Raw genomic sequence first — 113,859 nt, forward strand, 5'->3', positions numbered from 1 at the left:
GTCGGCGAGCATCAGCTCCAGGTCCGGCGGGCAGGAGAAGTACTCGGGCCGCGGCCCGGTCGCCGGTGGCCAGCGCGGCCTGCGCCTCGGTGAGGTCCAGCCGCAGCTCGGTGGCCAGGTGGGCGGGGCGGCCGGTGGCCAGCTCGTCCTGGGTCACCCCGAGCCGCTCGGCCAGGTAGCGCAGCGCGGCCTCGGAGGGCCGGACCCGGCCGGCCTCCAGGGTGGAGACGTAGGCGGCGGTGTAGCCCTCGCCGGCGAGTGCGCGCTGGGTCAGGCCCCGTTCGCGGCGCAGCTGTTGGAGACGCTGCCCGATCGCCGTCGGTTCGTCCTGGTCCGTCACGTCCGTCTCCCCGCCGGTGGTGGGCTGCCCGGTCCTGCCCGTCTCACCGCCCCATTGTCGGGGGCGGGACGGGTGCCCTACATTAACTCACCGCTTAAGTGTGATTAACCCTCAACTTACTCCCATCGGAGGTCCGTTCGTGCCCTCGTCCAGGATCGTCCCGTCCGCGCTGGCCACCGCCCTGCTGGCCGGCCTCGCCCTCGCCTCGCCCGCCACGGCGGCCCCGGCACCGGCCCCGACCGCCCGCCACCAGGTGGAGACCTTCGCCGAGGACGGCACCATAGGCCGCGCCGAGGTCCCCGTCACCAACACCAAGGCCGCCCCGCAGCGCCTCGCCGCCCCCGTCCAGGGCGACGGCGACGTCTCGGCCGTCGTCCACAACGGCTCCACCGCCACCAAGCTCGACGTGGTGGTGATCGGCGACGGCTACACCGCCGCCGAGCAGGCCAAGTTCCACAGCGACGCGGCCACCAAGTGGCAGGAGATCACCGCGGTCGAGCCCTACGCGAGCTACCGGTCGCTCTTCAACGTCTGGGCGGTGGACGCCGTCTCGGCCGAGTCCGGCGTCACCGGCGACCCGGACCGCGCCACCACCCGCAGGACCGCCCTCGGCTCCTACTTCTGGTGCGGCGACGTCGAGCGGCTGCTGTGCGTCGACACCGACGCGGTCGAGCGCTACGCGGCCAAGGCCCCCGCCGCCGACCTGGTCATCGTGGTCGCCAACAGCGCCAAGTACGGCGGCGCCGGCTACAACGACGTCTCCTCGGAGCTCGGCTACTCCGGCATCGCCACCGTGGCCGGCGGCAACGCCAAGTCAGGCCAGGTGGCCGTGCACGAGACCGGGCACTCGCTCGGCAAGCTCGCCGACGAGTACTGGTACGACGGCCAGGGCGGCTACACCGGCAAGGAGCCGGCCGAGAGCAACCTCAGCAAGCAGACCCTCGCCCAGATGAAGCGCACCAAGACCAAGTGGTACCGCTGGCTCGGCCAGACCTCGCCCGACGGCGGCACCGTCGGCGCCTACCAGGGCGGCGGGTACTACCCCACGGGCCTGTACCGGCCCACCGACAACTCGATCATGCGATCGCTCGGCCGCGAGTTCAACCTCCCGGGCCGGGAGGCGATGATCGCCGGCTTCCACCGCTACGCCACCACCCTGGCCAGCGACACCCCCACCGCCGCTCCGCTGGGCGCCTCGGCCGTGGTCACCGTCGAACTCCCCACCCCCGGAACGCGGTTGCGCTGGTACCTGGACGGGCGTGAGCTCATCGGGCTGCGCGACCGCACCACCGTCCGCACCGCCGACCTGCACCTCGGCAAGGGTCAGACCCGCGAGCTCACCGCCCGCGCCACCGACCCCACCCCGGCGGTGCTCGACCCCGACCTCAAGCTCCTGCTCACCGACACCCTCACCTGGCAGGTCACCCGCTGACCTCCGCCGCCCGGCCCGGTGCCGCGCGGCGCTCCCCGCCGCGCGGCACCGGCCGACGCCTGGTGCGAACGTACGGGCACCGTGCTCCCGGCACTCCGCGATCTGGTCAACTCGCCCCATTCCGGCGGGTGCTGACGTCTCGTTAGCGTCCGTCCCCATGACCACCATCGAAGAGGCGCGGACGGCGCGGCGGGCGGGCGGGGTGCCCCAGGTCCTGGGGGCCGCCGTGCTCTGGGGGACGGTCGGCCCGGCCCAGGTGCTGGCCGACCCCGCCGCCGCCCCGGCCGCGATCGGCGCCGCGCGGATGCTGCTCGGCGGCCTGGTGCTGGCCCTGTGCACCGTCCGCCCGAAGGCCCTGCGCACGCTCGCCCTCCCGGGCGTGCGCCGCTGGCTGCTGCTCAGCGTCCTGGTGACCGCCGCCTTCCAGCTCTGCTTCCTGGAAGCCGTCGACCGCACCGGCGCCGCCCTCGCCACCGCCGCCGCCTTCGGCACCACCCCGGTGGCGGCCGGCCTCTGCGCCCGCGCGCTCCGGGCCGAGCGGCTCACCCCGGCCTGGTGGCGCGGCACCGCCCTCGCCGTGGCGGGCATCGCCCTGCTGCTCGTCCCGGGCGGCGGGGCCCGGGCCGACCTCGCCGGCATCCTGCTCGCGGTGGCGGCCGGTGCGAGCTTCGCCGTCTACATCGCGGCCACCGGCCCGCTGACCCGGCACGGCGGGGACCCGTCCGCCGCCGCGCCGGTCAGCGTGCTCGGTGCGGGCCTGCTGGTGCTCCCCGCCCTGCTGGCCGCCCCCGAGGGGTTGGCCACCCCCCGCACCGCGGCCCTGATCGCCTGGCTCGCGCTCGGCACCACCGCCCTCGGCTACCTGCTCTTCACCCGGGGCGTCGGACGGGTCGGCGCCGCCACCACCGCGACGCTCAGCCTGGCCGAACCGCTGGTCGCCGCCCTGCTCGGCCTGCTGCTCGGCGAACGCCCCGGCCCCTCCGCCGCCCTCGGGCTGGCCCTGCTGCTCGGCGGCCTGGCGCTGGTCGCGCTGCCGGGCCGCGGCGGCGGAGGCCCTCAACGGTCCTGATAGCCCGCCATGGTGGCCCGCACCCGGTCCGAGAAGAACAGCGGCCCGACCGCGTCCGCGTGCGCCATCCCCTCGGAGGTGAGGCGCAGCACCGCACCGTCCACCAGCCACGCCCACCCCCGCTCGGCCAGCAGCGCGAACTCCGCCGCGAAGTCCGCCTCCGGCTCGGTGCCGAACAGCTCCCGGTAGCCGCCGACCGACAGGCCCTCCACGTCCAGCAGGCGTTGGAGCACGTGCATCCGGCGCCGCTCCCCGCCGTCCATCCGGTACGCCCACTGCGCCCGGCGGAACTCCTCGGTGGGCGTGGCGATGTACTCGTCGATGATCCGCCGCACCTCCGGCACGGCCACCGCGTAGTCGGTGGTGTAGTGCAGGTCGGTGGTGAACGACCGTGCGCCGACGCCCAGTCCGACCATCCCGGCCTGCTGGTTGTACTCGGCGATGCCCGCCTCGCCGGCCCCCTCCACCGCCGCCGTGCCGATCCGCTGGAAGACCCGCATCGAGGTCTGCCGGTACCCGGCCGCCAGCAGGTGGTCCCGGCCGAAGCGGTAGAGCCGCAGCCGCTGCTCGTCCCAGCGCCGCCCGTCCCGGTCGTGCCGGGCCATCAGGCCGGTCAACGGCCGCACGTACAGCGGGTAGAGGTAGACCTCCTCCGGCTCCCAGGCCAGCGCCGCGTCCAGCGAGACCCGGAAGGACTCCTCGGTCTGCCCGTCGATCCCGTAGATCAGGTCGATGTTGAGGATCGGGAAGGCCGCCTCCTTCAACCGGCCCAGCGCCTCCTCCACCTCGGCCCGCTTCTGCGGCCGCACCGCCGCCCGCGCCTCCTCGTCCAGGAAGCTCTGCACCCCGATGCTCAGCCTGGTCGCGCCGCGCTCCCGCAGCACCGCCAGCCGGTCCGCCGTCGCGGTCGCCGGGGACGTCTCCACCGACCACGGCACCGCGCGCAGGTCGGCGCCCATCACGTCCTCGCAGACGTCCGCCAGCCGGCTGAGCTCACCCGCCGTCAGGTACGTCGGCGTCCCGCCGCCGAACGCCGCCAGCGCGAACCGCACCGGCTCGCCCTTGGCCTCCAGCGCCTCCCTGGTCACCCGGGCCTGCCGCTCCAGGGTGGAGAGGAAGGCACCGGTCACCTCCTCCGGCGCCCCGGTGCGGGTGAAGAGGTTGCAGAAGCCGCAGCGCATCTCGCAGAACGGCACGTGCACGTAGAGCGAGAGCGCGTCCAGCCGCTCCTTCGCCCACAGCTCGCTGAGCAGCGGCCGCTCCTCCAGCAGCCGGTAGGACTTCTGGTGCGGGTAGGCGTAGACGTACTGCTGGTACGGCGAATCGGCGGCGGGCTCCGGCTCCGGCCCCGGCTCCGAGCCGAGCGGGACGAGCGGCAGGGGGATGGTGGTATCCGTCATGCCGGTAACGGTATTGACGGTCCGTCAGATCTGATCATCGGGCGATCCTTCAGAATCCGCCCGCTCCGGGTGCGCCCTCCTCGGTGCTTTCACAACCTTGTCGGCCGCCGCCGCGCCGGGATAACCCTCGTACCCATGACCCGACTCCTGATCGCCGCCGGCGGTGGCGGCGACGCCATCGCCACCGCCCTGGTGCACGCCGCCCTGCACGGCCCCGACGCCCCGGCCCTGGTCCTCACCTACGCCTGGGAGCGTCTGGTGGTCGACCCGCTCCCCGGCCCGCGCCGGGCCGCCGACTTCAGCGGCCTGGCCACCGGCGGCGGCGCCCTGCGGCTGGTCACCCCCGCCACCGCGCCGCGCCCGCCCGCCGGATCGCTGCTGCCCCGCCTGGCCGCCGAACTCCGGCCCGCACTCGGCCTGTTGGACCCGTACGGGGGCGCCGTCGGCCTGGCCCGCCAGCTCCGCGACGCCGCCGCGCACTGCGGGGCCGACCGGATCGACCTGGTCGACGTCGGCGGGGACGTGGTCGCCGACGGCACCGAACCCACCCTGCGCAGCCCCCTCGGCGACGCCCTCGCCCTCGCCGCCTGCGCCCGCAGCGGCCTGCCGACCACCGTCCACGTGGCCGGCCCCGGCCTCGACAACGAGGTGCCGCTCCCCGACCTGCTGCCCCGCCTCGGCCCGCCCGCGCTGCGGCTGACGGCCGCTCACACCACCGCCGTCGACCGGGTCTTCGACTGGCACCCCTCCGAGGCCGGCGCCCTGCTGGTCGCCGCCGCCCGCGGCGTGCGCGGCGTCTGCGGCACCCGGGACGCACCGCAGCCGCTCACCCTCACCGCCGCGAGCGCCGACGTCCACCGGCTCACCCTGGGCCGGGCCCTGGAGCTCAACCCGCTGGCCCGCGCGCTGGACGGCTGCGCCACGCTGGCCGAGGCCGAGGAGGCGAGCACCGAGGTCTGCGGCTTCTCCGAGGTCGCCCGCGAACGCGCCCGCGCCGCCCGCGGCGAGGGCGCGGTGCCGCCCGCCCTCCCCTTCGACCCGGCCGCCTTCGCCACCTGGGAGGACGGCACCGCCGCCCTCGGCGTGGAGTACGTCACCACCCGCCGGATCACCGAGGAGCTCGACCTCACCCCGGCCGCCACCCGTCACCTGCGCGCCTGGCTGTCCGCCGCCCGCCCCGACCGCTCGGCCCCACCGCTGTGGCGGCTGCGCCCGCGGCGGTCCCGCTGAGGGGGCGGTGGCGAGGAGACGCCGCTCCAGGGTTCGGGTTCGGGCGCGGGTCGTCGGAGGAGGGTGTCCCCGCCCCGTCATAGCGCGGCAACTGCTCGGCCGCCCGGCTGCTCGGCCGGGCGGCCGCGGGGCGTCAGGAGCGGCGCTTGGGCTTGGCCCGCTTGGCCGGTGCGGCCTTCTTGGCGCCGGCCCGGCCGGGCTGGCCGCCCTTGCCGCCCTTGGCGGTGGGCTTGCCGCCCTGCTGCGGCCTGGCCCCGCCCGGCTTCTTCTTCGGCTGCTGCTTGGCCTGCTGCTGCTCCTTGGACTGCGCCGCCATGCCGCGCGAGCTGTTCACCGTCCGGCCCCGGACGATGCCGATGAACTCCTCCACCAGATCGGTGGTGTGCTCCTCGGGCCAGGCCAGCGCGATCTGCGACTGCGGGGCCTCCGGCACCGGACGGAACGTCAGGTCCTTGCGGTGGTGCAGCCGCGCCAGCGACTGCGGTACCAGCAGCACGCCGATCCCGGCCGCCACCAGCTCGATCGCGTCCGCGGTGGTGGCCGGGCGCTCGAAGGCCGGGCGGCCCGGAAGCTCCTGCCAGCCGAGGGTGTCGTCCAGCGGGTGCAGCACGATCTCTTCGGCCAGCTCGCCGAGCTCCACCTCGTCGAGCGCCGTCAGCAGGTGGTCCTTGGGGACCACCACCACGGTGGTCTCGGTGTAGAGCGGGATCGCGCTCAGCACCGAGCGGTCCACCGGCTGGCGCACCAGCCCGGCGTCCGCGAGCCCGTCCCGCAGGGTCGCCGACCCCTCCGGCGCGTCCACCTGCACCAGCGTCAGCGGCACCAGCGGGAGCCGCTCGGCCCAGACCCGCACCCACTTGGTCGGGATCACGCCCGGAACGTACGCGAGCCGGAAGGAAGGGGAGGGAACCACCTGCGAGTCAGTCACCCCGCCAGGCTACCGACCCCCGCGCCCGTCACCGACCACCGCCGTGACCGGGGCGTGTGCCCGATTCCCTTACCCTTGTCCCCATGACATCGCTCAATTCCTCCCAGCAGATGAAGCCGGCCACCGCGGCCAAGAAGCTCGGTGTGTACCTTCCGGCCACCCCTGCCGAGTTCCAGGAGGGCGTCGTCACCCGCGACGAGCTGAACGCGCTCCAGACCAACCCGCCGGCCTGGCTCACCGAGCTGCGCCAGAACGGCCCGCACCCGCGCCCCGTGGTCGCCGCCAAGCTCACCGTCTCGATCGCCGGCCTCGCCCGGGGCGGCGTCACGGACGCCCTCACCACCGAGCAGATCGAGGCCATCAAGGCCGAGAACCCGCTCTGGCTCCAGCACGAGCGCGCCTCCCTGGTCGACGTCCGCAAGGAGACCAAGCGCATCAAGGAGAAGAACGAGCAGAAGGCCGCCGACAAGAAGGCCTGACGCCCTGACGCTCCACCAGCAGTACACCGGCCCGGGACACTTCGGCGTCCCGGGCCGCTCCGCGTCCCGCACTCCGCGCCCTAGGCTCCTGCCATGGACGCACACCTGAGCCAGGTCGTGGTGGACTGCCGCGACCCGCGCGGCCTCTCCCGCTTCTGGGCCGCCCTGTTCGGCACCACCCCCGTGGACCGTGCCCGGGGCTGGTCGCACGTCGACCTCCCCACCGGCGGGCGGCTGGCCTTCCAGCCCGTCCCCGAGCCGCGGACCGCCAAGAACCGGCTGCACCTCGACATCGCCGTCGGCGACCTCTCCGCCGCCGTCGAGCTGGCCGTCTCCCTGGGGGCCGCCGCCACCGGCGAGACCGTCACCGACGACCAGGGGTCCTTCCGCACGATGGCCGACCCCGAGGGCAACGAGTTCTGCTTCGTCACCTCCTGATCCGGCTACCCGTTCCAGTGCCGGGCGGCGTGGGCGAGGGCCGGGCCGTCCAGCTCCGCGACCAGCCGTTCGAAGAGGCGGACGGCGGCGGGGCCGCTCCAGTCCTCGGTCAGCACCTCGGGCGGCAGGCCGGGGTCGCGGAACGGCAGCTTCCGCCAGTGGTCGACCACCGCGAGGTAGGTGGTGAAGGCCTGCTCCCCGTCGGCGGCGGAGCCGGTCGGCAGGCCGCCGTACTCCTCGATGAAGTCGCGGTAGCGCCGGTCGATCCCGGCGAGGTCCCAGCCGCCGGCGACCATGGCGGAGAGCTGCTGGCCGCCGACCTGGTCGCCGACGAAGACGGCGCACTGCGCGGTGAGGTCCAGCTCGGCGATGGCGCGCCGGGCGGCGGGGAGCATCCGGGCCGGTGCGATCCACACCGCCGCGCCGATGTTGCCGAAGCCGAGCGAGGCCAGGTGCGCGGTCAGCTTGTGGCGCACCGCGCGCGCGGACTCCGGCACCGAGAAGTTGACGAGGCACCAGCCGTCACCCAGGTCGGCGGGCTGCCGCGCGTGCCAGATCACCTCGTCACCGGCGGCGAGCGCCTCCAGCGCGAGGGCCGTCAGCGCGTAGCCGCGCAGGCCGGAGCGGGACTCGGACTCCAGCCAGCCGCGCTTCTTGAGCCGGAAGACCGCCGTCCGGACGCCGGAGGCGTCGAGGCCCGCCTGGGTGAGGAGCTCCACGGTGCCCGCGATCGGCATCCAGTCGCCCAGCGGACGGACCACCGCGCCGAGGAAGCTCACGAGCAGGGTCCGGGAACGGCGGGCGGCCGCCGGGGGCGGGGGCGGGGCGCTCTTCGTCTCGCTCATCCGGTTCAGTATCACCGACGGCGCCGTTCATGATTTCATCGGCCCGCTCCGGCCCGCCCCGGCCTCGCTCCCGGGCGTCCACCGCTGGTGCACCCGGTCCACGGACCCCTCGCGCAGCAGCTCCAGCCGTGGCGGGATCCGGTCGGTCCGCGAGGTCGGCGGCCTGCGGCGGCCCGCGTCCCACTGGACCGGCCAGTCGGCGCCTTCGCCCCGGTACTCCTGCTCGGCCGCGGCCTGCAAGGTCCACTGCGGGTTGTAGAGGTGGGTGCGGCCCAGCGCGCACAGGTCCGCCCGGCCGGCCAGCAGGATCGAGTTGACGTCGTCGTAGGAGGAGATGGCCCCGACCGCGATCACCTTGACGCCGGCCGGCCCGGCCACCTCGTGGCGGATCCTGTCGGCGAACGGGGTCTGGTACGAGCGGCCGTAGGCGGGCCGCTCGTCCGCGGTGACCTGCCCGGAGGAGACGTCGATCGCGGCGGCGCCGTGCTCGATGAAGGCGCGGGCGATCTCCACGGCGTCGTCCGCGGTGTTCCCGTCCGGGACCCAGTCGGTCGCCGAGATGCGGACGGTCACCGGGACCTCGGGCGGCGCGGACCGGCGCACGGCGTCGAAGACCTCCAGCGGGAACCGCAGCCGGTTCGCCAGCGGGCCGCCGTACTCGTCGGTGCGCCGGTTGGCCACGGGGGAGAGGAAGGACGAGAGCAGGTAGCCGTGGGCGGCGTGCACCTCGATCAGGTCGAAGCCGGCCTCCACCCCGCGCCGGGCGGCCGCGGCGAAGTCGGCGACCACCTTGTCCAGGTCCGCGCGGGTGGCCTCCCGGGGGAGGTGGCAGCCGGGGCCGTAGGGCAGGGCGGACGGGCCGATCACCTCCCAGTTGCCCTCGTCGAGCGGCTGGTCGATGCCCTCCCACATCAGCCTGGTCGAGCCCTTGCGGCCGGAGTGGCCGAGCTGCAGGCCGATCCGGCCGGTGGTCCGCTCGTGGACGAAGCCCGTGACGCGGCGCCAGGCGTCGCGCTGCTCCCCGTTCCACAGGCCCGGGCAGCCCGGGGTGATCCGGCCCTCGGGCGAGACGCAGACCATCTCGCTCATCACCAGCCCCGCCCCGCCGAGCGCCTTGGAGCCCAGGTGCACCAGGTGGAAGTCCCCGGGGACCCCGTCCACCGAGGAGTACATGTCCATCGGGGAGAGCACCACGCGGTTCTTCAGCCGGAGCTGACCGATCGTCACCGGCTGGAACATCGCCGGCGCGGCCCCGTCCGCCCGCTCGCGGCGGGCGAACTCGCTCTCCATCAGGGCGGCGAACCCGGCGTCCCGCTCCCTGAGGTTCTCGAAGGTGATCCGCCGGGACCGGGTCAGCAGGTTGAACGCGAACTGGGCCGGGGCCTGGTCCGCGTACATCCCGATGTTCTCGAACCACTCCAGCGAGGCCTGCGCGGCCCGCTGGGTCGACTCGACCACCGGCTTGCGCTCGGCCTGGTACGCCGTCAGGGCCTGCTCCACCGTCGGCTGTTCGTGCAGGCAGGCGGCCAGGGCGAGGGCGTCCTCCATGGCGAGCTTGGTGCCCGAGCCGATCGAGAAGTGCGCGGTGTGGGCGGCGTCGCCGAGCAGCACCACGTTGCCGTCGTACCAGCGCTCGTTGCGGACCGTGGTGAAGTTCAGCCACCGCGAGTTGTTGGTCAGGATCCGGCGGCCCCCCAGTTCTTCGGCGAACAGCTCGCGGATCCGCTCGACCGCGTACTCGTCCGAGGCCCCCGGCGGGAGCTCCCGGTCCTCGGTCCGGTCGAGGCCGGCCCGGCGCCAGACCTCCTCGTGCATCTCGACGATGACGGTGGAGCCGGCCTCGGAGTACGGGTAGCCGTGGATCTGCACGGTGCCCCACTCCGTCTGCTTCACGAAGAACTGGAACGCCTCGAAGACCAGGTCGGTGCCGAGCCAGATGTACTTGTTGCGCCGTCGGTCCAGCTCCGGCCGGAAGACGTCGGCGTACTTGGTGCGGATCGCGGAGTTCACCCCGTCGGCGGCGACCACCAGGTCGTACGAGGCCCGCAGCCCGTCCACGTCGGGCACCGGGGTGCGGTAGTGGACGGTGACGCCGAGCTCGGCCGCCCGCCGCTGGAGGATCCCGAGCAGGTCCCGGCGGCTCATCGCGGCGAAGCCCTGGCCGCCGACGGTGAACCGGTGGCCGTCGAACTCGATGTCCACGTCGGTCCAGCGGGCGAACCGGTCCTCCATCGCGGTGTGCACGACCTCGTCGGCGTTGTCGATGCCGCTCAGGGTCTCGTCCGAGAAGACCACGCCGAACCCGAAGGTGTCGTCCGGCGCGTTGCGCTCCCAGACGGTGATCTCGTGCGCCGGGTCCAGCCGCTTCATCAGGGAGGCGAAGTACAGGCCCCCCGGGCCGCCGCCGGCGATGGCGATCCTCATGACCGGTCCTCCGCTGCCTGCCCGCGCACGATCCGGCGGAGCTTGAAGTGCTGGAGCTTGCCGCTGGCGTTGCGCGGCAGCGCGTCGACGAAGCGCACGTCGCGCGGGTACTTGTAGGGGGCGATCAGCCCCTTGACGTGGTCCTGGATCTCGCGGGCCTTCGCCGCGTCGCCGACCACCCCGTCGCGGAGCACCACGAACGCGCAGACCACCGAGCCCCGGGCGGCGTCCGGTGCGGCGACCACCGCCGTCTCCGTCACGTCCGGGTGGGTGACGACGGCGGCCTCGACCTCGGGGCCGGCGATGTTGTAGCCGGAGGAGACGATCATGTCGTCGCTGCGCGCCTGGTACCAGAAGTAGCCGTCCTCGTCGCGGACGAAGGTGTCGCCGGTGACGTTCCACCCGTTCACCACGTAGTCGGCCTGCCGCTCGTCGTCGAGGTAGCGGCAGCCCACCGGGCCGATCACGCCCAGGCGCCCCGGCACCCCGGGGGCGGCCTCCGCGCCGTCCGGGCCCAGCACGGTGGCGCGGTACCCGGCGACCGGCCGGCCGGTCGCCCCCGGGCGGATGTCCGCGCCCTCGGCCGAGATGAAGATGTGCAGCAGCTCGGTGGCGCCGATCCCGTCGATCACCTCCAGACCGAGCTCCTCGCGCAGCCGCTCCCACAGCGCCAGCGGGATGTGCTCGCCCGCGCTGACCGCCCGCCGCAGGCCCGAGAGCCGGTGCACCGCACCGGACTTGACGATCTGTTGGTAGGCGGTCGGCGCGGTGGCCAGCACCGTCACACCGTGCTCGGCGACCAGCCCGGCGAGCTGCACCGGAGTGGTGGTCTCGGTGAGGAAGGCGCAGGCGCCGGCCCGGAGCGTGAAGACCACCAGCATGCCCAGGCCGAAGGTGAAGGCGAACGGCGCGGTGCAGGCGACCAGGTCGTCCGGGCGCAGCCGCAGCGTGTGCCTGCCGAAGGTGTTGTCGATCGACAGGACGTCCCGGTGGAAGTGCACGGTGATCTTCGGGACACCGGTGGTGCCCGAGGTCGGCCCGAACAGCGCCACGTCCGCCGCCGCGGTGTCCACCGCGGCGAACCGTCCCGGCTTCCGCCCGGCCCGGGCACTCAGGTCCCCGTCCGCGCCGCCGCCGTGGGCCACCACCGCCAGCTCCGGCGCCCCGGCCTCCCGGAGGGCGAGCACCTCGTCGAGGAAGCGGTGGTCGACCAGCGCCACCACCGGCCGGGTCTTGGCCACGATCGGCGCCAGCTCGCCGGCCCGCAGCGCGGCCATCGTGGAGACGGCGATGCCGCCCGCCTTCAGCACGCCCAGCCAGGCGGCGACCGCCCAGGGGTTGTTGGGGGAGCGCAGCAGCACCCGGTTCCCCGGCACCAGGCCGAGGTCCTCGGTGAGCACCTGGGCGATCTGGTCGGACCGCAGCCGGAGCTCGCCGTACGTCCAGACCTCGCCGTCCGGGGTGCGCAGCGCGGGCCGGTCCGCGCCGTGCTCCGCCGTCGGACGGTCGATCAACTCGACGGCGGCGTTGAGGCGTTCGGGATACTGGAGCAGCTCGGTGGTGAACTCCAGGACCGGCCAGCGGTCGGCCGGGGGGAGGTGGTCGCGGGCGAAGGTGTCCCGGTGGGCCGAGGCCGGATCGGTCATGGCCGGCCCGTCCCCTCGGCTCTGCCGGTCCCGTCCCTGTCGGCCGCCCCGGCCGCCTCGGGCGTCGCGGCCGCCTCGGGCGTCGCGGCCGCCCCGTCCGTCGCGGTCGCCTCGGTCGTCGCGGCCGCCTCGGGCGTCGCGGTCGGCCTCGGTGCGCGGATCATCCCCTCCTGGAGCACGGTGGCCAGGTGGGTGCCGTCCGGGGTGAAGAAGCGGCCCGAGCCGAGCCCGCGCCCGGCCCCGGCCGCCTCGGCCTGCTGCGCGTAGAGCAGCCAGCCGTCCGCCGCTCCCGGCGGCAGGGCGCGGTGGAACCACATCGCGTGGTCGAGGCTGGCGGTGACCAGCCCCTCCTGCGCCCAGTGCAGGCCCAGCACCCGGAGCACCGGCTCCAGGATCGTGTAGTCGCAGACGTAGGCGATCGCCGCCGCGTCCCGCTGGGCGTCGGTCAGCCCCTCGACCGGCCGCAGCGCGTCGAACGGCCTGACCCAGACCGCCTGGTGGGGCACCCGCGCGCCCTCCACGCCCAGGTAGACCGGGCCCGGGACGTGCCGCATGTCGAAGCTGCGCCCGGTGGACCAGTACTCCTTGGAGGCGGCCGTCATCGTCCCGCCGCCGCGGTCCGCGAGGTGCTCGGCGGAGCTGGGCAGCTCGTGCGGGCCGGGCAGGTCCGGGAGTTCGGCGTGGTGGCTCGCACCGGGCTCGCCGGCGGCGAAGTTGGCCAGGCAGACGTAGAGCGGCTTGCCGTTCTGGTAGCCGCGCACCTGCCGGGTCGCGTAGCCGCGGCCGTCGCGCAGCCGCTCCACCTCGTAGCGCACCTCCTTGCCGATCTCGGCGGGGCGCATGAAGTAGGAGTGCACCGAGTGCAGCGCCTTGCCGTCCTCGACGGACCGCATGGCGGCCGCGGCGGCCTGGGCGACCAGGTCGCCGCCGTAGGCCTTGGGCCACGGGCAGGGCTGGGTGACGGCGGTGAACGCGAGGTCGAAGTGCTCGGGCTCCGCCGGGGTCAGGGTGACGGCGGCGGTGAAGGTCTCCGAGGTGGTGTCGGTCATCAGGGCCGCTCCAGCCAGTCGCGCAGGTCCGCGTCGGGGACCTCGGGGAGGTTGACCACGATGTTCTCCGGGGTGCGGGTGGTCATCCAGGTCAGCGGGTTGTCGCGGTCGAGGTTGCACTCGACGTGGGGCATGAACGGCGGGACGAAGACCCAGTCGCCCTCGGCCAGGTCGACGTAGTCCTCGAACTTCCGCCCGAAGTAGATCCGGCCCCGGCCCAGCAGCACGTAGCCGCCGGTCTCGGCCTCGCCGTGGTGGTGCGGCACCGAGCGGTAGCCGGGATCGTTGCTGACCTTGCCGAACCAGAGCCTGGTGGCCGGGGTGTGCTGGATGCTGATGCCCGAGATCCGGGTGGCACCGGCGGACTGGCCGGTGTCCCCGGGCTCGGTGCCGGCCCGGGTCACCACCGGGACCACCAGGCCGCTCTCCGTGGCGTACATCGAGTTGTCGCCCTCGAGGACGTAGTCCCCGGGTGTGGGGTCCATCGAAGCTCCTTGCTCCTGGGTCTCAGGGGTCTCGGGACGTGACGGAGGATCAGTCGGTGAAGCGCACGGTGTTGCGCAGCGTGCCGATGCCGGGGACCTCGGTCTCCAGCACGTCGCCGTCGGCGAGGAAGCGGCGCGGTTCGCGGGCCGCCCCGATGCCGCCCGGCGTGCCGGTCAGCACCAGGTCACCGGGGCGCAGCACGGTGAAGGCGGAGATGTACGCGAGCAGGTCGGCCGGGTCGAAGACCAGCGTCCGGGTGGAGTCGCGCTGGACCTGCTCGCCGTTGATCCGGCAGATCACCTCCACGCCCGCCGCCGGGTCGAGCTCGTCGGGCGTCACCACCACCGGGCCGACGGGGGTTGAGGCGTCCCAGGCCTTGCCCTGGAACCACTGCAGCGTCCGGTACTGCCAGTCGCGCACCGAGACGTCGTTCGCCACGGTGTAGCCGGCGATCCCGGCCAGCGCCGCAGCCCGGTCGGCCCGGCGCAGGGTCGCGCCCACCACCACGGCGAGCTCCGCCTCCCAGTCGACCTCCAGGCCCTTCGGCAGCACCAGCTCGTCCGCCGGGCCGGTGAGGGTGTCGGCGTGCTTGGCGAACAGCGTCGGGTGGGACGGGAGTTCGCGCCCGGTCTCCCGGATGTGGTCGGCGTAGTTGAGGCCGCAGCAGATCACCTTCCGGGGCGCGGGGAGCGGCAGCACCGGGACGGCGCCGTCGATCACCGCCCCTGCCCGCAGCGCACCTGCCCGCAGCGCATCGGCCCGGACCGGCCCGCCCGCCGCGAGGAACGCCGACAGGTCGGTGGCGGGCAGCGCCCGCCAGGCGCCGCCGTCGAGCACCGCGGCGCTGGTGCCGGCCCCGTGGGCCACTGTCGCGAGGTGCATGAGCCGTGCTCCTCCTTCGTACCGCCGAGCGATCCGGTATTTCATTATTTCTGCGACCGTCACGAGACTGTCAATAGATGCTACGGTGACGGCGCCCAAGTTCCCGTCACGCAGGAGCTCGCCATGGCAACCGATCTGACGCCCCGTCCGGTGAACCCCCCGTCCCTGCCGGAGCCCAGCGGCTACTCGCACGGGACGCTCAGCGGCAACACGCTCCACCTGGGCGGCCAGACCGCCCTCGCCCGGGACATGAAGATCGTCCCGGGCGGCATCGTCGAGCAGTTCCGGCAGGCCTTCGGCAACGTCCTGGTCACCCTGGCCGCGGCGGGCGGCATCCCGCAGGACCTGGTGAGCGTGACCCTGTACCTCACCGACATCCCCGACTACCAGGCGCACGGCCGGGAGATCGGCGCGGTCTGGCGCGAACTGGCCGGGCCGGTCTACCCCGCGATGGCCGGCATCGGCACCACGGCGCTGTGGCAGCCGGAGGCCCTGATCGAGATCCTCGGCGTCGCGGTCATCCCGGACGAGCGGCTGATCCGCCCCGCCGCCTCCTGAGACGGCTCCGGCCTGACGCACCATCGGATCGAGTCGTGGGAGGCAGCCGTGCCGTCATCCGCCCCGCCGTTCGTGGACCTGCTGCTCCGCGCGGGCCGCGTCCACACCCTCGTGCCCGGGCAGGAGCCGCAGCGGGCGCTCGCCGTGCGCGGCGACCGGGTGTTCGCGGTGGCCGCGACCCCGGACGGGCTCGACCACCTGGCCGGCCCGGACACCACGGTGCTCGACCTCCCCGGCTCCACCGTGCTCCCGGCCTTCGACGACACCCACACCCACCTGATCGCCGCCGCCGACAGCGCCCGCGACGTGGCGGTGGACGGCGCCCGCTCCGTCCCGGAGTTCCTCGACCTGATCCGCGCCCGGGCCGGGCGGACGCCGCCGGGCGAGTGGATCCGCACCGCCGGGCACTGGCAGGAGCTCAACCTCGCCGAGCGCCGCTTCCCGACCGCCGCCGAGCTCGACCGGGCGACCGACCGGCACCCGGTGCTCGTCCTGCGCGGAGTGCACAACCAGGTGCTCAACGGCGAGGCGCTGCGCCGGTGCGGCATCGACGCCGCCACCCCCGATCCGGTGGGCGGCGCCATCGCGCGCGACGCGGCCGGCCGGCCCACCGGCCACCTGCGCGGCGGCATGGCGCTGATCCGGCCGCACCTCCCGGTGCCCGAGCCGGCGGCCAAGCTCGACGGCCTGCGCCTGGCCACCCACGCCTACGCCGCCACCGGCATCGGCACCGTCCGCGACACCAACTCCACCCCGGCCGACCTGGCCGCGCTCCGGCAGCTCCGTGACCTCGGCCAACTCGGCTGCCGGGTACGGGTGCTGCTCGGCACCCTCGGCTTCACCTCGGTGCGGCAGGTGGAGGAGCTGCTCGACGGCATGGAGGAGTGGCGGTACGCCGCCGACCCCTGGCTGCGGGTGTGGGGCGTGAAGTTCTGGATGGACGGCGGGATCGAGGCCGCCGCACTGGACGCCCCGTACTGCCCGGCGCACTGCCCGACCCCCGGGTACACCGGCCAGCTGGCCTGGGACCAGCGGGAGCTGGAGTCGGCCGTGGAGCAGGTGGTGCGCCGCGGCTGGCGGGTCGGCATCCACGCCTACGGCGACCGCGGCGTCCGTACGCTGCTCGACCTCTACGAGCGGGTGCAGCGCCGCCTACCGGGGCTCCCGTACGGTGCGCTGGTGATGGAGCACGGCGGGCTCGCGGACCGTCAACAGCGGGAGCGCGCCGTGCGGTTGGGCATCCCGGTGACCATCCAGCAGCCGCTGCTGCACGACGTCGCCGCCATCCAGTCCGAGTACTGGGGCAAGGAACGGGTGGCCGCCCTCTTCCCCGCCCGCGGCTGGCTGGACGCGGGCGCCGACGTCTCGGCCGGATCGGACTACCCCGTCGGCTCCTACGGTGCGGCCCACTCCCTGCACGGCCTGACCACCCGGACGACGGTGGACGGGGTGCTCGGCCCCGAGCAGGCCGTCACCCGCACCGAGGCCATCGCCCTGCACACCTCCGCCGCGGCCCGCCTCACCGGCGAGACCCACCTGCGCGGCCGCCTCACCCCCGGCCGCCTCGCCGACCTCACCGCCTGGCCCGCCGACCTCACGGTCGGCTCCGAGGCCGGACTCCTCCCCACCCACACCCTGCTGGGCGGCCGCCTGGTGCACGGGGGCGCCGAGTCCTAACCGGCCTGGTACGTGCCCGTCTCCCGGTCGCGGTGGATCGAACCCGCCTTGCGCAGCTGCTCCAAGTCCCGCCGCACGGTGCGCGGGTCGGGCTCGACCACGTAGCTCGACCGCGCGCGCACCCAGTCCCAGGAGCCGCCGTCCGCCCGCATCGCCCGGAGCAGCTGTTCGCGCCGCTCCAGGGCCGAGGTGGGCGCGGCGGGAGTGTTCTCGTTCATGGGGCTCATTCTCACCCGGGGCCGCCGTACCACCCAATCCCGCCCGGTCCGGCTCGCGGTCCCGCCCCTGTGCGGAGGCCCGGCGGAAACGCAGAAGGCCCCACGTGATGTGGGGCCTTCGTTGGTGTCCGAGGGGGGACTTGAACCCCCACGCCCGATAAAGGGCACTAGCACCTCAAGCTAGCGCGTCTGCCATTCCGCCACCCGGACTAGGTGTCTGTCTTTGCGGGCTGTTCCCCGCGGCGACATGTGTAACTGTAGCAAAGATCAGCTTCAGGACCCAAAACCGTGCCTGACGGGGCTCGCGGGGCTTCGATCCGGGGGAATGCCCTTGGGGCGGAGCGGTGCCTGGGGGAGGATGGCCGGATGGTGCGGCGTGCCGGCCGGCCGGGTGGGCGAGACGACGAGGAGAGACCGTGAGCGAGGCGCGGACGGGGTCGAAGGTGACCGGGGAGTCGGAGGTCGCGGACATCTGCCGGGACCTGATCCGGATCGACACCAGCAACTACGGGGACGGGTCGGGGCCGGGCGAGCGCAAGGCGGCGGAGTACGTCGCGGAGCAGCTCGCCGAGTTCGGCCTGGAGCCGAAGATCTACGAGTCGGCCAAGGGCCGGGCGTCCACCGTGGTGCGGATCGAGGGCGAGGACCCGTCCCGCCCCGGGCTGCTGATCCACGGTCACACCGACGTGGTGCCGGCCAACGCGGCCGACTGGACCCACCACCCCTTCTCCGGGGAGATCGCGGACGGCTGCGTCTGGGGCCGCGGCGCGGTGGACATGAAGGACATGGACGCGATGACCCTGGCGGTCGTCCGCGACCGGCTGCGGACCGGGCGCAAGCCCCCGCGCGACATCGTGCTGGCCTTCCTGGCGGACGAGGAGGCGGGCGGCACCTACGGCGCGCGGTTCCTGGTGGACAAGCACCCGGAGCTGTTCGAGGGCGTGACCGAGGGGATCGGCGAGGTCGGCGGCTTCTCCTTCACCGTCAACGACCAGGTGCGGCTGTACCTGGTGGAGACGGCGGAGAAGGGCATGCACTGGATGCGGCTCACCGTCGAGGGCCGGGCCGGGCACGGCTCGATGGAGAACGACGACAACGCGATCACCGAGCTGTGCGAGGCGGTGGCCCGGCTGGGCCGGCACAAGTTCCCGCTGCGGATCACCAAGACCGTCCGGGCCTTCCTGGACGAGCTCTCCGACGCGCTGGGCGTGAAGCTCGACCCGGAGAACATGGACGAGACGCTCCGGGTGCTCGGCGGCATCGCCAAGATGATCGGCACCACGCTGCGCAACACCGCCCAGCCGACCATGCTGAACGCCGGCTACAAGGTGAACGTCATCCCCGGCCAGGCCACCGCGCACGTGGACGGCCGCTTCCTGCCCGGCTACGAGGAGGAGTTCCTGGCCGAGCTGGACAGCGTGCTCGGCCCCCGGGTGAAGCGCGAGAGCCTGCACTACGACAAGGCGCTGGAGACCAGCTTCGACGGCGCCCTGGTCGAGGCGATGCAGACCGCGCTGCAGGCCGAGGACCCGATCGCCCGGGCGGTGCCGTACTGCCTCTCCGGCGGGACGGACGCCAAGTCCTTCCAGGACCTGGGGATCCGCTGCTTCGGCTTCGCGCCGCTCCAGCTGCCGCCGGACATGGACTTCGCGGGGATGTTCCACGGCGTGGACGAGCGGGTGCCGGTGGACGGCCTGAAGTTCGGCGTCCGGGTGCTGGACCGCTTCATCGACGCCTGCTGAGCGTCCGGCACCTCTGAGGGCCCGCCTCCGGATCACTCCGGAGGCGGGCCCTCCGTTTGTCGGAGGGGATGACGATGTCCGGGGGTGAAGAAAGGATTCTTCGAGGAGTCAACTGGGCGTCCTTCTGTGCGAGTTGTCACCGCTGCGGGTGAATGCATGATCCCTCCCGTACCCCGTTCGGCCCATGCGCCGTTCACCCATTTGCAGGCCGGGAGACGGACTGCGGAGTACAGGAATCGACCAGGAGGAAAGACCCATGAAGGTCAAGAAGATCGTCGCCGTTGCCGCCGCCACCGGTGGTCTGGTGCTCGCCGGTGCGGGTGCCGCCGTCGCTCACGGCGGCGCGGCCGCGAACGGTTTCGCGACCAACTCCCCGGGTGTGCTGTCGGGCAACAGCGTCCAGGTTCCGGTGCACGTGCCGGTCAACCTGTGCGGCAACACCGTCAGCGTCATCGGCGTGCTGAACCCGGCGTTCGGCAACAACTGCGCCAACTTCTGATCGGATCCCGGCCGCCAGGCCGGGCACCCGGTTGAGAAGGGGTTCACCCCGGACGGGCCCTCCGCGACTTCGCGGGGGGCCCGTCCGCGTGTGCGAGGGCCGCTCACTCGATGGGGTGAAGAGGCCCGTTCGGGTCAACCGCGGGACCGCCGGGCTCGTTGTTCGGTGTACCGGCGAAGACCGCATCGGGAATTCCGACAATCACACACCACTCAGGGGAGTACATGCGTCAGGTCGCTAAGAAGGGCATCTTCACGGTGGTCGCCACGGGCAGCGTGCTGGCCTCGGCCTCCGGTTACGCCTACGCCGGCGCGGATGCCCAGGGAGTCACCACCAACTCGCCCGGCGTCGGCTCCGGGAACAGCCTCCAGGCGCCCGTGGACATCCCCGTCAACGCCTGCGGGAACACCGTGAGCGTGGTGGGCCTGCTCAACCCGGCGATGGGCAACGACTGCGCCAACGCCTCCGGCGGCTCCCGGCACGGCGGCGGCCCGCACCACGACGGCCCGTCCACCAAGAGCGGCGGCGCGCAGGCCGGGAGCACCACCGCCAACTCGCCCGGCGTCGCCTCGGGGAACAGCATCCACGCCCCCGTCTCCATCCCCGTGAACGCCTGCGGCAACTCGGTCGACGTGGTCGGGATCGCCAACCCCGCCTTCGGCAACGACTGCGCCAACGTCGCCACCCCGCCCGCCCCGCCGCACCACGTCCCGGACGAGGACTGCGACGAGCACGGCACCCACAACCCGCCGCCGCCCGCCTCCAGTCAGCCCCCCGGCACCGTCCCGCCGAGCAGCAGCACCGGCGGCCACGGCAACGGCCGCGGCGGTCTCCCCGGTGGCGAGCTCCCCGGCACCGTGGTGACCGGTCAGCCCGTCTCCTTCACCGAGACCCCGCCGCCGGCCCCGGCCGCGGCCGCCGCCCGCACCGCCTCCCCGGCCGCGGTGGCGGCCCCGGCCCGGGCCCAGCTGGCGCAGACCGGTTCGGACGGCCTGCAGCTGATCACCGCCACCGGGGCGGCCCTGCTGCTCGGCGGCGGTGTGCTCTACCGCCGCTCGCGGGCGGGCGCGCGCTGACGCGTCCCGGCGGAACGCCGGAGGGGCGTGGCACACCCGGTGCCACGCCCCTCCGGCGTTCGTTCGCACGGCCCCGGGCGACGGCCCGGGTGGTCTCAGCCGACGGTCACCAGCTGCGGACCTGACGGATGATCCGTCGGCGCAGCAGCACGGTGCGGCTGCCGTCGGGGAAGAGCTTCAGCCTGTCCAGCTCCCAGTGCCCGTACTCGGCGTGCTCGGTCAGCAGCTGCCGGGCCGCGTTGCGGGTGGTGCCGCGGGGCATGCGCAGCGACTGGTACTCGTACTCGGGCTGCCGGACCAGCTTGGGTGGGGTCAAGACTCTCCTCCTGCGGGACGACGCATGCAGGCAAGGGTACGACCTGCCTGTGACGGCCTGGGCCGGGCGGCGCCCCGGCCCCGCCCGATCCGTCAGGTGAGCCTCGGTGCTCCGGGGCTGACAGTCAATCAGTTTTCGTACCGAGGAAGGGATACCCACCCCGGCCGGGGCCGATGCGCGGCGCGGCGGGAGGGTGGGCGGTCGGCTCGGGGGTCGCTCCGTCGGTCGGTGCGGCGGTCGGTGCGGCGGTCGTTCCGCCGGTCGGGGCGGGGTACAGAACCGTCCGGACCGGACATCCGGGCGGAAGTTGCGGTGAATTCCCGGAAGTAGACGACAACCCCTGTGCGTGTCGAGGCTCCGGGGAGATAGCGTCAGCACCATGTCTGATGCCGCGCAGCTCACCATCGCCGAGGTACGGGCCGCCGCCGAGGCGGTCAAGTCCGCCATCGACCGCCACCTGGCGGCGGTCACCGGCCACTCCGAAGCGGGTGATCCCGGTGTGGTCGCCGCTTACGAGGAGCTCGCCGCGGCGGCCATCGCCTACGACCAGATCCTTTACGAGGCCTACGACGAGGTCACCCCGTTCGAAGTGCCGGGCGACGAGGGCAGCGGTGGCTACACCGGTCCGGACCAGCCCGAGGCGATCAGCGTGCTGATCCGACGGGACTACCTGATCACCGACGCCAAGCGGCTGCGGTCCCAGGCCGAGCGGGTGGACAGCTCGCTGGTGCCCGGCGGCGGCCAGGACGGCAGCGGCGTGAACGCGGCCATCGGCGTGCTGTTCGGCGAGTACGAACCGGACGAGATCGCGGCCCGCTGCGAGGAGTTCGGCCTGGAGGAGGGGGACTCCACCCTCTGGGTGGCGGCTGCCGAGCCCTCCGATCCGGGCGAGTGGCTCCCGGAGCCGTTCGACGGTGCCGACCCGCAGCTGCTGATCTGCCGGTTCGACGTCAGCGAGGTCTACGACGACGACCTGGACGGGTTGGACGAGGAGGAGTAGCCGGCGGCGGGGTGTGCGGCTCCGCACGGCTCCGTACGGCGTGGAGGGGCGGGCCCGGTGGGCCCGCCCCTCCGTCGTATCTCGTATCTCGTACCTCGTGGCTCGGCGCCTCCGTGCTGTCGCTCGGCGCCGCTGCGCCGTCGCTCGTGGCGCGGCTCAGTGCGCTCAGTACGCCTGCTCGGCCTGCTCCGCCAGGATCGACCGCAGGCGGGTGGTGCGCGGACGGGCCGGGCGCTCGGCGACGGCCTGGGCCAGCGCGGGGCCGGCCGCGTGCACCACCGAGAGGTGGCGCTCGGCGCGGCCGAAGACGGTGTAGACCCACTGCCTGGTCAGCCCGGCCGCGGCGTCCTCCGGCAGCACGGCGACCGCGCCGGGCCATCGACGGCCGACCGCCTGATGCCCCGTCAGGGCCCAGCCGTGGCGCAGCTCGGAGACCTTCGCGGGCGGCAGGGTGAGCCGGGTGCCGCCGGCCAGCTCCAGGTGCAGCCCGGCGGCGTCGCCGTCCAGCACGCGGCCGAGCCGGGCCACGCCCGGGGCGGGGGAGTGCACCACCCGGTCGCCCGGGTCGAAGCCGCCGAACCGGCCGGGGCCGGGGTTGAGCCGGGCCTTGGCCGCCGCGTTCAGCGCCCGGGTGCCGGCCGCGCCGCCGTGACCGGGCGTCAGCAGCACCACCTGCTCGGCCGGGATGCCGAGGGCGCGCGGGATGGAGTCGGTGAGCAGCTGCACCGCGCGGTGCACCGCCTCGCCGCCGTCCTTGGCGGTGAGGATCACCACCTCCTTCTCCGGTGCGTCGACGGGCTGGAGCTCGCCGATGCCGATGGAGGAGACCAGCTCGCCGATCGGGCCGAAGTCCGGTGTCCGGGAGGCGACCGCCGGGCAGGTCTTGGCGGCCAGCAGGTCGGCGAAGAACCGGCCGGGGCCGGCCGACCAGAGCTGCCCCGGGTCCCCGCTGAGCACCAGCCGGGTGGAGTCGGCCAGCGCCTCCAGCAGGGTGGCGGCCAGCTCGACGTCGACCAGCGGGGCGTCCAGCACGATCAGCAGGTCCAGGGCGAGCGAACCGTCCGAGGCCCGGGCCGGGCCCTCGGCACCGGCCAGCAGCTCGCCGAGCACGGCGACCTCGGCGGCCCCGCTCCGCGCCCGCAGGGCGTCCCGGCCCTCGGCCGTCCACGTCGCGGCCCAGGCCCGGAGGCCCAGCCCGAGGGCGGCGGTGAGCAGCGCGGCGGGCTCCGCGCGTGCGGCCTCGCCGCCGGTGTGCAGCACCACGGGGTGCTCGGCGACGGCACGGATCAGGGCGGTGGCGGAGGAGGACGGCGCGGCGACGGCGGCCGCCTCCCAGGCGGCCGGGCCGGGCTGCACGGGAGCCGACGGGGCGTCAGCGGGCTCGGCCACCGCGGCTCCGGCGTCCGGTGCGACTCCGGTGTTCGCCGCGTCGTCGGTGCCGCTGTCGGTGGTGCCGTCGATTCCGTCGGTCGGGTCGGTCGCGTCCTCGGGGGCGGAGGGCGCGTCGTCCTCCGAGCCTTCGTCCTCCGAGCCGTCGGCCGCCGCCGCGTCCGGGGCGGGCTCGGTGGCCCGGGCCGCCTCGTACTCCTCGTCGGTGCCGGGCACGAAGGTGGACATCACCCGAACGAGACCGTCCGCGAGGCTCTCCTCGGCGAGGGCCAGCCGCTCCAGTGCGAGCAGCGTCCGCATCGGGGGCTCGTCGTCCTCGTCGCCGGACGGGCGGTGGCCGGGCAGCTCCTCCTGAAAGGCCATCACCCGGCCGTCCACCACGACCTCCTGGAGCGCGGCGGCCGCGTCCGGCAGGCCGAGCCGCTCCAGCCCCGAGGCCACCTCGCCGATCTCCGCCGCCGAGTCGCCGCGCAGCGCGGCCTGCTCCAGCAGCCAGGGCACCAGTGCCTGGGCGCGGCGCGGGTCGCCGGGCCCGGCCGCCGGGCCGAGCAGGCCCCGGGCGAAGCCGTCCGCCTGGTCGGGCCGGACACCGGGGAGGGAGAGCACCGCCCACGGGTCCTCCCGCAGCAGGCCGGCCGCGCCCTCGCCGAGCGCCGCCACGGCGGCCGGGGCGAAGTCGGCCGGGGCGCCCCCGGCCGTCAGCACCTCGGCGGCCTCCCGCAGCGCCTGCTCGCGCTGCCCGTCCACCGCGCCGGGGGCCGGGGCGGTGGCCCCGCCCGGCGCGGAGGAGGTGGTGGCGGGGCCGGAGCCGCCGCCGACCGTGCCGCCGACCGTACGGATCGCCTCGGCCAGCGCGGCCACGGTGGCCGCCGTCGCCGGCCCGGCCGCTGTCGTACCGTCAGCTCCCGCGGCGCCCGCAGCTCCCGGCTCGGACGCCCGCTCGGGCTCCCGCTCGGAGGCTCCTCGGGGTGCCTGCTCGGGTGCCTGCCCACGTCCCTGGTCCGGAGCGCCCTCGGCCACGTTCTCCGCTTCCTCCACGTCGCCCACCACTTCGCTCCTACAGCTCCGTCCAGCCCTGGTCCGGGTAGCGGTGCACCGGGGCCGAGACGTCGTCCAGCGCACCGCGGATCTCACCCGGTAGCGTAAGCGCCTCCACCGACAGGGCCGCCGCCAGCTGTCCGGCGGTCCGGGCGCCGACCAGCGCGCTCGCCACGCCGGGCCGGTCCCGGGCCCAGGCGAGGGCCACCGCGAGCGGGCTGCTGGCCAGACCGTCGGCGGCGGTGGCGAGGGCGTCCACGATCCGGCGCGACCGCTCGCCGAGGTACGGCTGCACGAAGCCCGACAGGTGGGGCGAGGCCCCGCGCGACTCGGGCGGCACGCCGTGCCGGTACTTCCCGGTGAGCACGCCGCGACCGAGCGGGGAGGAGGCGATCACCCCGAGCCCCGCGTCCAGGGCGGCGGGCAGCACCTCGCGCTCGATGCCGCGCTGGAGCAGCGAGTACTCCATCTGGGTGGAGGCCAGCGGGACCCGGCCGGGGTGGGCGCGCTGCCAGGTGGCGGCCTTGGCCAGCTGCCAGCCGCTGTGGTTGGAGAGTCCGACGTAGCGCGCCCGGCCGGAGGAGACGGCCAGGTCGAGGGCGTGCAGGGTCTCCTCGGTGGGGGTGCCGGGGTCGAAGGCGTGCACCTGCCACAGGTCCACGTAGTCGGTGCCCAGGCGGCGCAGCGAGGCGTCGAGGGCGGACAGCAGGCCGCCGCGGGAGGTGTCGAAGCGCCGGTCGGAGTCGGGGGTGCTGCCGGCCTTGGTGGCGATCACCAGGTCCGAGCGCGGGACCAGACCGTCCGTCAGCCGGGAGATCAGGTACTCGGCGCCGCCGTCGGCGTACACGTCGGCGGTGTCGACGAGGGTGCCGCCGGCGTCGACGAAGGTCTTGAGCTGCTCGGCGGCCTCGTGCTCGTCGGTGTCCCGGCCCCAGGTCATGGTGCCCAGGCCGAGCCGGGAGACCCGCAGGCCGGTCCGGCCGAGGTGACGCTGTTCCATCGGGCAGACCCTCCGTCGGCTGACCCGCGCCCGGGTGACGTCGGCGGCGACATCGGCGCAGGTGGGGGAAGGTGCCTCCCCCGTCGGCCGAGCGTAGCGGCCCAGGCCCGGGCCGCCGCGCCGACGTGCCGGGAGCGCGACACGCGTGTGTTCCCGGGCGACACGCGCGGACCTGCCGGGCGACACGCGCGGACCCGAAGGGCGACACGTGCGGGTACCTACCGGTGGGTAGCTTGACCGGCTACGCTCCGTCCAGCGGCTCGCCGTCGGGCGGCCGGGCCACCACGCACCCCCGTACCCCGTACCCCCTGACACCCCTCCGGAGGGCCATCCCATGCGACTCGGCATCAATCTCGGCTACTGGGGCCTCGGCATGGACGCCGACAACATCGCCGTCGCCCAGGAGGCCGACCGGCTCGGCTACTCGGTCTGCTGGGCGGCCGAGGCGTACGGGTCGGACGCCGCCACCGTGCTCTCCTACGTGGCCGCCAAGACCGAGCGGATCGACGTCGGCTCCGCCATCTTCCAGATCCCGGCCCGGACCCCCGCGATGACCGCCATGACCGCGGCCACCCTGGACACCCTGTCGGGCGGCCGCTTCCGGCTCGGTCTCGGCGTCTCCGGCCCGCAGGTCTCCGAGGGCTGGTACGGCGTCAAGTTCGACAAGCCGCTGGCCCGCACCCGCGAGTACGTGGAGATCATCCGCAAGGCGATGTCCCGCGAGCGGCTCAGCCACGAGGGCGCCCACTGGACCCTGCCGCTGCCCGGCGGCCCGGGCAAGCCGCTCAAGCTGACGGTGCATCCGGTCCGCGAGCACATCCCGCTCTACATCGCCGCGATCGGCCCGAAGAACCTGGAGCAGACCGGCGAGATCGCCGACGGCTGGCTCGGCATCTTCTTCGCCCCCGAGCACGCCGCACTCTCCCTCGACCCGCTGAAGGCCGGCCGGGCCAAGGTGGGCCAGACCCTGGAGGGCTTCGACCTCTGCCCCACCGTCGCCATCTCGGTCGGCGAGGACGTCAAGGCCGCCGCCGACGTGCAGCGCCCCTACACCGCCCTCTACGTCGGTGGCATGGGCTCCAAGGAGAAGAACTTCTACAACCAGCTGGCTCGGCGGATGGGCTACGAGCAGGCCGCCGACGAGATCCAGGAGAAGTACCTGGCCAAGGACTACGCGGGCGCGGCCGCCGCCGTCCCGCACGACCTGATCGACTCCACCGCGCTGCTCGGCACCACCGAGCGGATCGCCGACCGGATGCAGGCCTACGCCGACGCGGGCGTCACCACCCTCACCCTCGCCCCGGCCGGCTTCACCCTGGAGGAGCGGATCACCGCCCTGCGCACCGGCGTCGAGGCCTTGGAGCGCGCCGGGCTGGCCTGACCCGGCCCGGGGTCCCGCACCGAGTCCGCCGAGCCCGGCGGGCTCGGCGGCTCAGGCGGATCAGGTGGCTCCGGCGCTGCTACAGCCAGCCGCTGCGCTTGAAGACCCGGTGCAGGACCAGACAGATCGTCACCATCACCCCGACCGCCGCCGGGTAGCCCCAGGGCTGGCGCAGTTCGGGCATGTCCTCGAAGTTCATCCCGTACACGCCCGCGATCATCGTCGGCACGGCGGCCAGCGCCGCCCAGGCCGAGATCTTCCGCATGTCGTTGTTCTGCTGCACGCTGACCTGCGCGAGGTTGGCGTTCAGGATGTCGGAGAGCAACCGGTCGAGCGCGTCCACCTGCTCGTTGACCCGGGTCAGGTGGTCGGCCACGTCGCGGAAGTACGGCCGCAGCTTGGCGGGGACGGACTCCACGGTGCCCGAGGCCAGGCGCAGCAGCGGTTCCTGGAGCGGGACGGTGGCCTTCCGCACCCCGGTCACCTGCCGTTTGAAGGCGTAGATCCGCTCGGCCAGCCCGCGGACCGGGCGGCCGGGCGCGAACACCTCGGCCTCCAGGTCGTCCAGGTCGCCCTGGAGCGCGGTGGTGATCTCCAGGTACTGGTCCACCACCATGTCGGCGACGGCGTAGAGCACGGCGGCCGGGCCCTGTGCGAGCAGCTCGGGCTCCTTCTCCAGCGTGGAGCGCAGGCCGGCGAGCGGGCTGTCCGTGCCGTGCCGGACCGTCATCACGTAGCAGTCGCCGAGGAAGAGCATCACCTCGCCGGTGGAGACGGTGTGCCCGTCCGGGTGGTAGCCGAGGGTCTTGAGCACCATGAAGGCCGAGCCGGGGAACCGCTCCAGCTTGGGGCGCTGATGGGCCGTCACGGCGTCCTCGACGGCGAGCGGGTGGAGGCCGAACTCCTCGCTGACCAGGTCCAGCTCGCCGGTCGTGGGCTCCACCAGGCCGAGCCAGACGAAAGCGTCTCCGGCCTTCCGGGCGGCCGCCAGGGCGTCCGAGAGGTCCTCGGGGCCCGGGGTGCGACGGCCTGCGCGGTATATGGCGCTGTCGACGATCATGCGGTCCATTCTGGTGCCTGCCGCCCCGTTGCGGCCCGAGAAGTGCACCATACCGAGCCTGTGGGCCGCCGGAAGGCCGTACGCTGACGCCATGCCGACCCTGTTGCTCGTCCGCCACGGCCGTTCCACCGCCAACACGGCGGGGGTGCTCGCCGGTTGGACGCCTGACGTGCACCTCGACGAGACCGGCCGGGCCCAGGCCGCCGAGCTGGCCGCGCGGCTGGACGGGATCCCCCTGGTCAAGGCCGTCTCCAGCCCGCTGGAGCGCTGCGCCGAGACCCTCGCCCCGCTGATCGAGGGGCGCCCCGAGCTCGGCCCGGCCGCCGTGGACGAGCGACTCGGCGAGTGCCACTACGGGGACTGGACCGGGCGGCCGCTGGCCGAGCTGGCCAAGGAGCCGCTCTGGCGCACCGTCCAGGACCACGCGGCGGCGGCGGTCTTCCCCGGCGGCGAGTCGCTGCGGGAGCTGAGCCACCGGACGGTGGACGCCGTGCGGGAGTGGAACGAGAAGATCGAGGCCGAGCACGGGCCGGACGCGGTCTGGGTCGCCTGCTCGCACGGCGACGTGATCAAGGCGGTGGTGGCGGACGCGCTCGGCCTGCACCTGGACCACTTCCAGCGGATCTCGGTCGAACCGTGCTCGGTCACCGCGATCCGCTACACCCCGCAGCGGCCGTTCGTGCTGCGGGTCGGGGACACCGGGAGTCTGGCCTCGCTCGCGCCGCGACCCCCGGCCGAGGGCGGCGGCGGAGGCGGCGGCAACGGGGACGCCGTGGTCGGCGGGGACACCGGAGTCCGCTAGGCGTCGTGACGGCCGGGGCGGGAACGGTGCGGCGCGAAGGGCGCGGCGGGAGGCGCGTGGCGGGTGACGGCGGCGGTGGCCCGTCGACGTGACGGCGCACGCCCCTCCATCTGACGCAGCGGCACCCGGCCTGCCCCAACTGGGCTGCGCAGGCCGTAGGGTGGCCGGTGAGACCACGATCCACAGCGCGACACCCGCCACGTCCCAGATGGCCAGTCCCAGATCGCCACGGCGCCACGGCGCCAGATTCCAGAACCCGGAGCGAGCACGTGCCCCGTCAGGTCCACTTCTATGACCAGCCCGAGCGGTTCGTCGCGGGCACCGTCGGCCAGCCCGGGGCCCGGGCCTTCTTCCTCCAGGCCAGCGCGCGGGGTCGGATCACCTCCGTACTGCTGGAGAAGGCCCAGGTGGCCGCACTCGCGGAGCGGGTCGAGCAGGTGCTCGACGAGGCCCTGAGGCGCAGCGGGGGCGACGCGGACATCCCGCAGTCCGCACCGGCCGAGCTGATCGACACGGCGCCGCTCGACCTCCCGCTGGAGCAGGAGTTCCGGGTCGGCACCATGGCGCTGGCCTGGGACAGCGTCGAGGAGTGCCTGGTGGTCGAGGCCCAGGCGGTGGTCGAGACCGAGGAGGACGCCGCCGAGGCGGAGGCCGAGTACTACGAGGACGAGGACGAGGAGAACGGCCCTGACATGCTCCGGGTCCGGCTCAGCGGTGCGATGGCCCGCGTCTTCGCCAAGCGCGCACTCGACCTGGTCGCGGCCGGCCGCAAGCCCTGCCCGTTCTGCAACCTGCCGCTCGACCCCGAGGGCCACCTCTGCCCCCGGGCGAACGGGTACCGGCGCTGACCGTGGAGCGCACGGGCGGGGCGGGACCGCAGGCGGATCGGACGGCGACGGAGCCGGAGCCGGAGTCGGCGTCGGCGTCGGTCGCGGCTGCCGAGTCGGTGGCGGAGTCGGCTGCGGCGGCGGGCCGGGCAGAGGGGCAGATTGAGGAGCAGATCGAGGTACCGGTGGCGGACCCGGCCGTCAGTGCCGCGCTGGCCGCCGACCCGGAGGCCGCACTGGAACTGCTCCGCTCGGGCGAACTGGAGGTGCACGGCCGGGTCACCAGCGCCTCCAACGCCGTGCTCTACTGCACCGTCACCCTGGACGGCCTGACCGTGCCCTGCGCCTACAAGCCGGTCGCGGGGGAGCGGCCGCTGTGGGACTTCCCCGACGGCACGCTGGCGGGGCGGGAAGAGGCCTCCTTCCTGGTCTCGGCCGCCACTGGGTGGGGCCTGGTGCCGCCCACCGTGATGCGGGACGGCCAGGCCGGGCCCGGCACGGTGCAGCTCTGGATCGAACCGGACGACGAGGCCGAGGAACTGATCGACCTTCAGGACCCGGCCGGCCCCGAACCCGGCTGGCTCCCGATCGTCCGCGCGGACGTGGGCGGCGGGCGGACGGCCCTGCTGGTGCACCGCGACGACGAGCGGCTGCGCCGTCTGGCGGTACTCGACGCGGTACTGAACAACTCCGACCGGAAGGGCGGCCACTGGATCACCGCTCCGGACGGCCGGCTGTACGGCATCGACCACGGCGTGACCTTCGCGGAACCGGCCAAGCTGCGCACCCTGCTCTGGGGCTGGGCCGGCGAGCCGCTGCCGGACGAGGCGTCAGAGGTGCTCGGCCGGTTGGCCGGTGCCCTGGACGGCGCACTCGGGGAGAGCCTGCGCCCGCTGATCACGCCCGTCGAACTGGACGCGACCCGGGCCCGGGTCGCCGCGCTGGTGCGTGGCGGACGTCACCCGGAGCCGTCGCCCGACTGGCCGTCCATCCCCTGGCCGCCGGTCTGAGACCGGGGCGAGTCCGGGGTGCATCCGGTAATCGGTTGGTGTGCCCAGCCGCGCCCGGTGCGTATGCGGCGCGTGTGAGGCCTGCGCTCGGGTCGGCCCGGGGCGCCGGCACGGGGAATGGTACGAGGCTCCCAGGTGGGCGCGGGGCGAACCGGTAGCGAACGCAATCCGGCCGATCTCGCGTACTGGTTAGCCTTTCAAATGATCGCGAGGTTAGAGTCGAGCCATGCATTCCTGGCCCGCCTCCGAGGTTCCCGCCCTGCCTGGTCAGGGGCTTCCCCTCCACATCCACGACACCGCCACGAACAGCGTCCGGGAGGTGGTCCCGCAGGGGCCGACCGCCCGGCTGTACGTCTGCGGCATCACCCCCTACGACGCCACCCACCTCGGCCACGCCGCCACCTACAACACCTTCGACCTGGTGCAGCGGGTCTGGAAGGACGCCGGCCACGACGTCCTGTACGTCCAGAACGTCACCGACGTGGACGACCCGCTGCTGGAGCGGGCGGTGGCGACCGGTCAGGACTGGACGGTGCTGGCCGAGCGTGAGACCGCCCTGTTCCGCGAGGACATGACGGCGCTGCGGATGCTCCCCCCGGCCCACTACATCGGCGCCGTCGAGTCGATCCCGTGGATCGTCCCGCTGGTGAAGAAGCTGCTCGCCTCCGGTGCGGCCTACGAGCTGGACGGCGACATCTACTTCTCGGTCGAGTCCGACCCGCACTTCGGCGAGGTCTCCGGCCTCGACCGGGAGGCGATGGTCCCGGTCTTCGCCGAGCGCGGCGGTGACCCGGAGCGCCCGGGCAAGAAGCACCCGCTGGACGCCCTGCTCTGGCTCTCGGCCCGCCCGAACGAGCCCGCCTGGGACACCGAGCTCGGCCACGGCCGGCCCGGTTGGCACATCGAGTGCGTGGCCATCGCGCTGCAGTACCTGGACATGGGCTTCGACATCCAGGGCGGCGGCAGCGACCTCTCCTTCCCGCACCACGAGATGGGCGCCTCCCACGCCCAGGTCGCCAGCGGTGCGCACCCCTATGCCCGGGCGTACGTGCACGCCGGGATGGTCGGGCTGGACGGGCACAAGATGTCCAAGTCGCGCGGGAACCTGGTCTTCGTCTCGGCCCTGCGCCGGGAGGGCGTCGACCCGGCCGCGATCCGGCTCGCGCTGCTGGCCCACCACTACCGCAGCGACTGGGAGTGGACCCAGGACGACCTGGACCAGGCGCAGGAGCGGCTCGCCCGCTGGCGTGCCGCGGTCTCCCGGCCTGACGGCCCGTCGGCCGAGGAACTGCTGGCCGAGGTCCGTGCCGCGCTCGCCGACGACCTGAACGCTCCGGCGGCACTGGCCGCCGTGGACCGCTGGGCCGACCGGCAGGCCGAGACCGGTGGCACCGACATCGGCGCCCCGGGCCTGGTCTCCCGGACGGTGGACGCCCTGCTGGGCGTGGCGCTCTAGGGATCGGACGGGACAGGGTCCGCACCGCTTCGAGATTCTCGTCGTGGTGCGGACCCTGTCGTTTCGTCAGATGCTCGTCCCGTCAACGCCCGTGCTCGGCGTCGGCGCTCCTACGGGCGTCGGTGCTCCTGCGGTCGCTGTCGGTCGCTGGGCGTCGGCCGGTTGACGACGGCCGGTCGACGACGGCCGTCACTGGTCCTCGTCCTGCGGGTTCTTCGGCTCGGTGGCGTGGCCGGAGACGGGCTTCTCACCGGTCGGGCCGAGGTTGTCCCGACGCCTGAGGTACCGCTCGAACTCGCGGGCGATGGCGTCTCCCGACGCCTCCGGCAGTTCGGCGGTGTCCTGAGCCTCCTCCAGCTGCTGGACGTACTCCGCCACCTCGCTGTCCTCGGCGGCCAGCTGGTCCACTCCGAGCTGCCAGGCCCGGGAGTCCTCGGTCAGCTCGCCCGGCGGGATCCGCAGGTCGAGCAGGTCCTCCAGCTTGTTGATGAGGGCCAGGGTGGCCTTCGGGTTCGGCGGCTGCGCCACGTAGTGCGGCACTGCGGCCCAGAGCGTCACGGCCGGGACACCGGCGTGGGCGCAGGCCTCCTGGAGCACGCCGACGATGCCGGTCGGCCCCTCGTAGCGGCTCTCCTCCAGGTCGAGCGAGCGGGCCAGCGCGGCGTCCGAGGTGACCCCGCTCACCGGGACCGGCCGGCTGTGCGGGGCGTCGCCCAGCAGGGCGCCCAGGATCACCACCAGCTCGACGCCCAACTCATGGGCGAAGCCGAGCAGTTCGTTGCAGTACGAGCGCCAGCGCATGCTGGGCTCGATGCCGCGGACCAGCACGAGGTCGCGCGGGCGCGGCTCCGTCACCCGGACCACCGAGAGCCGGGTGGTCGGCCAGGTGATCCGACGCACCCCGCCGTCCAGCCAGATGGTCGGTCGGTTGACCTGGAAGTCGTAGTAGTCCTCGGCGTCCAGTGCCGCGAAGACCTTGCCGCCCCAGGTCGAGTCGAGGTGCCCCACGGCGGCGGAGGCCGCGTCACCTGCGTCGTTCCAGCCTTCGAAGGCGCAGACCATCACCGGGTCGATCAACTCGGGAACATCTTCCAGCTCGATCACCCAGCGTCTCCCTCCGGACGTTCCATGGTCCCTACCTGCCCAGCCTACGAGCTTTGAAGCGTGGGCCAGGAGCGGTCGAGCCTATCCCGGAGAGCCCTTGGCGACCCAGTCGGTTTTGGGCACTCATGGACACCTGTCTATGATTACTGGACAGTCGTCCATGAAAGGGAGCCTGACGTGAACCTCCTCGCGAACGTCCTGGTCGGTCTGGTGGCCGCGTTGCACATGTGGATCCTGGTGCTGGAGATGTTCCTCTGGGAGCGGGCGCCGGGCCGCGGGCTCTCGGGCTTCGACGCCGCGATGGCCAAGGCCACCGCGCCGCTGGCGGCCAATCAGGGGTTGTACAACGGCTTCCTCGCCGCCGGTCTGGTCTGGGGGCTGGTGGCGGCGGACCCGACCGGCTTCCGGGTCCAGGTCTTCTTCCTCAGCTGCGTGGTCGTGGCCGGTCTGTACGGTGCCGCCACCGCCAACCGCCGCATCCTGGTCGCCCAGGCGCTGCCCGGCGCGCTCGCCCTCACTGCGGTGCTGGTCGCGGGATGACCGACCCTCGTCCGCGGTCCGGTGCCCGGCGCGGGGCCCAGCCCGGCCGTCAGCCCGCTCGGCAAGCCGGTCATCAGGCCGGCTCTCGGCCCGATGCCCAGCCCGAGGCGCGGTCCGGCCCTCGCCCGGATCCGCATGCGGAGGGCCGGACCGCGACCGGCGCTGTGGTCGGCCCGGGGGTCGGACCCGGTGGCCGCCCCGACCCCAGGGCCGAGCGGACCAGGGCAAAGCTCCGGGCCGCCCTGCTCGCCGAGTGCGCCGAGCGTCCGCTGGAGGAGCTGGGGGTGGCGGCCCTCGCCCGGCGGGCCGGGGTCGGGCGGGCCACCTTCTACGTGCACTACCCCGACCTGCAGTCGCTGGCGGTGGACTCCTGCGCCGACGTCGTCCGGGACGGCGTGGAAGCGCTGCACGCCTGGCGCGGCGTGCCCGACCCGGCCTCGCCCCCGCCGCCCCTGGCGGACTTCCTGGCCGTGCTGGCCGGGCACGGCCCGCTCTACCGCACCCTGCTCACCCCCGGCGGCGGAGGCCCGCTCGGTGAGCTGATGCACCGTGAGCTGCGTGCCTACAGCCGCCGGGAGCGCGAGCTGGCCGGCGCCCCGCACGCCGCCCTGGTCGCCACCGCCGTCGCGGCGACCTTCACCGGACTGCTCGCCGACTGGGTGCACGGCGAGCTCCCGGGCACCCCCGCCCAACTGGCCGCCCACTGCTGGCGTCTGCTGATCGCGCTCCATCGCACCCCCCTCGATCCGGCCGATCCGGCTGACCCGGCCGACCCGGTCTGAAGGGCGGAGGACACACCGTCCTCCGGACCCTTCTGACGATCCATCATGGGTCTGCTCGTCGCGTCTGTGACCCTGACGAATGTCAGGTACCGGTGGATTCGTCCCGGTGGTTCTCTGATCTCGGCGCGGGAGATCCCGAGCCGAGAGAGCAGAGCAAGGAGAATCCTCATGTTCGGTGCACTCGGAGTACGCAGGCTGGTCATGGCCGGCGCGGCGCTGGCGCTGGGCGCCGCCACCCTCGGGGCGACGACCGTCAGCGCCGAGGCCGCCAGCGGCTGCTACGGCATCGGCGGCGGCAAGTACAACTGCAACGTCTGGAAGACCGCCCCGACGTACTGGGAGAACAACGTCCGCGCCGGCACCCTGAACGCCGGGACGAACTACTTCTACTGCCAGGCCGTCGGCACCCGGATGTCGGACGGGCCGTACTACAACAAGTGGTACGCCAAGACCGACGACGACAGCGGCAACAAGGGCGTCTGGGTCAACGTCATCTACCTCTCCGGCGGCGGCAACGACGAGCCCGTCCCGGGCCTGCCCTACTGCTGACGGCTCGGCCGACGGGCTGACGGCACGTCAACCCCCGTACTGCGCGAGGTAGCGCAGGACGAGGTCGACGTGGGGGCGCACCCGTTCAGGGACGCCCCCGGTGTCGGCCACGGTCTTGTCGCTGGTGCGGTAGCCCGCGGTGACCAGGGCGGGCAGGTCACCGCGGACTCCGCGCCGCTTCAACTGCTGGTCCAGCCAGCACACGTAGTTGCCCATCGTGATGATCGCGTCCGGAGCCGACATGTAGTCCTTCCGGCCGTCACCGTCACCGTCCTGGGCCCAGGCGTTGAAGACCGACGGGGTCCACATCGCGATCCCGTACTCCTCGGTCCGAGGGCGTGAAGCCTGCGCGTCGAAGCCGCTCTCCGCCTTGAGCATGGCGGCGATGAGCGCGGGTGTGATCTCGGGCTCCGGGCAGCGCCGGGCTGCCCGGTCGATGGGCTCGCGCAGGGCGGCGGGCACGTCGGCATCGGAGGGGAGGGCGCCGGCCCTGGCGGACGGGTCCGAAGGGGCGGAGGCAGCGGTCCCGCCGGGGGAGGGCCGCGTCGCCGGGTCCGGGACCGCACCGGCGGCCGGAGGCGGGGGAGCGGAGCCGGCGGCCCGGTCCGGCAGGCCGGCCCAGTGGACAGCCGGCACGGCCGCGATCAGCGCTGCGGCCAGGGGTAGACCGATCCGACGCCACCGTCGGGGAGGAGGGGGAGAGTGCAGCAGTCTCAGCCGTGTCACCAGGCGAGCGGCGGTAGGGCGGAGCGCCTGATCGACGGTCAGACAGTCGGCGATCAGTGCCTGCCAGCCGTCGGGCAGCCGCTCGTCGAGCCGCAATGGTGCACTGCCCCGGGCGTAGGCCTGGGCGGTCAAGGCCCTGGCCCGTGCGGTCGCGCCGAGGAAGGGGTGCAGCCCACCCGTCAGCATCTGGTGCGCCAGGACGCCGAAGGCCCAGACGTCCGCACTGGGCCGGAGCTGGACGCCGCGTGGTCCGGATCGCTGGGACCACCACTCCGGGGGCACGTGGTCCAGCGAGCCCAGCGGCGGGGCGTAGGCGTGGGTCCCCTCCAGCTCGGTGGTCAGGCCGAAGTCGGCGAGCTTGATGTCGCCGGTGGGCATCAGCAGCACGTTCCCCGGCTTCAGGTCGCCGTGCACCCATCCCCGGCCGTGCATGTGGGCCAGCCCGGCGGCGAGCTCGCCGAGCATCTGCCCGACGCCCGGGAGGGAGCGTCCGGGCACGGCCTCCTGGAGGAGCTGCTGGAGGCTCAGCTCGGCCCGCTCCATCACCAGGGCGACGGCGCCGTCCAGCGCAGGGTAGGTCGGGTCACGCACGGTGGTGACGGTCAGGGTGCGGATCAGATGGGGGTGGTCGGCCCGTCGGCTGAAGCGGACCTCGCGCCGGGTGAGTTCCGCCATCGTCCGCCGCTGACCCGGGGTCAGCCGCCCAGGTGGGAGGAACTTCACCGCAACGGGCATGCCGTCCGCCTCACAGGTGCCGGCGTACACCCGGCCCCAGGCCCCGGTGCCGATCAGGGGCCCGATCCGGCAGCCGGCCACCAGATAGCCCGTCGGCACCTCGAGTTGGCCGGGTTCGGTCGGCATCGGCGCTCCGTCCGCTCAGCCGAGCCGGAGGGCGGGTGCGGCGGGAGAGCCGGCCCGAGGCCGGGCCACCGGTGGGTTGAGCAGCGCGAGGTGCTCCTCGCGGACCAGATCGAAGCGGAGCGCGAGCGAGACCAGCTCCTCCCGCTTACGGCCGGTCCGCCCGCCGTCCTCGCAGTCGCGCAGCCGCAGCTTGGTCTCCGCCAGGTAGTCGATGTGGTAGTTGACGGCGGACCGGGTCAGCCCGCGGCCGGCCGGGAGGGCGCGGAGCCGGGCCAGCACGTCGCCCACCCCCGGCACGGCGGCGGCCGAGGGGTCCCGCAGGCGCGGTTCACAGAGGGCCAGCAGTACCAGGAAGTACTTCGCCGTCGGGTCCAGGGCGAAGGGGCTGACGGTGTGCTCGCCGCCTTGGTGGTCGGGCGGCCCGTCCAGGTAGGCGTGCTGCGGGGCGAAGACCTTGAACTCGGTGGAGCCACCGACGGAGGGCAGCACCACCCGGGCGAACTCGAACGGCACGGGCGCCCCGAGTCTCCCCGGGGCGACCTTCAGGTGCTCGCCGGCGCCCTCCATGTTCTCCACCACGTAGGTCGCCGTGGGGCTGAAGTTGGAGAGCCGCCAGTAGTCCTCCGCCGCGATGATCTCCCCGGCCCGCCGGGAGACCCCCTGGTCGGACAGCTCGATCACGACCGGGCAGTCGGGCGCACCACGACCGAAGTCCGCCTGTTCGCCCGGCCCCATCCGGAGCAGCGGGGGCCGCTCCGAGGGCGCCGCCCCCGGGCGGCCGGGCAGTTGGACGATCACCGTGTCCATCGGGACTCCTCCCCGGGCCGACGGTCGTGCGCGAATCATGCTAGACGCTCCGCTGTTACGCGGTCACCATCCGTTCGGGTGGGTCTGGTTGACCCGACGTCAGGGCACCGGCCCGCCGCCCCGGTCCTGGCTGGTCCTCGGCCCTCAGCACCACCCCGACCGGTAGGCCGCCCAGTGCTCCGGCGTGGCGGTGAAGTCCACGTACAGCGCCAGCCCGAAGGCCTGCCGTCCCGGTGCTTCCCGGCCCAGCGCCAAGCGGGCGCCCCGCACGGCGGTCGCTACCGTCTCCGCCGAGCCCCGGTGGCCGAAGGTGTCGTCCCAGTAGGCGGGCAGCCCCATCAGCAGGTCCACCTGAGGGGGCGTCACCTCCAGTGCGAGCTCGGTCTGCTGCGCCACGTAGCCGCCGTACAGCGACTCCGTCGGCATCGCGGTGTCGTAGGACATCACCGCGATCTGGTCCACCCGCCCGGCGACGTCCGCGAAGTACGCCTGGGACCACCACTTGCCGTGGTCGAAGGCGGCCGTGCTCAGCCGGTGCAGCTCGGGCAGCGGGTCGATCTGCGGGGAGGCCACCGAGAGCGGCACGCCCCGGGCGGAGGTCAGCGCCCGGGTCCGGTCCAGCAGGTCCAGGAAGCCGGCCGAGTCGGAGCGCACCGGCTCCAGGTCGTAGTGCACCCCGTCGAAGCCGAGGTCCAGCACCTGCCCGGCCGCCCAGGCGATCCGCCCGCGCACCGTCGGATCGTCCAGATCGAGCCCCTCCTTCTCCGGCCGCACGACATCGCCCAGCCAGGAGTGGACGCGCAGCCGGCGCAGCAAGCGGTGCACCTCGTCGACGAACTGACGCGCCCTCGGGTACCGCTCGGCCGGGAGCGAGCCGTCGTGCTCCAGCGGCCCGGTGTGCACGTACAGGTCGCGCACTCCTGTCCCGGCGAGCAGCCGCGTCAACTCGGTGACGTCGGCTTCCCCCTTGCGCCCGTCCACCCAGGCGTGCCCGAGCCAGACCGCGTCCCGTCCCCTGGTCAGGGCCTGCGCCGAGGGCTCGCCGGTGTACTCCATCCGCAGCGCGGCGGCCGCCGTCGCGAGCGGAAGCAGCGTCAGGACCGAGCCCAGCAGCAGTGCCAGCAGGGCGCAGTACGCGGCCCTCCGCCACCGCGTCGAACCTGACCACGTCCGCCGGAATTTCTTGATCATCCGTCCTCCTCGTGGAAGGCGCACGCTCAGGATGCGGAACGGGTTCCCGACCTTGGCCGTGGTCCGGCTACCCTGACCGCGTGCCTCCCGTACACGGACGGGTCGCATAGCCGACAGCCGTCGCACCCAGGGAGTAGCCCCATGGCCACCGCCGTCCCCTTTTCCGCCCCGCAGGACCGCGCGAAGGAGCAGGACCGCGCGAACGAACTGCGCGAAGCCCTCGCCACCCGCGTGGTGGTGGCCGACGGTGCGATGGGCACCATGCTCCAGGCCCAGGAGCCGAGCCTCGAGGACTTCCAGCAGCTCGAGGGCTGCAACGAGATCCTCAACGTGACCCGCCCCGACATCGTGCGCTCGGTCCACGACGCCTACTTCGAGGTCGGTGTCGACTGCGTCGAGACCAACACCTTCGGCACCAACTACTCGGCGCTGGGCGAGTACGAGATCTCCGACCGGATCTTCGAGCTCTCCGAGGCCGGTGCCCGGATCGCCCGCGAGGCGGCGGACGACTTCACCGCCCGGGACGGCCGCACCCGTTGGGTGCTCGGCTCGATCGGCCCCGGCACCAAGCTGCCGACCCTGGGCCACGCCCCGTACGAGACGCTCCGGGACGGCTTCCAGCAGAACGCGGCGGGCCTGATCGCCGGCGGCGCCGACGCGCTGCTGGTGGAGACCAGCCAGGACCTGCTGCAGACCAAGGCGGCCATCCTCGGCTGCAAGGCCGCGCTGGCCGAAGCCGGCCTCGACCTGCCGATCCTGGCCCAGGTCACCGTCGAGACCACCGGCACCATGCTGCTGGGCTCCGAGATCGGCGCCGCGCTCACCGCGCTGGAGCCGCTCGGCATCGACTACATCGGGATGAACTGCGCCACCGGCCCGGCCGAGATGAGCGAGCACCTGCGCTACCTGGCGAAGAACGCCAGGGTCGGCCTCTCCTGCATGCCGAACGCGGGGCTCCCGGTGCTCGGCAAGGACGGCGCGCACTACCCGCTGAGCCCGGTCGAGCTGGCCGACGCGCACGACACCTTCACCACCGAGTACGGCCTCTCGCTGGTCGGCGGCTGCTGCGGCACCACCCCCGAGCACCTGCGCGCCGTGGTGGAGCGGGTCCAGGGCCGCCCGGTGGTGGCCCGCGACCCGCAGCCCGAGCCCTCCGCCTCCTCGCTCTACCAGCCGGTGCCGTTCCGTCAGGACATCTCCTACCTGGCGATCGGCGAGCGCACCAACGCCAACGGGTCCAAGAAGTTCCGCGACGCGATGCTCGCCCAGGACTGGCAGGCCTGCGTCGAGATCGCCCGCGAGCAGATCCGGGACGGCTCGCACATGCTCGACCTCTGCGTCGACTACGTCGGCCGGGACGGCGTGGCCGACATGAAGGAGATCGCCGGCCGCCTGGCCACCGCCTCCACCCTGCCGATCGTGCTGGACTCCACCGAGCCGCAGGTGCTGCGGGCCGGCCTGGAGGCGCTCGGCGGCCGCGCGGTGCTCAACTCGGTGAACTACGAGGACGGCGACGGCCCGGAGACCCGGTTCGGCCGGATCGCCTCGCTGGCCCGGGAGCACGGGGCCGGCCTGATCGCGCTGACCATCGACGAGGAGGGCCAGGCCCGCACCGCCGAGACCAAGGTGGCCATCGCCGAGCGCCTGATCGCCCAGCTCACCACCGAGTACGGCATCGACGAGGGCTCGATCCTGGTCGACTGCCTGGCCTTCACCCTGGGCACCGGCCAGGAGGAGTCCCGCCGCGACGGCATCGAGACCATCGAGGCGATCCGCGAGCTGAAGCGCCGTCACCCGGCTGTCCAGACCACCCTCGGCCTCTCCAACATCTCCTTCGGCCTCAGCCCGGCCGCCCGCCAGGTGGTCAACTCGGTCTTCCTCAACGAGTGCGTCGAGGCGGGCCTCGACTCGGCGATCGTGCACGCCTCCAAGATCCTGCCGATGGCCCGGATCCCCGAGGGCCGGCGCGAGGTCGCGCTCGACCTGGTCTACGACCGCCGGGCCGAGGGCTACGACCCGCTGCAGAAGCTGCTGGAGCTCTTCGAGGGCGTCAGCGCCGCCTCCAACGCGGCCTCCAAGGCCGAGGAGCTGGCCGCCCTCCCGCTGGACGAGCGCCTCCAGCGCCGGATCATCGACGGTGAGCGCAAGGGCCTGGAGGCCGACCTGGACGAGGCCCTGACGGAGCGTCCGGCCCTCGACATCGTCAACACCACCCTGCTCGCGGGCATGAAGGTGGTCGGCGAGCTGTTCGGCTCCGGCCAGATGCAGCTGCCCTTCGTGCTCCAGTCCGCCGAGGTGATGAAGACCGCGGTGGCCTACCTGGAGCCGCACATGGAGAAGTCCGACGACGAGGGCAAGGGCACCATCGTGCTCGCCACCGTCAAGGGCGACGTCCACGACATCGGCAAGAACCTGGTCGACATCATCCTGTCCAACAACGGCTACACCGTGGTCAACCTGGGCATCAAGCAGCCCGTCTCGGCGATCCTGGACGCCGCCCAGGAGCACCGCGCCGACGTGATCGGGATGTCCGGCCTGCTGGTGAAGTCCACCGTCATCATGAAGGAGAACCTGGAGGAGCTGAACCAGCGTCAGCTGGCCGCCCAGTTCCCGGTGATCCTCGGCGGCGCCGCGCTCACCCGCGCCTACGTCGAGCAGGACCTGCACGAGATCTACGAGGGCGAGGTCCGCTACGCCCGGGACGCCTTCGAGGGCCTGCGCCTGATGGACGCGCTGATCGCGGTCAAGCGCGGCGTCCCCGGTGCCGCGCTGCCGGAGCTGCGCCAGCGCCGGCACGCCCGGGTCGAGGTCCAGGAGCCGGAGGAGGTGAACCTCGGTCAGATCCGTTCGGACGTGGCGGTGGACAACCGCATCCCCGCCCCGCCGTTCTGGGGCGACCGGATCGTCAAGGGCGTCCCGTTCGCGGACTACTCCTCCTGGCTGGACGAGGACGCGCTCTTCAAGGGCCAGTGGGGCCTCAAGGCCGCCCGGGCCGGCGAGGGCCCGTCCTACGAGGAGCTGGTGGAGACCGAGGGCCGCCCCCGCCTGCGGATGTGGCTGGACCGGCTGCAGACCGAGGGCTGGCTGGAGGCCGCCGTGGTCTACGGCTACTTCCCGGCCGCCTCCAAGGGCGACGACCTGCTGGTCTACAACGCGGACGGCACCGAGCGCACCCGCTTCACCTTCCCGCGTCAGCGCCGCGGTCGCCGCCTCTGCCTGGCCGACTTCTTCCGCCCGGAGGAGAGCGGCGAGAAGGACGTGCTCGGCCTCCAGGTGGTCACCATGGGGAACCGGATCTCCGAGGCGGCCAACGAGCTCTTCGCCGCCAATGCGTACCGGGACTACCTGGAGCTGCACGGCCTCTCGGTCCAACTGGCCGAGGCCCTGGCCGAGTTCTGGCACGCCCGGGTCCGTTTCGAGCTGGGCTTCGGCGACGAGGACCCGCAGGACGTCAAGGACATGTTCCAGCTCAAGTACCGCGGCGCGCGGTTCTCGCTCGGCTACGGGGCCTGCCCCGAGCTGGAGGACCGGGCCAAGATCGCCGACCTGCTGAAGCCGGAGCGGATCGGGGTCGTGCTCTCCGAGGAGTTCCAGCTCCACCCGGAGCAGTCGACGGACGCGATCGTGATCCACCACCCCGAGGCGAAGTACTTCAACGCGCGCTAGCTGTATTGACCCGCGGGGTTGTTGACGCGGCTGATCGGTGGTTGTCCTCCGATGGCGGTGTGGCAGCGATGGTAGTTGTAGCGGTGGAGGAAGTCGGGGAGCGCTTCGGTTCGTTCCTGGTTGCTGGCGTAGGGGCGTTGGTAGGCCCATTCGTCGAGCAGGGTGCGGTTGAAGCGCTCCACCTTGCCGTTGGTCTGCGGCCGGTAGGGGCGGGTGCGTTTGTGGGTGATGCCGGATGCCCGCAGGGTGTCGCGCCACAGGTGTGACTTGTAGCAGGAGCCGTTGTCGGTCAGGACTCGTTCGACGGTGATGCCGAGGACGGCGAAGAACCGCTCGGCCCGGCGCCAGAAGCCGGCGGCGGTCTCCTTGCGCTCGTCGGGCAGGATCTCGCTGTATGCCAGCCGGGTGTGGTCGTCGACGGCGGTGTGGACGAAGCTGTAGCCGATCACCGGGTGGCAGTTGCGGCGCTCGCGTGTGGTGGAGTGCCGGTTGTTCTCGCCGGACTGGCGGTCCATCACGCGGTGGCCGCCGCCGTCGGGGATGTTGCCGAGCTTCTTGATGTCGACGTGGACCAGCTCGCCGGGACGCTCGCGTTCGTAGCGGCGGATGACCTGGCCGGTGGGTCGGTCCATGAAGCGCAGGCGGTTCAGGCCGTGGCGGGTCAGGACCCGGTGGACGGTGGAGGCCGGGATGCCGAGGATCGGGCCGATCCTGGCGGGGCCGAGCTTGCGTTCTTGGCGCAGGGCGCACACCTTCGCCTCCACGGCGGTGGGTGTGCGGTGCGGTGTCGTGTGCGGGCGGCTGGGGCGGTCGTGCAGGCCCGCGTCGCCTTCGGCTCGCCAGCGGCGCATCCACTTGTGGGCGGTGGTGCGGGATATGCCCATCTCGGCGGCTATGTGGGCGACCGGGCGGCCCGCGGCGACGCGCTCGACCAGGAGCCGCCTGCCGTGCACGGTCAGCCGGGCATTACGGTGGGGCACGAAGACCTCCGATGGGTGCAGTCCTAGACAGCTCCACCACATCGGAGGTCTTCACCTTTGAGCAAGCCCAACCACCGTCAACAACGCTCGTGGTCAATACAGCTAGCGCGGGGAACGACTGCCCGGGGAACGGCGAGTGCTTCAACGGGAGGTAACGAGGTAGCCGCGTTCCGTTCGTGTCGTTCCGGCGCACGGGGCGTATCCTGGATCACCCTGAACGGGCCGGTCCGCTCACCGCGGACCGGCCTGCGTCATCTCCGGGGACGCCCGCCGACGGGAAGGACGCCCACCATGACCACGATCTCCACCGCCACCCAGCTGCCGGGCCGGGGCAACGGGCTCGACCCGCAGGCCGTCCTGTTGGACATGGACGGCACCCTGGTCGACACCGAGCACTTCTGGTGGCAGGCGGAGGCCACGCTCTTCGCCGAGCTCGGCCACGAGCTGAACGAGGCGGACCGCGAGCACGTGGTCGGAGGTCCGATGAGCCGCGTCCTCGACTACCTGATCTCGACCACCGGGGTGACGCTGTCCCCGGCCGAGCTCACGGTGCTGGTCAACCAGCGCTTCGTGGACCTGCTGGCCGGCGGCGTCCCGCTGATGCCGGGGGCCGAGCGGCTGCTCAACACCCTGGCCGCGCACGGCATCCCGGCCGCCCTGGTCTCCGCCTCGCACCGGCACGTGATCGACATCGTGCTGGAGAGCCTGGGCCGCCACCACTTCGCCTTCACGCTGGCCGGCGACGAGGTGGCCCGCACCAAGCCCCACCCCGACCCGTACCTGGCCGCGGCGGCCCGTCTGGGTGCGGACCCGGCCCGCTGCGTGGTGGTGGAGGACGCCCCGACCGGGGTCCGCTCCGCCGAGGCGGCCGGCTGCCCGGTGATCGCGGTGCCCTCGGTGGCGCCGATCGAGCCGGCCCCGGGCCGGACGGTAATCGGTTCGCTGGAGCAGCTCGACCTCGATCTGCTGCGCTCGGTGGTGGCCGCCCGGGTGTGACCTCGGGCGTGAGCTCGGGTGTGGGCCTTGGCATGAGCCGGGCGTAAGGGGCATGGCGACCGATGTGACTTTGCCCACCCTCGGCGATGGCGAGGTCCCGCCAGTGCGGGACGAATCGGTCATTATCTGACAAGACGTCAAGGTTTCGGCTCGGACGGGCCGTTTGGTGATCACTGCCGGTGATATTCGTACAAGTTCGATGTGGCACGCTTCATCGGGTTCAGTGACCCACGCCCGACCGCCGTGCGCCCTCACCCGGGCGGCGGCATTCGGCAGCCACCGGCTCACCGTCGGTCCGTCCGAGAAGGAACGTTCCCGCATGACTTCTGCCAACCGTCTGGCCGTACTGGCGTGTGCCACCCTGGTCGTCACTTCGGCCGCGGGCTGCGCCTCGGCCAAGAAGGTGGTCTCCGGCGGCGGCGACGACAAGGGCGCCATCACGATGGGGACGACCAACGTCACCAAGGTGCTCGACCCGGCCGGTGCCTACGACAACGGGGCCTGGCTGGTGCTCAACAACACCTTCCAGTCGCTGCTGAAGTTCCCGGCGGGCGCCTCCGTCCCGCAGCCCGACGCGGCGCAGTCCTGCGGCTTCGTCGGCAGCGGTGCCACCACCTACAAGTGCACCCTGCAGAGCGGTCTGAAGTTCTCCAACGGGCACCCGCTGACCGCCCAGGACGTGGTCTTCTCCGTCGAGCGGATGAAGAAGATCGCGGACGAGAACGGCCCGTCCAGCCTGCTCGCCACCGTCGAGAAGGTGACCGCCAAGGGCGACCTCGAGGTGGAGTTCCAGCTGAACACCCCGGACGCGGTGCTCCCGGCCAAGCTGGCCACGGCGGCCGGTTCGATCGTCGACCACCAGGTCTTCCCGGCCGACAAGCTGCTCCCCAACGACAAGCTGGTCGGTTCCGGTCCCTACAAGATCGACTCGATCGAGACCGGTGAGGGCGGCGGCCCGGCGAAGGTCACGCTGACCGCCAACGGCGACTACCGGGGCGAGGCCAAGCTCCAGAACAACAAGTTCGTCGTCCGCTACGTCGCCGAGGCCGAGCAGCTGAAGAGCGCCCTGGACTCCGGCGAAATCGACCTGGCCGACAACAGCCTCGACCCGGCCACCTCCGCCAAGCTGAAGGACGAGCAGCTGACCGGCGCGGGCAAGCTCAAGGTGGCCGAGGGCGACAGCGGCGAGACCCGCTTCATGGCCTTCAACACCAAGGACGCCGTCACCGGCAACGTGGCCGTCCGTCAGGCCGTCGCCCAGCTGCTGGACCGCAAGGTGCTGGCCCGCGACGTGTACGCGCGCACCGTTCAGCCGCTCTACTCGGTGGTCCCGGCCGGCATCACCGGCCACAACACCGCCTTCTTCGAGCGCTACGGCGAGCCGGACGTGAACAAGGCCAAGAAGCTGCTCGCCAACGCCAAGGTGCAGACCCCGGTGAAGTTCACCCTCACCTGGTCCCGCTCCCGCGCGGGCGACGCCGAGGCCAAGGAGATCAAGAAGCAGCTGGACGCCAGCGGTCTGTTCCAGGTGAACGTCCAGCAGGAGGCGGACTGGACGGCCTTCCAGAAGGGCTGGACGGACGGCACCTACCAGGCCTACACCGTCGGCTGGACCCCGGACTACGCGGACGCCGACAACTTCGTCGGCCCGCTGCTGGTGGACGGCGGCTCCTTCCACACCGGGTGGGACGACCCGAAGATCAGCCAGAAGTTGCTGCCGGAGAGCATCAAGCAGACCGACCGCAGCGCCGGCGGCGCCTACGGCCAGGTCCAGAACCTGGTGGCCGAGTCCGTCCCGATGCTCCCGATCTTCCAGAACAAGGCCTTCTACGCCTCGCGGACCGACATCACCGGGGTGGACAGCACGGTGGACACCACCGGCGTGTTCCGCTTCTGGGAGATCGGCCGCACCAAGAAGTGACGCCGCGGAGGTGACGGTCCGTCACCCCTGACACGACGAAGCCCGCCCGCTCCCGACGAGGAGCGGGCGGGCTTCGTCGTGTCGCGAGAGGCCGCTACTTCGAGAGGCCTCTGCTTGGAGAGGCCGCTACTGGGCGCCCGGCCGGACCAGGCCGCTCTCGTAGGCGTAGACCGCGGCCTGCACCCGGTCCCGCAGTTGGAGCTTGGTCAGCACGTGGCCGACGTGGGTCTTCACGGTGGTCTCGCTGACGTACAGCTCGCCGGCGATCTCCGCGTTGGAGAGGCCGCGGGCGACCAGCTTGAGCACCTCCAGCTCACGCTCCGTCAGGGCGGTGAGCGCCTGCGGCGGGGCCTCGTCGCCGGACGGCAGCCGGGTGGCGTACATGTCCAGCAGCCGCCGGGTGATCGAGGGCGCCAGCATCGCCGCGCCGTCGGCCACCACCCGGATCGCCTGCACCAGTTCCTCGGCCGGCACGTCCTTGAGCAGGAAGCCGCTGGCCCCCGCCCGGAGCGCCTCGACCACGTACTCGTCCAGGTCGAAGGTGGTCAGCACCAGCACCTTGGCCGGACCGTCCCGGCCGGGGCCGGCGATCCGGCGGGTGGCCTCGACCCCGTCCATCCGGGGCATCCGGATGTCCATCAGCACCACGTCCGGCTGGAGCGCGCGCACCTGGTCGAGCGCCTGCTGCCCGTCCCCGGCCTCGCCCACCACCACCAGGTCGGACTCGGCCTCCAGGATCATCCGGAAACCGGTTCGCAGCAGCGGCTGGTCGTCGACCAGCAGCACTCGGATCGTCACTCGGACTCCTTGCTCGTCTCTTCGCTCGTCCGCCCCGCGGTCGGAGGCAGCTCCGGCCGGGGGCCCTCGTCGGTCCGCCCCGCGGTCGGAAGCACGTCCGCCGCGGGGGTCTCGTCCTCGTTCGGCCGCCGCTGGAGCGGCAGCGGGTAGGGCGGGGGAGTGCCGCCGAACTCCGGGCAGCTGGCCTTGTGGTCGCACCAGTCGCAGAGCCGGTTCCGGGTGGCCGGGAAGTCCCCCGTGGCCACCGCCCGGTTGATGGTCTCCCAGAGCGCGGTGAGCTTGCGCTCCACCGCCAGCAGGTCGCCCTCGTCGGGGTCGTAGGTGACCACGTCGCCCCCGCCGCCCAGGTAGACCAGCTGGAGGCGCTTGGGCAGGACGCCCTTCCACCGCCAGACCACCAGGGCGTAGAACTTCATCTGGAACATCGCCTTGCCCTCGAAGTCCCGCGAGGGCGCGCGGCCGGTCTTGTAGTCCACCAGCCGGACCTCGCCGGTCGGGGCCACGTCCACCCGGTCGATGTAGCCGCGCAGCAGCAGGCCGGAGCCCAGCACCGTCTCCACGTAGAGCTCGCGCTCCACCGGGTGCAGCCGGGTCGGGTCCTCCAGCCGGAACCAACGGTCGATCAGCTTCTCGGCGTCGCCCAGCCAGCGGGTCAGCGCCGCGCCGTCCGGGTCGTCCGGGAACAGCCCGGCCAGCTCCGGCCGCTCGCCGAGCAGCCGCTCCCACTGCGGCCGGAGCAGACCGAGGGCCCGCTCCGGGGTCCGGTCGGCCGTCGGGCTGTCGAACAGCCGCTCCAGCACCGCGTGCACCACCGTGCCCCGGGTGGCCGCCGAGCTGGGCGGTTCCGGGAGCTTGTCGATCACCCGCAGCCGGTAGAGCAGCGGGCAGGTCATGAAGTCCCCGGCTCGGGAGGGCGAGAGCCCGGTCGGCGCCAGGGCCGGCCGGGGTACGGCGGTCGCTGCGGGCGCCTCGGCGGGGCGGTCGGTCTCGTGCTGCATACCCATGACCCTATTGCCCCCGGCTGCCATCCCGCCGTCACCCCACTGTCACGGCCGCTCCCGGACGTCCCGACCCGCCGGGGCCCGTCCACCGGGCGACGGTACGGACACGGGTCGGCAACGACGGGGGCACTCCGTGCGTTGACCGGGTACAGGACCGGCACGGCGCGCCACCGCACTCCACGGCGCAGCACAGCACGGCACGGCGCCGCACGGGCCGGACGGCCGGAACCGGCCGGAGATCACGTAGCGTGGCGCGATGGGGCCCGGACGGCGGGCGCCGCAGGACGACGAGGACGAAGGGACCGCGGTGAGCGAGAGCAGGGGTCAGCAGGAGCGGCCGAGCGGCATCCTGATGGGCCGTCCGTTCGGCGTGCCGGTCTACGTCACCCCCTCCTGGTTCGTGATCGCCGGACTGATCACCTGGATCTTCGGCGGCCAGCTGACCGAGGTGCTCCCGGAGCTGGGTGGTACCCGCTACCTGGTCTCCTTCTCCTTCGCGGTGGCCTTCTACGCCTCCGTCCTGGTGCACGAGCTGGCGCACACCGTGGTCGCGCTGCGGCAGAAGCTCAACCCGCGCCGGATCCAGCTCCAGTTCTTCGGCGGGGTCTCGGAGATCGAGAAGGAGGCCCCCACCCCGGCCCGGGAGTTCTGGCTGGCGTTCGTCGGCCCGCTGCTCTCGCTGGTCCTCGGCGGCCTGTTCTACCTGGCCTTCCTGGCGGTGCGCCCGGCCAGCGTGCCCGGCGTGCTGCTGGCCGGACTGTTCGTCAGCAACCTGGTGGTGGCCGCCTTCAACCTGCTGCCCGGCCTGCCGCTGGACGGCGGCCGCATCCTGCGGGCGCTGGTCTGGGGCCTGACGGGCCGTCCGATGACCGGCACGGTGGCCGCCGTGTGGGCCGGCCGGGTGCTGGCCCTGGTGGTGCTGATCGGGCTGCCGGTGCTGGCCGGGGCCCGCGGCGGCGTCGAGCGTTCGACCGCCGACAGCCTGATCGACAGCGTGCTGGCCGCGATCCTCGCGGTGATCATCTGGAACGGCGCCGGCGGCGCCCTGCGCAACGCCCGCCTCAAGCAGGCCCTGCCCGGCCTGCGGCCCGTCGGGCTGGCCCGCCGGGCGGTGCAGGTCACCGCCGACACCCCGCTCGGCGAGGCCATCCGGCGGGCCCGGGAGGCCGAGGCCGGGGCGATGGTGGTGGTGGACGGCCGGGGCGAGCCGACCGGCCTGGTCAAGGAGGCGGCGGTGAACGCCGTCCCGGAGCACCGCCGCCCGTGGGTGCAGGTCGGCGCGCTGGCCCGCGACCTCGAACCGGGCCTGCGGCTGGGCACCGACCTGTCGGGGGAGGAGCTGCTGGCCGCGCTGCGGAGCACCCCCGCCACCGAGTACCTGGTGGTCCGCCCGGACGGCGCCGTCTACGGGGTGCTCACCCTGACCGACCTGGAGCGCTACCTCAGCACCGCGATGAACCGTCGCTGAGCCGTCGCTGAGCCGTCGCCGATCCACCGCCGAGCCGTCGCTGAACCGCCGCTGATCCACTGCCGAGCCGCTACCAGGCCGCTGCCGATCCGCCCCCGCAGGCCCGCTGGTCGGAGGCGCTCCCCGGGTCCCTTAGGATTGCCGTCATGTCCGAACCGACCGGTGCCACCCGCCGACGCGGGCCCTTCCAGGTCGGGGACCAGGTCCAGCTGACCGACCCCAAGGGCCGCCACTACACGTTCACGCTCCAGGCCGGGAACCAGTTCCACACCCACAAGGGTGCGTTCCCCCACGACGAGCTGATCGGCGCCCCCGAGGGCACTGTCGTGCGCACCACGGGGAACGTCCCGTACCTCGCGCTGCGCCCCCTGCTCCCCGACTACGTCCTCTCCATGCCCCGCGGCGCCGCCGTGATCTACCCCAAGGACGCGGGGCAGATCCTGGCCATGGCCGACATCTTCGCGGGCGCCCGCGTGGTCGAGGCGGGCGTCGGCTCCGGCGCGCTCTCCACGTACCTGCTGCGCGCCGTCGGTGACACCGGCATGCTCGCCTCGTACGAGCGCCGCCAGGACTTCGCCGACATCGCGCAGAGCAACGTCGAGCGCTACTTCGGCGGATCGCACCCGGCCTGGAAGCTGACGGTGGGTGACCTCCAGGACAACTTGGTGGAGACCGACGTCGACCGCGTCATCCTCGACATGCTCGCCCCGTGGGAGTGCCTGGACGTCGCCTCCAAGGCGCTCGTCCCCGGCGGCCTGATCTGCTGCTACGTGGCCACCACCACGCAGATGTCGAAGACCGTCGAGGCGCTCCGGGAGCACGGCACCTTCACCGAGCCGCAGGCCTGGGAGACCATGGTCCGCACCTGGCACCTGGAGGGCCTCGCGGTCCGCCCGGACCACCGGATGATCGGCCACACCGGCTTCCTGCTCACCGCCCGCCGCCTGGCCGACGGGGTCGAGCCGCCGCTGCGCCGCCGCCGCCCCGCCAAGGGCGCGTACGGCGAGGACTACGACAACGGCACTCCGGAGCCGAGCCTCGCCGAGCGCGCGGCCGCCCGTGCCGCCGCGAAGGCCGAGACCGAGTAACCGCCGACCGAACGACCGGAGGGCGTACCCCGCACGCGGGGTACGCCCTCCGTCGGTTCCGGGGACGGGGAGTGCCGGGTCCTGACACCCGCCCGGGCGTGGGATGATGCTGCCTCACATGCCACCCCGCCCTGGAGGGGACTGCCTGGTGGAACGCGCGGCCGAGACGGTGCAGATGACGACGGTTCAGACGGATCCGAGCGGGACGGAATCCGAACGGAAGTCCGGCCGGAGCCGGATACGCCACTGGGTGCTGGTCGCGGCGGCCACCGCCGCCCTGGTCGCCGCAGGCCTGGCCGCGGCCCCGGCCGGTGGCGTGGTCCGGCCCGCCGCACGCCCCGGCGCGGCACCGACCGCCGCCAAGGCCCCGGCCGCGCTGCCGAAGGAAGCCGCGCCGGACCCGGCCAAGGCGGTCCTGCCGCTCGACTGCGGCCCGTTCCCGGTGAAGGTCTCGCTCAGCTTCGCGGCCCTGTTGGACGGCCGCCCCAGCACCGTCCTGGCCGCCCACTGCGACGCCGGCAACGGCACCCCGCCGGACGGGGTCTACCTGCTGACCAACGGTCAGGACGGCCGCCCGCAGGTCGCCGCGACCCTCCTGGAGGAATCGGCGGGCCGCACCGTCACCGAGCTCAAGCTGCGCAGCGACGGCACCCTGACCGCCCGCGCCAAGGGCTACTCCAGCGACGAGGTGCCGCGCTACGCGCCGGACCTGCTGGTCTCGCTCTCCTGGCGGCAGAAGGCCGGCGGCGGCTGGCTCCGCACCGAGAACTCGGAACCCGCCGCCACTGCCTGAGCCGACGTCAGGCCACTGCCTGAGCCGACGTCAGGCCACCACCCGGGCCGCGGTCAGGCCACCGCCCGGGCCGGCGTCTCCGACGTCAGTCCGCGTCCGGCCCGTACACCTCGACCCGGTCGCTCACCCGGCGCACGTGGATGCAGTCGCCGGGGCACTCCTTGGCCGAGTCCACGACGTCCTGAAGCAGCGTCAGCGGCACGGGCGCGGTCTCGCCCGGCTGCTGGCGCAGCTCGTCGTCGTCGCCCTTCACGTAGGCCAGGCCGTCGATGTCCAACTCGAAGACCTCCGGGGCGTACTGGACGCAGATGCCGTCCCCGGTGCAGAGATCCTGATCGATCCAGACTTCCAGTGCTTCCTGGGTCTCCGACATGTCCCCTACCGCTCCTTCTGGCGAACTCCACGTACCGCGCCGGACACCGCCCGGTCACGATCGGACACCGAGCCTACCCGTCGGCCGCATTAGCGGGCCGACGGTGGGTATCCACTCAGCACGGGGGGCAGCATCCGAGCGCGAAGATCGGACACGCCCGGCCTTCTTTCTGATCTACGGGTTTACCCGGCAGGAATGAAGGTAGGTTTGGGTCGTCCAGCTCCCCCAGGAGGAGGTGAGGACCGTGGCATCCCACGATGACGACTACAACCGCAGCGCCGGCCGGCCCGCACGGGGTTCCGACGACCCGGCGGCTCAGGTCTCGTACCTCGAGCAGGAGATCGCCGTCCTGCGCCGCAAGCTCGCCGACTCACCGCGCAATTCGAGGATCCTCGAAGACCGCATCGTCGAGCTCCAGAGCAACCTGGCCGGTGTGACCGCCCAGAACGAACGGCTCGTCTCCACGCTCCGGGAGGCCCGCGACCAGATCGTGGCCCTCAAGGAGGAGGTGGACCGGCTGGCCCAGCCGCCCGCCGGGTTCGGCACCTTCCTCAGCCGGAACGAGGACGGCACGGCCGACATCTTCACCGGTGGCCGCAAGCTGCGGGTGAACGTCAGCCCCAGCGTCGACCTCGACGAGCTCCGCCGCGGCCAGGAGGTGATGCTCAACGAGGCGCTGAACGTCGTGGACGCGCTCGCCTTCGAGAGCATCGGCGACATCGTCACCCTCAAGGAGGTGCTGGAGGACGGCGAGCGAGCGCTGGTCACCGGGCACACCGACGAGGAGCGGGTGGTCCGGCTCGCCGAGCCGCTGCGCGAGCTGACGCTGCGTCCGGGCGACGCGCTCCTGCTGGAGCCGCGTTCCGGCTACGTGTACGAGGTGGTCCCGAAGGCCGAGGTCGAGGAGCTGGTCCTCGAGGAGGTCCCGGACATCGACTACCGCCAGATCGGCGGTCTGGGCAACCAGATCGAGCAGATCCGGGACGCGGTCGAGCTGCCGTACCTGCACGCGGACCTGTTCAAGGAGTACGAGCTCCGGCCGCCGAAGGGCGTCCTGCTCTACGGCCCGCCCGGCTGCGGCAAGACGCTGATCGCCAAGGCGGTGGCCAACTCGCTGGCCAAGAAGGTCGCCGAGGTGACCGGCCGGCCGCAGGGCAAGAGCTACTTCCTGAACATCAAGGGCCCCGAGCTGCTCAACAAGTACGTCGGCGAGACCGAGCGGCAGATCCGCCTGGTCTTCCAGCGGGCCCGGGAGAAGGCCAGCGAGGGCACGCCCGTCATCGTCTTCTTCGACGAGATGGAGTCCCTCTTCCGCACCCGTGGGTCGGGCGTCAGCTCGGACGTGGAGAACACCATCGTCCCGCAGCTGCTCGCCGAGATCGACGGCGTGGAGGGCCTGGAGAACGTCATCGTGATCGGCGCCTCGAACCGCGAGGACATGATCGACCCGGCGATCCTGCGGCCCGGCCGCCTGGACGTCAAGATCAAGATCGAGCGCCCGGACGCCGAGGCCGCGAAGGACATCTTCTCCAAGTACCTCAAGGACTCGCTGCCGTTCCACCCGGACGACCTCAAGGAGCACGAGGGCTCCGTCGAGGCGACCGTCGGCGGCATGATCCAGGCCGTGGTCGAGCGGATGTACACCGAGACCGAGGAGAACCGCTTCCTGGAGGTCACCTACGCCAACGGTGACAAGGAGGTCCTGTACTTCAAGGACTTCAACTCCGGCGCGATGATCCAGAACATCGTCGACCGGGCGAAGAAGATGGCCATCAAGGCCTTCCTCGACACCGGCCAGCACGGCCTGCGGGTGGCGCACCTGCTCGCCGCCTGCGTGGACGAGTTCAAGGAGAACGAGGACCTGCCCAACACCACCAACCCGGACGACTGGGCCCGGATCTCCGGCAAGAAGGGCGAGCGCATCGTCTTCATCCGGACCCTGGTCACCGGCAAGCAGGGTGCCGAGTCCGGCCGCTCCATCGACACCGTGGCCAACACGGGTCAGTACCTGTAAGACGCCCGTCCCACCGTCCGGCTGCGGGCCCCTCACCCGGGGTCCGCAGCCGGACGGCGCGTCTTGGGACACCACCGGAACCCGGGCAAGGAGGGCCGCATGACCGTACGGCGCGTGATGGGGATCGAGACCGAGTACGGCATCTCGGTGCCGGGCCACCCGAACGCCAACGCGATGCTCACCTCGTCCCAGATCGTCAACGCCTACGCGGCCGCGATGCACCGGGCGCGACGGGCCCGCTGGGACTTCGAGGAGGAGAACCCGCTGCGCGACGCGCGCGGCTTCGACCTCGCACGTGACGTGGCGGACGCCAGCCAGCTGACCGACGAGGACATCGGCCTGGCCAACGTCATCCTCACCAACGGCGCCCGGTTCTACGTGGACCACGCGCACCCCGAGTACAGCTCCCCGGAGATCACCAACCCGCGCGACGCGGTGCTCTGGGACAAGGCCGGCGAGCGGATCATGGCCGAGGCCGCGGCCCGCGCCCTGGAGCTGCCGAACGGCCAGCGGATCAACCTCTACAAGAACAACACGGACAACAAGGGCGCCTCCTACGGCACCCACGAGAACTACCTGATGCAGCGGTCGACGCCGTTCGCCGACATCGTCCGCCACCTCACCCCCTTCTTCGTCTCCCGGCAGGTGGTCACCGGCGCCGGCCGGGTGGGCCTGGGCCAGGAGGGCGGCGCGGACGGCTTCCAGATCAGCCAGCGGGCGGACTACTTCGAGGTCGAGGTCGGCCTGGAGACCACCCTCAAGCGCCCGATCATCAACACCCGGGACGAGCCGCACGCGGACGCCGAGAAGTACCGCCGGCTGCACGTGATCATCGGTGACGCCAACCTCTCGGAGATCTCCACCTACCTCAAGCTGGGCACCACCGCGCTGGTCCTGACGATGATCGAGGACGGCTTCATCACCGCCGACCTGGCCGTCGACCAGCCGGTCCGGACCCTGCACCGGGTCTCCCACGACCCGACCCTGCAGTACCTCGTCCAGCTGCGCAGCGGACGGAAGCTGACGGCCGTCCAGCTCCAGATGGAGTACTTCGAGCTGGCCCGCAAGTACGTCGAGGACCGCTACGGCCAGGACGCCGACGAGCAGACCGTGGACGTGCTGCTGCGCTGGGAGGACGTGCTCAACCGGCTGGAGAACGACCCCATGAGCCTGTCCAAGCAGCTGGACTGGGTCGCCAAGAAGGAGATCCTGGAGGGCTACCGCCAGCGCGACGGCCTGGACTGGGACAACCCCCGGCTGCACCTGGTCGACCTCCAGTACAGCGACGTGCGGCCCGACAAGGGCCTCTACAACCGCCTGGTGGCCCGCGGCCGGTTCGACCGGCTGCTGACCGAGGAGCAGGTCACCCGGGCGGTCTCCAAGCCCCCGGAGGACACCCGGGCGTACTTCCGCGGCCGCTGTCTGGAGCAGTACGCCGACCACGTGGCGGCCGCCTCCTGGGACTCCGTCATCTTCGACCTGCCGGGGCGGGACTCGCTCCAGCGGGTGCCGACCCTGGAGCCGCTGCGGGGCACCCGCAGCCACGTGAAGGACCTGCTGGACCGCTGCCGCACGGCGGAGGACCTGCTCCGGGTGCTGTCCGGCGGGTAACGTCTCGATCACCAGGGGTGAAATTTCCCCGAAAAGGGAATCATCCTGACGAGGCACCGACGTTGTACGGAAACCGGAAGCGGATGTCGTGGCCGGTGGATAGTGTCTGACCAACCGAGCGAGCGGGGTGAGGGAAATGGCCAGCAAGGACACCGACGGCGGTCAGCAGCGGGCGAGCCGTTCCTCCGAGGAGGTCGAGGAGCAGGCGGTCGACGCGCAGGCGTCCGACGACCTCAAGGAGCGCCAGGAGAAGCTCAGCGACGACGTCGACGCGGTGCTCGACGAAATCGACGACGTCCTCGAGTCGAACGCGGAGGACTTCGTCCGTCAGTTCGTGCAGAAGGGCGGCCAGTAGCCGTCCTCCGTCAACTCAGCCGCGCGCGGCAATCCCGTGGGAATTCCCCCGGGGTTGCCGCGCGCGGACTATCGGACGGCCGTTTCGACGCCCAGGGAGAACCGGCCGCCGCCGAGGTGGTTGAGGGGCGAAGAAGAACGGGTAGTGTCCGGTTCACACAGCGCCAGTTGATCTACCTGGAAGGAATCGAGTGGAAGCCAACACTGGTGGCACCGGGCGTCTACCGGCTGCCTTCCTGACCCCGGGTTCGTCGTCGTTCATCGACTTCCTCGCGCAGCACTCGCCGGAGCTGCTGCCCGGCCGCCGCACCCTGCCGGAGGGCCTCACCATCGAGGCGCCGCACGGCACCACCATCGTCTCGGCGGTCTTCGACGGCGGCGTGGTGCTCGCCGGCGACCGCCGCGCCACCATGGGGAACGTGATCGCCCAGCGGGACATCGAGAAGGTGTTCCCGGCCGACGAGTACAGCGCGGTGGGCATCGCGGGCACCGCCGGCCTGGCGGTCGAGATGGTCCGGCTGTTCCAGCTGGAGCTGGAGCACTACGAGAAGATCGAGGGCACCGTGCTCTCCCTGGAGGGCAAGGCCAACCGGCTCACCACGATGATCCGGGGCAACCTCGGGATGGCCATGCAGGGCCTGGCCGTGGTCCCGATGTTCGCCGGCTACGACCTCAACCTCGGCCGCGGCCGGATCTTCACCTACGACGTCACCGGCGGCCGGTCCGAGGAGCGGGGCTTCGCCGCCACCGGCTCCGGCTCGGTCTTCGCCCGGGGCTCGATGAAGAAGCTCTACCGCCCCGACCTGACCCCCGAGCAGGCCTCCACCCTGGTGGTCCAGGCGCTCTACGACGCGGCCGACGACGACTCCGCCACCGGCGGTCCGGACCTGGCCCGCAAGATCTACCCGATCGTCTCGCTGATCACCGAGGACGGCTTCCGCCGCCTCACCGAGGACGAGGTCGCCGAGATCGCGGTCTCCATCACCGACCAGCGCCGGGAGCACCCCAACGGGCCGCAGGCCCCCCTCCTCTAGTCCGCCACCACCTCCCAGGAAGGGGACGGCCAGGTGTCCACACCGTTCTACGTCTCGCCCCAGCAGGCCATGGCGGACCGCGCCGAGTACGCCCGCAAGGGCATCGCCCGCGGCCGCAGCGTGGTCGTGCTGACCTACGCCGAGGGCATCGTCTTCGTCGCGGAGAACACCTCGCGGGCGCTGCACAAGGTCTCCGAGATCTACGACCAGATCGCCTTCGCCGCGGTCGGCCGCTACAACGAGTTCGAGAACCTGCGGATCGGCGGCGTGCGCTACGCCGACCTGCGCGGCTACTCCTACGACCGGGCCGACGTGACCGCCCGCGGGCTGGCCAACGTCTACGCCCAGACCCTGGGCACCATCTTCTCCTCGGTCGGCGAGAAGCCGTACGAGGTGGAGCTGATCGTGGCCGAGGTCGGCCGCACCGCCGAGGACGACCAGATCTACCGGCTCACCCCCGACGGCTCGGTGGTGGACGAGAAGAACGCCGTGGTGGTCGGCGGGAACGCGGACTCGATCGGCAACTACCTCGGCCAGAAGCACCAGCCCGGGCTCAGCCTGGCCGGTGCGCTCAAGCTGGCCGTCGACGGCCTGGCCCGGGACCCGAACGGCGGCACGCCGCGGGCCCTGACGCCGGATCAGCTGGAGGTCGCGGTCCTGGACCGCACCCGCTTCCAGAAGCGGAAGTTCAAGCGGGTGCTGGGCGGGCAGCTGAGCCGCCTGCTGGCGGGCGACGAGTCGGCCGCCGCCGAGGAGAGCACCGAGGAGTAGGGAGCGGCGGGAGCCCCCGGCGGGGGCTCCCGCTCCACCGAGGCGATTTGACGGACCGTCGGCCGCCCCGGGGTTTCGGAAGGCCCTCGAACAGAGAAGAGATGCCTCATGGACCGTCGAATCTTCGGGATCGAGAACGAGTACGGCGTCACCTGCACCTTCCGGGGGCAGCGCCGCCTGTCGCCGGACGAGGTGGCCCGGTACCTCTTCCGCCGCGTTGTCTCCTGGGGCCGCAGCAGCAACGTCTTCCTGCGCAACGGCGCCCGCCTCTACCTGGACGTGGGCTCCCACCCCGAGTACGCCACCCCCGAGTGCGACGACGTCACCGAGCTGGTGACGCACGACAAGGCCGGCGAGCGGATCCTCGAGGGCCTGCTGGTGGACGCCGAGCGGCGCCTGCACGAGGAGGGCATCGCCGGGGACGTCTACCTCTTCAAGAACAACACCGACTCGGCCGGGAACTCCTACGGCTGCCACGAGAACTACCTGGTGGCCCGGCACGGCGAGTTCTCCCGGCTGGCCGACGTGCTGATCCCCTTCCTGGTCACCCGGCAGCTGATCTGCGGCGCGGGCAAGGTGCTGCAGACCCCGCGCGGCGCGGTCTACTGCGTCAGCCAGCGGGCCGAGCACATCTGGGAGGGCGTCAGCTCCGCCACCACCCGCTCGCGCCCGATCATCAACACCCGGGACGAGCCGCACGCGGACGCCGAGCGGTACCGCCGGCTGCACGTGATCGTCGGCGACTCCAACATGTCCGAGACCACCACCCTGCTCAAGGTGGGCTCCACCGACCTGGTGCTGCGCCTGATCGAGGCCGGCGTGGTGATGCGCGACCTGACGCTGGAGAACCCGATCCGGGCCATCCGCGAGGTCAGCCACGACCTCACCGGGACCCACCAGGTCCGGCTCGCCAACGGCCGCGAGGCCAGCGCGCTGGACATCCAGGAGGAGTACTACTCCAAGGCGCTGGAGTTCGCCGACCGCAAGGGCATCAACACCGGCACCATCGCCAAGGTGCTGGAGCTCTGGGGCCGCACCCTGGAGGCCGTCCGCAGCGGGAACTTCGACAGCGTCTCCACCGAGATCGACTGGATCATGAAGCACCAGCTGATCGAGCGGTACCGGGCCAAGCACAACATGGGGATGTCCAACCCCCGGGTGGCCCAGATCGACCTGGCGTACCACGACATCCACCGCCGCCGCGGCCTGTTCTACCTGCTCCAGAACAAGGGCCAGGCCGAGCGGATCACCACCGACCTGAAGACCTTCGAGGCCAAGTCGGTGCCCCCGCAGACCACCCGGGCCCGGCTGCGCGGCGACTTCATCCGCAAGGCGCAGGAGCAGCGCCGCGACTTCACCGTCGACTGGGTGCACCTGAAGCTGAACGACCAGGCGCAGCGCACCGTGCTCTGCAAGGACCCGTTCCGCTCGGTGGACGAGCGGGTGGAGAAGCTGATCGCGGGGATGTAGGCGGGTGCCGAGCGGGGTGCCTGCGGAGCGGCGGGCGGATCGGGCAATACGCTGCGGGCAGGCACCGCTCCGTACTTGACCGACAGTTAGGAACACCGTGCGCCGCACCGCCGGTCCGCTCGCCGTCCTGCCGCTCCTCCTGATCGCCGCCTGCGGCAGTGACGGCACGCCGTCCCAGGGGGCCACCGGCACCGCCTCGGCCTCCGCCACGGCGGTGCCGAGCCCGGTGGCCTCGGCCTCCCCGATGCCCACGGTCTCCGGGAGCTTCGGCAGCAAGGCGACCATCACGCTGCCCGCCGGCCAGCCCAGCGGCCAGTTCGTGGTGAACACGGTGATCGAGGGGGAGGGCGCCACGGTCGCCAAGAACGACTGGGTGACCGTCAACTACACGGCCAAGGACTGGACCACCGGCAAGGACCTGACCAGCTCCTACGACTCCGGTCAGAAGCCCCAGCTCTACCAGGCGGGCAGCGGGCAGCTGGTGCCCGCCTTCGACCAGACCGTGCTGGGCAAGAAGGTCGGCACCCGGCTGCTGGTGGTGGCCCCGCCGGCGGCCGGCTTCGGCTCCACCGGCAGCGCCAACCTGGGCATCGGCGGCGGTGACACGGTGGTCTTCGTCCTGGACGTGGTGGAGGACCTGCCGCAGGACTCGACCATCGGCGGCACCATGACCCAGCCGCCCGCCGACCTGCCGCAGGTGAAGGACAACGGCAAGGCCGCCCCGACCATCACCATCCCGCCGGGGCCGCCGGCCCCGCCGACCGAGCTGAAGACCTCGGTGCTGGTGAAGGGCGACGGCAAGCCGGTGCAGTCCGGCCAGACCCTGGTGGTGCAGTACACCGGGGTGCTCTGGGCCAACGGCCAGCAGTTCGACTCCTCCTGGAGCCACGGCGGGGCGCAGGCGCTCCAGGTCGGCACCGGCAGCCTGATCAAGGGCTGGGACCAGGGCCTGGTCGGTCAGACGGTGGGCAGCCGGGTCGAGCTGGTGGTGCCGCCCGCGCTCGGCTACGGGGACAAGGCGCAGTCCTCCGTCCCGGCGAACTCCACCCTGGTCTTCGTGATCGACATCCTCGAAGCGGTCTGAAACCCCTGACACCGAATCGAAGCTCGCGGCTCTTACCGCGCCCTCATGTCCACCTGACATACTGTCGCGCACTGTGGCAGGTGTCCGTCAGGACCCGGCGAGGGCGCGGCCCGCGAGATGGATGGGGAGTCATGACTGAGAAGAGCGTCGGGGACCCGACGGCTGCACGGCCCGGCGGGCCGCTGCCGGGTGACGGCGAGTCGATCGTGGTCCCCCCGGCGATCCTGAAGCAGCAGGCCGGCTGGGGCGGCGACGAGGCCCGCCCGGCCGCCGGGGAGAAGAAGGACGAGGAGCCCCAGGTCTTCGCCTCCACGGTGCGCCGCAAGGACATGGACGAGTCGGGCTACGACGAGAACCCCGGCTCGGCCGGCAAGCTCGGCGTCATCCTGGGCACCGTGCTCGCGGTCCTGCTGGTCGGCAGCGGCATCACCCTCTACATGGTGAACAAGCCGGACTCGGGCAAGAAGGCCGCCGCCGACTCGGCGCCGTCCGCCCCGGCCCAGCCGACCCCGACCCAGGCCCCGGTGCCGCCGATCAAGAACGACGCCAAGGTGCTGCCGGTCGTCACCGGCGACTTCGGCACCAAGGCCGCCATCGAGCTCCCCAAGGACGCTCCCGACGGCAGCTTCGTGGTCAAGACGCTGACCGAGGGCACCGGCCCCGAGGTCAAGAAGAGCGACTGGGTGACGGTCGACTTCACCAGCAAGGACTGGGCCACCGGCAAGGACCTGGCCAACTCCTTCGACAACAAGAAGCCGCAGCTCTTCCAGGCCGGCGCGGGCAAGCTGATCCCCGCCCTGGACGACGCGGTGACCGGCCACAAGGCCGGCAGCCGTCTGCTGGTGGTGGCCCCGCCGGCCGCCGCCTTCGGCGACCAGGGCAACACCCAGATGGGCGTCGGCCCGAAGGACAACCTGGTCTTCGTGATCGACATCAAGCAGGGCACCTCGCCGGACGCGGTGCTCAGCGGCGAGATGGCCGCCCCGGCCGAGGGCATGCCCAAGGTCAAGGACAACGGCAAGAAGCCGGCCACCATCACCCCCGTCCCGGGCGTGGCCGCGCCGACCGAGCTGAAGACCTCGGTGCTGATCGAGGGCAAGGGCCGCAAGATCGAGTCGGGCGAGAAGGTCGTCGTCCAGTACACCGGCGTGACCTACGCCGACGGCAAGCAGTTCGACTCCTCGCTCGACCGCGGCCAGGCCTTCGGCTTCGTCACCGGTGGCGGCGGCGTCATCGAGGGCTGGGACAAGGCCGTCACCGGCCAGACCATCGGCAGCCGGATCGAGGTCGTGATCCCGCCGGCCATGGGCTACGGCGACAAGGCCTCGGAGAAGATCCCGGCCAACTCCACGCTGGTGTTCGTGATCGACATCCTGGACGCGGGTGTCGGCGGCGCCGACTAGTCGTCGCGTAACGTATCCCTGTTACATCACCGAACGAGAAGAGCTGTGCTGTGAGCCTTACCAAGCCGGAGATCGACTTCCCGATCGGCGACGCGCCGGCCGACCTGGTCATCGAGGACATCGTCGAGGGCACCGGCGCCGAGGCCAAGGCCGGCGCGATGGTCGAGGTCCACTACGTGGGCGTCACCTTCGAGACCGGCGAGGAGTTCGACGCCTCCTGGAACCGCGGCCAGACCTTCCGCTTCCCGCTGGGCGGCGGCCGGGTCATCAAGGGCTGGGACGAGGGCGTCCAGGGCATGAAGGTCGGCGGCCGGCGCAAGCTGACCATCCCGGCCCACAAGGCGTACGGGAACCAGTCCCCGAGCCCGCTCATCCCGGCCGGTTCGACCCTGATCTTCGTGGTCGACCTGCTCGGCGTCTGACGGTCCGTCCGACACCGCGTCACCCCGAGGCCCCACCCCGCAGCGAGCGGGGTGGGGCCTCGGCTTTCCCCCCGGGCGCCCCACCCGGTACGGTCAGCGACAGCTGACGAACCACCAGCACGAAGCACCCCGTTACCGGAAAGGTCCGCGATGGCGATCGCCAAGGCAGAGCGGCTGATGAACCTCGCCCTGTGCCTGATGAACACCAGACGTCCGCTCTCCAAGAAGGAGCTCCGGGAGTCCGTCGAGGCGTACCGGGAGGCCTGGCAGTCCGGCAGCGAAGAGGCCTTCAACCGGATGTTCGAGCGGGACAAGGACGACCTGCGCGAGCTCGGCCTGATCATCGACGTGGACGAGAACGGCCTCGACGGCGAGATGGGCTACCTGGCCCGCAAGGACCGCAACCGGCTGCCCGAGATCGCCCTGGACGCCGAGGAGGCGGCCGCGCTCACGCTGGCCGCCCGGGTCTGGCAGCAGGCCAAGATGTCCGGCGCGGCCAGCGGTGCGCTGCAGAAGCTGCGCGCCGCCGGCGTGCCGTTCACCGAGGAGCGCGAGCACTCCGCGCTGGAGCCGCGCATCCCGGCCCGGGAGGCGGCCTTCGAGCCGCTGCTCATCGCGGCCCGGGACCGACGGCCCGTCACCTTCGAGTACCGCAAGGCCGGTGCGGCCGCCGTCGAGCTGCGCTCGGTGGAGCCCTGGGCGCTGGAGTGCTGGCGCGGCCACTGGTACCTGGCCGGCTGGGACCGGGACCGCGAGGCGGCCCGGGTGTTCCGGCTGAGCCGGATCACCGGCAAGGTGAAGTCCCGGGCCGGCCGGTTCGCCGGCACCGTGCCCGAGCACGTGGACGTGCGCGCGGTGGTGGCCCGGTTCGGCGGCGAGGGCGCGACCGCCTCGGCCACCGTCCGGCTGCGGCAGGGCAAGGGCTTCCCGCTGCGCACCAAGGCGCTGGAGGTCCGCGAGGGCGCCGACGGCTGGGACGAGCTGGAGATCCCGTACGGCCCGGGACTCGGGGCAGAGGTGGCCGAGTTCGGCCCCGACCTGGTGGTGCTGGCGCCCGAGGAGCTGCGGGCGGACGTCGTCGACCGGCTGCGAGCGGTGGCCGGTCTCGTTGAGGGGCAGAGTTGAGCAACGCGATCGACCAGACCCGGCGGATGCTGTCGCTGGTCACCTACCTGCGCGAGCGGCCGGGCGCCGAGGTGGCCGAGGTGGCCCGGGCGTTCGGCATCACCGAGCGCGAGCTGATCAACGACCTGAACGTGCTGCCGATGTGCGGCACCAGCTTCCGCGGCGGCGACCTGCTGGACATCGACACCGACGGCGAGCGCATCTGGTGGCACAACGTCGACGACGTGGCCCAGCCGCTGCGCCTCGCCGCCGACGAGGCCACCGCGCTCCTGGTGGCCGCCCGCGCGGTGGCCGGCCTGCCCGGCCTGCGCGAGCGGGACCGGCAGGCGCTGACCCGCGCCGTCGCCAAGATCGAGGACGCGGCCGGCGAGAGCGCCGAGTCCTCGGCCCGGGTCGGCGTGACCTTCGAGGCCGAGGGCCAGGTCTTCGCCGACATCGACCGCGCGCTGAGCGAGGGCCGGCTGATCTGGCTGCGCTACTGGTCGCACGGGCGCGGCGGCATGACGGAGCGTCTGGTCGACCCGATCCGGCTGGTCACCGAGGGGCACACCTACCTCGAGGGCTGGTGCCGCACCTCGGAGGACCGCCGGGTGTTCCGGCTGGACCGGGTGGCCGAGATCAAGGTGCTGGACGAGCCGGCCGACCCGCCGCGGCTGGAGCCGCGCGACCTGTCGGCCGGGCTGGTCACCCCCGCCGCCTCCGACCCGGAGGTGGTGGTCGAGGTCGGCCCCGGCGGCCGCTGGGTGGCCGAGTACTACACCCACGACTCGGCCGAGGAGCTGCCCGACGGCGGTCTGCGGATCACCCTGCGCAGCGCGGACCCGGCGGGCCTGCGCCCGCTGGCCCTGCGGCTGGGCCGGGAGGGCCGGATCGTCTCCCCGCCGGAGCTCGCCGAGTCGGCGCGGGCCGCCGCGCTCGAGGCGCTCCAGGGCTACGAGGGCTGAGCCGGTGACCGCGGAGGGCACCAGATTCAAGGTCTACTGCTCTCACTGCCGGGAGAAGGTGGAGCTGCCGGCCGAGGCCTTCCGGCTGGCGCTGGGCGCCACCCGGGAGCGCACCTTCTACAGCTTCAGCTGCCCGGCGTGCGGCCAGACGGTCCGCAAGAGCGCGGGGGAGTCCATCGTCGAGGCGCTGACCAGGGCCGGGGTCAGCACCATGCGCCTGCTGCCGGTCGACTGAGAACCACCTAGCGAGGAGTTGCAGTGCCCTGGACCGTCGTCGCCGCCGTCCTGCTGTCCACCGCCGGACTGCTGGTGCTGGGGGTGCTGGCCGGACGGCTCTGGCTGGACGTCAGGGCGCTGGCCCGGGAGGTCGGCACGGCCTCCCGGGCGGTGACCGAGGCGGCCGAGCGCCTGACGGGGTGACAGCGGGTCGTTCTCCGAGGCCAGGTAGCATCCGGTCGTTGTCGCAGCTTCACCCGCAGGGGCTACCATCGCCGGGAGCGGGGGAGTGCTGCCCCTCGGAGAAAGGTGGTCGCACATGCGGATCGGCACGATCCTCATCATCGTCGTCCTCGCCCTACTGCTGTTCGGCGCGAAGCGGCTGCCCGACCTCGCCCGGTCGCTCGGCAAGTCGGCGCGGATCCTGAAGGCCGAGGGCAAGGCGCTCAAGGAGGAGGGCAAGTCCCTCAAGGACCGGACGGTGGCCGCCGCCAAGGAGGGCGCCGCCGAGCCGATCGATCCGGTGGAGCCGGCCCGCGTCGTCAAGTCCGCCCCGGGTGACCCGGCCCGAGTCGAGGACCGAGCTTGAGCAAGAGCGAGAAGGCCGTCAAGCCGGCCAAGGACCCCGAGGGCCGGATGGCCCTGGCGGAGCACCTGCGGGAGCTGCGCAACCGGCTGGTGAAGTCGATCCTGGCGATCCTGCTCTTCACGATCGTGATCGCGATCTTCTACCGCCCGGTGATCGACTTCCTGATCGCCCCGCTGCCCGCCTGCGGTCCTGACAACAAGCCGCCGCCGGGTGAGAACAAGTGCGCCCTGGTGGCGAACATCGGCCTGATGACCGCCTTCACCGTGGTGCTGAAGGTCGCGCTGACCGGTGGCGTGGTCGCGGCCACCCCGGTCTGGCTCTTCCAGCTCTGGCGCTTCGTCGCGCCCGGTCTGCACAAGAGCGAGCGCCGCTACACGGTGGCCTTCATGGGCTTCGGCATCCCGCTCTTCCTGACCGGCGCCGCCTTCGCCTACCTCATCATGCCGATGACGGCGGCGATGCTGATCCACTTCGCCGGCACCGACGTCACCTCGATCCTCACCGTCGAGGACTACCTCGACGTGGTGACCAGGATGGTGCTGGTCTTCGGTCTGGGCTTCGAGTTCCCGCTGCTGCTGGTGATGCTGAACTTCGTCGGCGTCCTCACCGGCAAGCGGCTGCTCGGCTGGTGGCGCGGCATGGTGATGGCCATCACGGTCTTCGCCGCCTTCGCGACCCCCTCGGCCGACCCGGTGAGCATGATCCTGCTGGCCCTGCCGATCATCGCGCTGTACTTCGTCGCGGTCGGCGTGGCGCTGATGAACGACAGGCGCAAGCTGCGCAACAACCCGGACGCGGGCCTGGACGACGAGGAGGCCTCGCACCTGGACCTCTCGGTCGAGGACGTCGCCGGAGCCGAGGCGATCGGCGCCTCCTCCGCACCGGAGCTGCCGTCCGCCGTCCCGGCCGCCCGTCGGGAGCAGCTGGACGACATCACCTGACACTGTCGCGACTGACCCGCCGTCAGTTCGCCCGAACGGCCCCGGCCTGCTGGTTCTTCCAGTGGACCGGGGCCGTTCGTCATGTCCACGGCCTTGGCAGAGCAGAAGCCATGTGACATATTACTGCCGTGTCCACGAGATCCCCCCACGATGTCCTGGTGGTCGGCGCCGGTGTGGTCGGCGCCGCCTGCGCCTACTACGCGGCCCGAGCCGGCCTGAGCGTCACCGTCGTCGACCGCGGCCCGGTCGCCGGCGGCACCACCGGTGCCGGCGAGGGGAACCTCCTGGTCTCCGACAAGGAGCCCGGCCCCGAGCTCGACCTCGCCCTGTACTCCACCGGCCTGTGGCGCACCCTGGCCGCGGAGCTGGGGGAGGCGGTCGAGTACGAGCCCAAGGGCGGCCTGGTGGTCGCCTCCACCGAGGCCGGGATGACCGCGCTGCGCGGCTTCGCCGCCGAGCAGACCAAGGCCGGGGTGGAGTCCTCCGAGATCTCCGGTGACCGGCTCGCCGAACTGGAACCGCACCTGGCCGCCGGGCTGGGCGGCGGCTTCCTCTACCCGCAGGACGCCCAGGTCCAGCCCGCGCTGGCCGCCGCTCACCTGCTGCGGGCCTCCGGGGCGCGCCTGCGGCTCGGCGAGACGGTCACCGGCATCCGCACCGCGCCCTCCGGCGAGGTGCTCGGGGTGACGACCGGTCAGGGCCGGATCGACGCCCCGGTGGTGATCAACGCGGCCGGGACCTGGGGCGGCGAGCTGGCCGCGATGGCCGGCGTCGAGCTCCCGGTGCTGCCCCGGCGCGGCTTCGTGCTGGTCACCGAGCCGCTGCCGAGGATCGTGCGGCACAAGGTCTACGCCGCCGACTACGTGGCCGACGTGGCCAGCGGCTCGGCGGCGCTGCAGACCTCCGCCGTGGTCGAGGGCACCCCGGCCGGGCCGGTGCTGATCGGCGCCAGTCGGGAGCGGGTCGGCTTCGACCGCATCCTCTCGGTCGAGGTGCTCCGGCGCCTGGCGGCCAACGCGGCCCGGCTCTTCCCGGTGCTGCGCACCGTCCAGGTGCAGCGCGCCTACCGGGGCTTCCGCCCGTACCTGCCGGACCACCTGCCGGCCATCGGGGCCGACCCGCGGGTGCCCGGGCTCTACCACGCCTGCGGCCACGAGGGCGCGGGCATCGGCCTGGCCCCCGCCACCGGTGAGCTGATCGCCCGTCAGCTCACCGGCGAGGCCCCCGGGCTCGACCTCACCCCGTTCCGAGCCGACCGCTTCCCGCACCCTGGAGGAGCCGCGTGAGCGCCCGCACCCCCGCCGAGCTGGTCGGCGCCCGGCCCCAGCCGGGGCACACCATCGACTTCGACGGCCGCCCGATCCCGGTGCTGCCCGGCCAGACCATCGCGGCCGCGCTCTGGGCCAACGGCATCCTGGCCTGGCGCACCACCCGGGTGAACGGGCGCCCGCGCGGCGCGTTCTGCGGCATCGGCGCCTGCTACGACTGCCTGGCCACCGTGGACGGCGCGCCCAACCAGCGCACCTGCCTGATCCCCGCCGAGCCCGGCACCACCGTCACCACCCAGGAGGGCCACGGCCGTGCCGACCTCGCCGTCTGACCCCCGGGGCCTCCAGGACCCGTACGACCTCGCGGTGATCGGGGCCGGCCCGGCCGGGCTGGCGGCCGCCGTCACCGCCGCCTCCTCCGGCCTGCGCTGCGTCCTGCTGGACGCCGGCCCGCGCCCGGGCGGCCAGTACTACCGCCACCCCGCGCCGGAGCTGGGCGCGGCCCGCCCGGAGAAGCTGCACCACGGCTGGCCCGCCTTCGCCAAGCTGCGCGACCGGCTGGCCGCGAGCACCGTCACCCACCTGACGGAGCACCAGGTCTGGACGGCCGAGCAGGGCACCGGCGGGCGGCCCTGGCGGCTGCACGCGCTGCACGGCGGCGAGGCGGTGACGGTCGAGGCGGCCGCGGTGCTGCTGGCCACCGGCGCCTACGAGCGCCAACTGCCCTTCCCCGGCTGGACGCTGCCCGGCGTGGTGACGGCCGGCGGCGCGCAGGCCATGCTCAAGGCCGGCCTGGTGCTGCCGGGCCGGCGGATCGTGGTGGCGGGCAGCGGCCCGCTGCTGCTGGCCGCCGCCTCCTCGCTGGTCTCCGCCGGGGCCACCGTGCCCGCGGTGGTGGAGGCCTCGAACTACCTCGGCTACGCCCGCGGTCTCACCACGCTGGCCGCCAACCCGGCCAAGCTGGTCGAGGGTGCCGAGCACGGCACCAGGCTGCTGCGCGGAAGGGTCCGGCTGCGCCGCTCCAGCGCCGTCGTCGAGGCGCACGGCACCGACCGGGTGACCGCCGTGACGGTGGCGAGGCTGGACGCCGAGTGGCGACCGGTGCCCGGCACCGAGCGGCGGATCGAGTGCGACGCGCTGGCGGTCGGGCACGGCCTGCTGCCGCAGATCGAGCTGGCCACCGAGCTGGGCGCCGAGACCTTCACCACCGCCGACGACACCGTGGCGCTCAAGGTCGACGACGAGCTGCGCACCTCGCTGCCGGGCCTGTGGGCGGCGGGGGAGACCTGCGGCGTCGGCGGCGCCGACCTGGCGATCGCGGAGGGCGCGCTGGCCGCCCGGGTGATCGCCGGGGCGCCGGTGCCGGCCTCGCTGCGCGCCCGCCGGGAGCGCCGCCGGGCCTTCGCCGGCCTGATGGCCGCCGCGCACCGGCCCGGCCCGGGCTGGACGGGGTGGCTGCGCGAGGACACCGACGTCTGCCGCTGCGAGGAGGTCCCGGCCGGGGCCATCCGCACCGCGGTGGAGGAGCTCGGCGCGGCCGACCCGCGGACGGTCAAGCTGCTCACCCGGGCCGGGATGGGGTGGTGCCAGGGCCGGATGTGCGGCCCGGCGGTGGCCTGCCTCTCCGGTGCCGGCGGGCTGAAGCCCGACTCCCGCCCGCTCGCCTGCCCCGTCCCGCTGGCCCAGCTCGCCGACGGCGCACCGAGCTGAACGGCCCCGCGCGCGGCGCACTCGTCCGTGGACTGCGCCGGCCCGCGCCCCTGACATCCCCTCAGGTGGTCCACACCCTTGTGGTCCTCCGCCCGCTCTAATAAAATGTCACACCTCACCACTCAAGGAGACCCCCAAGTGTCCGCAACGCACGAGCCCACCCGTCCCTGGCGCGGCATCATGGTCGCCACCACGCTCCCGCTGCGTGACGACCTGTCCGTCGACTACGACGCCTACGGCGAGCACGTCCAGTGGCTGATCGCCAACGGCTGCGACGGCGTGGTCCCCAACGGCTCGCTCGGCGAGTACCAGGTCCTCACCGCCGAGGAGCGGGCCCGCGTGGTCACCACCGCCGTCGAGGCGGCCGGTGACGGCTCCCGCGTCATGCCGGGCGTCGCCGCCTACGGCTCCGCCGAGTCCCGCCGCTGGGCCGAGCAGGCCGCCGAGGCCGGCGCCGGCTCCGTCCTGCTGCTGCCGCCGAACGCCTACCGCGCCGACGCCGCGGCGGTCCGCGCGCACTACGCCGAGGTGGCCAAGGCCGGCCTGCCGATCGTGGCGTACAACAACCCGATCGACACCAAGGTGGACCTGGTCCCCTCGCTGCTCGCCGACATCCACAAGGACGGCAACATCGTCGCCGTCAAGGAGTTCAGCGGCGATGTCCGCCGGGCGTACGAGATCGCCGAGCTGGCCCCGGGCCTGGACCTGCTGATCGGCGCCGACGACGTGCTGCTGGAGCTGGCCGTGGCCGGCGCCGTCGGTTGGATCGCCGGCTACCCGAACGCCCTGCCGGAGGCCAGCGCCAAGCTGTTCCACGCCGCCGTCTCGGGTGACCTGGAGACCGCCGTCCCGCTGTACCGCTCGCTGCACTCGCTGCTGCGCTGGGACTCCAAGACCGAGTTCGTCCAGGCCATCAAGCTCTCCATGGACATCGCCGGCCGCCCGGGCGGTCCGGTCCGTCCGCCGCGCTTCCCGCTCTCCCCGGAGATCGAGGCGGCCGTCCGCGCCGCCACCGAGCAGGCCATCGCGGCCGGCCTGGTCTGACACAGCGTCAAGCCCGAGAAGTGACCAGAGGCCGGCTGCGGCGGCAGCCGGCCCTCTCTCCCCGAGGAGATCCCCCCATGCGCAGCCGTCACGTGTTCCACGCCGTGGACTCCCACACCGAGGGCATGCCGACCCGGGTCATCACCGGCGGCTTCGGCACCATCCCCGGGGCCACCATGGCCGAGCGCCGGGTGCACTTCCAGCAGAACCTGGACGACTTCCGCACCCTGCTGATGTACGAGCCCCGCGGCCACGCGGCGATGAGCGGCGCGATCCTCCAGCCGCCCACCCGGCCGGACGCCGACTTCGGCGTGCTCTACATCGAGGTCTCCGGCCTGCTGCCGATGTGCGGGCACGGCACCATCGGCGTGGCCACCGTGCTGGTCGAGACCGGCATGGTCCCGGTGGTCGAGCCGGTCACCACCGTCCGCCTGGACACCCCGGCCGGTCTGGTGATCGCCGACGTGCACGTCCAGGACGGCGCGGCCAAGGCCGTGACCATCCGCAACGTGCCCTCCTACTCCGTCGCCCTGGACCAGAAGATCGAGGTCCCCGGCTACGGCACCGTCACCTACGACCTGGCCTACGGCGGCAACTTCTACGCGATCCTGCCGCTGGCCGAGTTCGGCATCCCCTTCGAGCGCGAGCGCAAGCAGGAGATCCTGGACGCCAGCCTGGCCATGATGGACGCCATCAACGCGGCCGACCGCCCGGTGCACCCGGAGGACCCGTCCATCCACAGCTGCCACCACGTGCAGCTGCTGGCGCCCGGCTCCACCGCCGAGCACTCGCAGCACGCGATGGCCATCCACCCGGGCTGGTTCGACCGCTCGCCCTGCGGGACCGGCACCTCGGCCCGGATGGCCCAGCTGCACGCCCGCGGCGAGCTCCCGCTGGAGCGGGACTTCCGCAACGACTCCTTCATCGGCACCACCTTCACCGGCCGTCTGGTGGAGGAGACCACGGTGGCCGGACGGCCGGCCGTGGTCCCGACCGTCACCGGCCGGGCCTGGGTCACCGGCACCGCGCAGTACTTCCTCGACCCGAGCGACCCGTTCCCCGCGGGCTTCCTGCTCTGACCGCGCCGGGGCGGTCGCGCTGCCCGTCCGCAGCCGCCGCCCCGCCCGCGGCCCCTGAACGACCGTCAGACCCGGCCCACCGCCCGACCGCCGTCCGAAAGGCATCCCGTGATCACCTCGTACAACCCCGCAGACCCGTCCGACCTGGTGGTCGAGGTCGAGAGCCCCGGCGCGGCCGGGGTGGCTGCGGCCATCGAGCGGGCCCGGGCCGCCCAGGCCGGCTGGCGGACGCTCGGCGCGGCGGGCCGCTCGGCCGCCCTCACCAAGGCCGCCGCCGCGATCGAGGCGCACGCCGACGAGCTGACCGAGCTGATCGTCCGTGAGGTCGGCAAGCCCGCCGTCGAGGCGCGCGGCGAGGTCGGCCGCACCGTGGCGATCTGGCGCTACTACGCCCAGGCCCCGTTCGCCCCGGCCGGCGAGGTGCACGAGCCCGCCGCCGGCGAGGGCCTGCTGCTCACCCGCCGCCGCCCGTACGGCGTGGCCGGTCTGGTCACCCCCTGGAACTTCCCGCTCGCCATCCCGACCTGGAAGGCCGCCCCGGCGCTCGCGGTCGGCAACGCGGTGGTGCTCAAGCCCGCCCCCGAGGCCACCGCCTGCGCGCTGCGCCTGGCCGAGCTGGCGGGCCTGCCGGAGGGTGTGCTGACCGTTGTCCCCGGCGGGGCCGAGGAGGGCGCCGCCCTGGTGGCCGGCGCCGACGTGATCTCCTTCACCGGCTCCACCGGCGTCGGCCGGGCCGTGGTCGCCGCCGCCACCGAGCGCGGCGTCCCGGTGCAGGCCGAGATGGGCGGCCTGAACGCCGCCATCGTGCTGCCCGACGCCGACATCGCCCAGGCCGCTGCCCACCTGGCCGCCGCCATCGCCGGCTACGCGGGCCAGAAGTGCACCGCCACCAGCCGGGTGATCGCGGTCGGCGACGCCTACGAGCCGCTGGCCGAGGCGCTGGCCAAGGCGCTGACCGCGATCGCCGCGCCCGGTGCCCTCACCGAGGTCTGCGGCCCGGTCATCAACGAGCCCGCGCTGGAGCGCCTCACCACCGCCGTCGACTCCGCGGTCGGCGCCGGTGCCGTCGCGCTGGCCGGTGGCCACCGGATCGACCGGGACGGCTGGTTCATCGAGCCCACCCTGCTGGAGCAGGTCCCGGCCGGACACCCGCTGCGCACCGAGGAGTTCTTCGGCCCGGTCGCCGTGCTGCTGCCCGCCGCCGACCTGGACGAGGCCATCGCGGTGGCCAACGACACCGCGCAGAGCCTCTCCACCTCGGTGCACAGCCGGGACCTGGACACCGCGCTGGCCGCCGCCGACCGGCTGGACGCCGGCATGGTCCGGGTCAACGCCCCCTCCAGCGGTGTGGACTTCCACCTCCCGTTCAGCGGCGCCAAGGGCGCCGGCTACGGCGCGCGCGAGCAGGGCCAGGCCGTGCTCGACTTCTTCACCGCCCAGCGCACCGTCACCCTGCTCCCCGCCGGGAGCCCGCGATGAGCGACGCCCTGACGGTGGACACGGTCGACTACCACACCGCCGGCGAGCCCTTCCGGATCGTCACGGCCGGCCTGCCGCCGATCCCGGGCGACTCGGTCGCCGAGCGCCGGGCCATCGCGCTCGGCGCCGGCGGCACCGCCACCAACCCCCGGCCGAGCGCCCTGGACACCGTCCGGCAGCTGCTCACCCGGGAGCCGCGCGGCCACGCCGGGATGTACGGCGGCTTCGTGGTGCCGGCCGACGACAGCGAGGCCCACTTCGGCGTGTTGTTCTGGCACAAGGACGGCTACTCCACCGCCTGCGGCCACGGCACCATCGCGCTCGGCGCCTGGGCCGTCGACTCCGGCCTGGTGGACGCCCCCGCCGACGGCGACGCCCGGGTGCGGATCGACGTCCCGTCCGGCCGGGTCACCGCCACCGTGCACCGCTCCGGCGGCGCCACCACCGGCATCACCTTCCGCAACGTGCCCACCGCCGTCTCCGCCCGGGGCGTCAAGGTGGAGACCTCGCGCGGCCCGGTCTCCGTCGACCTCGCGCACTCCGGAGCCTGCTACGCCTCGGTCCGGGCCGCCGACCTCGGCCTGACGGTCACCACCGACCGGCTGCCCGAACTCACCGCCGTCGGCCGGGAGATCCGGGCCGCCCTGGCGGACCACCCGGCCACCCGGCACGCCTCGGACCCGCTGCTCTCCGGCGTCTACGGCGTGATCCTGCACGAGGACCTGCCCGCGATCGCCTCGGGCCCCAACCAGCGCAACGTCACCGTCTTCGCCGACGGCCAGATCGACCGCTCCCCGTGCGGCTCCGGCACCTCCGCCCGGCTCGCCCTGCTGGCCGCCGAGGGCCGTCTGACCCCCGGTCAGGAGCTGCGGCACGAGTCGATCATCGGTACCGTCTTCACCGGACGGCTGGCCGGCGAGCACCCCGACGGGGTGATCACCGAGGTCACCGGTACCGCCCACCGCACCGGCGAGCACCGCTTCCTGCTCGACCCGGCCGACACCCTCGGGACGGGGTTCCTGCTCTGATGACCGCTCAGCTCCCCTTCGTCCCGCTCACCCTGGGCCCCGCCGAGGCGGTCGACGCCCTCGCGGCCGTCCTGCTCGACGGCCTCGACGTCGAGGACGCCCCGGCCCGCAGCAACATCCCCGTCCCGGCGGGCGAGCTGCTGCTGATGCCGGCCGCCTCGGCCCGGTACACCGGCGTCAAGATCGCGGGGGTGGTCCCGGGCAACGCTGCCCGGGGCCTGCCCCGGATCACCGGCAGCTACCTGCTGCTGGACGGCCCGACCCTCCAGCCGCTCGCCCTGCTGGACGGCGTCGCGCTCACCTCGCTGCGCACCCCCGCCGTCACCGCCCTGGCGCTGCGTCAGCTGGCCGAGCCGGACGCCTCCCACCTGGTGCTCTTCGGCACCGGACCGCAGGCCTTCGCCCACCTGGACGCGCTGCTGGCGATCCGCCCGCTGACCAGGGTGACGGTGGTCGGGCGCTCGCCCGAGCCGGCCGCCGCGCTGGTCGCGTACGCCGCCTCGCTCGGCCTCACCGCCGCCCTCGGCACCCCTGGCGCGGTGTCGGAGGCCGATCTGGTGGTCTGCTGCACCACGGCGCGCGAGCCGCTCTTCGACGGCGCGAGCGTCCCCGACCACGCCGCGGTGGCGGCGGTCGGCTCGCACGAGCCGTCGGCCCGGGAGGTCGACTCGGTGCTGGTGGAGCGCTCCGCGCTGTACGTGGAGTCGCGGGCGGTGGCATTGCGGGAGGCCGGGGACCTGCTGATCCCTTCTGTGCCCGGGTACCGCCTTGCTAACCTGTCAGAACTGGTGAACGGCAAGGCAGTTGTCCCGACGGACCGGCCGCGCTTCTTCAAGAGCGTGGGCATGGCCTGGGAGGACCTGGCGGTCGCCTCCGCACAATTCGCCGCTGCTGGACAGAAGTAATTCACAAATCAACGTATTCAACGTAACGTGACATTGTACAATGGTGTCCTGCTCAGCCCCCACCGGAGGAACACCATGGCGGACCTCAAGCCCCGCGCCCTCATCTCCGTCCAGGAGCGCCTGCGCGACCAGGTCGCCCACGCCCTGCGCGCTGCCCTGATCTCCGGCGAACTCCGCCCGGGCGTCGTCTACTCGGCCCCCGCGCTCGCCGCCGACTTCGGCGTCTCCGCCACCCCCGTCCGGGAGGCGATGCTCGACCTGGCCCGCGAGGGCCTGGTCGAGGCGGTCCGGAACAAGGGTTTCCGGGTCACCGAGCTGACGGAGCGCGACCTCGACGACTACACCGAGATCCGCGCCCTGATCGAGGTCCCCACCGTCGGCCGGGTCACCCGCACCGCCACCCGCGAGCAGCTGGAGGCCCTGCGCCCCGAGGCCGAGGCCATCGTGGTCGCCGCCCGCAAGCACGACCTCATCGGCTACCTCGAGGCGGACCGCCAGTTCCACCTCTCCGTCCTCGGCCTGGCCGGCAACGCCCGCCTGGTCGAGGTCGTCGGCGACCTCCGCAAGCGCTCCCGCCTCTACGGCCTCACCCGCCTCGACCAGCGCGGCGAGCTCGTCTCCTCGGCCGAGGAGCACCTGACCCTCCTCGACCTGATGATCTCCGGCGACGCCCCGGCCGCCGAGCGCTGCATGGTCGAACACCTCGGCCACGTCCGCTCCCTCTGGGCCGCGGACGAGGAGACCATCGACGAGCGCCCGGCCCTCCGCCTCGGCGCCCGCTGAGCTCGTACGCCCTCACCCGTTCCGGTTTGCCAGTCCGCCCGCCCTACCCGGCCGTGCCCCGCTAGCGTCGTGCGCGCGAACGGTGGTCGGGTGAGGGGGCCGGATGGGGTGGCGGCGGATTCTGCCGTGGGGGCGGGCCGGGGCCGGTGCGCGGGTCGATGTCGGTGGTGCCGGGGCGGTCGGGGTCGGCCGGGACGTGGTGCACGGGGCGATCGGGCCGCAGGCCACGGCGGTGCACAACGAGGTCACCGTGTACGTCGGGGAGGGGCCGGCCGCCGCACTGACGGAGGGTGAGGTCGAGCGGGCGCTCGCCGCGTACCTGGCGCGGGTGCGCGAGAGCCAGCGGCGGTTGGACCTGGACGTGCTCGGGCCGGGGGACGCCGCGGGGGAGCTGCCGCAGATCGAGTTGCGGCAGGTGTTCGTCCCCCAGCTGAGCCGCCCGTTCGAGGCCAGGATCCCGGACGACCTGCGCCGACTGCTCACCGAGGCGGGTGAGTTGGTCGAGGGCCCGCTGCCGCCCGGGCTCGACTCGGCGATGGCACGACAACTGTCCGACCAGCAGCGTGCGGTGACGCCACGGCCGGTTCTGGAGGTGCTGGCGGACGGGGCGGCGCGGCGGTTGGTGGTGCTGGGGGATCCGGGAGCGGGGAAGTCGACGCTCGCGAAGTACCTCGCCCTGGCGCTGGCCGGTGCGCTCGACCGACCTCCGCAGGAGCTCGCTCCGTTGGCGGGGTACGTCCCGCTGCTCGTGGAGCTGCGGCAGTACGCGCAGGAGCGCTGGCGCGAGCGGAGCTTCGAGGACTTCCTGGACCACGTGCACGAGCAGGGCCGGATGGAGCTGCCACGTCCGGTCCTCGACCACCTGCTGGCACACGGCCGGGCGGTGGTCGTCTTCGACGGTCTGGACGAGGTCTTCGACCCCGGGCTGCGCGCGGAGACGGCGCGCCGGATCGCCGCCTTCGCCACCGGCCGGCCCGAGGTCCGCACCGTCGTGACCTCGCGCGAGTACGGCTACCGCTCCCACGAGTTCAGCTCGGCCGGCTTCTCCCAGGTGATGCTGCGGGACCTCGAACGCGCCCAGGTCGAGGAGTTCGTCCGTCGCTGGTACGCGGCCGCGCATCCCGGCGAACCGGAGCTCGCCTCCCGGCTCGCCCGACGTCTGCTGGACGCGGTGCGGGAGGTGCGGGCAGTCGGTGAACTGGCTTCCAACCCACTGCTGTTGACGATCCTGGCATCGATCGGTCTGGGCCGGACGATCCCCCGGGAGCGGCGCAAGGTGTACGAGCACGCGGTCGAGGTGCTGATCGGCCGCTGGGACCGGGACGCGAAGTTCCTGACACCGCCCGGCCCGACGGACGCCGAGGCGGCGCGGGCGGTCGAGTGGCTGACCACGGCACGTCGGTTCCGGCTCCTCGAACGCATCGCCCGTCGGATGCAGGACAGCGCCGACCGTCCGTCCGGAACGTACGTCCGCCACGACGAGCTGATCGAGATCGTGGTGGGATACCTGACGGACCACCACATCGGCCCGGTCGCGGCCGACATCGCGGCCCGCCACGTCGTGGACCACCTGCGCACCCGCAACTTCATCCTGGCCCACTTCGGCGGTGGCATCTACGGCTTCGTGCACCGCACCTTCCTGGAGTACCTGGCGGCCAACGACGTCCTGAACCGGCGTGACGAGGAGGAGTGGGACCGTCAGGAGCTGCTCGACCACCTGGGCCGGCACACCACCGACCCGGCCTGGCACGAGGTCATCCTGCTCACGGTCGGCGGGCTCCGCCAGCGTGACGCGGCCGCGTTCCTCCAGCACCTGTTGCAGGACGGCAAGGGAGCCGAACGGCGAGCGGCCGCACTCCAACTGGCGGTCCGGGCGCTGGCCGAACGCGACGACTTCGAGACGGCGCCGCCCCCGGGGGCACCCGGCCGTCACCTGTCGCTCACGGTCCAGGGCCATGCCGTCATCGACGCCCTGGTCATGGCGGCCTTCGACGGCGGCTTCCGCGGCACGGGCGAGACGCGTGCCGCGCTCAGGTCCGTCAGCCACTTCTGGGGCGGCCGCAGCCGGTACCTGAGGTGGTACCACGCGGGTGCCTGCGAGACGGATTCACGCCTCGGAGAGACGTCGGCGGAGACCGCCGCCCTGCTCGCGCGCGGTGTGGACGAGCTCGTCGCCCAGACGCGGATCCCGTGGAGCGCCGAGCTCCGCACGGCTGCGCTGACGGCGCTGGGCGGTCACTGGGCGGATCACGACGGCGTCCTCGCCGAGCTGCTCGCTGCCGCTGCGGGTGAGTTCCCGGACAACCGCGCGGCCGCTCTGTGGGCGTTGCGACGTTGGCCGGACAGCGAGGAGGTGTTGGACGCGGCGCTCGGGGCCCTGGCCGATGACCACCGCGAGGTGCGCACCAGTGCCCTCAGGCTGCTCGCCGCCGACTGGTCGGACCGGTCCGAAGTGTTCGACGCGGTGCTGGCCGTGGCCGTCGACGAGCGGAGCGCCGGTCGGGCGGAGGCCATCGATTCCCTCGTACCGTACTGCCCGGTCCACGAGGCGGCGCGCGCGGCGATCATGACGGCCCTCACCGACGAGCTCCCGACGATCCGTTCGGCCGCCGTCGGTGCCCTGGGACGCCTGCCGAACGACCGGGCGGTGCAGGACAGGATCCTGGCGGCCGCCGCGGACGACGACTTCAGGGTGAGGCTCGCCGCTCTGCTCGCGCTCGACCCGATGTGGCCGGACGACGGCGCGGCGCTCGAGGCGGCGCTCGCCGGTGCCGAGGACGACCACCACGAGGTGCGGTCGATGGCCCTGTTCTGCCTGGCCACCCGCTGGGAGGAGCGCGAGGAAGTACTGCGGGCGACCCTCGCGGCCACCGCCGACCGGCACGAGGAGGTCCGGAAGTCGGGCGTGTACGTGCTCGGTGCGTACTGGGCCCACCGGGAGGAGGCGTTCCACGCCGTGCTGGCCGCCGCGACCGCCGGGGACCCCGAGATCCAGGGCTTGGCCCTTCTGGTGCTGGGCAGTTGGTGGGGGGAGCGGGCGGAGTCCTTCGAGACGGTCCTGGCGGTCGCGTCCGACGGGAGGGCCGAAGCCCAGGACTCGGCCGTCCGGACCTTGGCGGACCACTGGGGGGACCGTGAAGAGGCCTTCGAGGTGATCAGGGCGGCCGCGGCCGCGCCGCACCACGACGCTCGTGTCTCGGCCCTGAACGTCCTGGCGGACCGGTGGGCGGACCGGGAGGCGGTGCTACCCGTTCTCCTGGGGGCGTTCTCCGACCCTCATCACGAGGTCCGTGAGCAGGCCTTGCGGCAGTGCGTCAGGTACTGGCCCGAGCGTGGCGAGGTGGCCGCGGCCGTCGCGCGGGCCGTCACGGACGACCACCACGAGGTGCGTGCGCTGGCGCTGGTCTTCCTCGCCATGTGCCGGGCGGACGAGCCGGGCACGAGCGCGATGGCGGTTGCCGGCACCGCTGACGAGCACCCCGAGGTGCGGACGGCCGCCTTGCAGGCCTTGGCCGCCCTCCAGCCCGCGCAGCACGTCCGGTTGATTCTCGACCGTGCCTCGCGGGACGAGGCGTCGAAGGTGCGGATCACGGCGCTGCGGCTGGCGGCGAGCATCCTGCCGCAGGATCCCGGGACCAGGGAGCTCCTCACCGAACTGGTCGAGGACGCCGACGAAGAGGTGGCCGCCGCCGCGCGGGAGGCGCTGCCGTTGCTGGACCTGCCGCGGCCGTCACTGTTGCCCTGACGCCCCGTCAGTCGCCGCTCGCAGGTGCGGCAGGAAGGCCGTGACCGCCGGGGGCAGGGCGTGGCCGCGGCGGGTGGCGGTGTGGACGTGGCGGGTGGGGGTGTCGTCGGGGTGGAGGGGGACGAGGGCGAGGTCGGGGCGGGTGGCGGGGGCCGAGAGGGACGGGACGAGGGTGACGCCGAGGCCGGCGGCGACCAGGCCGAGTTTGGCGGTCCATTCGGCGACGGCGTACTCGATGCGGGGGTGGAAGCCCTGGCGGAGGCAGGCGGCGAGGAGGGTGGAGCCGGGGTCGCGGGAGGCGGCGATCCAGGGGGCGTCGGCGAGGTCGGTGAGGTGGAGGACGGGACGGCCGGCGAGGGGGTGGTCCCGGGGGAGGGCGACCAGGAGGGGGTCGGTGGTGAGGGGGGTGAGGTCGAAGAGGTCCGTGTCGTAGGGGTGGCCGGGGTAGGCGGCGATGACGGCGAGGTCGACGAGGCCGTCGCGGAGCCGGTCGAGGAGGGCGGCGGAGAGGCCCTCGGTGACGGTGACGGAGATTGCGGGGTGGGCGGCGCGGAAGCGGGCGAGGGCGGTGGGGAGCAGGACGGCGTTGGCGCTGTCGAAGGAGCCGATCCGCAGGTGGCCGCCGGTGAGTGAGCTGAGGGCGGTGAGTTCGCGGGTGGCGGTGTCGAGGCGGTCGAGGACGGCTTCGGCGTGGGGGAGCAGGGTGCGGCCGTGCTCGGTGAGGCGGACGCCGCGGGGGAGGCGGTCGAACAGCGGGGCTCCGAACTCGGCCTCCAGGGTGGAGATCTGACGGGACACCGCGGACTGGGTGTAGCCGAGGCGTTCGCCGGCCGCGGTGAAGGAGCCCAGGCGGGCGGCGGTGCGGAAGACGTCGAGCCAGGCCATGTCCATTCCGCATGGATAGCATGCGGGACATTCGTTTGTCGCCTGGCTGGGGGCTGCCTACGGTGGACGGCATGGAGAAGATCGCATTCCTCGGCCTGGGCCGGATGGGCCTGCCGATGGCCAAGCGCCTCAAGGCAGTTGGGTACGACGTGACGGTCTGGAACCGCACGCCGGGCAAGGGGGACGGGCTCGACGAGGCGGAAGGCGCGCCGGAGGCGGTGCGCGGGGCCGGCACGGTGGTGACGATGCTGGCCGACGCGCCGGCGCTGCGCGAGGTGGCCGGGCGGGTCGCCGGGGAGCTGGCGCCGGGCACGCTGTGGGTGGAGATGTCCTCGGTCGGGCCGGAGGCGGTGGCGGAGCTGCGGGCCGAACTCCCGGACGGGGTGGCCCTGGTGGACGCCCCGGTGCTCGGCAGCGTGGGGCCGGCCGCGAGCGGGGGGCTGACCGTGCTGGCCGGCGGGCGGGCGGCGGACGTGGAGCGGGCGCGGCCGGTGCTGGCGGCGCTGGGCACGGTGGTGGACTGCGGCGGGCCGGGGGCGGGCGCCGCGCTCAAGGTGGTGGTGATCAGCGCGATCGTCGGGGGAGTCGCGCTGGTCGGGGAGGCCTTGGCGGTGGCGGACGGGTACGGCCTGCCGGAGGAGCTGACGGCCCGGGTGCTGGGGATGGGCCCGTTGGCGGGGCTGCTGGCCCGGGCCACCACCACGGAGGCGGACTTCCCGGTCCGGCTGGCCGCCAAGGACGTGGCCCTGGCGGCCGGCGGGCCGGTGCTGACGGCGGTGGCGGAGGGTCTGGGCTCCCGCCCCGAGTTGGCCGATCGGGACCTGGCCCGGTACGTGGACGCGCTCCGCGCCGAGACCGTCGGGCGGGCGGTGGTGTCAGCCGGCTGAGGGGGTCTGTTCGGTGAGGACGGCGGTGGCCCGGTCGAGGAACTCGCAGAACCGCCGGTGCTCCTCGGGGGAGAAGCGGTCGGTGAGGGCGCGCTCCAGGACGTTGACCTCCTGGTAGGCCCGGTCGAGCACCTCCTGTCCGGCAGGGGTGAGGGTGGTGAGCATGACCTTGGCGTGGGCGGCGGAGGCCGTGCGCTCGATCAGCCCCTTGGTCTGCATGCCGTTCAGGACGGTGGCCATGCTCTGCTGGGAGACGCCGCAGGCGCGCGCGAGTTGGGCGCCGGAGAGGGCGTCGTCGGCGCGGGAGAGTGCGAGCAGGACCGTGTACTGGGTCATGGTCAGCCCGTAGCCGCGCAGCACGGCCTCGTGATGGGCCATCAGGGCCTGCTCCGCGCGCCGGATCCGGGAGCAGATGTGTTCCTCGACGGGCAGTTCGGCCATCGCTGTCTCAACTTTCTTGCTTGACTCAATTACCTGAGACTCATTAGGTTCTTCGGTATCAGGTTACTGAGTCGACCCAAGGAGTTGAAACGTGATGAAGGCTGCTGTCCTGGACGTCGACGGCCACCTCCGCCCGACCGAGCTCGCCGAGCCGGTACCCGGGCCCGGCCAGGTGGCCGTCCGGGTCGCCTACGCGGGCGTCCAGTGGGGCGACGTGCTGGTCCGCGACGGTCACTTCCCCGTCCCGCGCCCCTTCGTGCCCGGCTTCGAGGTCGCGGGCCGGATCGTTGCGGTCGGTGAGGGCGTGCCGGCCGGCCGGGTCGGCGAGGAGGTCGTCGCACTGGTCGGCGGGGGCGGATTCGCGGAGGTGGTGCTGGCGCCGGCGGTACTGGCGGTGCCTGCGGCGGGAGTCGACGCGCGGACGGCGGGGGCACTCGGCTGGGCCGCGCCGACCGCGTACGACCTGGTCAACGGGGTGGCCGGGGTGCGCCCCGGCGACCGGGTGCTGATCCACGCCGCGGCCGGCGGGGTCGGCACCCTGGCGGTGCAGTTCGCCGCCCTGGCGGGGGCCGGGGAGCTGACCGGCGTGGTCGGCAGCGCCGAGCGGGCCGCGTACGCGCGGCGGTTCGGCTACCACCGGCTGGTGACCCGGGAGGAGTTCCCGGCCGCCCTCGAGGGCGCGGAGTTCGACGTGGTCCTCGACCCGGTCGGCGGGGCGGCCCGGACCGCGAGCCTCGAACTGCTCGCCCCGCACGGCCGGTTGGTGGCCTACGGGGACATCGCCGGGGCGGCGCCGGTCGAGGTCCCGGTGACCGGACTGCTGATGCGGGGTCAGTCCGTGCTCACCTACAACGGCGAACTGCTCAGCCGGACCGACCCCGCCCGGCTGGCCGCGAGCGTCACCCGTGCCCTCGCGCTGGTGGCCGGCGGCTCCGTCCGGGTGGACGTCACCGCCGAGCACCCGCTGGAGGACGCGGCGGCCGCGGTGGCCGAGCTGGCGTCCGGCCGCACCCGGGGCAAGGGCCTCGTCCGGATCACCTGACCCGGCCGCCGACGGAGGCCCCCCGACGACGGCCTCCCCAACGGCGGTCGGCCGGCGGCGCGGTGGCGGCCGGAGGGTCAGGAGAGCCGGCCGTCGTGCATCTCCAGGACCCGGTCGACCCGGCCCAGCAGGTCGCGGTCGTGGGTGACCATGACCGTGGCGGTGCGGTGCTCGCGGGTGATCTCGGCGAGCAGCTCGACGATCTGGGCGCCGCGTTCGTGGTCCAGGGCCGAGGTGGGTTCGTCCACCAGCAGGACGGACGGGGAGCCGAAGAGCGCGCGGGCGATGTTGACCCGCTGGCGTTCGCCGCCGGAGAGCTGGTGCGGACGGCGGCGCTGCTTGGCCGGGTCCAGGCCGACCGAGGCGAGCAGGGCCTCGGCCCGGGCCCGGGCGGCCCGCACGGAGCCGCCGCGGACGGACTCCAGGACCAGCAGCTGCTCGACGGCGGTCAGCGAGGCCAGCAGGTTGGACTGCTGGAAGACGATGCCCAGCCGCTCCCGGCGCAGCGCGGCCCGGGCCTTCTCGCCGAGCGCGCCGACCTCCTGACCGTCTATCAGCACCCGCCCGGAGTCCGGCCGCAGCAGAGTGGCGGCCACCGCCAGCAGCGAGGACTTGCCGGAGCCCGACGGCCCGGCGACGGCGGTGAACTCGCCGGGGGCGACCGCCAGCGAGACGGCGTCCAGGGCGGTCAGCCGGGCCTCGCCGTCGGGGTAGGTGAGGGTGACGTCCTCCAGCGCGAGGCCGGTACGGACAGCGGTGGCGGTGGCGGTCATCGGTTGGCTCCCAGCGCGGCCAGCGGGTCGACGGAGGTGATGCGGCGGACGGCGAGCACGGCCCCGAGCAGGCCGAGCAGCACCATCGCGGTGACGGGCACGAAGACGCTCAGGAAGCTGACGTCGAAGGGCACGGCCGAGGCCGCGAACAGCCCGCCGACCCCGCCGAGCAGCCCGCCCAGCAGCGCCCCGCCGAGCAGCACGGCGGCCGCCTGCGCGAGCGCGTCCCGCACCAGGTAGGCGCTGCTCGCGCCGACCGCCTTGAGCACCGCGATGTCGGGCTTGCGCTGCACCGTCCAGACCGTGAAGAAGGCCCCGACCACCAGCGCGCTGACCGCGAACAGGAAGCCCTGGATCATCTGGAGCGATCCCTGCTCGGCCGAGTAGCCGTTGATCCCGGCCAGCGCGTCCGAGAGCGAAACCGTCTCGGTGCCCTGGGCCGCGTCCACTGCCGACAGGTCGGTGCCGCCGGCCACGTCCAGGGCCAGCGCGGTGGGCTGGGTCTGGCTGCTGACCCGCTCCCAGGTCGCCACGGTGGTCCACACGGTGGGCGCGTGCCCGTACGAGCGGGGCGCGGTGATGCCGGAGACGGTGAGCTGGACGGGGCCCAGCTTCACCTGCTGACCGACCGTCAGGTGGTACTCCTCGGCCGCGTCCGAGCCGACCGCGACCTGCCCGTCCGCGGGCTGGGCGCCGGACTCCAACGGCGGCAGCAGCGCACCCGGCGCCCCGAACACGCTCACCGAGGCGGCGGCCGCGCTGCCCGTCAGCCTGGTCATCGAGATGCCCAGCGGCTGCGCCGACTTCACGCCCGGGGCGGCGGCCAGTGCGGCGGCCTGCTCGGGGGAGACGGTGGAGTTGCTGAACGAGACGGTGGGCGCGGCCCCGGCGGGGGCGCCGAAGACGATCCGGTCGGCCGGGAGCTCGGCGACGGTGGAGGAGGCGGCGGAGGCGAGCCCGCCGGTGAGGCCGTAGAGGAAGACGACCAGTGTGGTTATCAAGGTGACCACCGCGCCCATCAGGGCGAAGCGCCCTCTGGCGAAACGGATGTCCCGTAGTGCGACGAACACGGTGACCCTCTCGGGGAAGAACGGAGTGGTTCAGACTCCTCCACCCTGTCGGCGCGCGGGCTCCGTTCCATCAGGGAGAGGAAGGGGAGTCCACTCCTGCGGGGGATGCACTCCGGAATCCATCGAACGGTTGATGCCGTGGCGGCCTGAGCCGCCACCGCCACCCCGTACCCTCGGAAGGCGTGACCGCCACCGAACCCCACCCCGGAGCGACCCCCGCGCTGCGGCTGATGAACTTCGCCCTGCACGGGCTGTTCGCCGCCCTGCTCGTGGTGCTGCTCGCGCGCGGCCTGGCGGTCGGCAACCTCGGTCCCGGCGCGGTGATCACCGCGATGGTGCTGGCCGCCGTCTACCTGAGCGGCGGGGCGGTGGAGGCCGTCCGCACCGACCGGCGCTGGGCCTGGGTCTGGTTCGGCGCGGTGCTGCTGCTCTGGATCGGGCTGACGCTCCAGCACCCCGAGTTCTGCTACCTGGCCTTTCCGCTCTACTTCGTCTGCCTCCACCTGATGCCGGTCCGCTGGGCCGTGCTCTCGGTGGCCGGGCTGACCGCCGTGGTGGTCGCCGCCCAGGCCGGGACGGACGGCGGCCTGACCACGCCCAAGGTGCTCGGCCCGGTGGCCGGTGCCGTGGTCGCCCTGCTCACCGCCTACGGCTACGCCGCGCTCTACCGGGAGAGCCGGGAGAAGCAGCGCCTCATCGACGACCTGGTGCGCACCCGCGGCGAGCTCGCCGCCACCCAGCGGGAGGCCGGACGACTGGCGGAGCGTCAGCGGCTGGCCCGGGAGATCCACGACACCCTGGCGCAGGGGCTGTCCAGCATCGTGCTGCTGGCGCGGTCGGCGGAGTCCGCACTGCCGGACGGGGCCGCGACGGCCCGGGAGCGGATCGCCGAGGTCGGGGCCACCGCCTCGGCGAACCTGGCGGAGGCGCGCAGGTTCGTGCAGGCGCTGACGCCGCCGGCCCTGGACGACGCCACCCTCTGCGAGGCGCTGCGCCGGCTGACGGCCGGTCAGGGCGCGGCGTTCCACCTGGACGGCGAGCCGTACCCGCTGCCGGTGGAGGCGGAGGTGGCGTTGCTGCGGCTCACCCAGGAGGCGCTGGCCAACGCCGTCCGGCACGCGCGGGCCAGGGCGGTCGCGGTGACCCTGACGTACCTGGACGACGAGGTGACGCTGGACGTGTTCGACGACGGGGTGGGCTTCGACCCGCAGGCCCTCCCGGAAGCGGGGCGGGCCCGGTTCGGGCTGCACGGGATGCGGGAGCGGATCGCCGCGCTGGGCGGCAGCCTGACGGTCGAGTCCGCACCGGGGGAGGGCACGGTGGTCGCGGTGTCGCTGCCGCTGCGGGCGATCGAGACGGCGGAGAGCGTGATGATGCGGGAGGCGTCGTGATCCGGGTGGTGCTGGTGGACGACCACCCGGTGGTGCGGCGGGGGCTGCGGGCCATGGTGGACGAGCTGCCGGAGCTGGAGGCGGTGGGGGAGGCTGCCGACGGGGCCGAGGCGCTGCGGGTGCTGGAGGGGCTGGCGGAGCGGCCGGACGTGGTGCTGATGGACCTTCAGATGGGGTCGGGCATGCACGGGGTCGAGGCGACCCGGCGGATCACCGCGCTGCCGGACCCGCCGGCGGTGCTGATCCTCACCACGTACAGCACGGACGCGGACATCCTGTCGGCGGTCGAGGCGGGAGCGACGGGCTACCTGTTGAAGGACGCCCCGCCGGAGGAGCTGGTGGCGGCGGTGAAGGCCGCCTCCCGCGGGGAGACGGTGCTGGCGCCGCCGGTCGCGGCGCGGCTGCTGGGGCGGGTGCGGGCGGGGCGGCCGACGCTGTCCCCGCGGGAGGCGGAGATCCTGCAGCTGCTGGCGGAGGGGCTGGCCAACCGGCAGATCGCCAAGCGGCTGTTCATCAGCGAGGCGACGGTGAAGACGCACCTGGTGCACATCTACGACAAGCTGGGCGTCGACAGCCGCACGGCGGCGATCGCCTCGGGCCTTGCGAGCGGACTGATCAGGCCCGCGTGAGGCAGGCGGGGCGGTAGGGCAGCGACCCAGGGGCGCGAGGAACTGCGCGCTGGGGGACGGCAGTACGTGCAACTGGCTCGCGTGCCCCGATCTCACGCTGGTCCGCCTTCCGTACTCGCGCAGTTCCCCGCGCCCCAGAGGCATCACCACTACCGTGGAGGCATGCGACTGCCGAGGATTGTTGCTGCTCCGATGGCCGGGGGTGGGTCCACGCCCGCGTTGGTGGCTGCCGTCAACGAGGGGGGCGGGCTGGGGTTTCTGGCGGCCGGGTACAAGACGGTCGGGGCCCTCGGGGAGCAGATCGCCGAGACCCGGAAGCTGACGGACCGTCCGTTCGGGGTGAACCTGTTCGTGCCGGACGTGCCCTCCGACCCGGCGGCGGTGGCCGCGTACCGGGAGGTGCTGCGGGCGGAGGCCGAGCGGTACGGGGTGGTGCTGCCGGAGGAGCTCGGGCCGGACCGGGACGGGTGGGAGGAGAAGACCGCGCTGCTGCTGGCGGATCCGGTGGCGGTGGTCTCGTACACCTTCGGGCTGCCGAGCGCAGCCGAAGCCGCGGCGTTCCGGGCGGCGGGCACGTACCAGGTGGCCACCGTCACCACCCTCGACGAGGCGCTCGCCGCGGCCGCGCGGGGGATGGACGCGCTCTGCGTGCAGGGCCCGGAGGCCGGCGGCCACCGCGGCACCCACCGGGCGGACGCGGTGCCGGGCACCACTCCGCTGCCCGCGCTGCTCCGCGAGATCGGAACGGCGGGCCTGCCGATGATCGCGGCGGGCGGCCTGGCCGACGGCCCGTCACTCGTCGCCGTCCGCGAGGCCGGAGCAGTGGCCGCGCAGATCGGCACCGCCTACCTGCGCACCGACGAGTCCGGGGCGAACGAGCCCTACAAGAAGGCACTCGCCGGGCACCCCGGCCCGACCACCGTGACGCGGGCCTTCACCGGCCGCCCGGCCCGCGGGTTGCGCAACGCCTTCATCGACCGCTACGGCCCGCTCGCCCCGACCGGCTACCCGGAGGTGCACCACCTGACGGCACCGCTGCGGGCCGCCGCCACCGCCCGGGGCGACCTGGAGGCGATGCACCTGTGGGCCGGCACCGCCCACCACCTGGCCCGCACCGGCCCGGCCGAGGCGCTCACCCGGGAGCTCACGGCAGCCTTCGAGCAGATGGCCTGACGGGGCCTCAGAGGACCTCGCGGTAGTAGGCGATCTTGTCGCGGATCGCCTGCCGCTGGCGCTGGAGTTCCCGGATCTGGGCCTCGACCTGTTCGTCGTGGGCCTCCAGGACCGCCAGCCGCGCGGCGACCGTGGAGTCCCCGGCCCGGACCAGCTCCGCGTAGTCGCGCATGTCGGCGATGGGCATCCCGGTGTCCCGCAGGCAGCGCAGCACGCCCAGCCAGGCCAGGTCGTGGGCGGTGAAGCGGCGGTGGCCGCTGGCCGAGCGGCGCACCTCACCGAGCAGGCCGATCTTCTCGTAGTACCGCAGGGTGTCAAGACTGAACCCCGACTCGGCGACTGCCTGAGCCGGGGTCAGTTCAACGTCGGTGTCCGTCATGGATCCATGATGGCAAGGAGGTTCAGCCCAGCAGGGTGCCCATCCACTCCTCGATACCGGCCACCGAGCGCGGGAGCGCGCCGGACATCAGACTGGCGCCGTCGGCGGTGATGACCAGGTCGTCCTCGATCCGGACGCCGATGCCGCGCAGCTCGGCCGGCAGGGTCTCGTCGTCGGGCTGGAGGTAGAGGCCGGGCTCGACGGTGAGGACCTGGCCCTCCTCCAGCTTGCCGTCGAGGTAGGTCTCGGCGCGGGCCTTGGCGCAGTCGTGGACGTCCAGGCCGAGCATGTGGCCGCTGGAGCAGAGGGTGTAGCGGCGGAACAGGCCGCTGTCCTCCCGCATGGCCTCGTCCGCGCTGATCTTCAGCACGCCCCAGTCGGCCAGGCCCTCGGCGATCACCCGCATGCCGGCCCGGTGGAAGTCGCGGAAGCTGGCGCCGGGCTTGAGGGTGGCGATGCCGGCGTCCTGGGCGGCGAGCACCAGCTCGTAGACCTGGCGCTGGACGGGGGAGAAGGTGCCGCTGAGCGGGAGGGTGCGGGTGATGTCGGCGGTGTAGAGGGAGTCGGTCTCCACGCCGGCGTCGAGCAGCAGCAGCTTGGAGGGGTCGAGGGCGCCGTCGTTGCGGATCCAGTGCAGCACGCAGGCGTGGGCGCCGGAGGCGACGATGGTGTCGTAGCCGGTGCCGTTGCCCTCGGCGCGGGCGCGGAGGTTGAAGGTGCCCTCCAGCCAGCGCTCGCCGCGGCCGTGCTTCAGCGCGAGCGGCAGGGCGCGGACGACGTCCTCGAAGCCGGTGGTGGTGAGGTCGACGGAGAGCTGGAGCTGCTCCACCTCCCAGCTGTCCTTGACCAGCCGCAGCTCGGAGAGCGTAGAGGCGAGCTGCGCGTCGGCCGGCAGCACGGCGTCCAGCAGCGGGTCGACGCCGCCGAGCAGGCGGGTGGGGGCCTGAGGACCCTTCAGCAGGTCCTCCAGCTCGTCCAGGTGGGCGGTGCGGATGCCGGTGAGCTGGGCGGCCTCGTCCAGGTCGGGGCGGCGGCCGACCCAGAACTCGCCGTAGCGGCGGTCGCGGTAGAACTCGGAGCCGTAGGGGCTGCCGCCGCCGCGGGGGGAGCGCGGGCGCAGGTAGAGGACCGGCTCGCCGCTCGGCTCGACCACCAGGACGTGGCCGACCTGCTCCTCGCCGGTGAGGCCGGTGAGCCAGGCGTAGGCGCTGTGCGGGCGGAAGCGGTAGTCGCAGTCGTTGCTGCGGACCTTCAACTGGCCGGCGGGGACGACCAGCCGCTCCCCGGGGAAGGCGGCGGCCAGCCTGGCCCGGCGGGCGGGCATGAACGCGTAGCCGTTCACCCGGTCGGTGGCGGGCAGCGGGGTGGCGGCCCAGCCGGTGCCCATGAAGGCGTCCAGCGCGGGGGAGACGGGCAGGTCGTGGCTGCCGGTGTTGAGGGGGCGGGGGTCGGACACGGCTGCGGCTCCTTCGCCGGACTGGACGGTGGTGGTGCTGTTACGCACGTACGGGTCTGACGTGCAGTGTTTCCTTGCGCGTGGCGGGAGTTGAGGGGCTGGAGGGACACAGGTCGGTAACGGCCCGCTCCATCTCTTGCCAGTGCAATTTCACATTACTATGTTACGGGTCACACCTTGGAGCGGCTAGACCCCGGCGGGCAGCACTCCTGGTGGCCCCGGATCAGCCCCGGGGCGGACCAAGGCCGCAACTGCGGCCTTCCACTGCGGAGTTGCACATGACCAGGCGCATCCACGCCGCGCTCGCGACCGCGATCACGGCAGCACTCACCCTCGGCCTCGGGGCCTGTTCGAGCACCGGCTCGTCCTCCGACGACACGGACAAGCCGGTCGTCACGGCCGGCGACGGCATCATCGGCGGCACCCCCGTCAAGGGCGGCACCCTGAACCTGCTGTCGAACACCGACTTCGACCAGCTGGACCCGACCCGCAACTGGACCATGCCGGTGATGGACTTCGGCGTGCGCGTCCTCTACCGGACCCTCACCACCTTCAAGGCGGCGCCCGGCGCCGAGGGCCTGAAGATCGAGCCGGACCTGGCCACCGACCTCGGCCAGTCCAGCGACGGCGGCAAGACCTGGACCTTCAAGCTGAAGGACGGCCTCAAGTACGAGGACGGCACCCCGATCGTCGCCGACGACATCAAGTACAACGTCGAGCGCTCCTACTCGCCGGAGCTCCCCGGCGGCCCGGACTACGCCCGGGTCTACCTGAACGCGCCCGAGGACTACAAGGGCCCGCTCACCGGCCAGCGCCTCGGCAAGGAGTCCATCGAGGTCCCGGACGAGAAGACCATCGTCTTCCACCTCAAGCGCCCGGTGGCCGAGTTCGGCTACACCGTGACGCTGCCGACCTTCGCCCCGGTGCCGAAGGCCAAGGAGGCGGGCGCCAACTACAGCAACCACCCGGTCTCCTCCGGTCCGTACAAGATCGAGAGCTACGACCGCGGCAAGCGCATGGTGCTGGTCCGCAACACCTTCTGGGACGAGAAGACCGACACCGTCCGCAAGGCGTACCCGGACAAGATCGTGGTCGACCAGACCCTCAAGGGCACCGGTGTGGCCGAGCGCCTGATCGCCGACCAGGGCGAGGACAAGAACTCGCTCTCCTACGTCGACCTGGTCGCGTCGAAGATCAGCGAGGTGCTCACCAACCCGGAGCTGAAGGCCCGTCTGATCTCCGAGAACGCGGGCTGCACCACCTCGCTGCAGATGGACAACAGCAAGGCCCCGTTCAACGACCCCAAGGTCCGCCTCGCGATGCAGTACGCGGTGGACAAGGAGTCGTTCCAGGCGGCCCAGGGCGGTCCGGCCTTCGTCGACATCGCCACCACCTACCTGCCGCCGGTGCTCACCGACGGCAAGTCGGTCGACCACTTCAAGATCAAGCCGGGCGGCGACGTCGACAAGGCCAAGGCCCTGCTGGCCGAGGCGGGCCAGGCGGCCGGCTTCAAGACCGAGCTCACCACCTCCACCGGTGGCAAGCAGCAGGCCGAGGCCGTCCAGGCGGCGCTGAAGAAGGTCAACGTCGACGTCACCATCAACGTGGTGGACCCGACCGCCGTCAACTCGATCGTCGGTGACAAGACCAAGCAGACGGGTCTGTCGATCAGCGGCTGGTGCCCCGACTACCCGTCGGCCGCCACCTTCCTGCCGATGATCTACGACGGCAAGATCATCAAGGACAAGGGCAACTTCGGCAACGTCACCCGCTTCAACGACCCGGCCACCAACGCCGAGCTGGACCGGATCGCCGGCCTGAGCGACAAGGCCGAGGCCGACAAGGCGTGGCTCGCCCTGGACTCCTCGATCATGGACAAGTCGCCCGCCGTGCCGCTGGCCTGGGCCAAGAAGCCGCTGCTGGTCGGCTCCAACATCGCCGGCGCCTTCGCCCACCCCGTGTGGGCCGGCCAGGTCGACTACGCCGTCATCGGCCTGAAGTCCGTCAAGTAACCCGGGAGTCCGCATGACCGCCCCGCTCTCTCCGTCCCGGGCCGGTGCCGACGGCACCGACGGGACCGGGGGAGCGGGGGCGGCGGCCAGTCCCGCTGCCCCCGCCTCCACCACCGCTCAACCCCCCGCCTCCCCATGGCGGTTGGCCTGGCAGCGGCTGCGCCGCCAGAAGGCCGCGCTGACCGGCTTCGGCATCATCGCCTTCTTCGTCCTGGTCGCCCTGCTCGCCCCGCTGATCACCATGATCAGCGGCCACGGCCCGGCCGACACCGACAAGAAGGCCATCAACTCCTACCTCGGCGGCCTGCCCAAGGGCAGCTTCGGCGGGATGAGCCCCGACCACTGGCTGGGCGTCGAGCCCGGCCTCGGCCGGGACATCTTCGCCCGCCTGCTCTACGGTGCCCAGATCAGCCTGCTGGTGGCCTTCGCCTCGGCGGCCCTGATCACCGTGATCGGGGTGACCCTCGGCATCCTGGCCGGCTACTTCGGCGGCCGGGTGGACACCATGATCAGCCGGTTCATGGACGTCATGATGTCCTTCCCCACCCTGATCTTCATGATCGCGCTGCTCTCGGTGGCCCGGGACGTCAACCGGGTGCTGCTGCTGATCATCGTGATGGGCGTCTTCAGCTGGCCCTACATCGCCCGCGTCATCCGGGCCCAGACGCTCTCGCTCAAGCACCGCGAGTACGTCGAGGCGGCCCGGGCCAGCGGCACCTCCTCGGGCCGGATCCTGCTCACCGAGATCCTCCCCAACCTCTCCGGCACCGTCATCGTCTACGTCACGCTGGCCATCCCCGGCCTGATCGGCACCGAGGCGGCCCTCACCTTCCTCGGCGTCGGCGTCCGGCCGCCGACCCCCTCGTGGGGCCAGATGATCGCGGACTCGGTGCAGTACTACAAGGTCGACCCGATGTTCTTCGTCCTGCCGAGCCTCTGCCTCTTCCTGGTGGTCCTCGGCTTCACCCTGATCGGTGACGCGCTCCGCGACGCCCTCGACCCGAAGGGCGGCAAGGCGTGATCTGGTTCCTGATCCGCCGTCTGGTCGGCATCGCCGCCACGCTGTTGGTGATCTGCGCGCTGACCTTCGCGGTGTTCTACCTCTTCCCGGCCGATCCGGCCGCCCAGTTCTGCGGCAAGGACTGCTCCACCGAGCGGATCGAGATGGTCCGTCAGCAGCTCGGCCTGAACGACCCGTTGATCGTCCAGTTCGGCCGCTACCTGGTCGGCATCTTCGCCGGCCAGACCCTGGGCAGCGGGCCGTACGCGGTCCAGTGCGACTTCCCCTGCTTCGGCTACTCCTTCCAGAGCGCCCAGCCGGTCTGGGACCTGATGATGGACCGCTTCCCGGTCAGCGCCTCGCTGGCGCTGGGCGCGGCGGTCTGCTGGCTGGCCCTGGGCATCTCGGCCGGCGTGGTCTCCGCCCTCAAGCGGAACACCTGGATCGACCGCACCGTGATGGTGGCCACCATCGGCATCGCCGCGCTGCCGGTCTACTTCACCGCGATGATCCTGCTCTACGTGGTGGTCTCGGTGCTGGGCCTGATGCCGCTGCCCCGGTACATCGCCTTCGGCGAGGACCCGGTCGGCTGGCTGCGCAACCTGATCCTGCCGTGGATCACGCTGGCGCTGCTCTCGGCCGCCCTCTACGCCCGGATGACCCGCAACTCGGTCATCGAGACGATGGAGGAGCCCTTCGTGCGCACCGCCAGGGCCAAGGGCCTGCGGGAGCGCCGGGTGGTCGGGCGGCACGGGCTGCGGCCCGCGCTCACCCCGGTGGCCACCATGCTCGGCCTGGACCTCGGCGGCCTGCTGGCCGGGGCCCTGATCACCGAGCAGCTGTTCAGCCTCCCGGGCGTCGGCAAGCTCTTCGCCGACTCGCTCAACAAGGCGGACCAGCCGGTCATCATGGGCGTCACCCTGCTGGCCTCGTTCTTCATCGTGACCTCCAACCTGGTGGTCGACCTGATGTACGCCTGGATCGACCCGAGGGCGAGGCTCTCATGACCGCACTGCTCGAAGTCACCAACCTCGAAGTCGAGTTCAACACCGCCGAGGGCGTCGTCAAGGCGATCAAGGGCGTCGACTTCACGGTCGAACGGGGGAGGACCCTCGGGATCGTCGGTGAGTCCGGCTCCGGCAAGTCCGTCACCTCGCTGGCGGTGATGGGCCTGCACCGGGGTGCCAAGGTCACCGGCTCGGTGAAGTTCGACGGCACCGAGCTGATCGGCGCCCCCGACGAGACCGTGCGCAAGCTGCGCGGCCGCCGGATGGCGATGGTCTTCCAGGACGCGCTCACCTCGCTGCACCCGTACTTCACCATCGGCGACCAGATCTCCGAGGCCTACCGGGAGCACTTCGGCGGCAGCAGGAAGGCCGCCTGGGCCCGGGCCGTCGAGGTGCTCGGCGACGTGGGCATCCCGGAGCCGGCCCGCCGGGCCGGGGAGCACCCGCACCAGTTCTCCGGCGGCATGCGCCAGCGCGCGATGATCGCTCTCGCGCTCTCCTGCGAGCCGGACCTGATCATCGCCGACGAGCCCACCACCGCACTGGACGTCACCGTGCAGGCCCAGGTGCTGGAGCTGCTGATGAAGCTCCAGCAGGAGCGCGGGCTCGGGGTCATGATGATCACCCACGACCTCGGCGTGATCGCCCGGGTGGCCGACGAGGTCCTGGTGATGTACGGCGGCGCCGCCGCCGAACAGGCCCCGGCGGACACGCTGTTCACCACCCCGCGGCACCCGTACACCCGGGGGCTGCTGGACTCGCTGCCGCGGCTGGACGCCCCGGAGGGGGAGGCCCTGCGCTCCATCCCGGGCTCCCCGCCCTCGCTGCTCAACCCGCCGCCCGGCTGCGCCTTCCAACCGCGCTGCCAGGTCTACGCGGCGGAGCCCAGCGAGCTCTGCACCGCCGGCCGCCCGCCGCTGCGCCTGGTCGCCCCGGAGCACCGCAACGCCTGCGTCCGTGACGCGGCCGACCTCGACGGGGTGACGGCATGACCACCACCGAAGTGACCACCGAGGCCGCCCGGGCCACCGGGACCATCCTGACGGCCGAGAACCTGGGCATGACCTTCCCGGGCCCGCGCTCCGGCCTGCGCCGCAGCGCCGGGATCAAGGCGGTGGACGGCGTCAGCTTCGACGTCCGGGCCGGCGAGACCCTGGGCCTGGTCGGCGAGTCCGGCTGCGGCAAGTCCACCACCGGGCGGATGCTGGTCCGGCTGCTGGACCCGACGGCCGGTCAGGTCTCGTTCCAGGGCGCGGACATCACCCGCACCGGGCAGCGCGAGCTGCGCCCGCTGCGCAGCAAGCTGCAGATGATCTTCCAGGACCCGTTCGCCTCGCTGAACCCGCGGCAGACCGTCCAGCAGATCATCTCGGCCCCGCTGCGCGCCCAGGGCCTGGCCACCGCGGCGATCCGCAGCGAGGTCCGCGACCTGGTCGACCTGGTCGGGCTGGCGCCCGAGCACCTGGAGCGCTACCCGCACCAGTTCTCCGGCGGCCAGGCCCAGCGCATCGGCATCGCCCGGGCGTTGGCGACCCGCCCGGAGCTGGTGGTGGCGGACGAGCCGGTCTCCGCCCTGGACGTCTCGATCCAGGCGCAGATCGTCGGGCTGATGGAGCGGCTCCAGCGCGAGCTGGGCGTGGCCTACGTGTTCATCGCGCACGACCTGGCGGTGGTCAAGCACATCAGCCACCGGGTCGCGGTGATGTACCTCGGGCGGATCGTCGAGATCGGCGACAAGCAGGACGTCTACGACAACCCGGCCCACCCGTACACCAAGGCGCTGCTCTCCGCGGTGCCGCTGCCCGACCCGGCCGCCGAGCGGCGCCGGGAGCGGATCGTGCTGCTGGGCGACCCGCCCAGCCCGGCCAACCCGCCGAGCGGCTGCACCTTCCACCCGCGCTGCCCCAAGGCGCAGGAGATCTGCCGCACCGAGCGGCCGCTGCTCCAGATCACCGCCACCGGCGGCGGCCGGCAGGCCGCCTGCCACTTCCCCGAGGCCTGACCCCGCGTCAGCCCCTCCGCTCCGGGGCCCGACCGCGCGTCGGGAGCCCCGGCCCCCGGCCCCGGCCGCCGTCCTCCTCCCCATGGGACGGCGGCCCGGGCCGGGCACCACCCGCTCCACCCGCATCACCTGCTCCACCCACGAGCTCCCCGGTCCTCCGGGAGACCGGGCCGACGGCCCCACCCGATCCGGCCCGCACCCACGTCCGAGCGGACACCGCCCCACCTCCATCCCCCACTGGAGCCCCCCGTGCGAACCTCCCCCCGAACGGCGCGCAGAGCGCTGCTCGCGGCCGCCCTGGCCGCGGCCCTCACCCTTCCGGCCGTCCAGACGGTGCAGGCGGCCACCCAGCCCGCCCCCGTCACGGCCCCGGCCACCTTCCAGGCCGATCCCCAACCCCACAGCGGATACGACGAGTTGGCGCACCTCGGCGACGCGGTGGCCCGTACCGGCGCCTCCGCGCCCGCTCCCGGCGGCGGTTCGCTGGGCGGCACGCCGTTCCCGGGCGCGATGCCCCAGCGGGTCGGCGCCCCCGCCCCGACCGCCGCCGAACTGGCCGCCCCCACGGCCGTGGTGCGGACCGCGGCCGGGGTGCCCTGCACCCTGGACGGCCTGACCGGTCTCGGCCCCGCCCAGCTGGCCGACTTCCTCACCGACCCCGCGGTCAAGGGCGACGACTGCCTCAAGTCCCTGCTCTGGACCTGGGACGCGCGCTTCGCCGTCACCATGGACGGCGCCCACGTCCGGGCGGTGGCCGACCGGATCGTCCAGCAGGTGCCCGCCGAGGACGGCAGCGGCCGGGCCCACCTGTACGAGCTGTTCTACTTCCTGCACGCGGCCGCGTACCACGACTTCACCCAGGCCGGGATCGACATCACCGAGACCGCCACGGCCGCCGCCGTCCGGCGCGCGGTGGACGCCTGGGCCGCCGCCCCGCTGGCCTTCGCCGACACCGACCAGGCCGGGCTGACCACCCGGGAGATGACCATCGCGGCCGGCTCCACCGGCCAGCGGCAGTACCAACTCGCCCTGGCGAAGCGGGTGCTGGCCAAGTTCGGCCCCGGCACCCGGGTCGCCGACAGCTGGGCCTGGGGCACCGCGGGCCTGGCCGCGCTGAACCTCAACTACCTGGGCGTCAACAACCGGGACGCCGCCTTCCTCGCGCAGGTCACCGCCGACGCCTCCTACCGGAGCGCGTTCCGCGACTTCGCCGGGTACGGCCACCTCAAGGGCACCCAGAACGAGTGGCTGGCCCGGGACGCGATGGCCGAGTACGGCCGCTTCGGCGAGCTCCCCGAGCTGAAGGCCGGGGTGGTCGGCGAGCTCGGGTGGCTGCTCTCCACCACCGCCCGGGTCTTCGGCGAGCTCTCCGGCCCCTGGGTGAAGGTGGTCGGCTGGGCCAACGCCTTCGGCGTCTGCCAGCAGTACGACGTCTGCGCGGCCAAGTACGACGCCCAGGTGTTCCCCTACACCTACAGCTACGACAACGGCGCCATCCAGGTCCGCACCTCGCTGGACCGGGCCACCGTCGACCGGATGTACTACGCGAGCAAGCAGGTCAAGACCCAGTTCCTGCGGGTGCTCGGCACCGACGCCCCGCTCGACGGCGACCCGAACGCCACCCTCAACATCCGGCTCTACCCGACCCGTTCGGCCTACGAGCTCTACCACCCGCTGCTCACCGGCATGGGCACCGCCAACGGCGGCATCTACATCGAGCGCGGCGCCACCTTCTACACCTACCAGCGGACCACCGCCGAGTCGTACCTGACGCTGGAGGAGCTCTTCCGGCACGAGTACGTCCACTACCTGAACGGCCGCTGGGCCACCCCGGGCTACTTCGGCGACGCCCGCTGGTACGCCGGCGACCGGCTCACCGCGATGGACGAGGGCACCGCCGAGTTCTTCGACGGCTCCACCCGGGACGGCGGGGTGAAGGTCCGTCAGGCCCTGGTCGCCGCCCTGGCCCGGGACGAGGCGGCCGGCATCCCCCGCCTGAGCGTCGCGGAGCTGCTGCACGCCCGGTACGACGACGCCCCGGCCTTCCACTTCTACAACTACGCCGGGACCTTCTTCGAGTACCTCTGGGCCGAGCGCCCCGCCGAGCTGCGCGCCATGTACGCGCTGATGCGGGCCGACGACCCGGCGGGCTTCGACGCCTGGCGCGACCGGATGGGCGCCGACCAGGCGCTCCAGGCGGGCTACGACGCCTTCCTGACGGCGCAGAGCGCCCGGGTCCAGGACCTGTACGTGCCCAGCACCTCGTTCACCGCCAACGGCTACCTGCGCTACGCCTACGCCTCCGAGGTGCAGGCCGCGATCGCCTCGGCCACCGCCAACACGCCCACCTGCAAGGACAACGGCGACTGGGCCAACAAGCCGATGCGCTTCGTCTGCGAGGGCCGGATCACCGCCAACCTGGCGAACGCGGCCGATCCGGACCAGCTCTTCAAGGACATGTCCTCGACCGTGGACTACTTCGTCCTCACCCGGACCAAGGGCGTCGCCAACAACCTGGACGACATGAACTGCTGGTTCGGCCCGGTCGAGGTATGGCCGGGCGGCAAGGCCGGCACCTCCAGCTACACCTGCGAGGGACCCCTGCGCAGGTGACCAGACCCCCGGTCGGACGTGGCGGGGAACCGTGACGGCGGGCCACGTCCGACCGGGTCCAACCCATCAACTCCCGCGCGGGGCGGCCGTCCTACCGCTTCCGCGGCCGCACCGCGCGGGTCCCACGAAAGGCACGACTGACGTGACTCAGGCACCCCAGCCGCTCAGCTGGGACGGCAGCGCCCACCCCTCCGGCCGGACCGAGACCGTGGCGGAGGTCAACCTCGGCCTGCCCGGGGTCCGGGCCAGAGCCGTGGCCGTCGGCGCCGCCCACCTGGCGGTCCGGGTCGTCCCGCAGGCCGAGCCCGGCGTGGTGGTCGTCGAGGCCGCGCCCGAACTCCCCACCGACGACGGGCCGGTGCGCACCCGCATCGAGTGGCGGCTGCCCTGCACCGGCGCCACCGGCTACTGGACCCCGCTGAGCGGCACCCGCTGGCTGCCCCCGTCCTGGGCGCTGCCCCGGACCGCCTCGCTGCCCAAGGGCGCCCCGGTCGGCAGCCTGGTCGGCACCGCCGACGCCGCGCTGTGCACCTTCGCGGCCGGTGAGACGGTGCTGCCGGTCTCGATCGGCGAGGGCGCGGTCGAGGAGACCGGGGACTTCAGCTTCTGGGTCGAGCACGAGGGCCCGCTGCGCCTGCGCCTGGACCTGAGCGGCCGTCACTTCGCCGACACCGTCCGGGACTGCGCCGCCTGGTGGGCCGAGTCGCTGCCCGCCTCCACCGTGCCGGACGCCGCCTTCGACCCGGTCTTCTGCACCTGGTACGCGCTGCACCTGACCATCACCGCCCCCGAGGTGGAGCGCCTGGCCGCGCTGGCCGCCCCGCTCGGGTTCGGCGCGCTGATCGTGGACGACGGCTGGCAGACCGACGAGGTGGGCCGCTCCTACGCCACCACCGGCGACTGGCAGCCCGCCCCGGCCGGCTTCCCGGACTTCGCCGACCACGTCGACCGGATCCGCAAGCTGGGGCTCAACTACCTGCTCTGGCACGCGCTCCCGTTCCTCGGCGACCGCAGCGCCGCCCAGGCCGAGCTGGCCCCGCACACCCTGGCCCACCTGCCGATGCTGGAGACCTCGGTGCTCGACCCGCGCAGCCCGCTGGTCCGGGCCCACCAGGTCGAGCGCCTCGCCGCGGCGGTGGAGCGGCACGGGGTGGACGGCCTGAAGATCGACTTCATCGACACCTTCCTGCGCGAGGCCACCACCGCCTCGCCCGACCCGGACTGCACCGAGGTCGCCGAGGGCGTCCGCCGCCTGCTGGAGGAGCTGGACACCCGGCTGCGGGCCACCCGGCCCGAGGTGCTGATCGAGCACCGCCAGCAGTACATGGGCCCCGGCCTGTGGCCGTACGCCACCATGGTCCGGGCCACCGACTGCCCGCACAACGCCACCGAGAACCGGGTCCGCTGCGCCGACCTGCGGCTCACCGCGGGCCCGCTGGCCGTGCACGCCGACCCGCTCACCTGGCACCCGGCGGAGGAGCCCGCGCAGATCGCGGTCTTCCTGATCTCGGTGCTGTTCGCCACCGCCCAGGTCTCGGTGGACCTGTCCGCGCAGAGCCCGGAGCAGCTGGCCGCCGTGCGGTTCTGGCTCTCCGTCATGCGCGAGCACCGCGACCTGCTGCAGCGCGCCGAGTTCCGCCCGCACCGCCCCGAGCTGGCCTACCCGCTGATCGAGGCGCGGGACGGCGGGGCGCTGGCCTTCGGCCGCTACGGCGCGCTGCCGGTGCGGGTCACCGGGGAGTGGGAGTCGCTGCTGCTGGCCAACGCCGAGGCGGACACCCTGGTCCGGCTGGTCTTCGACCGGGTGCCGGGACGCTTCTCGGTGCTGGTGCAGGACGCGCTGGGCGGCGAGGTGGCCGCGACCACGGCCTCGGTGGAGGGCGTGGAGTTCACCGTGCACGTGCCGCTGGGCGGTCTGCTGACGCTCCGTCGGGGCTGACACCGGCGCTTTCGTGGCCCGGTTCGGAGGGTGGGGGACCTCCGGACCGGGCCGCCCCCGTTGTCCACCGGGCGGGGTGGTGCCCCCGCCCGGTGAACACCTCTGTGCACCAGGCGGGTCCGACGGAGGGAACCGTAGCAGCGGGACCCGCCTGGTGAGCTCGTGTCCCCGACGGTACGCCCGCCGACACCTCGTCAGGTACCGCACGAGTGCACGGTCGCCGCCGCGGGAGCTGTCACCTGTGCACGGTCACCCCGGGCTCGGGCAGCGCCAGCTCCCCGAGCGCGGCGAAGGCCAGCACCACCTCGTACACCCCGCCGCCCCCGGCGAGCAGTTGCCGCTGCAGCAGCCGCTCGGCCGCCCGCAGGTGCTCCCGGACGGTCTGCGCGTGCAGTCCGAGCTCCCGGGCGGCCCGCTCCACCCCGAGGTCGGCGCGCACCCAGGCCAGCAGGGTGGAGCGCAGCTCGCGGCCGTCCTCCGCCAGCCGCCCGAGCAGCCCGTCGGCCCAGTCCGCCACCGGGGCGGCAGCCAGCAGCTCGCCCAGGCCGGGCGCCGGGAGGCCCGCCCCGGCGGCCACCGCGCAGGCGGCCACCGAGGTGGAGGCCTGCAGCGCCAGGTGCAGCACCGTGCGGCCGGCCACCCCGGCCAGGTCCAGGCCGAGCTGCGCGGCCGCCCGGTCCAGCCGGGCCTTCACGGTGTTGCGGCTGACCCCGAGGATGCGCCCGGCGCTCACGGCGGGGAACTCCAGGCCCAGGTGCAGGGTGCCGAGCAGCTGGTCCCGCCCGCTCAGCGGCAGTGCGTGCAGCGGGCGCAGCACCTCCTCCGCCCAGCGCGCCGCACCGCGCGGCTCCAGCACCTGGCCGAGCCGGCTCTCGGCGGCGTACAGCGCCGCCCGCCCCGGCCGCAGCCGGGCCACCGCCAGCGCCCGGGTGGCGTCCCCGTAGGAGCCGGCGGTCTGCGCCAGCGGCAGCCGGCCGCTGCCGCCGAGCGAGCGGTCCGGGCGCCCGGCCACGAACTCGCGCAGCGTCAGGCCGACCCGGTCCCAGCCCTCCTGCTCCTCCTGCCGGGTGCCGTCCTCCCGCAGCGGCGCCACCACGATCAGGTGCTGCTCGTAGGCCGGGCAGCGGACCACCAGCGCGGTGGGGCCGAGCGCCTCCCGGCACCGCCGGGCCAGCTCGTCCCGCTCCGGCGCAGGACCCTCCAGGACGTAGACCCGCTGCTCCTCGGCGTCCAGCAGGCCGGGGGAGAGGCCCTCCCCGGTGCGCTGGGCGAGCGTCACCTCACCGCCCATCAGCAACTGGAAGACCGCGACCCGCAGCGCCGCCTTGACCTCCTCCAGCCGCTCCCGGTCCGCCTCCGCCTGCCGCACCCGCACCAGCGGCGCGATCAGGTCGGCGGCGTGCGCGACCAGGGCGGCGGCCCGGGCGTCGAAGGGCTCGGTGCGACCCACCGCCAGGACGGGGTACGGCCGGCTGCCGCCGACCGTGGTCAGCCGCACCCGGAGCGGGCCGGCGTCCAGGGCGGCCGACCGCAGCCGGCCGTCCGTCAGCTCGCGCACCGTCGGCGCGGCGGCGGCGAGCAGGTGCTCCGTCCCGGCCGGGGCCGTCACGGCGGGCTCGCCCGGCCGCCCGGTGGTCAGCCGCACCGGGCCGCCGACCGCCCGGGCCAGCCACTCCACCAGGCGCTCCAGCCGCTGGTCGGCCCGCCCGCCGGGCTCCCGCAGGTGGGCCAACAGCTGTGCCAGCTCGGCCTGTTCGCCCTGCACCTCACGCAGCCGGGCGTCGCCGATCCGGCGGGCCACCCGCAGCCAGCTCCGCTCGTCCTCGACCGCCAGCAGGGCCAGGCCGTGCCGCGCGGCCCCGGCCCGGTGCCCCTCGCTGGGCTCCGCCGCGGTGACCGCCACGGCCGCCGCCCGCCCGGCGGCCAGCCGGGCGAAGTCCCGCTCCGTCGCCTGCGGCGGCACCCGCACCAGGCGGTCCGCCACCTCCTCGTCGGGTTCGGCGACCCCGGTCACCGAACGTTCCGCTCCCGTCCCGCCGATCAGCCGCAATCCCGGCACATCGGTCAGTGACCCCACAGTGGGCAAGGCCCCTCCTCGGTACACGCGCTGCTACGTGAGCCCCGGCCGTGCCTGCCGTCGCGATGACGTTCCCTCAGGCGCGCCGTCCCCCCGGTCGACCTGCGCCGATCGTACGCACCACGGCCGGAGCCCCGGTCCGCAGGGTGTGCGGACCGGGGCTCCGGTGCGTGCTGCTGACGGGTGGTCAGCGAGGGTGGTGCAGGGGGTGGGTCAGGAGGCGGGGCCGACCCGGACGGTGGTCAGCTTGCCGCCCTGGGTCTCCCGGACGACCTCGATCTTGGTGTTGGTGTTCGGGACGGCCACCGCGTGCTGCGGGAGCGCCGGGTCGCTGTAGACCCCGGTGCGGTCGTTGAAGACCGGCACGGCCGGCTTCGACGGGAAGGCGTTCAGCACACCGGCCTTGTGCAGGGTGAACTCGGTGGTGGGCTGGAGCGAGAAGGTCGCGTCGTAGGTCTGGGCGCGGCCGTTCACCAGGGTGCCGTCGGAGAACTTCATCGGCTGCGGGTGGGCGTCGATCGGGAGGATCAGGCCGCCGCCCGGGTGGTCCTTGGTGTTGTTGTCCAGGTAGCTGGTGTCCCAGAGCCAGATCAGGACGCCCTCCTGGTACGGGTAGGTGTCGATCACGTTGGTCTTGCCCGCGACCCCGGAGTACCCGAAGTTGTACGGGCCGGTCTTCAGGAAGGCGCCGTAGCCGACGTAGCGGCGGTTCTCCACCACGTAGGCGCGCGGGTGCTCCTTGACGGAGTCCTTGCCCTTGAGCGGGGTGAAGCCGTTCAGCACCCAGTCCTGGTTGCCGTTCTCCGCACCGTCGTTGAGGATCTCGACGCCACCGGCGGTGATCTTGACGGCGTCGACCAGCACGCCCTTGCCGTGGGTGTTGGAGTCCGAGGTGACGTGGAAGCGCAGCTGCACCTTCTGGCCCAGGTAGGCGGTGAGCGGGATGCCCACCTGCCGCCAGGCGTTCGAAGTGCCGCTGAAGCCGGGGACGTTGGCCGCGGTGTTGGTGATCGGCGAGCCGTCCACCGTGCCGCCCAGGGCCTTCCAGGTCTTGCCGTTGTCGGTGCTGGCCTCGACGGTCAGGAAGTCGTAGTCCTGCTCGATGTCGTACCAGGTGGCCGCCGACAGGTTCGCGCTGCCGGTCCTCCCGGTCAGGTCGACCGTGCGGGAGAGCGAGTTGTCCAGGTAGTCGCCGGTGCCGCTGTACCACTGCGAGGCGCCCTCGAAGGGGTCGGCCAGCGTGGTGGTCTTGGTGACCGGGGGCAGGTGCACCAGCACCGCCTGGGCCTGGTCGGTGTTGTAGCCGCTGACGCCGAGCGCGTGGCTGGACCGGGTGGCGGCCTGCGCGTCGTCGTAGTTGAGCCAGCCGAACTGCAGCTTGCTCCAGGCGTCCAGGTCACCGGGGTACTCGCCGGTGGTGTTCTTGCCCTTGCCCAGGTACGAGGCCGAGGACATCAGGGACCAGAAGTTGACGCTGTTGTCGCCGCCGCTGGTCGGGTACAGGTCCGGCAGGCCGAGGTTGTGGCCGTACTCGTGCGAGAACAGGCCCACGCCCGAGTTCTCGCCGCCCTGCACGTAGTCGTAGGCGTAGAGGCCGGAGTCGCCGAGCGGCGCGCCGCCGATCTTGTTGCCCTCCGGACCGATCTGGCCGGACGGGTCCGGCAGGGCCCAGGCGCGGTGCGCCCACATGGCGTCGCCGCCCTGCGCGCCGCCGCCCCAGGTCTCGTCGACGCCCGCGTGGACCACCACGAGGTTGTCGATGTACCCGTCGGGCTCGTTGAAGTTGCCGTCCTTGTCGAAGTCGTAGCGGTCGTAGACGTCGTACTGCTTGAGCTCGTCCTTGACCGACTGCGCGGTGCGGCCCTTGGCGATCTCGCCGTCGTACCAGGCCTTGGTGGCGTCCCGGATGAACTCGTGCGCCTGGGTCCACGCACCGCCGCCCTGCGGGCCCTTGTTGGACCCGTAGCGCGCCTCGTTCCACGGCAGCGTCACCCAGTCGGAGACGGTGCCCTCGATGTCGTACCGGCCCGAGGACTGGGTGCGGTAGTAGTTCCGCATCGAGTTGGCGCCGGCCGTGTCGTCGAAGAACATCTGCTGGTAGTACGACTTGGAGAAGTCGTTCTTCCAGAAGGTGTGGGTGTCGCTCTTGTCCGGCTTCGGGATCGCGTTGTGGCGCGGGCCCGGGGTGCCGGCGTAGCGGGGGACGCCGTTGTACAGCGTGGTGTTGTCGACCTGGTCGCCGAACTGGGCCAGGATGACGAAGACCTTGTCCTTGCGCTCCTGCGCGAGCTGGACGAAGTCGTTGCCGATCTTCACCTGCTTCGGCGCGGTCTTCGCCGAAGTCTTCGCCACGGCGCCCTTGTTGAGCTGCTCCAGCGCCTTGGTGCGCAGCGCCTGCCGGACCTTCTCCTGCGGGGCGAGCGGGGCCTGCGGGGCCTCCTTGGCCTCCAGCCCGCCGCCGGCCTGGGCGTCCTGCGACTGGACGGGGGGAGTGGGGAGCGGGGCGGCGGCGGCGATGCCGCTGCCGATCAGCGAGGCCGCTATCGCGCTGGTGGTCAGTGCAGCGAGGGCCGCTGCGGTCATTCTGCGCAACTGACCGGTCCTTTCCGGACGGGGGTGGTCGGGTGAGCGAGGGTAATATTTCACATGTCATCCATCACACGGAACCCCTCTGACTACCCGAATTTCCCACCGGAAACACGGAGGACCCCGCCACCCCCTTCCGGGGGCGGCGGGGTCCTGACGGGCCGTCAGGCCGTCAGCCGGCCGAGGAGTTCCGGCAGCCGCCCGATCAGGGCGGTCGCCCCGGCCCCGGTCAGCTTCGGCCCGGGGGTGAGCGCGGTGTAGCCGAGCACGTCCATCCCCGCGGCCCGGGCGGCCAGCACGCCGTTCGGGCTGTCCTCGATCACCAGGCAGTCGGCGGGTGCGACCCCCAGGGCGGCCGCCGCGTGCAGGAAGAGGTCCGGGGCCGGCTTGCCCACGCCGCCCACGTCCTGGGCGCTGAACACCGACCCCGCCGGCAGCAGCGGCCGCAGGCCGGTCCGCTCCAGGGTGAGCTCGATCCAGGCGTGGTCGGAGGAGGAGGCCAGGCAGTACGGCACCCCGCGCCGGCCGAGCTCCGCGAGCACCTCGGCCGCGTCCCGGGTCGGGGCGAGCTCCTCGCGGAACGCGGCGAACACCCGCTCGTGGCAGCGTCGTTCGAAGTCCTCCGGCAGGGTGCCCCCGTACCGCCGGGCCACCACCTCGTGGACGTTGCGCCCCGCGTTGCCGAGGAAGTCCCGGAGCGAGTCCTCCAGGGTGGTCGGGTAGCCGAGCTCGGTCAGGTACCCGGACAGGATCCGGTGCGCGGTCGGCTCGCTGTCCACGAGCACGCCGTCGTTGTCGAAGATCACCAATTGGTAGGCCATCGGCGAAGGCTAACCGGAGCGGGGCGGTCCGGTGGAGTGCTCTTCCATCGGACCGCCCCGACGTCCATCAGATCAAGTGCGAGCGGATGAAGGCCAGTTCGGCCTCGGTGACGAGCTCGTTCATGCCGTCCGGGGTCATGTGCGAGACGCCCGGGAGCGGGAGCACCGCGTGCGCGCGGCCGGCCGCGTGCAGGGCCTCGGAGAGCAGCAGGGTGTGCGAGGGGTGGACGTTGTCGTCGGCCAGGCCGTGGATCAGCAGCAGCGGGCGGGTGAGCGCGGGGGCGTCGTCGACCAGGCAGTCGGCGGCGTAGCCCTCGGGGTTCTCCTGGGGGAGGCCGAGGTAGCGCTCGGTGTAGGCGGTGTCGTACCGGCGGAAGTCGGTGGGCGGGGCGCCCGCCGCGGCGGCGTGGAAGACGTCCGGGCGGCGCAGCACCGCGAGGGCCGCGAAGTACCCGCCGTAGGACCAGCCGCGGACGCCGACCCGGGTCAGGTCGAGGTCGGGGTGGGTCTCGGCGAGCGCCTGGATCGCGGCCACCTGGTCCTCGATCGCGACCGCGGAGAAGCGCCGGAAGATCGCCTTCACGAAGGCGGGCGAGACGAACGGGGTGCCCCGGTTGTCGGTGGTGACCACGGCGAAGCCCTGGTCGGCCCACCACTGGCGGGCCTGCCAGCGGCGCGGCTCGTTGGCCACGGCCTGGTAGCCGGGGCCGCCGTAGACGTCGAGCAGCACCGGCAGGCGGGTGCCGGCCACGTGGTCGCGCGGGTAGACCACCGCGGTGGGCAGGCCCAGCTCGGTCACCCGGGCGAGCTTCGGGGTGACCACGTAGGGCAGCGCGGCCGCGCGGTCCGGGAGGTCGAACTCCTCGCCGGAGAAGTGCAGTCGGCGCCGGATGCCGGTGGGCGTGGCGTGGGTGAGGAGCAGGGTGTCGCCCGCGGCGAGGACGGAGTGCACGCCGGTGCCCTCGGTCAGCCGGGAGAGCGCGCCGCTGTCCGGGTCGAGCAGGAAGACGTGCTGGTCGGCCGGGTCGTCCTGGCCGGCCTCGATCAGCAGGCCGTCCCCGTGCTGCCCGATCACCCGGCGGACCTGGGTCCGCTCGTCGGTGAGGATCTTGCCGTCCAGGGCCACCGCGCGGGCCTCGCCGCCGGGGGTGTCGGCGGAGGTGAGCAGCCGCCCGTCGGACAGCCGGGCCGGGGTGCCGGGCAGGTCGTCCACCCAGAACTCGTCGACGGTGCGCGAGAGTTCGCGGGTCGCGCCGGTGGCCGGGTCGGCGCTGAGCAGCAGCACGTTCTGCTGGAGGCGGTCGGCCACGGTGAGCAGCAGCTCGCCGTCGCCCTCCCAGCCGGCCGCGCAGACGTACGGGTACGCCGCGCGGTCCCAGGCGACCTCGGTGCGGGTGCCGTCCAGGCCGAGCACCCAGAGCCGCAGGTCGACGTTGGGCCCGCCCGCCTGCGGGTAGGCGAAGCTCTCGGGGGCCCGCTCGGGGTGCGACGGGTCGGCGAACCAGCGCAGCGGGAGGGCGGATTCGTCGATCCGGGTGGCCAGCACGGCCCGGCCGTCGGGTGACCACCAGTGGCCCCGGGTGCGGCCGAGCTCCTCGGCGGCGGCGAACTCGGCGACGCCCCAGACGGCGCCGTCGGCCGGGCTGAGCGGCTCGGTGCGGTCGGTCAGGTGCAGCGCGCCGCCGGTCACGTACGCGACCACCGAGCCGTCGGCGTTCGGGCGGGGGTCGAAGGCCGGTCCGGCGACCGGGAGTTCGGTGGTCGAGCCGTCGGCCACGGCGGTGCGGAAGATCCGGCCGTCGAGGGCGAAGACGGCCTGGGCGAGGTCGGAGGTGGCGGTGAAGGAGCCGATGCCGGGGGCCCAGAGCCGGATCCGCTCGCGCAGGCGGCGCTCCAGCACGGGCAGGTCGGCGGGGGCGCCGGTGCGGCCGGGCAGCAGGACGGCGGGGTCGGCGACCAGGTGCTCCTGACGGGTGGTCAGGTCGAACAGCCAGAGTCGGTCCACCGGGTCCTCCGGGCCGGTGGAGCGGAGGAAGAGCAGCCGGGTGCCGTCGGCGGAGAAGCTGACCGCGCGCGGGGCGCCGTAGGTGAATCGGCCGGTGCGGGAGCTGAGGGCGAGGAACTGGTCGGTGTGCGTCACGGCCCGATGGTTGCCCCGGAGGGGGGATTTCGGCTAGAAGTATGCAGTGTGAAATGTCACACATCATCACTCGAGGGAGCCCCATGAGCGACGAACTGCCCCGCCAGATCCAGGGGGCGGCCTCGCTGTTCACCCTCGACCCGGCCGTGGCGCACCTCAACCACGGCTCGTACGGGGCGGTACCGCTACCCGTCCAGCGCGCCCAGGCCAAGCTGCGGGCCGAGCAGGAGCAGGACCCGGACGGCTGGTTCCTGGAGCTGCCCGACCGGATCGCCCGGGCCCGCGCCCGGGTGGCCACCGCCCTGAACGCCCGCCCCGACCGGATCTCGCTGGTCACCAACGTCACCGAGGGCGTGGCGGTGGTGCTCGACTCGATCCCGCTCGCCGAGGGGGACGAGGTGCTGGTCACCGACCACGGCTACGGCGTGGTCACCCGCGCCGCCGAACGCCGGGCCGACGAGAGCGGCGCCCGGGTCCGCACCGTCCGGCTCTCGGTCCACACCCCCGACCAGGAGGCCGTCCGCGAGCGGATCCTGGCGGCCGTGGACGAGCGCACCAAGGTCGCCGTGCTCGACCTGGTCACCTCGCCGACGGCCCGTCAGATCGCCGACCCGGTGCTGCTGGCGGAGCTGCGCGCCCGCGGCGTGATCACCGTGGTGGACGCCGCGCACGCGCCCGGCATGCTCCCGGTGGACCTCGGCGAGCAGGCCGGCGGCGCCGACTTCTGGGTCGGCAACCTGCACAAGTGGGCCTTCACCCCGCGGGCCGCCGCGGTGCTCGCGGTGGCGGGCGGCTGGCGCTCGCGGATCCGGCCGCTGATGTTCTCCTGGGAGCACGACCGCGGCTTCCCCGGCCGGGTGGAGTGGCGCGGCACCGCCGACTACACCCCCTGGCTGGCCGCGCCCACCGGCTTCGCCCTGCTCGACCAGCTCGGCGCCGAGCGGGTCCGCGCCCACAACGAGGCCCTCGCGGCGTACGGGCAGCGGCAGTTGGTGGAGCGCACCGGGCTGCGGGTCCTGCCCGGCCTGGCCGGCGCGGCGATGCGGGCCGTCCGGCTGCCCCCCGGCTGCGCGGAGAGCGACCACACCGCCAAGGCGCTGATGGTGGCGATCCGGCGGCGGTTGAACGCCCGGGTGGCGATCCGCCCGTGGTCCGGCGGCGGGGTGCTCCGGGTGAGCGCCCAGGTCTACAACCGCCCGGAGGAGTACCGGAACCTGGCGTCCGGTCTGGTGGAGCTGCTGGACGGCCGCTGAGCGGCTGCCCGTCGAGCCCTCGGGGGGAGCCCGAGCCGCGGTGGGAGGGGATCGTGGCCCCCTCCCACCGCCCCCGTCGGAGGCCCGCTGTGCGGCCGGGCCTCCGACGGGACACCGCGTGACCCGCCGTCAGTTCCCGGCCGCCCGCAGCTCGGCGAGCAGCGCGTCCCGGTCGGAGATCAGCTCGGTGAGGATGCGCCGGGCCGCCCGCATCAGGTCGGCCACGTCGCCGCCCGCCAGGGCGTAGACCACCGTGGGGCCCTCCCGGGTGGCGGTGACGATCCCCGCCCGTCGCAGCACGGCGAGCTGCTGGGAGAGGCTGGACGGCTCGATCTCCAGGTCGGCGAGCAGGTCGCGGACCGGGGTCGGCCCGGCCTGGAGGAGTTCCAGGACCCGGATGCGGACGGGGTGCCCGAGCATCCGGAAGAGCTCCGCCTTGGCCTGGTACAGCTGGACCGGCATGAGTCGTGACCCCCCTGGCGCACCGTCAGAGTTCCAGGCCTGCCTCGATCAGGCGCAGTTGGTGACGCGCCATCGCCATGTTGGCCCGGGCCCGGTTGAGGGCCAGGTAGAGGAAGAGGCCGCGCCCGTTGGGCATGGTGAGCGGGCGGATCAGGTGGTACTGGGTGGTGAGCGAGATCAGCATGTCCTCGATCTCGTTGTCGTGCAGGTTGAGCATCTGCATGGTGCGCATCTTGGCGCGGACCAGGTCGGTGTTGGCGGCGGCGGCCACGTTCAGGTCCAGGTCGCTGCTGCCGTCGCTCAGGGTGCCGAGCGCCATCCCGCTGTCGTAGTCGACCAGTGCCACACCGATCGCACCGTCGATGCTCATGGCGTCCTTGAGCGCGCTGTCGAGACTTGCCACGGTGCCCTCCCGCTGTCGGCGGGGGCCGCGCCCCTGTGGGCGGCCCCGGTGCACCGACTGTAGGAAGCGGACCCCGCGCCGCAGGCGCTCTGCCCGGAACCGACCGAAGAAGGACCGGGCCCGACCGGGTGTTGACGGGATGAAGGATTGTGCAACTGACAAGCTGATCCGAAGGTGATCGGCGGACGCCCCGGGACGCCCGCCGGAGCCGGGTCACCCGATCGAGGTGACCAGCCCGGCCGCCAGTCTCAGCGAGTCGTCCAACTGCCGCCGGGAGGCCCGCAGCAGCTCGCCGTTGTGCTCGATCAGGTCCCGCTGGTACGCGGACTCCACCGCGAACCAGATGCCGACCAGGTTGGTCTCGCGCTTGCAGGCCACGTCCGCGGTGGCCGCCGTGATCCCCTCGGGACCGGTGAACGCCTCGGGCCGCAGGCCGAGTTCGGGCTGCGGGCTGACCGGGTTCCCGGCCCGGTAGCCCTTGCCGGCCATGCACCTGGCCCAGGCCTCGCGGGCGGCGTCCACCCGGGCGTCCCGGCGGGAGCGGTCGTAGCCGTCGGCGTCCAGGTCCTGCACCTTGAGCGGGTCGGGCGCCCCGGCGGTCGGCACCCAGAGCTTGAGGTAGCCCTCCCGCACGCAGCCCCCCGGCGGCACCGGCAGCCCGTTCACCCGGCCCGCGCTGCGGCCGGACTTCTCCGCGTCCGCCTGGTTGGCCGGCAGCGAGGCCGGATCGGCGCCGTCCTCACCGCCGAGCACCAGCCGCTCGGTCGGGTCCATCGAGGGCTGCGGGGGCTTGGCCCGGCCCTCGGCGCCCAGCGTCCCGTAGCCGCTGCCGGCCGCCTCGGCCGGATCGGCCAGTCCGTACCGCCTGGTGTTGCCCGGCGCGCCGGCCGGCGGCAGCTCGGGCACCCGGTAGCGGAAGCCGTACCTGGCCATGCACTGGTCCGTCAGGATCCGCTGCGCCCGGTCGAGCCGGTCCAGCTCGCCCTCGCTCGGCAGGTACTCCTGGAGCGGCAGCCGCAGCGCTCCGGCGTCCGCCGGGGTCGGCACCGGGCCCGGGAGCGCGGGCCCGGTGCCGGGGGCGCTCCCCGTCCCGCCGTCGGAACAGCCCGCCAACAGCAGGACGGCGGCGGCGAGGGCGGCGGGCAGGACGGAGGAACGCAAGGGGGAGCTCCCGGAGGTGACGGCCCTGACGAGGGGTCAGTTGTAGTAGGCGGAGGAGATCTGGTGCCAGAAGGTGCTGGTGGCGTTGGAGGCCACGCCGGCGTTGATCCAGCCGTGCCGGCCGCCCCGGTAGACGTCGCTGTAGACGTGCCAGGTGTAGCTGTCCCGGTTCCAGTAGGACTCGTTCTGGTCGTTCACCGCGCCGCCGTAGCGGGGCCAGGCGAGCTGGGTGAAGTCCCCCCGCGAGAGGTAGAGGTCCAGCACCTCGTAGGTGGTGTTCGGCCCGCCGTAGATGGCGAACTCCCCGGGCTCGCTGACCCCGTCCAGTTCGGCCGCGCCGGCCGGGGCGGCCCCGGCCAGGACGAGGCAGGCGGCGGCGGTGAGCCCGGTCGCAAGGGTGGTCAGGCGGTGCAGGAGCCGTGGTCGCTGAGCCGGCATGGCTGGGGCCTCTCTGGAAGGGGGAACGGGACGCGGTACCCGGTGCCTGGTGCTGATGGGTAAGTGGAGCACTGCCGTGACTCCTTGCACAGGCGTGATTGCGCCACGTTGTCATGGCCCGCTCCGGCCCGGTACGCCCCGGTCCGGGCACCCGCCGCCCCCGCTCCCCGCCCCTCCCCGCTCCCGTCCGGGATCCCGCGAAAAGGGTGCTGTTGATGTCGGTCCTGGCGGGTAATGTCTGGCTGAGATGCACGATCACCACACCAACCGCACCCGCTGCGCCCCCGTCCGTGCCGAGGCCCTCCGCGCCCCGGCCGCGCGGGCCCCGCAGCCGCAGGCGTCGCCGTCTGCGCACCCGTCCCGCCCGGCCCTTCCCCGGCCCGGCATCCAGCAGTCCCACGGGAAGAAGAGGTGACGCCGATGAACAGCGCCGTGCCCGAGCGCCCCGAGAACCCGGCCGCTCCGGACACCGAGGAGCTCAGCCCCGCCGAGGCGTACGCCGCCTTCCGGCGCCGGGCCAAGGAGCAGGCCACCGTCCTGCACGGCTTCCGTCAGCTCTACGACTTCGAGCTGGACGACTTCCAGCTGGAGGCCTGCCGCTCGCTGGAGGCCGGCGAGGGCGTGCTGGTCGCCGCGCCGACCGGCTCCGGCAAGACCATCGTCGGCGAGTTCGCCGTCCACCTGGCCCTGCAGTCCGGCCGCAAGTGCTTCTACACCACGCCCATCAAGGCGCTCTCCAACCAGAAGTTCGGCGACCTGGTGAAGCGCTACGGGGCCGACAAGGTCGGCCTGCTGACCGGCGACAACAGCGTCAACGGCGACGCCCCGGTGGTCGTGATGACCACCGAGGTGCTGCGCAACATGCTCTACGCGGGCTCCTCCGCGCTGGACGGCCTCGGCTACGTGGTGATGGACGAGGTGCACTACCTCGCCGACCGCTTCCGCGGCGCGGTCTGGGAGGAGGTCATCATCCACCTCCCCGAGTCCGTGGTGCTGGCCTCGCTCTCCGCCACCGTCTCCAACGCCGAGGAGTTCGGCGACTGGCTGGACACCGTGCGCGGCGGCACCAAGGTGATCGTCTCCGAGCACCGTCCCGTGCCGCTCTGGCAGCACGTGATGGCCGGAAACCGCATGTACGACCTGTTCGCCGATCCGGACCGGGACGGCCGCCCCAAGGGTTCGCTCACCAACCCCGCCAAGGCGGTCAACCCCGAGCTGGTCCGCCTCTCCCGCTCCGAGGGCGACCGCAACCCGCGCGGCGACCGCTTCGGCCGCGGCCGCGGCCGCTCGATGCCCAACGGCCGCCCCAGCCGGGTCTGGACCCCGGGCCGGGTCGACGTCATCGACCGCCTCGACGCCGAGGGCCTGCTGCCCGCCATCACCTTCATCTTCAGCCGGGCCGGCTGCGAGGCCGCCGTCCAGCAGTGCCTCACCTCCGGCCTGCGGCTCAACCGCGAGGCCGACCGGGCCACCGTCCGCGAGATCGTCCAGGAGCGCTGCGCCGACATCCCGGACGAGGACCTGCACGTCCTGGGCTACTTCGAGTGGCTGGACGGGCTGGAGCGCGGCATCGCCGCCCACCACGCCGGGATGCTGCCCCGCTTCAAGGAGGTGGTCGAGGAGCTCTTCGTGAAGGGCCTGGTCAAGGCCGTCTTCGCGACCGAGACCCTCGCCCTGGGCATCAACATGCCCGCCCGCTCCGTGGTCCTGGAGAAGTTGGTCAAGTGGAACGGCGAGACCCACGCCGACATCACCCCCGGTGAGTACACCCAGCTCACCGGCCGGGCCGGCCGCCGCGGCATCGACGTCGAGGGCCACGCCGTCGTGCTCTGGCAGCGCGGCCTCGACCCGGAGGCGCTGGCCGGTCTGGCCGGCACCCGCACCTACCCGCTGCGCTCCTCCTTCCGCCCCTCCTACAACATGGCCGTCAACCTGGTCGGCCAGTTCGGGCGGCACCGCTCCCGGGAGCTGCTGGAGACCTCCTTCGCGCAGTTCCAGGCGGACCGCGCGGTGGTCGGCATCGCCCGCCAGGTGCAGAAGAACGAGGACGGGTTGGCGGGCTACCGCGAGTCGATGACCTGTCACCTCGGCGACTTCGAGGAGTACATGGGCCTGCGGCGGCAGCTGAAGGACCGTGAGAACGAACTCGCCCGCGAGGGCAGCGGCCAGCGCCGGGCCTCCGCCATCGAGGCCATCGAGGCCCTCAAGCCCGGCGACGTCATCCACGTCCCCACCGGCAAGTTCGCCGGGCTCGCCCTGGTCCTCGACCCGGGCCTGCCGCCGGTCTCCCGCTCGCCGCGCCACCAGCGCCACCCCGACTACCAGGACGGGCCGCGCCCGGTGGTGCTCACCGCCGAGCGGCAGGTCAAGCGGCTCGCGATGATCGACTTCCCGTACCCGGTGACCGCGGTCGACCGGCTGCGGATCCCCAAGTCCTTCAACCCGCGCAGCCCGCAGTCCCGCCGCGACCTGGCCTCCGCCCTGCGCACCAAGGCCGGCCACCTCGAGCCCGAGCGCTTCCGCAAGGGCCGGGCCGCCGCGGCCGACGACGCGGAGATCACCCGGCTGCGCACCGAGCTGCGCCAGCACCCGTGTCACGGCTGCTCCGACCGCGAGGACCACGCCCGCTGGTCCGAGCGCTACCACCGGCTCCAGCGCGACACCCAGGTGCTGGACCGCAAGATGCGCTCCCGTACCCACACCATCGCCCGCACCTTCGACCGCGTCTGCGGCCTGCTCACCGACCTCGGCTACCTCAGCGGGGACACCGTCACCGACGACGGCAAGCGCCTCGGCCGCCTCTACGGCGAGCTCGACCTGCTCGCCTCGGAGTGCATCCGCGAGGGCGTCTGGGCCGAGCTCGCCCCGGCCGAACTCGCCGCCTGCGCCTCGGCCCTGGTCTACGAGTCGCGCCAGTCCGACGACGCCGCCACCCCGCGGGTCCCGGAGGGCGCCGCCAAGGAGGCCCTCGCCAGCATGATCCGCATCTGGGGCCACCTCGACGCCCTGGAGGAGCAGCACCGCATCAACACCGCCGAGGGCGTCGGCCAGCGCGAACCCGACCTCGGCTTCGCCTGGGTCGCCTACCGCTGGTCCCTCGGCCACAACCTCGACCAGGTCCTCCGCGACGCCGACCTCCCGGCCGGCGACTTCGTCCGCTGGACCAAGCAGTTGATCGACGTCCTCAGCCAGATCCAGGACGCCGCGGGCGACGACACCAAGCTCCGCACCACCGCCCGCAAGGCCGTGGACAGCCTCCGCCGCGGCATCATCGCCTACAGCTCGGTCGGCTGACCGACAGCGCCGGCGCCCGTACCCGACTGACCGTCAGTCCGGGTACGGGCGCCGCCGTGTTCACGCACCCAGCGTCTCCACCAGGCGCTCCAGGGAGCTGCCGAGGCCCCAGCGGGCGCTGAGCTCCTCCAAGGCCATGGGGTCGAGGGGTTCGTGGGGGAGGGT

General features: G+C 73.1%; 100 protein-coding genes, 1 tRNA gene and 1 pseudogene (1 of these 102 only partly in view). 64 read left to right on the forward strand and 38 right to left on the reverse strand.

Annotated features, from left to right (window positions below; all coding sequences use genetic code 11):
• On the reverse strand, positions 1-340 hold a 340-nt coding region (locus ACWEPF_RS11885), incomplete at its 3' end, for a helix-turn-helix domain-containing protein (protein ID WP_452172472.1).
• Between the two features lie 139 nt (positions 341-479).
• On the opposite strand from ACWEPF_RS11885, the gene ACWEPF_RS11890 reads away from it, so the two are divergent.
• Together ACWEPF_RS11890 and ACWEPF_RS11895 are read left to right on the forward strand one after the other, a co-directional pair.
• Complete coding sequence (locus ACWEPF_RS11890; protein ID WP_452172473.1) at positions 480-1,772, forward strand: M64 family metallopeptidase; 1,293 nt, start codon at positions 480-482, stop codon at positions 1,770-1,772.
• Between the two features lie 157 nt (positions 1,773-1,929).
• The gene (locus tag ACWEPF_RS11895) at positions 1,930-2,841 is read left to right on the forward strand and encodes a DMT family transporter (RefSeq protein ID WP_452172474.1); all 912 of its coding nucleotides are present in this window, start codon (positions 1,930-1,932) and stop codon (positions 2,839-2,841) included.
• Here the strand turns inward: ACWEPF_RS11895 and ACWEPF_RS11900 are convergent.
• A complete protein-coding gene (locus ACWEPF_RS11900; RefSeq protein ID WP_452172475.1) occupies positions 2,829-4,241 on the reverse strand; it encodes an STM4012 family radical SAM protein in 1,413 nt (470 codons plus the stop codon). The two genes, ACWEPF_RS11895 and ACWEPF_RS11900, sit on opposite strands and share 13 nt — an antisense overlap.
• 135 nt (positions 4,242-4,376) lie before the next feature.
• On the opposite strand from ACWEPF_RS11900, the gene ACWEPF_RS11905 reads away from it, so the two are divergent.
• On the forward strand, positions 4,377-5,471 hold the full coding sequence (locus ACWEPF_RS11905) for a DUF1152 domain-containing protein (RefSeq protein ID WP_452172476.1): 1,095 nt from the start codon (positions 4,377-4,379) through the stop codon (positions 5,469-5,471).
• 133 nt (positions 5,472-5,604) lie between these two features.
• Here ACWEPF_RS11905 and ACWEPF_RS11910 read toward each other — a convergent pair whose 3' ends face one another.
• A complete protein-coding gene (locus tag ACWEPF_RS11910; RefSeq protein ID WP_452172477.1) occupies positions 5,605-6,399 on the reverse strand; it encodes a LysR family substrate-binding domain-containing protein in 795 nt (264 codons plus the stop codon).
• 83 nt (positions 6,400-6,482) lie between these two features.
• Here ACWEPF_RS11910 and ACWEPF_RS11915 point away from each other — a divergent pair, with 83 nt between their 5' ends.
• Both ACWEPF_RS11915 and ACWEPF_RS11920 read left to right on the forward strand, forming a co-directional pair.
• Positions 6,483-6,878, forward strand: coding sequence for a DUF5997 family protein (locus ACWEPF_RS11915; RefSeq protein WP_345288678.1), 396 nt, complete (start codon positions 6,483-6,485; stop codon positions 6,876-6,878).
• A gap of 93 nt (positions 6,879-6,971) precedes the next feature.
• On the forward strand, positions 6,972-7,316 hold the full coding sequence (locus ACWEPF_RS11920; RefSeq protein ID WP_452172478.1) for a VOC family protein: 345 nt from the start codon (positions 6,972-6,974) through the stop codon (positions 7,314-7,316).
• A gap of 5 nt (positions 7,317-7,321) precedes the next feature.
• Here ACWEPF_RS11920 and ACWEPF_RS11925 read toward each other — a convergent pair whose 3' ends face one another.
• From ACWEPF_RS11925 to ACWEPF_RS11950, 6 genes are read right to left on the reverse strand one after another with little or no spacing between them, the layout of a single operon-like run.
• Positions 7,322-8,161, reverse strand: coding sequence for a PaaX family transcriptional regulator (locus ACWEPF_RS11925; protein ID WP_452172479.1), 840 nt, complete (start codon positions 8,159-8,161; stop codon positions 7,322-7,324).
• Between the two features lie 27 nt (positions 8,162-8,188).
• A complete protein-coding gene (locus ACWEPF_RS11930) occupies positions 8,189-10,585 on the reverse strand; it encodes a bifunctional salicylyl-CoA 5-hydroxylase/oxidoreductase (protein WP_452172480.1) in 2,397 nt (798 codons plus the stop codon).
• Positions 10,582-12,231 carry an AMP-binding protein gene (locus ACWEPF_RS11935; protein WP_452172481.1) on the reverse strand — a complete coding sequence of 550 codons (1,650 nt, stop codon included), beginning with the start codon at positions 12,229-12,231 and terminating at the stop codon, positions 10,582-10,584. Before ACWEPF_RS11935 ends, ACWEPF_RS11930 begins: the two co-directional genes overlap by 4 nt.
• Positions 12,228-13,280, reverse strand: coding sequence for an acyl-CoA thioesterase (locus tag ACWEPF_RS11940; protein ID WP_452172482.1), 1,053 nt, complete (start codon positions 13,278-13,280; stop codon positions 12,228-12,230). Before ACWEPF_RS11940 ends, ACWEPF_RS11935 begins: the two co-directional genes overlap by 4 nt.
• Entirely contained in the window at positions 13,280-13,765 is a 486-nt protein-coding gene (locus ACWEPF_RS11945) for a cupin domain-containing protein (protein ID WP_345288671.1), read from the reverse strand. Before ACWEPF_RS11945 ends, ACWEPF_RS11940 begins: the two co-directional genes overlap by 1 nt.
• 49 nt (positions 13,766-13,814) lie before the next feature.
• Positions 13,815-14,648 (reverse strand): fumarylacetoacetate hydrolase family protein, encoded by an 834-nt coding sequence (locus ACWEPF_RS11950; RefSeq protein WP_452172483.1) that lies wholly within the window; start codon positions 14,646-14,648, stop codon positions 13,815-13,817.
• 123 nt (positions 14,649-14,771) lie between these two features.
• Here ACWEPF_RS11950 and ACWEPF_RS11955 point away from each other — a divergent pair, with 123 nt between their 5' ends.
• Entirely contained in the window at positions 14,772-15,206 is a 435-nt protein-coding gene (locus tag ACWEPF_RS11955) for a RidA family protein (protein WP_452172484.1), read from the forward strand.
• Positions 15,207-15,254: 48 nt separating this feature from the next.
• Complete coding sequence (locus tag ACWEPF_RS11960) at positions 15,255-16,883, forward strand: amidohydrolase (protein ID WP_452172485.1); 1,629 nt, start codon at positions 15,255-15,257, stop codon at positions 16,881-16,883.
• Here the strand turns inward: ACWEPF_RS11960 and ACWEPF_RS11965 are convergent.
• Both ACWEPF_RS11965 and ACWEPF_RS11970 read right to left on the reverse strand, forming a co-directional pair.
• Positions 16,880-17,101 (reverse strand): hypothetical protein, encoded by a 222-nt coding sequence (locus ACWEPF_RS11965; protein WP_380150376.1) that lies wholly within the window; start codon positions 17,099-17,101, stop codon positions 16,880-16,882. The two genes, ACWEPF_RS11960 and ACWEPF_RS11965, sit on opposite strands and share 4 nt — an antisense overlap.
• 122 nt (positions 17,102-17,223) lie before the next feature.
• Positions 17,224-17,311: transfer RNA gene (locus ACWEPF_RS11970), tRNA-Leu, on the reverse strand.
• Between the two features lie 206 nt (positions 17,312-17,517).
• On the opposite strand from ACWEPF_RS11970, the gene ACWEPF_RS11975 reads away from it, so the two are divergent.
• The 3 genes from ACWEPF_RS11975 (at position 17,518) to ACWEPF_RS11985 (ending at position 20,418) form a co-directional block, all read left to right on the forward strand.
• Positions 17,518-18,843: a M20/M25/M40 family metallo-hydrolase gene (locus ACWEPF_RS11975; protein WP_380150375.1), complete on the forward strand. Its 1,326-nt coding sequence runs from the start codon at positions 17,518-17,520 to the stop codon at positions 18,841-18,843.
• A gap of 256 nt (positions 18,844-19,099) precedes the next feature.
• Entirely contained in the window at positions 19,100-19,342 is a 243-nt protein-coding gene (locus ACWEPF_RS11980; RefSeq protein WP_380150374.1) for a chaplin, read from the forward strand.
• A gap of 224 nt (positions 19,343-19,566) precedes the next feature.
• Entirely contained in the window at positions 19,567-20,418 is an 852-nt protein-coding gene (locus tag ACWEPF_RS11985; protein WP_452172486.1) for a chaplin family protein, read from the forward strand.
• A gap of 106 nt (positions 20,419-20,524) precedes the next feature.
• Here the strand turns inward: ACWEPF_RS11985 and ACWEPF_RS11990 are convergent, their stop codons facing one another.
• On the reverse strand, positions 20,525-20,734 hold the full coding sequence (locus tag ACWEPF_RS11990; RefSeq protein ID WP_380150372.1) for a DUF5703 family protein: 210 nt from the start codon (positions 20,732-20,734) through the stop codon (positions 20,525-20,527).
• A 379-nt stretch (positions 20,735-21,113) separates the two neighbouring features.
• On the opposite strand from ACWEPF_RS11990, the gene ACWEPF_RS11995 reads away from it, so the two are divergent.
• Positions 21,114-21,734 (forward strand): hypothetical protein, encoded by a 621-nt coding sequence (locus tag ACWEPF_RS11995; RefSeq protein WP_452172487.1) that lies wholly within the window; start codon positions 21,114-21,116, stop codon positions 21,732-21,734.
• Between the two features lie 165 nt (positions 21,735-21,899).
• Here the strand turns inward: ACWEPF_RS11995 and ACWEPF_RS12000 are convergent, their stop codons facing one another.
• Positions 21,900-24,170, reverse strand: a complete 2,271-nt coding sequence (locus ACWEPF_RS12000; protein ID WP_452172488.1) for a helix-hairpin-helix domain-containing protein — start codon at positions 24,168-24,170, stop codon at positions 21,900-21,902.
• A gap of 10 nt (positions 24,171-24,180) precedes the next feature.
• Positions 24,181-25,161 (reverse strand): aldo/keto reductase, encoded by a 981-nt coding sequence (locus tag ACWEPF_RS12005; protein WP_345289822.1) that lies wholly within the window; start codon positions 25,159-25,161, stop codon positions 24,181-24,183.
• A gap of 334 nt (positions 25,162-25,495) precedes the next feature.
• On the opposite strand from ACWEPF_RS12005, the gene ACWEPF_RS12010 reads away from it, so the two are divergent.
• Entirely contained in the window at positions 25,496-26,542 is a 1,047-nt protein-coding gene (locus ACWEPF_RS12010) for an LLM class F420-dependent oxidoreductase (RefSeq protein ID WP_452172489.1), read from the forward strand.
• A gap of 79 nt (positions 26,543-26,621) precedes the next feature.
• Here ACWEPF_RS12010 and ACWEPF_RS12015 read toward each other — a convergent pair whose 3' ends face one another.
• Entirely contained in the window at positions 26,622-27,602 is a 981-nt protein-coding gene (locus ACWEPF_RS12015; protein ID WP_345289807.1) for a magnesium and cobalt transport protein CorA, read from the reverse strand.
• A gap of 91 nt (positions 27,603-27,693) precedes the next feature.
• Here ACWEPF_RS12015 and ACWEPF_RS12020 point away from each other — a divergent pair, with 91 nt between their 5' ends.
• The 4 genes from ACWEPF_RS12020 (at position 27,694) to mshC (ending at position 31,697) form a co-directional block, all read left to right on the forward strand.
• Positions 27,694-28,404, forward strand: coding sequence for a histidine phosphatase family protein (locus tag ACWEPF_RS12020; protein ID WP_452172490.1), 711 nt, complete (start codon positions 27,694-27,696; stop codon positions 28,402-28,404).
• Positions 28,405-28,673: 269 nt separating this feature from the next.
• Positions 28,674-29,252 carry a DUF3090 family protein gene (locus ACWEPF_RS12025; protein ID WP_452172491.1) on the forward strand — a complete coding sequence of 193 codons (579 nt, stop codon included), beginning with the start codon at positions 28,674-28,676 and terminating at the stop codon, positions 29,250-29,252.
• Positions 29,253-29,443: 191 nt separating this feature from the next.
• The gene (locus ACWEPF_RS12030) at positions 29,444-30,241 is read left to right on the forward strand and encodes an SCO1664 family protein (RefSeq protein ID WP_452172551.1); all 798 of its coding nucleotides are present in this window, start codon (positions 29,444-29,446) and stop codon (positions 30,239-30,241) included.
• 226 nt (positions 30,242-30,467) lie between these two features.
• Positions 30,468-31,697: a cysteine--1-D-myo-inosityl 2-amino-2-deoxy-alpha-D-glucopyranoside ligase gene (gene mshC, locus ACWEPF_RS12035; protein WP_452172492.1), complete on the forward strand. Its 1,230-nt coding sequence runs from the start codon at positions 30,468-30,470 to the stop codon at positions 31,695-31,697.
• Positions 31,698-31,886: 189 nt separating this feature from the next.
• On the opposite strand, the gene ACWEPF_RS12040 is transcribed toward mshC, so the two are convergent.
• Positions 31,887-32,801, reverse strand: a complete 915-nt coding sequence (locus ACWEPF_RS12040; RefSeq protein ID WP_345289802.1) for a PAC2 family protein — start codon at positions 32,799-32,801, stop codon at positions 31,887-31,889.
• Between the two features lie 177 nt (positions 32,802-32,978).
• Here ACWEPF_RS12040 and ACWEPF_RS12045 point away from each other — a divergent pair, with 177 nt between their 5' ends.
• The 3 genes from ACWEPF_RS12045 (at position 32,979) to ACWEPF_RS12055 (ending at position 34,672) form a co-directional block, all read left to right on the forward strand.
• A complete protein-coding gene (locus ACWEPF_RS12045; protein WP_345289801.1) occupies positions 32,979-33,341 on the forward strand; it encodes a DUF1304 domain-containing protein in 363 nt (120 codons plus the stop codon).
• Between the two features lie 164 nt (positions 33,342-33,505).
• Positions 33,506-34,123, forward strand: a complete 618-nt coding sequence (locus tag ACWEPF_RS12050; RefSeq protein WP_452172493.1) for a TetR/AcrR family transcriptional regulator — start codon at positions 33,506-33,508, stop codon at positions 34,121-34,123.
• A 168-nt stretch (positions 34,124-34,291) separates the two neighbouring features.
• Positions 34,292-34,672, forward strand: coding sequence for a hypothetical protein (locus ACWEPF_RS12055; RefSeq protein WP_345289798.1), 381 nt, complete (start codon positions 34,292-34,294; stop codon positions 34,670-34,672).
• Positions 34,673-34,699: 27 nt separating this feature from the next.
• On the opposite strand, the gene ACWEPF_RS12060 is transcribed toward ACWEPF_RS12055, so the two are convergent.
• The 3 genes from ACWEPF_RS12060 to ACWEPF_RS12070 all read right to left on the reverse strand — a co-directional run bounded on the left by ACWEPF_RS12060 (position 34,700) and on the right by ACWEPF_RS12070 (position 38,257).
• Positions 34,700-36,259: a serine/threonine-protein kinase gene (locus ACWEPF_RS12060; protein ID WP_452172494.1), complete on the reverse strand. Its 1,560-nt coding sequence runs from the start codon at positions 36,257-36,259 to the stop codon at positions 34,700-34,702.
• Positions 36,260-36,274: 15 nt separating this feature from the next.
• Entirely contained in the window at positions 36,275-37,066 is a 792-nt protein-coding gene (locus ACWEPF_RS12065; protein ID WP_452172495.1) for a serine/threonine protein kinase, read from the reverse strand.
• Positions 37,067-37,210: 144 nt separating this feature from the next.
• Positions 37,211-38,257 (reverse strand): hypothetical protein, encoded by a 1,047-nt coding sequence (locus ACWEPF_RS12070; RefSeq protein WP_452172496.1) that lies wholly within the window; start codon positions 38,255-38,257, stop codon positions 37,211-37,213.
• Between the two features lie 141 nt (positions 38,258-38,398).
• On the opposite strand from ACWEPF_RS12070, the gene metH reads away from it, so the two are divergent.
• Positions 38,399-41,923 (forward strand): methionine synthase, encoded by a 3,525-nt coding sequence (metH, locus tag ACWEPF_RS12075; RefSeq protein ID WP_452172497.1) that lies wholly within the window; start codon positions 38,399-38,401, stop codon positions 41,921-41,923.
• On the opposite strand, the gene ACWEPF_RS12080 is transcribed toward metH, so the two are convergent.
• Complete coding sequence (locus ACWEPF_RS12080; RefSeq protein WP_452172498.1) at positions 41,920-42,903, reverse strand: IS481 family transposase; 984 nt, start codon at positions 42,901-42,903, stop codon at positions 41,920-41,922. The genes metH and ACWEPF_RS12080 overlap by 4 nt on opposite strands.
• 291 nt (positions 42,904-43,194) lie before the next feature.
• Between ACWEPF_RS12080 and ACWEPF_RS12085 the strand changes: the two genes are divergently transcribed.
• Both ACWEPF_RS12085 and ACWEPF_RS12090 read left to right on the forward strand, forming a co-directional pair.
• Positions 43,195-43,899 carry an HAD family hydrolase gene (locus ACWEPF_RS12085; protein ID WP_452172499.1) on the forward strand — a complete coding sequence of 235 codons (705 nt, stop codon included), beginning with the start codon at positions 43,195-43,197 and terminating at the stop codon, positions 43,897-43,899.
• A gap of 319 nt (positions 43,900-44,218) precedes the next feature.
• Positions 44,219-45,820 (forward strand): ABC transporter substrate-binding protein, encoded by a 1,602-nt coding sequence (locus ACWEPF_RS12090; RefSeq protein ID WP_345289792.1) that lies wholly within the window; start codon positions 44,219-44,221, stop codon positions 45,818-45,820.
• A 126-nt stretch (positions 45,821-45,946) separates the two neighbouring features.
• Here ACWEPF_RS12090 and ACWEPF_RS12095 read toward each other — a convergent pair whose 3' ends face one another.
• Positions 45,947-46,618 carry a response regulator transcription factor gene (locus ACWEPF_RS12095; RefSeq protein WP_345289791.1) on the reverse strand — a complete coding sequence of 224 codons (672 nt, stop codon included), beginning with the start codon at positions 46,616-46,618 and terminating at the stop codon, positions 45,947-45,949.
• Positions 46,615-47,616 (reverse strand): RecB family exonuclease, encoded by a 1,002-nt coding sequence (locus tag ACWEPF_RS12100; RefSeq protein ID WP_452172500.1) that lies wholly within the window; start codon positions 47,614-47,616, stop codon positions 46,615-46,617. The genes ACWEPF_RS12095 and ACWEPF_RS12100 overlap by 4 nt, the downstream gene beginning before the upstream one ends.
• Positions 47,617-47,926: 310 nt before the next feature.
• Between ACWEPF_RS12100 and ACWEPF_RS12105 the strand changes: the two genes are divergently transcribed.
• The 3 genes from ACWEPF_RS12105 to ACWEPF_RS12115 all read left to right on the forward strand — a co-directional run bounded on the left by ACWEPF_RS12105 (position 47,927) and on the right by ACWEPF_RS12115 (position 50,968).
• The gene (locus tag ACWEPF_RS12105) at positions 47,927-49,087 is read left to right on the forward strand and encodes a site-2 protease family protein (RefSeq protein WP_345289789.1); all 1,161 of its coding nucleotides are present in this window, start codon (positions 47,927-47,929) and stop codon (positions 49,085-49,087) included.
• A 146-nt stretch (positions 49,088-49,233) separates the two neighbouring features.
• Positions 49,234-50,175 (forward strand): tRNA (adenine-N1)-methyltransferase, encoded by a 942-nt coding sequence (locus ACWEPF_RS12110; RefSeq protein WP_345289788.1) that lies wholly within the window; start codon positions 49,234-49,236, stop codon positions 50,173-50,175.
• 175 nt (positions 50,176-50,350) lie between these two features.
• Positions 50,351-50,968 (forward strand): hypothetical protein, encoded by a 618-nt coding sequence (locus tag ACWEPF_RS12115; RefSeq protein WP_345289787.1) that lies wholly within the window; start codon positions 50,351-50,353, stop codon positions 50,966-50,968.
• An 85-nt stretch (positions 50,969-51,053) separates the two neighbouring features.
• Here the strand turns inward: ACWEPF_RS12115 and ACWEPF_RS12120 are convergent, their stop codons facing one another.
• Positions 51,054-51,341 (reverse strand): ferredoxin, encoded by a 288-nt coding sequence (locus tag ACWEPF_RS12120; protein ID WP_396295436.1) that lies wholly within the window; start codon positions 51,339-51,341, stop codon positions 51,054-51,056.
• 244 nt (positions 51,342-51,585) lie between these two features.
• Between ACWEPF_RS12120 and arc the strand changes: the two genes are divergently transcribed.
• The 25 genes from arc (at position 51,586) to ACWEPF_RS12245 (ending at position 78,360) form a co-directional block, all read left to right on the forward strand.
• The gene (gene arc / locus ACWEPF_RS12125; RefSeq protein ID WP_345289784.1) at positions 51,586-53,355 is read left to right on the forward strand and encodes a proteasome ATPase; all 1,770 of its coding nucleotides are present in this window, start codon (positions 51,586-51,588) and stop codon (positions 53,353-53,355) included.
• Between the two features lie 99 nt (positions 53,356-53,454).
• Complete coding sequence (gene dop / locus ACWEPF_RS12130; RefSeq protein WP_345289783.1) at positions 53,455-54,966, forward strand: depupylase/deamidase Dop; 1,512 nt, start codon at positions 53,455-53,457, stop codon at positions 54,964-54,966.
• A 136-nt stretch (positions 54,967-55,102) separates the two neighbouring features.
• Positions 55,103-55,321, forward strand: a complete 219-nt coding sequence (locus ACWEPF_RS12135; protein WP_345289782.1) for a ubiquitin-like protein Pup — start codon at positions 55,103-55,105, stop codon at positions 55,319-55,321.
• A 190-nt stretch (positions 55,322-55,511) separates the two neighbouring features.
• Entirely contained in the window at positions 55,512-56,354 is an 843-nt protein-coding gene (gene prcB / locus ACWEPF_RS12140; protein WP_452172501.1) for a proteasome subunit beta, read from the forward strand.
• A 33-nt stretch (positions 56,355-56,387) separates the two neighbouring features.
• Positions 56,388-57,125, forward strand: coding sequence for a proteasome subunit alpha (gene prcA, locus ACWEPF_RS12145; RefSeq protein ID WP_452172502.1), 738 nt, complete (start codon positions 56,388-56,390; stop codon positions 57,123-57,125).
• A gap of 108 nt (positions 57,126-57,233) precedes the next feature.
• Entirely contained in the window at positions 57,234-58,595 is a 1,362-nt protein-coding gene (gene pafA / locus ACWEPF_RS12150) for a Pup--protein ligase (RefSeq protein WP_452172503.1), read from the forward strand.
• 97 nt (positions 58,596-58,692) lie between these two features.
• Positions 58,693-59,679 carry an FKBP-type peptidyl-prolyl cis-trans isomerase gene (locus ACWEPF_RS12155; protein ID WP_452172504.1) on the forward strand — a complete coding sequence of 329 codons (987 nt, stop codon included), beginning with the start codon at positions 58,693-58,695 and terminating at the stop codon, positions 59,677-59,679.
• A 131-nt stretch (positions 59,680-59,810) separates the two neighbouring features.
• Positions 59,811-61,082, forward strand: a complete 1,272-nt coding sequence (locus tag ACWEPF_RS12160) for an FKBP-type peptidyl-prolyl cis-trans isomerase (RefSeq protein ID WP_452172505.1) — start codon at positions 59,811-59,813, stop codon at positions 61,080-61,082.
• A 50-nt stretch (positions 61,083-61,132) separates the two neighbouring features.
• A complete protein-coding gene (locus ACWEPF_RS12165; protein WP_345289774.1) occupies positions 61,133-61,504 on the forward strand; it encodes an FKBP-type peptidyl-prolyl cis-trans isomerase in 372 nt (123 codons plus the stop codon).
• Positions 61,505-61,654: 150 nt separating this feature from the next.
• Positions 61,655-62,629 (forward strand): helix-turn-helix transcriptional regulator, encoded by a 975-nt coding sequence (locus tag ACWEPF_RS12170; RefSeq protein WP_452172506.1) that lies wholly within the window; start codon positions 61,655-61,657, stop codon positions 62,627-62,629.
• Between the two features lie 26 nt (positions 62,630-62,655).
• Entirely contained in the window at positions 62,656-63,573 is a 918-nt protein-coding gene (locus ACWEPF_RS12175) for a helix-turn-helix transcriptional regulator (protein WP_345289826.1), read from the forward strand.
• Between the two features lie 4 nt (positions 63,574-63,577).
• The gene (locus ACWEPF_RS12180) at positions 63,578-63,808 is read left to right on the forward strand and encodes a hypothetical protein (protein WP_452172507.1); all 231 of its coding nucleotides are present in this window, start codon (positions 63,578-63,580) and stop codon (positions 63,806-63,808) included.
• Between the two features lie 23 nt (positions 63,809-63,831).
• Entirely contained in the window at positions 63,832-63,993 is a 162-nt protein-coding gene (locus ACWEPF_RS12185) for a hypothetical protein (RefSeq protein WP_345289769.1), read from the forward strand.
• A gap of 115 nt (positions 63,994-64,108) precedes the next feature.
• Positions 64,109-64,378, forward strand: a complete 270-nt coding sequence (tatA, locus tag ACWEPF_RS12190) for a Sec-independent protein translocase subunit TatA (RefSeq protein ID WP_345289768.1) — start codon at positions 64,109-64,111, stop codon at positions 64,376-64,378.
• Positions 64,375-65,319, forward strand: coding sequence for a twin-arginine translocase subunit TatC (gene tatC / locus ACWEPF_RS12195; protein ID WP_345289767.1), 945 nt, complete (start codon positions 64,375-64,377; stop codon positions 65,317-65,319). The genes tatA and tatC overlap by 4 nt, the downstream gene beginning before the upstream one ends.
• Before the next feature lie 128 nt (positions 65,320-65,447).
• Entirely contained in the window at positions 65,448-66,605 is a 1,158-nt protein-coding gene (locus tag ACWEPF_RS12200; protein ID WP_452172508.1) for an NAD(P)/FAD-dependent oxidoreductase, read from the forward strand.
• Positions 66,602-66,919 carry a (2Fe-2S)-binding protein gene (locus ACWEPF_RS12205; protein ID WP_345289764.1) on the forward strand — a complete coding sequence of 106 codons (318 nt, stop codon included), beginning with the start codon at positions 66,602-66,604 and terminating at the stop codon, positions 66,917-66,919. Before ACWEPF_RS12200 ends, ACWEPF_RS12205 begins: the two co-directional genes overlap by 4 nt.
• On the forward strand, positions 66,900-68,297 hold the full coding sequence (locus tag ACWEPF_RS12210) for an FAD/NAD(P)-dependent oxidoreductase (protein WP_452172509.1): 1,398 nt from the start codon (positions 66,900-66,902) through the stop codon (positions 68,295-68,297). Before ACWEPF_RS12205 ends, ACWEPF_RS12210 begins: the two co-directional genes overlap by 20 nt.
• A 180-nt stretch (positions 68,298-68,477) precedes the next feature.
• Positions 68,478-69,341: a dihydrodipicolinate synthase family protein gene (locus ACWEPF_RS12215; protein WP_345289825.1), complete on the forward strand. Its 864-nt coding sequence runs from the start codon at positions 68,478-68,480 to the stop codon at positions 69,339-69,341.
• Between the two features lie 77 nt (positions 69,342-69,418).
• Positions 69,419-70,420 (forward strand): proline racemase family protein, encoded by a 1,002-nt coding sequence (locus ACWEPF_RS12220; protein ID WP_452172510.1) that lies wholly within the window; start codon positions 69,419-69,421, stop codon positions 70,418-70,420.
• A 108-nt stretch (positions 70,421-70,528) separates the two neighbouring features.
• Positions 70,529-71,899, forward strand: coding sequence for an aldehyde dehydrogenase family protein (locus tag ACWEPF_RS12225; RefSeq protein WP_452172511.1), 1,371 nt, complete (start codon positions 70,529-70,531; stop codon positions 71,897-71,899).
• The gene (locus ACWEPF_RS12230; protein WP_452172512.1) at positions 71,896-72,927 is read left to right on the forward strand and encodes a proline racemase family protein; all 1,032 of its coding nucleotides are present in this window, start codon (positions 71,896-71,898) and stop codon (positions 72,925-72,927) included. The genes ACWEPF_RS12225 and ACWEPF_RS12230 overlap by 4 nt, the downstream gene beginning before the upstream one ends.
• A complete protein-coding gene (locus ACWEPF_RS12235; RefSeq protein WP_452172513.1) occupies positions 72,927-73,832 on the forward strand; it encodes an ornithine cyclodeaminase family protein in 906 nt (301 codons plus the stop codon). Before ACWEPF_RS12230 ends, ACWEPF_RS12235 begins: the two co-directional genes overlap by 1 nt.
• Before the next feature lie 75 nt (positions 73,833-73,907).
• The gene (locus ACWEPF_RS12240; protein ID WP_345289756.1) at positions 73,908-74,615 is read left to right on the forward strand and encodes a GntR family transcriptional regulator; all 708 of its coding nucleotides are present in this window, start codon (positions 73,908-73,910) and stop codon (positions 74,613-74,615) included.
• A 103-nt stretch (positions 74,616-74,718) separates the two neighbouring features.
• Positions 74,719-78,360: an NACHT domain-containing protein gene (locus tag ACWEPF_RS12245; RefSeq protein ID WP_452172514.1), complete on the forward strand. Its 3,642-nt coding sequence runs from the start codon at positions 74,719-74,721 to the stop codon at positions 78,358-78,360.
• On the opposite strand, the gene ACWEPF_RS12250 is transcribed toward ACWEPF_RS12245, so the two are convergent.
• On the reverse strand, positions 78,346-79,251 hold the full coding sequence (locus ACWEPF_RS12250) for a LysR family transcriptional regulator (protein ID WP_452172515.1): 906 nt from the start codon (positions 79,249-79,251) through the stop codon (positions 78,346-78,348). The genes ACWEPF_RS12245 and ACWEPF_RS12250 overlap by 15 nt on opposite strands.
• Positions 79,252-79,316: 65 nt before the next feature.
• On the opposite strand from ACWEPF_RS12250, the gene ACWEPF_RS12255 reads away from it, so the two are divergent.
• Positions 79,317-80,132, forward strand: coding sequence for an NAD(P)-dependent oxidoreductase (locus ACWEPF_RS12255; RefSeq protein WP_452172516.1), 816 nt, complete (start codon positions 79,317-79,319; stop codon positions 80,130-80,132).
• Here the strand turns inward: ACWEPF_RS12255 and ACWEPF_RS12260 are convergent.
• Complete coding sequence (locus ACWEPF_RS12260; protein WP_452172517.1) at positions 80,121-80,573, reverse strand: MarR family winged helix-turn-helix transcriptional regulator; 453 nt, start codon at positions 80,571-80,573, stop codon at positions 80,121-80,123. The genes ACWEPF_RS12255 and ACWEPF_RS12260 overlap by 12 nt on opposite strands.
• 94 nt (positions 80,574-80,667) lie before the next feature.
• Here ACWEPF_RS12260 and ACWEPF_RS12265 point away from each other — a divergent pair, with 94 nt between their 5' ends.
• Positions 80,668-81,615: a quinone oxidoreductase family protein gene (locus ACWEPF_RS12265; protein ID WP_452172518.1), complete on the forward strand. Its 948-nt coding sequence runs from the start codon at positions 80,668-80,670 to the stop codon at positions 81,613-81,615.
• Between the two features lie 77 nt (positions 81,616-81,692).
• On the opposite strand, the gene ACWEPF_RS12270 is transcribed toward ACWEPF_RS12265, so the two are convergent.
• Positions 81,693-82,388, reverse strand: coding sequence for an ABC transporter ATP-binding protein (locus tag ACWEPF_RS12270; RefSeq protein ID WP_452172519.1), 696 nt, complete (start codon positions 82,386-82,388; stop codon positions 81,693-81,695).
• Positions 82,385-83,458 (reverse strand): ABC transporter permease, encoded by a 1,074-nt coding sequence (locus ACWEPF_RS12275; protein WP_452172520.1) that lies wholly within the window; start codon positions 83,456-83,458, stop codon positions 82,385-82,387. Before ACWEPF_RS12275 ends, ACWEPF_RS12270 begins: the two co-directional genes overlap by 4 nt.
• 182 nt (positions 83,459-83,640) lie before the next feature.
• Here ACWEPF_RS12275 and ACWEPF_RS12280 point away from each other — a divergent pair, with 182 nt between their 5' ends.
• The 3 genes from ACWEPF_RS12280 to ACWEPF_RS12290 all read left to right on the forward strand — a co-directional run bounded on the left by ACWEPF_RS12280 (position 83,641) and on the right by ACWEPF_RS12290 (position 86,651).
• Entirely contained in the window at positions 83,641-84,849 is a 1,209-nt protein-coding gene (locus ACWEPF_RS12280) for a sensor histidine kinase (RefSeq protein WP_452172521.1), read from the forward strand.
• The gene (locus ACWEPF_RS12285; RefSeq protein ID WP_452172522.1) at positions 84,846-85,478 is read left to right on the forward strand and encodes a response regulator; all 633 of its coding nucleotides are present in this window, start codon (positions 84,846-84,848) and stop codon (positions 85,476-85,478) included. Before ACWEPF_RS12280 ends, ACWEPF_RS12285 begins: the two co-directional genes overlap by 4 nt.
• A gap of 162 nt (positions 85,479-85,640) precedes the next feature.
• Complete coding sequence (locus ACWEPF_RS12290; RefSeq protein WP_452172523.1) at positions 85,641-86,651, forward strand: nitronate monooxygenase; 1,011 nt, start codon at positions 85,641-85,643, stop codon at positions 86,649-86,651.
• Between the two features lie 7 nt (positions 86,652-86,658).
• Here ACWEPF_RS12290 and ACWEPF_RS12295 read toward each other — a convergent pair whose 3' ends face one another.
• The gene (locus ACWEPF_RS12295; protein WP_345279554.1) at positions 86,659-87,030 is read right to left on the reverse strand and encodes a MerR family transcriptional regulator; all 372 of its coding nucleotides are present in this window, start codon (positions 87,028-87,030) and stop codon (positions 86,659-86,661) included.
• Positions 87,031-87,052: 22 nt separating this feature from the next.
• A complete protein-coding gene (locus tag ACWEPF_RS12300) occupies positions 87,053-88,486 on the reverse strand; it encodes an aminopeptidase P family protein (protein WP_452172524.1) in 1,434 nt (477 codons plus the stop codon).
• Positions 88,487-88,764: 278 nt separating this feature from the next.
• On the opposite strand from ACWEPF_RS12300, the gene ACWEPF_RS12305 reads away from it, so the two are divergent.
• From ACWEPF_RS12305 to ACWEPF_RS12335, 7 genes are all read left to right on the forward strand, one after another.
• Positions 88,765-90,498 (forward strand): ABC transporter substrate-binding protein, encoded by a 1,734-nt coding sequence (locus ACWEPF_RS12305; RefSeq protein WP_345279551.1) that lies wholly within the window; start codon positions 88,765-88,767, stop codon positions 90,496-90,498.
• A gap of 13 nt (positions 90,499-90,511) precedes the next feature.
• A complete protein-coding gene (locus tag ACWEPF_RS12310) occupies positions 90,512-91,519 on the forward strand; it encodes an ABC transporter permease (RefSeq protein ID WP_452172525.1) in 1,008 nt (335 codons plus the stop codon).
• Entirely contained in the window at positions 91,516-92,505 is a 990-nt protein-coding gene (locus ACWEPF_RS12315) for an ABC transporter permease (protein WP_345279547.1), read from the forward strand. The genes ACWEPF_RS12310 and ACWEPF_RS12315 overlap by 4 nt, the downstream gene beginning before the upstream one ends.
• Positions 92,502-93,497 (forward strand): ABC transporter ATP-binding protein, encoded by a 996-nt coding sequence (locus ACWEPF_RS12320; RefSeq protein WP_452172526.1) that lies wholly within the window; start codon positions 92,502-92,504, stop codon positions 93,495-93,497. Before ACWEPF_RS12315 ends, ACWEPF_RS12320 begins: the two co-directional genes overlap by 4 nt.
• Positions 93,494-94,507, forward strand: coding sequence for an ABC transporter ATP-binding protein (locus tag ACWEPF_RS12325; protein ID WP_452172527.1), 1,014 nt, complete (start codon positions 93,494-93,496; stop codon positions 94,505-94,507). The genes ACWEPF_RS12320 and ACWEPF_RS12325 overlap by 4 nt, the downstream gene beginning before the upstream one ends.
• A gap of 249 nt (positions 94,508-94,756) precedes the next feature.
• Complete coding sequence (locus ACWEPF_RS12330) at positions 94,757-97,120, forward strand: collagenase (RefSeq protein WP_452172528.1); 2,364 nt, start codon at positions 94,757-94,759, stop codon at positions 97,118-97,120.
• A 142-nt stretch (positions 97,121-97,262) separates the two neighbouring features.
• On the forward strand, positions 97,263-99,059 hold the full coding sequence (locus tag ACWEPF_RS12335) for a glycoside hydrolase family 36 protein (protein WP_452172529.1): 1,797 nt from the start codon (positions 97,263-97,265) through the stop codon (positions 99,057-99,059).
• Between the two features lie 235 nt (positions 99,060-99,294).
• Here ACWEPF_RS12335 and ACWEPF_RS12340 read toward each other — a convergent pair whose 3' ends face one another.
• The 4 genes from ACWEPF_RS12340 to ACWEPF_RS12355 form a co-directional block, all read right to left on the reverse strand.
• Positions 99,295-101,073, reverse strand: a complete 1,779-nt coding sequence (locus ACWEPF_RS12340) for a helix-turn-helix domain-containing protein (protein ID WP_452172530.1) — start codon at positions 101,071-101,073, stop codon at positions 99,295-99,297.
• Positions 101,074-101,349: 276 nt separating this feature from the next.
• Positions 101,350-103,719, reverse strand: a complete 2,370-nt coding sequence (locus tag ACWEPF_RS12345; RefSeq protein ID WP_452172531.1) for an immune inhibitor A domain-containing protein — start codon at positions 103,717-103,719, stop codon at positions 101,350-101,352.
• 167 nt (positions 103,720-103,886) lie between these two features.
• Positions 103,887-104,543, reverse strand: coding sequence for an HAD family hydrolase (locus tag ACWEPF_RS12350; protein ID WP_452172532.1), 657 nt, complete (start codon positions 104,541-104,543; stop codon positions 103,887-103,889).
• 67 nt (positions 104,544-104,610) lie between these two features.
• On the reverse strand, positions 104,611-106,683 hold the full coding sequence (locus ACWEPF_RS12355; RefSeq protein ID WP_452172533.1) for a prolyl oligopeptidase family serine peptidase: 2,073 nt from the start codon (positions 106,681-106,683) through the stop codon (positions 104,611-104,613).
• 83 nt (positions 106,684-106,766) lie between these two features.
• Between ACWEPF_RS12355 and ACWEPF_RS12360 the strand changes: the two genes are divergently transcribed.
• Positions 106,767-107,936, forward strand: coding sequence for an aminotransferase class V-fold PLP-dependent enzyme (locus ACWEPF_RS12360; RefSeq protein WP_452172534.1), 1,170 nt, complete (start codon positions 106,767-106,769; stop codon positions 107,934-107,936).
• A 129-nt stretch (positions 107,937-108,065) separates the two neighbouring features.
• Here ACWEPF_RS12360 and ACWEPF_RS12365 read toward each other — a convergent pair whose 3' ends face one another.
• The 4 genes from ACWEPF_RS12365 to ACWEPF_RS12380 form a co-directional block, all read right to left on the reverse strand.
• On the reverse strand, positions 108,066-108,398 hold the full coding sequence (locus ACWEPF_RS12365; RefSeq protein WP_345279529.1) for an ArsR/SmtB family transcription factor: 333 nt from the start codon (positions 108,396-108,398) through the stop codon (positions 108,066-108,068).
• Positions 108,399-108,423: 25 nt separating this feature from the next.
• Positions 108,424-108,768, reverse strand: coding sequence for a hypothetical protein (locus tag ACWEPF_RS12370; protein WP_380150385.1), 345 nt, complete (start codon positions 108,766-108,768; stop codon positions 108,424-108,426).
• A gap of 246 nt (positions 108,769-109,014) precedes the next feature.
• The gene (locus ACWEPF_RS12375) at positions 109,015-109,962 is read right to left on the reverse strand and encodes a hypothetical protein (protein WP_452172535.1); all 948 of its coding nucleotides are present in this window, start codon (positions 109,960-109,962) and stop codon (positions 109,015-109,017) included.
• A gap of 36 nt (positions 109,963-109,998) precedes the next feature.
• Entirely contained in the window at positions 109,999-110,400 is a 402-nt protein-coding gene (locus ACWEPF_RS12380; protein WP_345279524.1) for a peptidase inhibitor family I36 protein, read from the reverse strand.
• Positions 110,401-110,820: 420 nt separating this feature from the next.
• On the opposite strand from ACWEPF_RS12380, the gene ACWEPF_RS12385 reads away from it, so the two are divergent.
• Entirely contained in the window at positions 110,821-113,694 is a 2,874-nt protein-coding gene (locus ACWEPF_RS12385; RefSeq protein ID WP_345279522.1) for a DEAD/DEAH box helicase, read from the forward strand.
• Between the two features lie 60 nt (positions 113,695-113,754).
• Here the strand turns inward: ACWEPF_RS12385 and ACWEPF_RS12390 are convergent.
• Positions 113,755-113,859, reverse strand: a pseudogene (locus ACWEPF_RS12390) (5'-3' exonuclease); its annotated part runs 375 nt beyond the window's last position; the annotation flags it as partial.

The sequence above is a fragment of the Kitasatospora sp. NPDC004289 genome, assembly GCF_053602875.1.

Coding starts and splice junctions, on each gene's coding strand:
- ACWEPF_RS12015 (WP_345289807.1), bottom strand. CDS start 27,602: ATGATCGTCGACAGCGCCATATACCGCGCAGGCCGTCGCACCCCGGGC.
- ACWEPF_RS11915 (WP_345288678.1), top strand. CDS start 6,483: ATGACATCGCTCAATTCCTCCCAGCAGATGAAGCCGGCCACCGCGGCC.
- ACWEPF_RS12110 (WP_345289788.1), top strand. CDS start 49,234: ATGTCCGAACCGACCGGTGCCACCCGCCGACGCGGGCCCTTCCAGGTC.
- ACWEPF_RS12345 (WP_452172531.1), bottom strand. CDS start 103,719: ATGACCGCAGCGGCCCTCGCTGCACTGACCACCAGCGCGATAGCGGCC.
- ACWEPF_RS11950 (WP_452172483.1), bottom strand. CDS start 14,648: ATGCACCTCGCGACAGTGGCCCACGGGGCCGGCACCAGCGCCGCGGTG.
- ACWEPF_RS12235 (WP_452172513.1), top strand. CDS start 72,927: ATGACCGCTCAGCTCCCCTTCGTCCCGCTCACCCTGGGCCCCGCCGAG.
- ACWEPF_RS11995 (WP_452172487.1), top strand. CDS start 21,114: ATGTCTGATGCCGCGCAGCTCACCATCGCCGAGGTACGGGCCGCCGCC.
- ACWEPF_RS12135 (WP_345289782.1), top strand. CDS start 55,103: ATGGCCAGCAAGGACACCGACGGCGGTCAGCAGCGGGCGAGCCGTTCC.
- pafA (WP_452172503.1), top strand. CDS start 57,234: ATGGACCGTCGAATCTTCGGGATCGAGAACGAGTACGGCGTCACCTGC.
- ACWEPF_RS11965 (WP_380150376.1), bottom strand. CDS start 17,101: ATGAACGAGAACACTCCCGCCGCGCCCACCTCGGCCCTGGAGCGGCGC.
- ACWEPF_RS11980 (WP_380150374.1), top strand. CDS start 19,100: ATGAAGGTCAAGAAGATCGTCGCCGTTGCCGCCGCCACCGGTGGTCTG.
- ACWEPF_RS12055 (WP_345289798.1), top strand. CDS start 34,292: ATGTTCGGTGCACTCGGAGTACGCAGGCTGGTCATGGCCGGCGCGGCG.
- ACWEPF_RS12270 (WP_452172519.1), bottom strand. CDS start 82,388: ATGACCGCCACCGCCACCGCTGTCCGTACCGGCCTCGCGCTGGAGGAC.
- ACWEPF_RS11935 (WP_452172481.1), bottom strand. CDS start 12,231: ATGACCGATCCGGCCTCGGCCCACCGGGACACCTTCGCCCGCGACCAC.
- ACWEPF_RS12070 (WP_452172496.1), bottom strand. CDS start 38,257: ATGATCAAGAAATTCCGGCGGACGTGGTCAGGTTCGACGCGGTGGCGG.
- ACWEPF_RS12250 (WP_452172515.1), bottom strand. CDS start 79,251: ATGGACATGGCCTGGCTCGACGTCTTCCGCACCGCCGCCCGCCTGGGC.
- ACWEPF_RS11900 (WP_452172475.1), bottom strand. CDS start 4,241: ATGACGGATACCACCATCCCCCTGCCGCTCGTCCCGCTCGGCTCGGAG.
- ACWEPF_RS12305 (WP_345279551.1), top strand. CDS start 88,765: ATGACCAGGCGCATCCACGCCGCGCTCGCGACCGCGATCACGGCAGCA.
- ACWEPF_RS11920 (WP_452172478.1), top strand. CDS start 6,972: ATGGACGCACACCTGAGCCAGGTCGTGGTGGACTGCCGCGACCCGCGC.
- ACWEPF_RS11895 (WP_452172474.1), top strand. CDS start 1,930: ATGACCACCATCGAAGAGGCGCGGACGGCGCGGCGGGCGGGCGGGGTG.
- ACWEPF_RS12020 (WP_452172490.1), top strand. CDS start 27,694: ATGCCGACCCTGTTGCTCGTCCGCCACGGCCGTTCCACCGCCAACACG.
- ACWEPF_RS12380 (WP_345279524.1), bottom strand. CDS start 110,400: ATGCCGGCTCAGCGACCACGGCTCCTGCACCGCCTGACCACCCTTGCG.
- ACWEPF_RS11930 (WP_452172480.1), bottom strand. CDS start 10,585: ATGAGGATCGCCATCGCCGGCGGCGGCCCGGGGGGCCTGTACTTCGCC.
- ACWEPF_RS12265 (WP_452172518.1), top strand. CDS start 80,668: ATGAAGGCTGCTGTCCTGGACGTCGACGGCCACCTCCGCCCGACCGAG.
- ACWEPF_RS12325 (WP_452172527.1), top strand. CDS start 93,494: ATGACCACCACCGAAGTGACCACCGAGGCCGCCCGGGCCACCGGGACC.
- ACWEPF_RS12100 (WP_452172500.1), bottom strand. CDS start 47,616: ATGCAGCACGAGACCGACCGCCCCGCCGAGGCGCCCGCAGCGACCGCC.
- tatA (WP_345289768.1), top strand. CDS start 64,109: ATGCGGATCGGCACGATCCTCATCATCGTCGTCCTCGCCCTACTGCTG.
- ACWEPF_RS12255 (WP_452172516.1), top strand. CDS start 79,317: ATGGAGAAGATCGCATTCCTCGGCCTGGGCCGGATGGGCCTGCCGATG.
- ACWEPF_RS12085 (WP_452172499.1), top strand. CDS start 43,195: ATGACCACGATCTCCACCGCCACCCAGCTGCCGGGCCGGGGCAACGGG.
- ACWEPF_RS12115 (WP_345289787.1), top strand. CDS start 50,351: ATGACGACGGTTCAGACGGATCCGAGCGGGACGGAATCCGAACGGAAG.
- ACWEPF_RS12295 (WP_345279554.1), bottom strand. CDS start 87,030: ATGACGGACACCGACGTTGAACTGACCCCGGCTCAGGCAGTCGCCGAG.
- ACWEPF_RS12360 (WP_452172534.1), top strand. CDS start 106,767: ATGAGCGACGAACTGCCCCGCCAGATCCAGGGGGCGGCCTCGCTGTTC.
- ACWEPF_RS12350 (WP_452172532.1), bottom strand. CDS start 104,543: ATGGCCTACCAATTGGTGATCTTCGACAACGACGGCGTGCTCGTGGAC.
- ACWEPF_RS12290 (WP_452172523.1), top strand. CDS start 85,641: ATGCGACTGCCGAGGATTGTTGCTGCTCCGATGGCCGGGGGTGGGTCC.
- dop (WP_345289783.1), top strand. CDS start 53,455: ATGACCGTACGGCGCGTGATGGGGATCGAGACCGAGTACGGCATCTCG.
- ACWEPF_RS12090 (WP_345289792.1), top strand. CDS start 44,219: ATGACTTCTGCCAACCGTCTGGCCGTACTGGCGTGTGCCACCCTGGTC.
- ACWEPF_RS12385 (WP_345279522.1), top strand. CDS start 110,821: ATGAACAGCGCCGTGCCCGAGCGCCCCGAGAACCCGGCCGCTCCGGAC.
- metH (WP_452172497.1), top strand. CDS start 38,399: ATGGCCACCGCCGTCCCCTTTTCCGCCCCGCAGGACCGCGCGAAGGAG.
- ACWEPF_RS11945 (WP_345288671.1), bottom strand. CDS start 13,765: ATGGACCCCACACCCGGGGACTACGTCCTCGAGGGCGACAACTCGATG.
- ACWEPF_RS12120 (WP_396295436.1), bottom strand. CDS start 51,341: ATGTCGGAGACCCAGGAAGCACTGGAAGTCTGGATCGATCAGGATCTC.
- ACWEPF_RS11955 (WP_452172484.1), top strand. CDS start 14,772: ATGGCAACCGATCTGACGCCCCGTCCGGTGAACCCCCCGTCCCTGCCG.
- ACWEPF_RS12320 (WP_452172526.1), top strand. CDS start 92,502: ATGACCGCACTGCTCGAAGTCACCAACCTCGAAGTCGAGTTCAACACC.
- ACWEPF_RS12365 (WP_345279529.1), bottom strand. CDS start 108,398: ATGCCGGTCCAGCTGTACCAGGCCAAGGCGGAGCTCTTCCGGATGCTC.
- ACWEPF_RS12245 (WP_452172514.1), top strand. CDS start 74,719: ATGGGGTGGCGGCGGATTCTGCCGTGGGGGCGGGCCGGGGCCGGTGCG.
- mshC (WP_452172492.1), top strand. CDS start 30,468: ATGCATTCCTGGCCCGCCTCCGAGGTTCCCGCCCTGCCTGGTCAGGGG.
- ACWEPF_RS12370 (WP_380150385.1), bottom strand. CDS start 108,768: ATGAGCATCGACGGTGCGATCGGTGTGGCACTGGTCGACTACGACAGC.
- ACWEPF_RS12175 (WP_345289826.1), top strand. CDS start 62,656: ATGCTGTCGCTGGTCACCTACCTGCGCGAGCGGCCGGGCGCCGAGGTG.
- ACWEPF_RS12010 (WP_452172489.1), top strand. CDS start 25,496: ATGCGACTCGGCATCAATCTCGGCTACTGGGGCCTCGGCATGGACGCC.
- ACWEPF_RS12260 (WP_452172517.1), bottom strand. CDS start 80,573: ATGGCCGAACTGCCCGTCGAGGAACACATCTGCTCCCGGATCCGGCGC.
- ACWEPF_RS11985 (WP_452172486.1), top strand. CDS start 19,567: ATGCGTCAGGTCGCTAAGAAGGGCATCTTCACGGTGGTCGCCACGGGC.
- ACWEPF_RS12005 (WP_345289822.1), bottom strand. CDS start 25,161: ATGGAACAGCGTCACCTCGGCCGGACCGGCCTGCGGGTCTCCCGGCTC.
- ACWEPF_RS12060 (WP_452172494.1), bottom strand. CDS start 36,259: ATGCCGACCGAACCCGGCCAACTCGAGGTGCCGACGGGCTATCTGGTG.
- ACWEPF_RS12230 (WP_452172512.1), top strand. CDS start 71,896: ATGAGCGACGCCCTGACGGTGGACACGGTCGACTACCACACCGCCGGC.
- ACWEPF_RS12160 (WP_452172505.1), top strand. CDS start 59,811: ATGACTGAGAAGAGCGTCGGGGACCCGACGGCTGCACGGCCCGGCGGG.
- ACWEPF_RS12170 (WP_452172506.1), top strand. CDS start 61,655: ATGGCGATCGCCAAGGCAGAGCGGCTGATGAACCTCGCCCTGTGCCTG.
- ACWEPF_RS12215 (WP_345289825.1), top strand. CDS start 68,478: ATGGTCGCCACCACGCTCCCGCTGCGTGACGACCTGTCCGTCGACTAC.
- ACWEPF_RS11925 (WP_452172479.1), bottom strand. CDS start 8,161: ATGAGCGAGACGAAGAGCGCCCCGCCCCCGCCCCCGGCGGCCGCCCGC.
- ACWEPF_RS11905 (WP_452172476.1), top strand. CDS start 4,377: ATGACCCGACTCCTGATCGCCGCCGGCGGTGGCGGCGACGCCATCGCC.
- ACWEPF_RS12310 (WP_452172525.1), top strand. CDS start 90,512: ATGACCGCCCCGCTCTCTCCGTCCCGGGCCGGTGCCGACGGCACCGAC.
- ACWEPF_RS12240 (WP_345289756.1), top strand. CDS start 73,908: ATGGCGGACCTCAAGCCCCGCGCCCTCATCTCCGTCCAGGAGCGCCTG.
- ACWEPF_RS12220 (WP_452172510.1), top strand. CDS start 69,419: ATGCGCAGCCGTCACGTGTTCCACGCCGTGGACTCCCACACCGAGGGC.
- ACWEPF_RS11940 (WP_452172482.1), bottom strand. CDS start 13,280: ATGACCGACACCACCTCGGAGACCTTCACCGCCGCCGTCACCCTGACC.
- ACWEPF_RS12065 (WP_452172495.1), bottom strand. CDS start 37,066: ATGGACACGGTGATCGTCCAACTGCCCGGCCGCCCGGGGGCGGCGCCC.